The sequence below is a fragment of the Enterococcus sp. ZQ21 genome, from assembly GCF_030053755.1.
In the GTDB taxonomy this organism is placed as follows: domain Bacteria; phylum Bacillota; class Bacilli; order Lactobacillales; family Enterococcaceae; genus Enterococcus_B; species Enterococcus_B lactis.
Window position 1 is genome coordinate 115,343 of record NZ_CP125658.1, and the last position, 115,343, is coordinate 230,685.

Below are 115,343 nucleotides of genomic sequence, written 5' to 3' on the forward strand. Positions count from 1 at the left end.
ATCAAGAAGGTAAAGAAATCCTTGAAGGGATGAAGCAAATGCTGGTTGAATTGGATTGGTTGGATTCTCTTTATTTAGTGGAGGATGCATTGACACAAATGGATCATCCCGAACAAACGTTAGCAGCGAAACTCTATCAAGAAGCACAGCTATCGAGCCAGCAAGAAGTTGCTGTGGCATTGGGGCATCAATATTATAAAGAAAGTCATGAACGTCCCTATCAGTTGGCCGGTTTTCGCGAAATGGAACTTTCTACTCAGATATTTATGTTCGATGCCATCCAAAAAGGTGTCCAAGTCAAAGTATTAGATGAGTCGGATCAATTTTTGCGTCTGCAATTCCAAGACCATGTAGAATATGTGAAAAATGCAAACATGACAAGTAAGGACAGCTATATCGTTCCGCTTATCATGGAAAACAAAACAGTAACGAAAAAAGTTTTAAAAGAAACTGGGTTCCGAGTACCAGGAGGCGCAGAATTTTCATCCATGGAAGAAGCCGTAAAAGCTTATCCAAGATTTGCCGATCAGGCCTTTGTGATCAAACCTAAGTCCACAAATTACGGGTTAGGTATCACGATTTTCAAGGAAGGGGCTGATCTGGAGGATTATCAAGCAGGATTGGCGATTGCTTTTCGTGAAGACAGCTCGGTTTTAGTAGAAGAATTTATGCCGGGAACGGAATATCGTTTCTTTGTAATTGATGGAGAAGTCCAAGCCATCATGTTGCGAGTCCCTGCTAATGTTATTGGTGACGGTATCCGAACAGTGAAAGAACTTGTTGAAGAAAAAAATAGTGACCCTTTGCGTGGAACGAATCATCGTGCACCGTTGGAATTGATCCAATTAGGCGAATTAGAACAATTGATGTTGAAAGAACAAGGGTTAACGATCGAATCAGTTCCCCAAGCCAATCAAATTGTTTATCTAAGGGAGAACTCAAATATCAGTACGGGCGGTGATTCGATCGATATGACGGATGAATTTTCTGAAGCTTACAAAAAAATCGCCGTTTCTGCGGTAGAAGCACTAGGAGCTAAAATCAGTGGTATTGATTTGATCATACCAGATAAAGAAATCGATCCTACAACCGATAAAAAAGCATACGGGATCATCGAAGCAAATTTCAATCCAGCGATGCATATGCATGTTTATCCTTTTGCAGGAAAAGGCAGAAGATTGACGATGAATGTATTGAAATTGTTATATCCTGAAGTATTTTAAACGAAAAAGCTTTTGACAGATTGTCCTATTTGATGTCAATCTGTTCAAAAGCTTTTTTGCATGTAAAAATTTATGTGTTTTTTCGTTTTAAAATAAACGATTCCAGAAGCTTTTTTTCTTTTTTGGTTTTTCTTTTTCAGCTGGCGAAGAGTTTTCTTCTGGGTATTTTTTTTCGATATCGATCACAGGTTCATTTACTGCTTCTTTTGCTGTTAAGAGCAATCCGAATTCCTCAGGATTTGCAGTGACGTGATCGTTGACTACAGTGAAACGGCTATTGTTTTTCGTTGCTAGCTGGATATATTGGTTTTGGACAGAAAGGGGTAGAGCCCCATTCAAGAGTATGGAAGCATCTGGATGTTTTTTGAGTTCTTTTAAAAAGTTCTCTTTGTTTTTTGGTTGGATCATTTCAGCAACAGTCATACTAAGATAGCAGCGTTCCCTGAATGTCCCTAAATATTTATGCTGTTCTTCAGGGTTCACTAAAGGTGTACCATAAAGTCCCTTATCCAAATGGCTTTTTACATCATCTTGTGCCATAAAAAATACCCTCCTTCTTCTCTTTGTCTTTCTTACGATTATAGCATATTCCCAATAATACCTAAAACATATGAAAAAGCGGTTGCTTTTGTTCAACGATTCACTTAAAATAAGAATGAAAATCATTCTCAATTAGAAAGGTGGATTGGATGCGCTACGGACGACTAGTAGCATTATTAGTTATTTTAAGTAGTATTTCATTGTTCATCGGAGTATCGAATGTACAATTGTCAGAACTGCTCCAGTTAGATGGGCAAAGCTTACAAATCTTGCTAGCGACTCGTTTGCCGCGAACGATTTGTTTGATCCTTGTGGGAGCGACCAGTAGTATTTGTGGGTTGATTATGCAACATTTGACCCAAAATAAATTTGTTTCACCGACGACTGCGGGCACGATGGATAGTGCGCGTTTAGGTATTTTAGTGGCCATGATTTTCCTACCTGGTGCATCCTTGATCGTCCGATCCTTGACTGCATTTTGCTTTGCTTTCGCAGGAACATTGCTTTTTTTATCCCTTACGCGATTGTTCTCCCAGAAAAATCAATTGATGCTTCCGTTGATTGGGGTCATGTTAGGGAATATCATTGGTTCAGTTGCTACTTTTTTTGCTTATCAATTCCAGTTGGTACAAAATATGACTTCATGGCTTCAAGGGAATTTTGCGACTGTGATACGAGGAAATTATGAGTTATTGTATGCTGTTGTTCCATTGTTGTTCTTGGTTTGGCTATTTGCTTACCGATTTACGATCATTGGTCTGGGCGAATCGTTTGCAGTAAATTTGGGAATAGATTACCAGAAGATGCAGCTTTTAGGTATTGGCTTGGTTTCATGGGCTAGTGCAGTCATGTTGATCATGGTAGGAAGCATTCCTTTTATCGGAGTGATCATTCCGAATCTTGTCTCTAAAATATATGGAGATCAAGTGCACAAAATCATTGGCGTAACTGCTTTAGCAGGTAGTTTGTTCTTAGTATTTTGCGATCTTGTCGCTCGTGTGTTGATTTTTCCTTATGAAATACCAGTCAGTGTGATCGTTGGAATCATCGGTGGGGCTATCTTCCTTTATCTTCTGATAAGGGGGCGACGATATGCTTAAAAAGCCGTCTATTTTTATTGGTATGCTTGTTCTAGTTCTATTTGTTACGGGAGTGTACTTGACGATCCATACATATGGAAACTGGCATTTTGCGTGGGCATTGAGGAGTAAGAAAATTTTTGCATTTATCCTTGTCTCGCTAGCTGTCAGCAGTGCTACGATCAGCTTTCAGACAATTACGCATAACCAGTTTTTGACTCCTTCCGTATTGGGACTTGAGTCGTTATATGTCCTTGTCCAAACGGTCCTTTTCTTCTTTATCGGAGGAGTGACGATGCTTCAGCAGACAGGTACAGGTTTTTTCTTATTGAACGTTGGGCTGATGGTCGGGTTGAGTCTGTTGTTATTTTTCTTTCTTTTGAAAAAAATGAAAGCAAATCTTTTTTTGTTACTGATGTCAGGGATGATTTTAGGCACGCTTTTTGGTAGTGTCAGTACCTTTTTACAAGTCATCATGGATCCGAATGAATATGATTTGCTTCAAGGGAGATTATTTGCAAGTTTTGGCAATATCCAAAGCCAGTATCTTTTGCCTGCTTCTTTGATCATTATCGGCTGCTGGTTCCTGTTATTTCGATATCGACATGTGCTAGACGTTTTCCATCTTGGGAATGAACAAGCTGTAAACCTTGGGATAGACACAGATCGTTTTGAATTTTTGATTTTATGTTGTGTCAGTCTTTTGACAGGGACATCAACGGCTCTTGTGGGTCCAGTTACTTTTTTAGGGTTTATTGTCGCAAATGTCAGTTACCGTGTATTTTCTACTTATCGTCATGGTCAGCTATTTATCGGAAGCTTTCTGGTAGCTATGCTGTTTCTGACAGGCGGACAGCTCGCAGTAGAGCAGATTTTCGGCTGGAATACAACAGTGAGTGTCGTTGTTGAATTTGTCGGAGGAATTTATTTTGTCACAAAATTGATTCGCGAAAGGAAGAGTATCTTATGATCGATTTACAAAAGGTCAATAAACTGTACCATGGAAAATCAGTGGTCAAAGATGTACAGTTAACGATTCCTGAAAAGAAGTTGACTGCTTTTATCGGTCCAAATGGTGCTGGAAAGTCAACGGTGTTGTCGATGATCAGTCGTTTGATACCAAAAGATACAGGTGAAATCTATTTAGACCATAACGAAGTAAAGGCTTGGAAATCCAATGAATTAGCCAAAAAATTATCGATCCTACGACAATCGAATGAAATAAATGTCCAAATTACTGTGAAAGAATTAGTAGAATTTGGACGATTTCCTTATACGAAAGGAAAATTGACGACAAAAGATCAAAAAATCGTTCAGGAATCACTGGAACACCTCGGGTTAGAAGAAATAGCAGATCAATCGATTGACACTCTTTCAGGAGGTCAACTCCAACGTGCGTATATTGCAATGGTACTAGCGCAAGACACGGATTATATTTTACTGGATGAACCTTTGAACAATCTAGATATGAATTTTGCTGTTCAAATCATGCAGATCTTAAAAAAGTTAGTACAAGAAATTGGGAAAACGATTGTTATCGTTCTTCATGATATCAACTTTGCTGCAAGTTATGCAGACGAGATTGTTGCAATGAAAGATGGACAGTTATTTACGCAAGGAACGACCCAAGAAATGATAAAAAAAGATGTATTGGATGAATTGTACGAAATGGACATACGGATTTGTGAGATTGAAGGCCGCAGATTCTGTCTTTATTTCTAAAACTAACATTAGGAGAGAAGAGATGAAAAAATTAGTAGTAGGTATCTTGATTCTAGCATCATTTGGTTTAGCAGCATGTGGAAATAGTAACAACACCAGTCAGGCAGATACAAAGAAAAGCAGTACGCAAGCTGAAACAGCATTAACGATAAAAGACAGTAATGGCGATCAAATCGAGGTGCCAAAGAATCCTGAAAAAGTCGTCGTATTCGACAATGGTTCTTTAGATACGATGGATGCTCTTGGTGTTGGAGATAAGGTAGTTGGAGCAGCTACGAGCAGCCTTCCTGAGTATCTTTCCTCCTATAAAAAAGTGGAATCAGCAGGTGGGATCAAAGAACCAGACTTAGAAAAAATCAATCAGCTTCAGCCAGATCTGATCATCATTTCTGGCCGGCAAAGAGATTTTCAAAAAGATCTAAGTCAAATCGCTCCGACTATTTTCCTTTCTTTAGATGCGAAAAAGCCATGGGAATCTTTCCAGCAAAATGTCACTACTTTAGGGGAAATCTTTGGGAAGCAAGAAGAAGCCAAAACTCAATTAGAGGAATTATCCAATGCAATCGATCAGACGAAAAAGAAAGCAGAAGCGTCTGATAAAAAAGCACTAGTCACACTTGTGAATGAAGGGCAATTGTCAGCCTACGGATCAGGTTCTAGATTTGGTTTCATCCATGATTTATTTGGCTTTGAACAAACGGATGATCAAATCGAAGCATCCACTCACGGTCAAAGTGTTTCTTATGAATATGTGCTAGAAAAAAATCCGGATATCTTATTTGTGGTAGACCGAACAAAAGCTATTGGTGGAGACGACAGCAAAGATGATATTTCTGCCAATGAACTGGTAGCACAAACGAATGCTGGTAAAAATCAGCAGATCATCTCCCTTGAACCAGATGTCTGGTATTTAAGCGGGGGCGGTTTAGAGTCAATGAAACTGATGATCGAAGATGTGGATCAAGCATTTAAGTAGAATCAAAAATAATCGAAAAAATTGAACCTACCGCTAAAAGTTAGATTTTCCAGCTAACTTTTAGCGGTAGGTTTTTATGTGTTTGGGAAATCTTTTTTCTTTAATACACAGGTTAAAGCGCTAATTTCACAACCTTTATTCACGCATGTGTCTCAGCAAGCGGCTGATAGTTGATGATCTGCATTTTTCGATAAAAATCGGCAGGAAGCTTACTCCAACGTTTTAATAATTGATAGAAATAACTTTCTTCTGCTTTGATCTTATACTCGCTTAATATCAATCCAAAACTATTCGTTTGTTTTGCAGCTAATTTTTTATAGATATCCAATGCTTTTGTTTTATCTTCATTGACAAAAAGTGTTTTTACTTCAATATAAGAACCCTCGATGTTTTGTGTTTCTTCGATAAAATAGATACTTTTTATATATTCTTTCATAGTGATTCCTCCAAAGAAGTCTTTTTATTTGATAAGTTTACTTTACCGAAGAGTTGTTAATAATCCGTGAACAAAAAGTTATTCTTTTTCCAATAGTTATTAAGGGATGTTTATTTTTTAGAATATACTTTGTTATTTAAGGAATGGATAAGGTTGGACAAATAACAGGTTGCTTTTTGGAGCCTGCTTCGCTATAGTAGAGAAAAAATAACGAAAGAAGCGGATTTAGATGGGAGAAGAAATTAAAACAGACCTTGTACTGGCAGAAAATCAATGGATAGAAACAGAACGACTTATTTTACGACCCGTCACTTTAGCAGATACAGAGGATGTATATGAATATGCAAGTGATGAGGTAACGACACGGTTCCTCTTTCCCGCAAACCAATCATTAGCAGAAACAAGAGCAACTATTGCTACATCCTTTATAAAGGATCCTTTAGGAAAATATGGTATAGAACTAAAAAAATCAGGTAAACTGATCGGAACGACAGATATCCGTGTGAATGACCACAATGGGACTGCCGAAATCGGTTATGCGCTCAATTCTGCCTATTGGGGAAATGGCTATATGCCTGAAGCTACCGCTGCTTTGCTGAAACTAGGTTTCGAAAAATTAGATCTTGTAAGGATCTTTGCTACCCATGACGTGAGAAATTCCAATTCGGGGCGGGTAATGGAGAAGTTACATATGAAAAAAGAAGGATTGATCCCAGATGCTGAGCGAAGAAATGGCGAAGTGGTTTCTTTAGTGATAAGAGGAATCACAAAATCCGAATGGTTGGCTCTCCAACAAACAGGAAACAGCTAAAACCAGACAAATTAGTTGCATCTGATGAATAAAGTGATTATTCTATGACGTGAGGTGATACAGATGAAATTAGAAGTGACAAAAGAAGCACAAGAAGTATTGAAAAATAAATTAGAAGCAGATGATCAACTTTTATTAGATATCGAAAACGGCGACGGTCCATTTGCAGAAAGCCAAGTCAGTTGCCAATTAGACACGGCATTTCGATTGATCATTGTTAAAAAAGATACACAAACAGATCTAAGTCTTTATTCTGTAGTGGCTGATACACCAGTTGGACCAATCAAAATTAAAGACAGTGCAATACTTTACATGGATGATCCATCAACACTTGCTTTAGAACCAACTTACAATAGTTTACAATTAAAAGGACCAAGCGGTTTGAGAAAAGGCAACTTGCAAGTTGTTCGAAAAGACTAGAGGGATAAAATGGGAAAATTGGCGATCATCAGCGACTTACATGTGGACATCAATAAATTCGGCGAATCAGAGCTGATGCAGCTTTGGCAAGTTTTGCAAAAGCACAAGATCACTCGGCTTCATCTAGCCGGAGATACGGCCAATAAAGTAGATCGATGCCTAGCTGTTGTCGAATTTTTCGTCAATAAAGGATTATCTACGACCTTTCATTTCGGCAATCACGAGTTGGCAGATGTGACCAATGAACAGATGATGGACCATTTTCCAGACCCACATTTTTTAAATGAACGGTATATTGCTTTAAATGAGCAGACCGTTCTTTTAGGGATGAATGGCTGGTACGACTATCAGTTTTCCGAATTGAAAGATTACGATGCAATCGTACGAATGAAACGTTTGTATTGGTATGATCGGTTCATCCAGCGTGGGAAAACAGATCTCGAGGTCAATGCAGAAATGCTCGCAGCTGCAAAAAATTTGCTAGACCAGTTGGAAGCAAAAAAGCTTGAGGTCATCTTATCCACTCATTTCGTCCCTAAACGAGCATTTATCGTGTATCAATCTGCTCCTTATGAGCGTTGGAACAAATTAAATGCGTTTTTAGGATCAGAATCATTCGGAAAATTACTAGACCATTACTCAAATATCAAGCAAGTAGTTTTTGGTCATACGCATCGGCGGTTCGAAGATCAGTTGATCCATGGAGCAATTTATAGTTGTCGACCATTCGGTTATTATTATGAATGGCAACTGACTCGTGATTTTGTTTTGAAAGAACAGTTGTTAGACAGCTATGATCCTATGAAATTACGTGTACTCTTGCGTGCCCATCATCCAGCTTTCCAGCACTATCAAACACAACATTTGCAAGAGGAATTTGAACAAGCGATGACGATCATTTCGTATTGAGACAGCATTAGCGATGTGTAAAAGAAAATCCCTGTTAAATATAAGGATAAGTAAGAGCAGTAGATCCATTTATCGTGGATATGCTGCTTTTTTGCTGTGGAGAATAGTTAGCGAATGTTTATTTGATCAATTGGTTCATAACATAGGGAGTACTAGATGCAAGCGTTTATTCTTTTTTTATCTGATACTGTCAAAAAATAATATAATATGTCTTTTTTATTTACTTATAATAACTATTGATTGCAGTCTTGACAGTCAAGTCATATTTGATGGATGGGGGTGTGAGACGTACAAATGATTTTAAAGACTATGACAGCTATAGTTCTAATTTTAATTGCATCAAGCGGCAATAGAAAAATAAGAATCAAAACGGACTGATAATCACCTAACAACTAATCGACATATATGAGCAGACACGGGACGATATTCTTCTCTCTCATAAGTTCCGTAAAGCAAACATGTGCTATGGATCGATTGTATATTTATTAAAAAAAGAAAGAGGGATGGCAATGATGAAAAAAGAAACTATATTAGTAGCAACGATGTTATTCAGTATGGCAGTAAGTGCGACTTTTGTCTCTGCAGCTGAAGTATACCCAAAGGAATATAACACAGACGGAACGATCACATTTGAAGCAGGAGATGAGGGAATAACTCCTCCAGTTGATCCGGAAGATCCTGATCCCAACGTCCCTGTCGATCCAGTAGACCCTCCAAGTCCTGGAACAGGAGGAGCATTATCGATTGATTATGGATCAAAATTCAAATTTGGGACTCAAAAAATTTCTACTGCAGATAAAACGTATTATGCATCTGCTGATGAAATGACTGATGGTTCTAAAAAACCGACATATGTCCAAGTGACAGATAAAAGAGGAACACTATCTGGGTGGAAATTAAGTGTAGCCCAACCAGAACAATTTAAAACTGCCAGTGGGGACGAACTAGTTGGAGCACAGCTGAAGTTTACGAAAGGACAGGCTGTTTCTTTGGTTGATCCAACATATACACCTGAAACGGTCAATTCTGAATTAACGCTGACACCAGGAGGAAATAATACGTTAGCAATCAATGCTAAATCAGGAACAGGTGTGGGGACTTGGGTCTATCGATTTGGTGCGAATGAAAATGAAAATAAAGATGCGGTACAGCTTTCGGTACCTGGTACATCGGTCAAGTTAGCACAACAATATTCTACTAAATTAGTTTGGACATTAGAAGATACACCTAATAACTAGTTTACTTGCGAGAACAGTTCATCTGGGAATTCAACGATCAGGAGGAAAAGATATAGTGAAAAAGAGAAGAATCGCGCTCATTTTAAGCAGTCTATTAGCGACTAATATCTTTCCGATTATAGGGTATTCTTTGGAATCGAATCAGTTGGTGAATGATAATAGAAGAGTCGAAGAAAGCAAAGAGGCTTCGACACTCGATCGTTTAACAGAATCCAGCCAGATCCAAGAAAGCAGTGAGAATTCAAGTACTACTGACAGTAAAGAGACCACTGACAAAGAAGAATCTGAAGAGTTAATCAAACAGCCATTAGAGAATGCCCCGACTTATCGAGTGGGGCTGCCTAATGATCCCAATATTATTTCTATTGATAAGATTTTTCAACAACCTATCGGCACCAGCACATCCATATTGGAAAACGGGAAGCTATTGCAACTGAATCCAGCAGAGAGGTCTCAAAGAGGAGCTATTTGGTCAAACAATAAAATCGATTTACGCTCAGATTTTACATTTAAATGTTATTTATATTTAGGAAATCAACGAGATAAAGCAGGAGATGGTATGACTTTTACATTGACTGGTGATTCTAGAATGGCTAATGATCCCAGTCAAGTTATCGGTTCCCCAGGTATGGGAATTGGTTCTTATTCGACTCGATCAGGACAGCCTTATGTCGCAAATGCACTCTCGATTGAGTTCGACACATATAAAAATAGTGGCTCTTCTGATCGAATGGATCGTGAAATAACTGCCGATAATAAGGGACATGGACATGTCGCCTTTGTCACTCCTAAACCAAATAACAACAATTATTCCGGAGAGCATACTGGCGTAACAGTAGCACCTACCTTTCTCTCTGATGGTACATGGCGTACATTAATCATTCAATGGGACGCGTCTCAAAGAAGTCTCACCTATGATCTGGAAGGTGTCGGTCGCTCTTCTCACATTGTACCTGATCTCATCAGTCAATTCGGTTCTACAGAAGTAAATTGGGGATTTACTTCTTCAACAGGTACATTTTTTCAAGAAAACGCTATCGCGATGACACAACTTCCATCTAATGTGTCATCATCAGCTGATGTAAAAGTCAATGATAGTGATTATGGGGCCATCGCTGAAGTTGAAAGAAACGATAAGATAACTATCAGAAATACATTGAAAGTTACTGGGAATTTTCTTGAAGATAAGAAATTGGAGACTAGTATAGACCTACCACAAGAATTAAATATTCCTGAGCGTATCTTGATCAACGGAAATCAAGTTGATGCCAAAGATATCCTGATAACAGGAAACCGAGTCACACTCAATCTAGGAGATTATTTTGTTCTTGGAGATACATTGATTATTGAGTTGGAAACAGACTTGCAAGAAGTCATTCCCGAAAAGATACTGACTATGCACTTTGAATATCTTGAGAATGCAAAGTTAATTGAGCAGTCAAATGATATCAGTCTGACGATTGCGAAGCTGAAGGAAATAGATGTCCATGTTTATTATAAAGAGAATGAGAGTCAAAATGATCTCGCAGAAATGAAAACAATCACTGGAAAAATCGGAGAGAATTATAAAGAAGTTCCTATTGATATTGAGGGATATGTTTTTGACTCTGATTCAGCGAATACAGAAGGTGTCTTTTCCGAAAATACAGCGGATATCTATTTTTATTACAGAAAAGGAAAGCTTTATCTTTCAGCGGCTCCTCAGTATGTAGATTTTGGGCAACATAAAATATCCAATAACCATTAAGTGTATTTGGGCAATTTTCAGGTGGATTGAAAATCATGGATGAACGGGCTTCTGGAGGTTGGATATTACAATTGAAACAAGAAAAAGTTCTTACAAATGGAACGTTTGAACTCCCGGAAGCTCTTTCGTTTGTTACTTCTGAAGAGACAACGGTTATAGGGTCATCTGCTGTTACGATTTTTGAAAGTGACCAAAAAGGCGAAAGTGATTTGTCTGCTATTTTAGATTCTACATCTCAACATGGAATCAGAATAGATATTCCTGTAGAAAATCAAAGGATTGGAACATTTGAGGGGAAACTATCCTGGATTCTTGCAGATGTTCCAGAAAATTAATAAAAAGAGAAGATGAGGACAAAAGCATGGTTCACCAAGGACAACAGGAACCATAAATACTTATTTCCTGCACAGCTTAAAATGGCAGAGACACGCTTTTGTTCCCGTCTTTTCTTACATATGATGAAAGGAGCGATTTTCTTGAAACCAAAACAGCAATTATTTATAACACTCCTAGTTATTATAGGGACACTTTTTAACCAGTTACCAGTGACAGCTAGTGCATTCAATTTTTCGGTGACGCCAATAACTTCAGAGAATCAGATCGATAAAAGAAAAACTTATTTCGATCTCCAACTTGTTCCAGATCAGGAAGTAGAATTAAAAGCAGAATTGAGAAATGATACGGAAAAAGAAGTGAAAATCGACATTTCTGTGAATAGCGCAACGACTAATTCAAACGTAATGGTTGAATATGGAAAAAATGAGATTGAAAAAGACGAAAGTCTAATCTTTGATCTGATTGACTATGTGAGTTACCCAGAGACAGTGACACTGGAACCTAAAAGCGTTCAAACCGTGGTTTTTCATGCCAAGATGCCAAAAGATCGATTCGATGGTGTATTGGCTGGTGGAATCACATTCAAAGAAATTGTGACGGAAAAGGATCAAACAGAAAACAAGGATCAAAGCTTATCGATTGAGAATGAATACGCCTATACTGTTGCCTTGTTAATGCGACAGACACTGAATGAAGTTGCTCCTAACCTAGTACTCCATGAAGTTAAACCTGATCAAATCAATGCAAGAAATGTCATTTTAGCAAACGTCCAAAATGATCAAAAAACCTATATCAATCAAGTAGTTATTGAAACAAAAATTACAAAAAAAGGACATTCTGAAGTTTTATATCAGGAGGAAAAAGAAGGATTGCAGATTGCGCCGAATACAAACTTTTCTTTTCCAACAGCTTTGAATGGTCAGCCACTAACTCCAGGCGAATATCATCTCACAATGACCATTCTAGGAAATGAAAATGAAAACGGAAAATTCTCAAGAAAAAAAGAAAATACCACCATCAACTATACCGACCAATGGATATTTGAAAAAGTGTTTATGATAGACGGGAAAGAAGCCAAGGAATTGAATACGAAAGATGTGACGATTAAAAAGGCCAATAATTGGATCTACATCTTGGAAGCGCTGATTTTCTTGTTGTTCGTTTTAATACTTATCCTTTGGTTTATTTTGAGAAAGAAAGAAGAGAAAGAAAAGTAAAATCAAAATAACAAATAATAGTTTTTCCTTATTGCGTGATATTTAAGTCCTTTTTCTATAGTATAAAATGCTTTTGTATTAGCGTAGATGCCTATAAGTAAATGATATAATCATTATAACTGGTATAACAGCAAGAATGGTCAATAAACGGATCCTCCAGGTTGTGTAGCGTACAGTTGGGACGATGCAGAAGAAGGGATAGTAGCAGTGAAGGAATGGAAACAGCAATATACGTAGAAAGAGCTGATGGCTAATGAATTATGAGTTTTTTTTAAGCAAGGAAGATTATAGAAGTTATTCATTACTTAAATATTTAGAAGCAAGCTCAAATTTATCAGAATCAATCTCGGATATTCAAGAGAAACTATCGTTATCGACATTTCTCTTGAAAAAAACTATCGATAAGCTAAAATATGATTTACAAATGTTCGATTTAGAGAAAAATTTTCGTCTAACTGTTAATGAATTGATGATATGTTTGGAAATCAATGGTAAAAGTTCTAGTAAAGCCCTATTATCTCGCTATATAACAGATTCTTTATCCATGAAAATGGTATTGGCTTTCTTTCAGGAAAAATATATCTCAATAGAAAATTTTGCTGAACAGCATCATGTGAGTTATTCTGTGGCGTATAAAGTATTGCAAGGGCTGAAAAGAAATCTAAAAAAGTATCAAATTTTTTTTGAGAAAAGAAAGTTGACAGGAAATCCTAAAAACATCCGCCTTTTTTTATATAATCTTTTTAACTCAACAGAAATAAGTGTTGAAAAGTTGTATGCGCTACCTATAATTATAAAAACAGAAAAAATGGTAAAAAATTTAAATCGGTATTATCCTCTTTCCGCTTATGAAAAAAAGAAATTATTCCACTTTTTAGCAATCAATCTATTGTCTGAACAAGAAGATTCTTTAGATATTGTCAACAATCAGCCGCTATTTTTCTCAGATATAGGATTTTTCTATCTAAAAGGAGTACTGGAGACAGAATCAGTTGTTTTTATCTGTAAGATCCTCTCGTGGCTTTATTTCCATGATAAGTTAGATCAAAAGTATTTGAGGAAAAAAGAAGATGAAACAATCGAATGGTTGAATGAGCGGTTCATTGAAAGTTTTGAAAAACGGTTCAAACGGTTACCGAAAGAAACGAGAAAATCGATCCAAAATGAGTTAACCAAAATACATTTTAAACTTTTGCATTATACCCTTAATAAATCGGATGAATTTCCACTAGATATTTCTTTTTTTAATCAAAACTATCCTACATTTTATTGCTATCTATTAGAGTATATGAATGATCTAATGTCAAAACACAAAGAGTTGCTTCAAGATAAATTTTTTCTTTTTTTCAGTTATTTATTGTTATTGATCAATCACATACCCGTTCAACTAGTTTCTGAGCCAGTAAAGATCATCATCGATTTTTCCTATGGTGCTGCCTATAATCGATTTATCAAGAAAAATTTAAGTTTGTACATTAATCTGAATACGGAAGTGATAGAGGCTGGAAAACTTGATTTTCCGGATGTTATAATCACGAATAGAAACAATTTATATGAAGAAAGTGTGTCTCAAGTAGTGGTTTGGCTTGATCCGCCAAGAGCAGTAGACTGGGGGAACCTTACAAAGATTTTGTTGACTATCCAAGAAGAGAAATACAAAGACAGCAAAATTGACAAGCAAATAGACGATTTTCCTGAAGAAATCATCGACAGGATCGAATAGTGAACTTCTTTTAGAAAGTCCACCTGCTTTTTCTAAAATAAAAAACTTGGTACGCAATCGCTGTACCAAGTTTTTTTATTTAGCTTTTAATTAAGCCATAAATAATAATTTATATAAGAATACTGCTACGACACCAGCACAGATAGGTGCAACAACGGGTACCCATGCATATCCCCATTGAGAAGAACCTTTATGTTTCAATGGAAGTAGTGCGTGTACAAGACGTGGTGCAAAGTCACGAGCTGGGTTCAGACCAGGACCTGTAGGACCACCAAGTGAAGCAACTAATGTCCATACAAGGAAACCAAGTGCTAAGTGAGCTGTACCAAGGTTATCTTGGAAGAATGGTGCTTTTGTAATACCTAAAGCTCCAAAGAATAAAACGAATGAACCAAAGAATTCATTGACGAAACCATTGAATTTAGAACCAACACTGTTGATTGTTGAGAATGTACCTAACACATGGTTTACATCTTCTGTTTGGTCGTAGTAAGGTTTGTAACAAGCCACTACGATCAATTGTCCGATCGCTGCACCAATCAATTGTGCAATGATATAAGGAACAACTTCAGCCCAAGGGAACAATCCATTAGACGCTAAGGCAATCGTAAATGCTGGGTTGATGTGGTTACCGCTGATTCCGCCAAAGATCATTGCCGGCATCATAACCCCAAATCCATATCCGACAGCAATCAGCATCCAGTCGCTGCCATATCCTTTTGTACCTTTTAAATCTACGTTTGCTACAGCACCGTTACCTAGCACGATTAGTAATGCTGTACCAATCATTTCCGCCGCAAGACGGGTCATTAGTGAGTAATCCATAAATACCTCCAAATGTTATAAAAATGCAAAAAAAAAGAAACATCAACACGAAAAGCATCGGTGCAGTGTTTCGTGTCGGAAGGATTTCTGCAGTCTTAACAAATGTGAATAAAAAAATGATTTCCATTACGTATAAGAAACCAGACCAACAGTAAAACTCCAACTCTTTTTAAAAGTTCTCCACAAATCACCAAGCTTAACTATAAATATACCAAAAAAAAAACGTTTTTTTTCTCAAAAATTGTATCTTAGAAACAGCATGTTTTGAAACTTTCAGAAAAGGTTTGTTAGTAAAATGAAAGCTATACGTAAGGAGTGTTGTTTGATGAAATTTTTTCAAGAGTTTTTCATTATTATTTTCTTTTCTGTATTAGGAGAAGGTATCCGAATTTTTGCTCATTTACCTATTCCTGGGAGTATCTTAGGTATTCTTTTTTTATTTTTAGCATTTGAAATGCATCTTGTTGATCCTGAAAAAATCGGAGCAACTGGTGACTTTTTATTGAATAATCTAGCTATTTTATTTGTTCCAGCTGGTGTAGGTTTATTGGAATATTTTGATGACATTGCTTCGATATGGCCTATTTTACTGGGGGCAGTCGTCGTGTGCTCCATCGTCACGATGGTCACAGCGGGAAAAACGGCAGAAGGAGTAGAAGCTTTGCTAGGCTATGTCCGTAAGAAAAAAGCAAGCAGGGTATCTGTAAACGAAATGGAGGAGAATCAAATTGACTGAGTTTTTTGTGAATCCATTATTTGGCTTAAGTTTGACTTTAGGAGTGTACGTATTATCTGACAAATTTTTGCGGAAATATAAACTCCCTGTTTTGAATCCTCTCGTATTATCGATTGTTGTTATTATCTTATTTCTGCATTTTTCTGGCGTCAGCTATAAAGAGTATAATATCGGCGGCAATTTTTTTACTATGCTGATTACTCCTGCGACAGTGGCACTTGCCATCCCGCTTTATAAAAACTTCCGTTTGTTGAAAGAAAATTTTTATCCTGTAATGGCTGCGATTTTAGCAGGAATAGTCGCAAATTGCTTGGTTAGTGTAGGGATCGGTTATTTTTTCTCTCTTCATAAAGAGATGGTCATCTCATTACTACCGAAATCTGTAACGACGGCTATTTCTGTCGATTTGTCTCATACGATGGGCGGGGTGAATGCCGTGACTCTTGCTATTGTTGTCTCTACAGGTATTTTTGGCTCGCTGATCGCTACTCATATTTTCCGCTTATTCAAGATCGAAAGTCCCGTTGCTCGCGGTGTGGCGTTAGGAAGTACTTCTCATGCTATCGGTACAGCAAAAGCAATCGAGATTGGCGAAGTAGAAGGGATCATTTCAGGGCTTGCGATATGCGTAAATGGGATATTGACCGTTTTGTTGCTACCGTTATTCTTTCAGCCTTTTGCTGGCTTGTTTTGATGCGAAAACCACTATTTTATGCTACAATAACCAAAACGTTCTAGCATAAAAAAGGAGGGAAAGACGTGTATTTGTCTTCCGAGTATCTTAAACAATTTGATAAAGATCTATATTATAAGATTCTCCTCCTAGAAAGTTTTGAGGATCAAGCTTGGCATACTGCTGCACAATTAGCGCAAGTTGTTCAGCTGGATGCCCGCAGTGTGTCGAAATACCTAAACGAGCTGTCTAAAAACTATCAGCAGTTTAGCGGTAAGACGCACCCTTTGTTTACAAAAAATCACCGTTCTGGTTATAACTTTTATGATACGCTCGATTCAATCGAACATGAGCGTTTTTTGATCTATCTCGTGCAAAGTACGCTGAAATTCCAGCTGCTGCACGACATTTTTTTTGAAGAATTCCACACGATTTACCAATTTGCGCAAAAGCATTACATTAGTGAATCCACTGCTCATCGAAAAATCAATGAATGGAAACAGCAACTGCAAACTTATGGCATTCGTCTGCAACGAGGTACATATATCGCGCAAGGCGAAGAAGAAATCATTCGACTTTACTTGCATATGACATTCTGGCAGTTGTTTCGAGGGAAAATCTGGCCGTTTGAAACGATTTCTCAAATGGACGTAAAAAATATGGCAGAACATATCATGGCTTTTTTCAACGTTCGTTTGAATGAAATCAAAAAAAGACGATTGGAATACATGCTAGGTGCCTTTTTTTTAAGAAAATCACAGAAGCATTATGTGGTATTGAATGAGAAAAAAAGAGGGCTGATCGCAGACAATCTGTTGTTCCAGCGATTCTGCCAAGTCATGGAGCCGGTATTTCCTAATTATTTTCAAGTAGAAGACGAATTAGGCGCATTGTTTCTTGTTCTGATGACGCGTGAAGAATATTATAGTGATCCTAAGATACGGAAGAAAATTTTTGATTTTCATCAACAAGCAGAAACACCGCCTTTTGCAGCTCTTTCTGAAGCAAAAGCAGCTCTTTCTCTTTATCAAGAAGAGCAGGAGCTACCAGCGGAAGATCTGACCTTTGAGGCAGAAAACTATTTGTTCAGTAGTCATTTTTTCGCCTATCTTTTTCCTAACGCAAAAGAAACGATTGATGGAAACAGTAGTGACTTCATTAATCATTTAGTCATTGAAAACAAGGAATTAAAACAATGGTTAGTACGCTTTTTTGAAAGCAGACACAAACAGCCTAATCATCTGGCGTTTAAAAATCATGCGTTTTTGATGGGACGGTATCTGACTGTGTTTAAAACATTAGGAGCCTTTACTCCACAGCTTCCAAAGATCACGATCCTCTTGATGACAGATTTCCCATTATTTGAAGAGCAACTGTTAGAGGAGGGGTTACGGACGTTTTTCCGTAATGATTATCAGCTGATTTTTCTACCAACGGATTATCGGGGAAGAGAAGTGGATCTTTTGATTTCAACAAGTAAAGTTCATCGAAAACCGTGGGCGGATCTTGATTATTTTATTGTGACCGAAGAATTAAAATTGATAGATTACATTCAGCTATCTCAAAAATTTGAAATGATTCAAAAACAAAAACAATCAAAACAATAACAAAAAAAGGAGAATAAAGATGACATTTGAAGAAATTTTACCAGAATTGAAAAAAGGTGCAAAGATTATTCGTAAAGGATGGAGTGGATTTGAGCTTTATGTTGTTCTCGTATCCGATGATGAATTTGATGGTTGTCCGGTGACGCCTTACTTATTGATCAAAACAAGTGATGAAGGTTTTTCTAGCTTCGCTCCTACAGTTTGCGATATTTTAGCAGATGATTGGGCGATCGTAGAATGAAAAACCGTTATCCAGATTTAGCTAAACAGGTCGTATTTATTACAGGAGCTGCTTCTGGTATTGGTGCCGCACAAGCCCAAGCTTTTCTGGAACAAGATGCCTTTGTATTTGGATTAGATCAAAAATTTGGAAAAATGGAAGAACTTTCTTTTCGATTTCCTGAAACTTTTGCCTACGCACTAGGGGATGTCCGACAGAGGAAAGAACTCCAACAAGCGGTATCGAAATGCCAAAATCATTTTGGTGAAGTTACGATTTTATTGAATACTGCGGGGGTATTAGATGCATACAAATCCTTGATGGAAACTGACGAATTGCTGTGGGATCTGATTTATGAAACGAATGTGAAAAGCATGTATCATCTAACAAGCATCATCCTTCCTGATATGATCCGCCGAAAAAGCGGAACAATCATTAACATGGCTTCGATTGCGGGTTTGGTTGCTGGCGGAGGTGGGATCGCTTATACAAGTGCGAAACATGCAATCGTCGGTTTTACTAAACAACTCGCTCTGGATTACGCGGAGCAGGGGATCCGAGTAAAAGGAATTGCTCCAGGAGCCATCCAAACGCCGATGAATGCGGCTGATTTTGAAGGAAAAGGTGAGATGGCAGAGTGGGTGGCAAATGAAACACCAGTCAAGCGATGGGCACAGCCGGAAGAAGTAGCGGAGCTGACATTATTTCTTGCCTCTCCTCAAGCAAGCTATATACAAGGAACGATTATTCCAATCGACGGTGGCTGGTTGCTAAAATAACCTTGTGTTTTTTTCAAGCTTCTGTATGATAAGAAATAAAGAGAGAACCAAATGGTTGATGATAAAAGAAAGTCGATGATTGTTCCCGGCATTTGATGTCAGACAGCTTTTTCACAACCTTCTGATATAAACGGTGTTCAAAAGCTTGCAACTGCGGTAATAAGTCCAGCCAAATGAAAAATAGGAGGAGCTATTTTTATTTGACTATTCTTATTACTTGTTGCAGGGCAGCTTTTTCACAACCTTCTGCGGCACTTCAGTTGGAATTTTCTTCCCATCCTTTGGTCGCAGTCATTACCAAGATAAAATTATCTTGCAAAGGAGAAATAGAACATGGAAAAAAATAATACCCGTTCAGCCAAACGCTGGACAACGACAGATGTGACTCGGATGGCGCTAGTCACTGGTTTATATGTGGCAGTGACGCTGGTTTTGTCTGTTTTTAGTTTTGGAGTGATTCAGATTCGTCTCTCGGAGATGTTCAACTATCTGTCCTTGTATAACAAAAGATACATCGCCGCGGTAACAGCGGGAGTAGCTTTGGCTAATATTGCTTCTCCTCTTGGACTGATAGATGTTGTAGTAGGAAGCGTCAGCACGCTGATTGTATTGCTTATCAACTATAAAATCACTAGTCGCATCAAAAACATGAAAATCAAAATGGCTGTGACAGCATGCGTATTCGCTTTTTCCATGTTTACAGTAGCTGGTCAGCTAACGATTTTATATCAACTACCTTTTTTCTTGAATTGGTGGGTGATTGCTTTAGGAGAATTGGCATCAATGATTGTCGGTGGGATAATTATTTATTGGATCGGTAAAAAAGTAGATTTGACAAAATAAAGATCTGTTTAAATTAAAATAAGGCAGCGTGGAAGAGACCGGATGTTGAGTCTTCTTCCATGCTGCTTTTTTGCTCAATTCGTTCGAAGAAATCGATTTAGCCGTTTTTTCATCAAGACACCGATATAGGCTGCTCCAATTGCTTTGATTGCTTCCGGCAGTAAAAAAGGCAGTAGACCACTGGCAAATGCAGTTGTAAAAGTAAGGTCGCCACTTATCTTCAGCCAGATCGTCCCACAGACTAATGCGGTAAGAGAGCCCATTAGATTGGCAAAGATTGCGTATAAGTAATGAGCGTCTGTTTTTTCGATCATCCAGCCAGTTAGCCATGTTTGAAAGAGAAATCCAATCAAATATCCGCCAGTTGGACCAAATAAAACAGCTATGCCTCCAGTCATCTCTGAAAATACAGGAAGACCGATCAAACCCAGTAAAAGATAAACTGTAACCGATATCAATCCCAGTTTTCTTCCGAGAAAAGTGGCTGTCAGTCCAATAGCAAATGTTTGCCCTGTCAAAGGAACCAAACCAAAAGGAATGGTCATCTGAGAAAGGACAGAAATAATCGCGGCAAATTCCGCAGCAAGTATCAATTCTTTCAATGTTCGGTTCATAATGCCCTCTTTTCGTTAACTTATTATTTTTATTTGGTTAACGAAATTGTAAAACAAAGTGATTGTTTTGTAAATAGAAAATAAAAAAAAGACCAGCTATCCAATAGATAGCGGCCTTTTTCAAGAAAGCTTTTGAAATTATAAGCTTTGGTTGTAGTATTCAACGACAAGAGCTTCGTCGATTTCTGGATATAGTTCGTCACGTTCTGGTAAACGAGTCAATGAACCTTCCAGTTTTTCAGCGTCAAAGCTTACGAATGCTGGACGTCCAACAGTTGCTTCTACAGCTTCTTTTACTGTTACGATGTTTTGTGATTTTTCACGAACTGAGATCACTTGACCCACTTCTACGTGGTATGAAGGGATATCAACGCGTTTACCATCAACTAAAATGTGACCATGGTTAACTAATTGACGTGCTTGACGACGAGTCGTTGCAAGTCCTAAACGGTAAACAACATTGTCTAAACGTTGTTCTAGTAAGATCATGAAGTTAACACCATGTTTACCTTCTTTGATTTTGCTAGCTTTTACGAACAAGTTACGGAATTGACGTTCGTTCATTCCGTACATGTGACGAAGTTTTTGTTTTTCAGTTAATTGCATGCCGTATTCTGATTGTTTGCCACGGCTGTTAGGTCCGTGTTGACCTGGTGCGTAAGGGCGACGTGCTAATTCTTTTCCTGTGCCTGACAATGAGATGCCTAAGCGACGAGAAATTTTCCATGATGGTCCTGTATAACGAGACATTAAAATTTCCTCCAATGAATATAAGTTTTTGGAGTAAAATAATCCGTTGAAAAATTCATAATCATATAGTTTGTTCTTCAATCTTCACCTTTGCAGCCGCGGTTACACAATCGAACCCGAGACGGGGCAACAAACTAGGGATGAGTTATTATTTTTCTGCTGCATTATTTTACACAAACTACAGTATATGATAGATCATCCATGAATGTCAAGATAATTAGTACGTAAAAACGCTTTACAAACCTAGGCTCTCTTTATAAAATGAGAAGGTATGTGCAAATGGAAAAAAGTGAAGGAAGTTTAAGGAGAAAATCAATGAATCCGGTATCACCATTATTTGAGAAAATCGATGCTTCAATTGAAAAGAAGGCGAACCTTTTTGAAAACAGCTTTTCACGTTACGCTGTTCGAGCGGTTCTTGCCTGTTTGTTTTTGACTTTAGGAACGGCTGTGGCATTTGCGATCGCGATGAAGGGGGAAGATATCGCGCACGGTCTAGGAAAGATTTTATACGCATTTATGTTCAGCTGGGGTCTAGTCATGATTCTATACATGAACACCGAATTAGGAACATCGAATATGCTTTATATGACCGTGGGTGTTTTTCGGCAGAGACTTGCTTTAAGTAAGGCAGCCAAGATTCTATTTGCCTGTATTTTTTTCAATATGATTGGCGGTATGTTATGTGGATTTCTTATTTCTATGACTACGCCATTTCAAGATTTAACGTTGGACAACTTTATGTTAGAATCAATAGCAGTAAAACTAGCAAAACCTGCAACAACGATTTTGGTGGAAGGAATGTTTGCGAATATCGTTGTCAATACCGCTGTACTGATCAGCATGCGGATGAAAGAGGATGCTGGGAAAGTGATCACGGTCGTATTCATTATTTTCATTTTTGCTTTTTTAGGATATGAACACGTGATAGCGAATTTTCCTGCCTTTACGCTTGCTTACTTTGCTTCTCATGGACAGATGGACGGAATGACAGCCAGCAATGTGTTACATAATTTGTTTTTTGCTTTGGCAGGGAATTATATTGGTGGCGGTTTAGTGATGGGACTGGGTTATGCTTGGCTTAATCAATCAAAATCATCCTATGTGGACTAAAAAGTCGTTCATTAAGGGAGGAAATACCATGGAAGTTTTAGTTTTTCCAAAAAATGAAGAAAAAGCGTTACAAATGGAAAAGTACATGAAAAATCTTTTTCCTTTTGCTGGGGTACCTAAGCCGGAACGCGCTCTTTTGCAACAGCTGTTATTGGATGAAAGCAAACATTTATCTGTTTCTGAAGTTTTAGCTTTTGTTCATTATTATTATGAACAAATCGAAAGAGAATATCAGTATGTGGCGATCGATTTAGTCCAAAAAAACATCAAACGGCTTACCTTTGAAGAGATAGTTGCATTGTTACCACTAGTCCAGAAAAAAGAATGGTGGGACAGCATCGATTCTTGGAGAAAAGTATACAGTACATGGTGTAAAGCCCATCCAGAGCAACGTAAAGAAGTCTTTCAGTTGTTCGAAAAAAAGGAAGATTTCTGGTTGCGTCGAATAGCAATCACGTTGCAATTAGGTTATAAACAGCAAACAGACACAGCACTATTGATCCGAGCAATAGACGAAGACCGTCAAACAAAGGAATTCTTTATCCAAAAAGCAATCGGTTGGGCATTGCGTGATTATAGTAAGACCGATGCCGCTTGGGTAAAAAGTCAGCTGACAACAGATTTGAGCAAGTTAGCTGTTCGCGAGGCAAGCAAGTATTTATAAGAAAGCGAGACGACAAGAGATGAGACGCAAATTATTTGCTTTTGATATTGATGGAACGTTGTTAGATTCAAATAAACAAGCTTTAGATAGCACGAGAGAAGCATTGGAAAAATTACGCAAAGCCGGTCATCTGGTCACGATTGCTACAGGGCGGAGCCGGTTCCATGCGCAAGAAGTCATTCGAGATCTGGATTTTACGAACTACATTTTATGTAATGGAGCGGCCGGTTTTTTAGACCATGAACAAGTATATAAGAACTTACTAGATCGCGAACAGTTGGATGCATTCGTCGAGGAAGCGCATCATGAACAGATCGACACAGCTTTTGTCAGCTTAGACAATATCAAACGTTCTTCTTCCAATGATGTAACGGTGATGGAAGAGGCGATGCATTCTTTCGGTGCTGTCTTGCCTGAACTAGATCAGTTTTTTGCAGAGGAACAAGAAATCTATCAAGCGTTAGCATTTTTCGATCAAACATATGATGGAAAATTCTCCTCATATGATAAGATTCGATTTGTCCGCTGGCATGAGAACAGTGTAGATGTCGTTCCCCAAAACGGTTCTAAAGCGGCGACGATCCTACACTTAGCAGAACAAGTAGGTATCCCGCATGAAGATATTATCAGCTTTGGTGACGGACAAAATGACCGTGAAATGTTGCGTATGTCAGGAATCGGAATAGCTATGGGGAATGCTGTGCCAGAAGTACAAGCAGAAGCCAAGATGGTCACTGATACAAATGATCAAGATGGCATCTGGAAGGCATTGAAAGAGTTAAGTGTGATTTAAAAAAGGTTGTGAAAAAGCTGTTCTGCATCAAGTAATAAGAAGAGATTTATGAAAATTGCTTCTCAAATTTTTGAAAAATTTCGGCTTATTTCTGAAGAAGCAGCAGATGGAACAACGTTTATTCGGGAAATGGGACTGTGACAAGATTTTTGCCACAGTCCCATTTCTTTATTTTATTTTTCAAATCTAAGAAATATCAGGAAAGAGTTCCTTTTGTTTGACCTTTTCTTTCTTATTGAAAACAACTATAATATAGAGTGATGTTAAAAGAGAAGAGGAATTTAGTGTGCGGGTATTGTTTATTGGTGATGTAGTAGGTTCAATGGGACGAGAGATGATTACCGAATATCTCCCTAGGTTGAAGAAGAAGTATCGTCCGCAAGTAACGATCGTAAATGGTGAGAATGCCGCTTCTGGACGTGGAATCACAGAAAAAATCTATAAAAAATTTTTGCAAGACGGTGTAGATGTCGTGACGATGGGAAATCATACGTGGGACAACCGCGGGATTTTTGAGTTTGTAAATGAAGCCAAAAAGATGGTTCGGCCGGCAAATTTTCCGGAAGGGACGCCTGGACAAGGGATGGTCTTTGTCAAAGTGAATCAAATCGAATTGGCAGTAATCAACATGCAAGCTCGTTCTTTCATGGTGGACTTGGATGATCCTTTTCGTAAAATGAAGGAACTAGTAGAAGAAGCTAGAAAACGTACGCCAATCATTTTTGTAGATTTTCATGGAGAAACAACAAGTGAAAAACAAGCGATGGGCTGGTTTTTAGATGGGAAAGTTTCAGCAGTGGTCGGTACACATACACATGTCCAGACAAATGATGCGCGAATTTTGCCAAAAGGCACAGCGTATCTGACAGATGTTGGGATGACAGGACCCTATGATGGTATTTTGGGTATGCGCAGAGAACCTGTGATCGAAAAGTTTCTGACCGCATTACCAAAACGTTTTGAAGTTGTCGAACAAGGCCGATCGATTTTAAGCGGCTGTATCTTAGAATTGGATGATACGACAGGTCATGCAAAAGAAATCCAGCTGATTCAAATCAATGAGGATCGACCGTTCATGGAGTAGAAAGAGAGGCAGTTTTTTGCAGCAGGAGCCGGAAATTCAAAAAGAAGTAAGGAAACTGACAAAACTTTTAAGAGAAAATGAAACGATCATTCGCTACAAAGAACTTGAAGAAAAGATCCATCAAAACCAGTATTTAACTGAGTTGAGAGAGAAAATCAAACAAGCGCAAAAAGAAGCTGTTCATTTTGCCCACTATGACAAACCAGCAGCAGAACAAGAAGCAATCAAGCGAGCGGATCAATTCATGAAAGAATTTGATCAGCATCCGCTTGTTATAGCTTATAGAAAACAGCTTTTGGAAGCAGATGATCTGCTTCATCATTTAACAACGATGATACAAGAAGAAATCAATGGACAAATAGAGGAGGAAAAACATGCCTCAAAAAACTAAAAACACTCCTATGATGGAACAATATCTAAGCATCAAGGCACAATACCAAGATGCTTTTTTGTTCTATCGTTTAGGAGACTTTTATGAATTATTTTATGAAGATGCGATCAAGGCATCACAGCTTTTGGAATTAACGTTGACGAGCAGAAATCGAAATGCAGAAGAACCTATTCCTATGTGCGGTGTCCCTCACCATGCAGCACAAGGATATATCGATGCCTTGATTGAAAAAGGCTATAAAGTAGCGATTTGCGAGCAGGTAGAAGATCCAAAGACGACTAAAGGGATGGTCAAGCGCGAAGTGATCCAGCTAGTCACTCCTGGTACAGTCATGGACAGCAAAGGATTGTCGGCAAAAGACAACAATTTTTTAACAGCTGTAGTTAGTCAAGGAAATGAATTTGGCTTTGCTTATGCCGATCTAAGTACGGGAGAATTGAAGACGGCTCGGTTGCATGATGAAGAAGCTGTTTTAAATGAAGCCTCTGCATTGCAGACAAAAGAACTCGTATTAGGCAGTGAGATCACTGATACCCTTTGTGAACAGCTAAGCGGGCGTTTAGGGCTAGTCTTTTCTCAACAAAATGAAATGGAAGAAAACGCGGAATTTAGCTTTTTGACAAGCGAACTAGTCGATCCGCTGGAAAAAGAAGCAACCGGCAAACTATTGACTTATTTAGCGGTAACACAAAAGCGGAGTTTAGCGCATATCCAAAAAGCAGTAGAATACCAGCCAGATCATTTTTTGAAAATGGATTATTATTCAAAATTCAACCTAGAATTAAGCCAATCTATTCGGACTGGGAAAAAGCACGGCACGCTTCTATGGTTATTAGATGAAACAAAAACAGCAATGGGCGGCCGTTTATTAAAACAATGGCTAGACCGTCCGCTTATCCAGGCAAAACAAATTAAAGCAAGACAAGAAATGGTCGCTTCTTTGCTAGACAGTTATTTTGAACGTATCGATTTGCAGTCAGCATTAACGAAAGTCTATGATCTGGAACGCCTAGCAGGTCGAGTAGCTTTCGGTAATGTCAATGGGCGAGACTTGATCCAGTTGAAAACTTCTTTAGAACAAGTGCCAATGATCAGAGGGTTGATTGAAGGAATCGATCAAGGTCAATGGCAAAGTCTGCTTTCAGAAATGCAACCGATGGACCATCTCGTCCAATTGATTGACCAAGCTATCCAAGATGATCCGCCGTTACAAATAACGGAAGGAAACATCATCAAAGATGGATTCAATGAGCAGCTCGATACGTACCGTTCTGCTATGAGAAACGGAAAGAAGTGGCTAGCAGAACTTGAAGCAAAAGAGCGTCAAGAAACAGGAATCAAGAACTTAAAAATCGGATTTAACCGCGTTTTCGGTTATTATATAGAAATCACAAAAGCAAATCTTGGAAATGCAGAGCTGGAGAAGTATGAACGAAAACAAACCTTAGCAAATGCAGAGCGTTTCATCACACCAGAACTAAAAGAATTGGAGACACAAATCCTCGAAGCAGAAGAAAAATCTGTTGATTTAGAATATCAGTTGTTTTTAGCTGTGAGAGAAGAAGTCAAAAAGGCTATCCAGCCGCTACAAGTACTTGCAAAAGCAATCAGCGCAGCAGATGTGCTACAAAGTTTTGCAACGATCAGCGAACGCTATCAGTATGTTCGGCCAGAACTTGTCAATGACAAGCATCAGCTTCTGATCAAAGACGGGCGACATCCTGTAGTAGAAAAAGTATTAGGACATCAGGAATATATCCCTAACAGCGTAGAAATGGCAGAAGACGAAATGATCTTGCTGATCACAGGACCGAATATGTCTGGTAAAAGTACGTATATGCGCCAGTTGGCATTAACTGTTCTGATGGCGCAAATGGGCTGTTTCGTTCCGGCAAAACAAGCAGTTTTACCTATTTTTGATCGGATTTTTACCCGAATTGGTGCAAGTGACGACTTAATTGCTGGACAAAGTACTTTTATGGTAGAGATGATGGAAGCCAATCAAGCCCTGCGTTATGCTACGCCAAACAGTTTGATTTTGTTTGACGAACTCGGGCGAGGAACAGCAACCTATGACGGAATGGCGTTGGCCCAAGCAATCATCGAATATATCCATCGTCATGTACAAGCAAAAACACTCTTTTCTACCCATTATCATGAACTGACGGTACTTGAAAAAGAACTTCCGCAGCTTAAAAATGTCCATGTTGGAGCTGTTGAAAAAGACGGAGAAGTTGTCTTCTTGCATAAAATGATGGATGGACCTGCGGATAAAAGCTATGGTATACATGTGGCAAAAATCGCAGGATTGCCTGCCAATCTACTAGAGCGAGCAGCAGATATCCTGCATACGCTAGAAAATGGCGATAACGGACACCATACTGTTCCAGCTGAAATAGAAGAGAAGACTAAAACAGCCAAACAGGAGCAAATAAAACCACCTGCAGAAAAAGTAAACCAAGACCCTATACAAGACAGTGTCAAAGAAGAAAACCAGCAACTTTCTTTATTCGGTGAATTATCCGAAAATGAAACAGAAGTCATTGAATCACTGAAGCAAATAAATTTACTAGAAATGACGCCAATGGATGCACTAAACACATTATATGAATTACAAAAACAACTGTAGGAAGAAGGCGGATATCGATGGCCAAAATCCAAGAATTATCTGAACGTTTAGCTAATCAGATCGCTGCGGGAGAAGTAGTGGAACGACCAGCTTCCGTCGTGAAAGAATTAGTGGAAAATGCAATTGACGCCGGTAGTACTCAGATTGATATCTTAGTTGAAGAAGCGGGACTGCGGACGATCCAAGTGATTGATAACGGAGAAGGTATTTTGGCAGACGACGTAGAGAATGCCTTCAAGCGGCATGCGACAAGTAAGATCCATAATCGCGACGATCTTTTTCGCATACGAACGCTGGGTTTTCGAGGGGAAGCTTTGCCAAGTATTGCCTCTGTTTCTGAAATGACTCTGGAAACGGCGAATCAGGAAGAAAACCAAGGTACTTATCTTTCGCTCAAAGGCGGTGAGGTCTTGGAGCATCGGCCAGCACCTCTGCGTCAAGGAACGAAGATTACCGTCAGCAACCTGTTCTTCAATACGCCAGCCCGCTTGAAATACGTGAAAACACTGCACACAGAATTAGCGAACATCGGGGACATCGTCAATCGTCTGGCATTAAGTCACCCATCAATCGCTTTTCGTTTAGTACATGATGGAAACAAAATGTTGGCAACTGCTGGAAATGGCGATCTGAAACAAACGATTGCGGGAATCTACGGATTATCTACCGCTAAAAAAATGCTGAAAATCGAAGGAAAAGATCTGGATTTTGAGTTATTTGGTTATGTTTCATTGCCAGAGGTGACTCGTGCCAGTCGGAATTACTTATCGACGATCATCAATGGACGTTTTATCAAGAATTTTTCCTTAAATAAAGCAATCGTTGCAGGTTATGGATCAAAATTAATGGTCGGCCGTTTTCCTATTGCTATATTGGAAATCAAGATGGACCCGCTTTTAGTCGATGTAAATGTCCATCCGACGAAGCAGGAAGTCCGGTTGTCGAAGGAAAAAGAACTAACAGAGCTAATTAGTAACGCCATTCAAAAAGCATTGTCCCAAGAAAACCTGATTCCAAGTGCCGCGGATAATCTACGGTTCAAGAAAAAAGTACCAGATCAGCCTAAAACGGAACAAATCGAAATCGATTTGTCCTACGCTTTTGAAGAAGAAAAACCTAAAAAGCCAAGTAGTTTAAATTTTGACCGAGAGACAGGAACCTTTTTTGTAGAAGAACCAAAGAGCACAGTTGTTGACAGATCTGTTGATAAGTCTGTGGAAAATGTTGAAAACTTTTCTGGTTTTTCTGAAGAAAACACCAGTTATCCAGAAAAAACAGCGAAAACGGTGGATAAGTTTGGTAAAAATGTTGATAACTTTGTAGAAAAAACAGTGGAAAAATCTGAAAAGAAAGAAATTCCTACTGTGGATAACACGGAAGAAACAAATAAAGAACAGATAGATATATCCTTGGAAGAGGATGAACAGATTTACGAGGAAGAATTGACACTGCATCCTGAATTTGATTTCACTCAAGGAAACGACAAAACATTAGAACAAGCGATCAAGAAACTAGAAACGGAAAAACCAGTTCAACGTTTTCCTCAATTGGAATATTTTGGACAGATGCACGGAACGTATCTTTTTGCCCAAAGTAGCGACGGATTGTACATCATCGATCAGCATGCTGCTCAAGAGCGTATCAAATATGAATATTTTCGGGAAAAAATTGGGGAAGTATCTGATGATATGCAAGAATTGCTTGTTCCATTTGTGTTGGACTATCCAAACAGTGATGCTTTGAAATTAAAAGAGCAAAAGCATTTGCTAGAAGATGCAGGGATTTATTTAGAAGAATTTGGTCAAAACAGCTTTATTGTACGGGCCCATCCTACTTGGTATCCCAATGGTGAAGAAGAATCGATTATTCGCGAGATGATCGACATGCTACTGACGACAGGAAGTGTGAGCGTAAAAAAATTCCGTGAAGCAACAGCAATCATGATGAGCTGTAAACGATCGATCAAAGCCAACCATTATTTGAATGAAGCACAAGCACGTGTGCTGCTGAAAGATTTAGCACAATGCGAAAATCCGTTCAATTGTCCCCATGGCCGCCCAGTATTGATTCACTTTACCAACTCGGATATGGAAAGAATGTTCAAACGGATCCAAGACCCGCATTAAGTCAGAGAAAAGAGGGAAACATGAAGATTATACTAGCATCTCAATCACCAAGAAGAAAAGAGTTATTGGCTCACATCGTTTCAGAATTCGAGATCGAACCTGCTGATATTGATGAAACGCCATTTCCAGACGAACTGCCAGTCGATTATGTACGCAGAATGGCTGAAGAAAAAGCACGAACTGTTTGGGAACAAAAAGAAAAGAAAGACAGCTTAGTGATTGCTAGCGACACGACTGTTGTTCTCAACCAGGAGATCATGGGTAAACCAGAAGATATGGCTGAGGCTGAAGTCATGTTGAAAAAATTAAGCGGGGAAACACATACTGTATACACAGCAGTTGTTTTAAAAACAAAGGAGCGAGAAGAACGAATACTAGCAGAAGCACATGTCACTTTTTACCCACTGACAGATGAAGAAATCAATCGTTACTTGGAGACGGGAGACTATGCGGATAAAGCAGGGGCATACGGCATCCAAAATGCTGCAAGTGTATTCGTCAAAGAAATTTCTGGAGATTACTACAGTATCGTAGGGTTTCCGATTGGTGCTGTCAATCAGGCACTGAAAACATTCAATTAAACAAAAAAGCGGACTATCTGATTTTCGATTGAAAATCCATGATAGCCCGTCTTTTTTATTGAAAAGATTACTTATCTACTCTGATTAAGATTTTACTTCAGCGTTACCGACTGCTTCGCCTGGGCGAACAAGTCCTGATTGGTCAAGGGATAGACCAGCAACTTTTTCGTTATTAGTTAAAGCAACAATAATGTCAGTTTTCTTACCAGCTTGTTCTATTTCTGGCAAATCCATTTCAGCAATCAGAGTTTCTGGTGTGACAAGATCTCCTTCTTTCACGAATACAGTGAAAGGAACGCCTTTTAGTTCAACGGTATCTAATCCCATGTGAACAAGTACTTCCAGCCCCTCATCAGAAAGAATACCAATGGCATGTTTTGTTTCAAAGACGCTCGTCACTTTACCATTTACTGGTGCATAGACTTTGCCGTTTGACGGTTCGACAGCATAACCGTCACCCATCATTTTTTGTGAGAAAACTGGGTCATTTACTTCAGTAATTTCCTTGATGTTCCCAGCAGCCACTGCGAATAATGTTTCTTTTGTTGCAACTGCCGTACCAGTTGCTGAAACAGGTTCGAAAGACTGTGGTGTTGCTGTTGCGCCATTCGCTGTTTGAAGCTGTACATCAGCAGCATTTTCAGGAACAGCAGGATCAATCTTATTCAAGATTCCCTGACGTCTAAAGACGATCGTCAAGCCAAATGGAATGATGATAGCGATGATCATTGCGATGATGAAAGGTACCCATGTTTCTGCTTGGATGGCTAGTATTCCTGGTAAACCACCTACTCCGATCGCGTTTGCTCGAACATCCATCAAGTTGGCAAACATGCCAGCTAATCCAGAACCGACCATTGCTGCGACGAAAGGATAGACGTATTTCAAATTGATTCCGAACATAGCAGGTTCAGTTACACCTAAGTAACAAGAAATCATTGCTGGAATCGAGATTTGTTCTTCTTTTTTGTTCCCACGATGCAAGAAGACGATGGCTAAGACTGCAGAGCCTTGGGCAATATTTGATAAAGCAATCATCGGCCATAAATTCGTTGATCCGAAATCTGCAATCAGCTGCATATCAATCGCATTGGTCATATGGTGGAGACCAGTAATTACTAAAGGTGCATACAGGAACCCGAATACAGCACTAAACAACCAGCTGATAGAAGACGTCAACCCGGTATTTACGATAGTTGAAATCCAGCTTCCGACTGTCCAGCCGATAGGACCTAAAATAACGTGAGCAGCTAAAACAGTTGGTAACAATGAAAACAATGGAACAAAGATCATTGAGATCGACTGAGGGATATATTTGCGGAAGAAAATCTCTAGATACGCTAACATAAACCCTGCCAGCATAGCTGGAATAACTTGTGCTTGATAACCAATCATTTGGACTTGAGCAAAACCAAAATCCCAAAATGGAATATCTGCTGCGGCTGTGGAAGCTACACTATAAGCATTTAATAATTGCGGAGAAACTAATGTAATTCCTAAAACAATTCCTAATATTTGTGTAGTACCCATCTTTTTCGCAATACTCCAAGTGATACCTACTGGAAGAAAATGGAAAATTGCTTCACCTGGCAGCCATAAAAAGGCATTGACGCCATTCCAAAATTGCGAGTGTTCAACGATCGTTCCACCAAGACTTTCAAACTGGATACCTTCAAGTACATTTCTGAACCCAAGGATCAATCCGCCGACGATAATTGCAGGAATCAGTGGTGTAAAGATTTCTGCCAAGACGGCAATGGCGCGTTGTACGGGATGAAGGTTTTGTTTTGCTGCTGCTTTTCCTTGTTCTTTGGAAACCCCTTCAACGCCGGATACTGCAACGAAGTCGTTATAAAAAGTAGAAACATCATTTCCTATGATGACTTGGAACTGCCCAGCATTCGTGAACATCCCTTTCACGCTAGGAATATCTTCGATTGCTTTTTGATCTGCTTTTCCAGGATCATTTAGGACGAAACGCATACGAGTTGCACAATGACTAACTGCAGCAATATTTTCTTTTCCGCCGATATCATGTAGCAGTTTCTCGGCATCTGCTTGATACTTTGCCATATCAATAAACCCCTTTCTTTTAACTTGTCTATGCAAGTTATTTCTTCGTTTACTATACTTTTTTTTAGGAAGAATTGCAAGCGTTTTATACAAAAACATCCAGAAAAATGATATCGTTTTAAAAAGCATAAAATAAGCTTTTCTTAAAAAGAGGAACATTGAAATACAAAAAGAGCTGTAGTATAGTGAAGAAATGATGGAAGAACGAGTGAGGGAAAAAACATGAACAAGTTCAATGAAATTTTTTTAGATTTGGAACAGAAAATTTTAGCGAAAGAATATCCTCCGCATTCGCTTTTGCCTAGTGAGAACCAATTGATCAAAATCTACGGTGTTTCACGAGAAACAATTAGAAAAGCACTGAATCTTTTGACGACGGAAGGATATATTCAAAAAAAACAAGGAAAAGGGTCGATCGTACTAGATCGAAACCGCTTTGATTTTCCTATTTCTGGACTGACAAGCTATAAAGAGCTACAGGAAACCCAACGTATTCCAAGTGAAACGATCGTTCATACGTTAGAAGAAACAGAAGTAACAAAAGCACTGAATGAGATTACTGGCTGGGAGATTGGTGCACCTGTCTGGCATTTGATACGCGAAAGAAAAATCGATGGTGAAGTGGTTATATTAGATACTGATTATCTATTAAAGGAGATCGTTCCTCATTTAACCCCAGTACAAGCACAAGGATCGATCTATGAATATTTTGAAAATGAGCTTTCTTTAACGATTGCTTACGCACAAAAGGAAATCACAGTAGAAGAAGTAACAGATATCATGAAAACAACGATGGATCTTCACGATGATACTTACGCAGTAGTCGTCAGAAGTCTTGTTCATTTGGAAGATACCCGCTGTTTTGAGTATTCTGAGTCGGTACACCGATTAGATAAATTCCGTTTCGTTGAGTTTGCCCGGCGCCGAAAAGTGTAAATGATTCGAAAGAAAGCAAATTGTTGGCATCTGTCTGCTTTGGCGCTATGATAGGATCACAAAGGGGGCATTTTTAATGGATAAACCAACAAGACCAGAAAAAGAAGAACTGAAAGAAAAATTATCACCGATGGCTTATGCAGTCACACAAGAAAATGCAACAGAACGTCCATTTACCGGAAAATACGATGATTTTTACGAAAAAGGGATCTACGTCGATATCGTCAGCGGCGAACCGTTATTTAGCTCTGCGGAAAAATATGACGCAGGTTGTGGCTGGCCATCATTCAGCAAACCAATAGCGAAAAGACAAGTACGCGAAAAAGCCGATTTTTCTCATGGCATGCATCGAATAGAAGTTCGAAGCAAAGAAGCAAACTCTCATCTCGGGCATGTATTTACCGATGGCCCAGTAGATAAAGGCGGTCTGCGTTACTGCATCAATTCTGCCTCACTAGAATTCATTCCCTATGAAAAGATGGATGAACTCGGTTATGGCGAATACAAATCACTGGTAGAATAATGAAAATACAAAAAGAGCGGTACAATACGGGGATTCACTCGATCGTCCGCTCTTTTTTATTCAAGCGATTGCTATTTGAAAGAAACGCTCCCCAGACTCCTTTTTTCACAAGGTGAAATGTGCTACAATAAAGGGAACGTATGTGTGCAAAAGAAAGAGGACTAGAATATGTATGAATATCTGACAGGTGTGGTTACCTTTATCAACCCCTATTACATAGTAGTAGAAACCAATGGTATCGGCTACCAGATCGCACTAGGAAATCCTTACCGCTACAGCAGCAAACTAAATCAAAAAATAAAAATTTATGTCCATCAGGTGATCCGCGAAGATGCGCATCTTTTGTATGGATTTGATTCTTTAGAAGAAAAACAACTGTTTTTGCGATTAGTCAGTGTTTCAGGAATCGGTCCAAAAAGTGCTCTTGCGATCATGGCAAGCGAAGACCACTCCGGTTTGATCCAAGCAGTGGAATCCAGTGATGTCACTTATTTGACAAAATTTCCAGGGGTAGGGAAGAAGACGGCGCAACAAATGATCTTGGATCTAAAAGGAAAATTTGGTGAGCTGAGTATCGATACGCCCTTCAGTCTATTCGATGAAGCAAATACAAAAGACGCTACCGCTCTATCTGAAGCAATGGAGGCTCTCTCAGCTCTTGGTTACAGTGATAGAGAAATCAAACGTGTAGAAAAACAATTAAAAGAAGTCGATAATCAGACAACAGATGAGTATTTACGCCAAGCACTCAAGCTGATGATGAAAAAATAAGGAGGAGACCAAATGACAGATGAATACTTGTTATCACCAGAAACTGGCGAAAATGAACTGAGTTTGGAAAAATCTCTTCGTCCGCAGTTGCTTTCTCAGTATATCGGGCAGAGAAAAGTCAAACAAGAACTTCAGATCTACATCGAAGCTGCCAGAAATCGGGAAGAACCATTAGATCATGTTCTGTTGTATGGGCCTCCTGGATTAGGGAAAACGACGATGGCTATGGTCATTGCTAATGAGATGACTGTGAACATTCGTACGACAAGCGGCCCCGCTATCGAACGTCCGGGTGATTTAGTAGCGATCTTGAATGAACTGGAAGCAGGGGATGTCCTATTTATCGATGAGATCCATCGATTGCCTAGAGTAGTAGAAGAGATGCTTTATTCGGCCATGGAAGATTTTTATGTAGACATCATGGTAGGACAAGGACCAACCGCACATCCGGTCCATTTCCCTCTTCCTCCCTTTACTTTGATTGGGGCGACGACACGAGCAGGTATGCTTTCTGCACCTTTACGCGATCGATTTGGCATCATTTCACATATGGAATATTATGACGAACAGGAACTGCAGGAGATCGTTTTACGTTCTTCGGATATTTTTCAAACAGAGATCATTGAAGAAGGGGCATTGGAAATTGCTCGCCGATCGCGAGGAACGCCTAGAATCGCGAATCGCTTACTCAAACGGGTTCGTGATTTTGCGCAAGTTCAAGGAGACGGGAAAATCGATCGTCCTATAGCAGATCAGGCGCTTACTTTGCTACAAGTCGATCAAGCTGGTTTGGATTATGTTGACCAGAAATTGTTACGGACGATGATCGAATTATATGGCGGCGGACCCGTAGGGTTAAGCACGCTTTCCGTAAATATAGGAGAAGAACGGGAAACAGTCGAAGATATGTATGAACCGTACTTGATCCAAAAAGGATTTTTAAAGCGTACACCTAGAGGGCGAATGGCTACGGCTTATGCTTATGAACATTTCGGCTACGACTATCATATGTGATTTTTGCTTTTAGATTGGAGGAAAATGAATGAGTGATACAACACGTACGAAACAATTGATCAAAAACGTATTGATTGATTTGTGCCAAACACAATCTTTTCGAAAAATCAGCGTCCAAAAAATCGCAAATGAAGCAAAAATCAATCGTCAAACATTTTATTATCATTTTACAGATAAATACGATTTGCTTCGTTGGGTCTATTGTGAGGATGCCTTGCATTATTTAGACCCGCAATGTCTTACTCTTGATAATTGGGAAGAGCAAGCATTGAAAATGCTGAAAGCAATTGCTGAAAAGAAAGAGTTTTACGCAAATACTGTGCTTTCTGACCAAGAAATTTTACAAAAAGAATTCTCTCAACTAATCCAAAAATCTTTTATCAAGATTTTTGAGCAAATGGATGAAGAAAGACAGCTTTCTGCAAAAGATAAACTATTTTATGCTCGTTTTTTTTCTTACGGTTGCAGCGGCGTGTTAGTCAATTGGATCACGAATGAATATGAAGAAACACCGATGGAAATCGCTATGCAGCTTTTCCGTTTAGCCAAGGATACGGAATTATACTCTTATCGTCTTTATGCAAAAGAAGAGTTGGAAGAACAGTAATAGAAATAATCTTTCGTTGAAAAAGCCATGATCGTTAAAAGGAGATGGGAAAATGACAAAAATTTTATTTGTTTGTTTGGGAAATATTTGCCGTTCACCAATGGCAGAAGGCTTGTTGAAGAAACGAATAGCATCAGAAGGAAAGGAAGCAGAATTTTTTGTGGATTCTGCTGCTACAAGTACGTATGAAGTTGGAAAGACACCGCACCCTGGAACGAAAAAAATATTGAACCAAGAAAATGTGGATATGACGAATATGGTTGCTCGTCAAATCACACCCCACGATTTTGAAACTTTTGATTGGATCATTGGCATGGATCAAGAAAATGTAGAAGAACTGAAAAGAAGAGCACCACGCTCAGCACAGGAAAAAATCCATTTGTTTTTAAGTAGCATCCCTGGAAAAGAAAAAGAAAATGTTCCCGATCCATACTATACCAATAACTTTGATGAGACATATCAATTGATCACAGAAGGGTTAGATCATTGGTGGAACATTTGGATGGATGAAAATAAAATAACAAACAGTTTCTAAAATTAGCGCTTTCTTTTTTTAGAGACGTTAGAGCATTTCCTTGTTTTTTTGCAAAATGTTAGGTAAAATAAGATTAATTAAGTAACACTTTCTTAGCTAAAGGAGGAGTGCATTCGATGAACGAAGAGACAGTACCACCAATGAAGAAGCTTACGAAGTTAGTTACTCATACCTCGTATCAACTTTTTGATTCTTTTGTAAATGACACTGAAGAACATGCTAAGAATGTACGATTGCAAGGAAAGTTTATTCTTGAGCTGCAAAAAGCTGCGAATGAACATAGTTTAGTTATCTTACAAGTAAGAGCGAATCGTTTGAGTAGCAAGTATGAAACGATCTCAGGTTGGGTGGCGACAAAAACGGTCGAAAAAGACCGAGTAATGATCCGCCTACAAAACGAAGAGCAGCAGATCCGCATGGTTCCCGTAGAACAAATTGAAAAAATAACAATCCTTTCGCCAGCAGGAGAACAGGAACGGTTATCAAAATAATTTATACCAGATAGAAAAGCACGTATGAGCTTGTACCATCAATCATTACTAATCAAAAATAACCGAATGCTTTAAGAGGATACCGATAAAACGAAACGTTTTACGATGAGTATCACAGCATGACAGCATTCGGTTGATTAGTTGAATCGATTGTATGGGACAAGTTTTTTTGATAAAAAAAGGTCCTGCTAGCCGGGGAGCTAGCAGGATAAGGAGTTAAAAATGAAAAAGTGTTGTTAGGGTTGTTTGTTGGTATGCTTATATAATAGTCATTAGTTGTGAATATTTTGTGACGAAAGTTTTCGAAAGTTGTTAAGTTTTTTTGCGAAATTTATTTTTATATCATGTATTTGTCTAAAATTTTATACTATAAAAAGACACGTTGTGCAATCAGCTACCCTTTGGTATTAGTTCAAAAAACGGTAAAATAGCTCCTTATATTTTGCTGTTTTGCTTTTCTAATACTTAAGCCAAGGCGCTGATTTCACAGCCTTTTTTTACAAATCCAGCGATTCCCATGAGTTAAGAACTATCTTTTCTCCAAAAAGAAATAATAGAAATAAAAGCCTTGATAATTGCGATAAAATAAAAATGGATAGATAAAATTCGAGAGAAACATGTATTGACGTGGCAGATGAAAGGGTCAGATTTGTTGGTGTATCAGGAGTGCCGTTAGAAGAACACAAGGAGAGAAAAGATGGAATTATTAGAAAAAGAAAGTATTGATTTTTATTTGGAACGTGATTGGACCGTGTTACGGTATGCTTTTTTCAAGGAAGAAGAGTATGACGGGCTAACTAGTCATCAGGAGGCAGTTTTAGAATTTCTCAATTACTCAAATAGATTGTGTGTGGCCAGGTCATGGCGGATTAGCGAAAGGCTTCTCGTAGTTTCTAAAAAAATATATGCACAAAAACTTTACGAATTCAGAGAAGAAAAAGTCAACTATACGGATATCCGTTTTTTTGACAAGATGAAAGAGTATCCTATTTATGTGAATAAAGAAATGATGAAGGCGAAAAGAATCACGCCTGAATCATTCTGGGCTGAGGATGGTATCTATCGGGCTTCTTTTCTTGATGCGCCTCAAGGAGCGGCAGGAACGGAAGAAGAATTTAACCAGTTGAATGATCGTCTTTTCCCAGATAAAGATCATCTGCATATTTACCTTTGGAATAATGAATTTACGAATTATTATAATAACGGTCGTTATTGGAATGGCGCTTATGTGTGGTCAGTGTATGACGAAAAAAGAAAGCGATTCACTGTTTTTGATGCTATATTGGTATTGGATTGAATTACTTCATAATAGTGAGATAGCGAGAATCTATATCTTTAAAATCATCATGTAATGAAACGAGAGGTAGTAAAAATCGGAGGAGGACAAAATGAAACTTTTGAAGGAGGTAACAGATCGATTATACAAGAAGTATATTCTAGATTTAGATTATGTTATTTTATCTGTATCAGATTATCAAGGATTAGATAGCCATCAAGAAGCTGCAATCATATTACTGAAATATGTAAATAATGAATGGTATAAAGGCGTTAGAGGGACAAAACCTATACGTAAACCTATGCCGTTTGTAGAGTTCATATTCCAAAAATGGTTACAGCAAAAAATGAAAGGTAAACCATCGGGTATGACTTTTCGTGAATATTTTCGTGAGCGTCGGAGTTTAAAAAGAACTGTAGATAACTATTGGCGAACGGAGAAGCCGATAAAAACGAGATTAGTACATACTGACTGGACATCTTTTGATCATGTGGCTGGTTACCCAATTTATTTGAATAAAGGGCGAATGATTCCATCTCCCATCGATTTTGAAGAAATGCTTCAGCCAGAAAGTCTTTATGAAGAGTTTTTTTTTGAAACATCTTATGGACTTTATGTAACAAAAGAAGAATATTTAGTGCTGAATAATTATTTGTTTCCTAATAAAAAAAACTTAATAGCCTATAGCTGGAATGACAGTTGGTCTAGTTATTTCACACCTGGGAGAGGATGGCGTGGAGCGCATATGTGGACGATTTATGACTCGTTAGAAAAGAGGATGGTTGTCATTGGTGCTTCAACGACGGATTAGTTTATATTTGTAAGAGTTAGCTAATATTACTGAATATAAAATGTATCAAAATAAAAAACCCGCAACGCGGGTTTTTTGTAGTTGCCTTTCTAAATCTGGAAAAGTGGTTAAAATATAGTATCTTCGATTTTTTCGAACGATAGTCTCAGTTTTTTGAATAATCACTCTAGCGGAGACAATATGATTATGACGATTGAATATATACCTCCGTTCATTCGTATTCGCTTACACATTTAATTATTCTTGAAAAAACGAAAGAGTACAAGGCGTAATAGAAAAAATCGATTTAAAAAATGTTTTTTATATTATTGGTGTTTCCTTCGTGTATTCTCATGGAAGACAGTAGTTATGTCAAATAATCGTTTGTTTTGGACGCATAATCGTTTACGTAACTGATAAAGAAAAAGAAGGGAGAAATTTATTCGTTTTAATATTAACATTATTTAATGTTTGCTTTTTTAGTATGTAAAAATAACTTTATTTAGAAAAAAGAGGTTGTGACTGAAGTGGTCAGCTTCAAGAAATAAGAAGAAATTGACGAAAATTGCTTCTCAAATTTTTGTAAAATTTCGGCTTATTTTTCGAAGAAGCTACTTCTGGAACACCGTGAATCAGAGGTTGTGAAAAAGTCGCTTAGTTTCGAGTAGTAAGAAAAATTTTGTGAAAATGGCTTTCCACATTTTTGCATAAATTTGGCTTAATACCGAGAAACTGGCTTTTGAACACCGTTTATTCGGAAAAAAAGGTCTGTGACAAGACTTTTGTCACAGACCTTTTGCTTTTTATTGATCCTGCGATTACTCGTCGCAATTTTTGTGAGAGCTTTTTCGCAAACTCTTTCTTAAAAAGTGTTCAAGAGACAACCTCTTTTATCAATCCAATACTTCTTCTTTCTTAGCGAAACTCCAAATCAGGCCGATAACGAAACCGATAACTGCTGGCACGATCCATCCCATCCCCAATTTGAAAAACGGCAAGTAGCTTTCCGCAACATGTAAAAGATTTTGAACGATAGGGGTTTGCTTGATAGATTCTGGGCAGGCATTCAACCCATCAAAAATCGAAGCAATCAATGTAAAATAGGTAGTCATCCGATAAACAGCTGTACGCTGCTTAAACAAAGGACCAACCAACACTAACAGAATCAATGTCATTGCTAATGGATAGATGAACATCAAAACAGGCAACGAAAATTGAATGATATTCGTCAAGCCTACATTTGCCGCTAAACAGGGAAGGATACTGGCAAGTGCAACAAAAAAGGCGTAATTTCTTTGCGGGAACAAATCCGTGAATGTTTCTGCAAAAGCTGTAATCAAACCAATACCAGTCTTCAAACAAGCTAATATAACGATGAATGCTAATAAGATACTTCCATAAGTGCCTAAATAATGATCAGCAATCTGAGCCAGCGTGATTCCGCCATTTTCACTTAGAGCAAAGCTACCTAAGCTCATAGCACCTAAATAAGCGAGCAAAGTATAAATGATTCCCATCAATATAATGCTGATCGCACCAGATTTGATCGTGTCTTTAGCGATTTCAGCAGGTTTTGTTACACCCATGTTTTGAATCGTCGTAACGATGATGATCCCAAATGCTAAAGCAGCAAGCGCATCTAATGTGTTATATCCTTGAGTAAATCCTGTGAAAAAAGCATGGTCTTGGTAATTTGGCTGAATAGGCGCTTGATTAACAGAGCCTAATGGATTCAAAAAAGCAAGGAGAAGCAATGCCCCTAATAAAACCAAAAATGCAGGATTCAGGAATTTTCCAACATAATCTAATATCTTTGTCGGTTTTCTTGAAAACCACCAAGCCAGCACAAAAAATACAATACTGAAAATTGCTAGATATAGCGTCTGTCTGCTAGGATCGATAAATGGTGCTAAACCAATCTCGAAAGATGTGGTCGCAAGGCGAGGTAAAGCAAAAAACGGTCCGATAACTAAGTAAAGCAAGATAGTAAAAACCATCGCATATGTTTGATTTATCCGTTTTGCTAATTCATATACACCTGAGCTTTTCGATACACCAATGGCAATCACCCCTAAGAAGGGAAGTCCGATACCGGTAACCAAGAAACCTAGATTCGCCCAAAAGGTAGCAGCGCCTGCTTCTTGACCCAAATGAACGGGAAAGATAAGATTTCCAGCACCAAAAAATAGACCGAAAAGCATGGAGCCTATAAAAAGATAGTCTTTAACTGATAATTTTTTTGTCATACATAACTCCTTTACGGTTTTTTTAAAAGTAACAAAATTTCGAAAAATATGCAACAATTTTCAGAAAATTTCCTATATAAAACGATGGTTATTTAATAACGTAAGTGATAAAATAAAAGCGCTGAATCATCTGAGGAGGAATCATCGTGACAAAGTCGAGATTAGAAGCATTTACTGATGGAGTAGTGGCCATCGTTTTGACAGTTCTTGTATTAGACATCAAGATTCCTGATCCATCTGGTTTTCATTCTTTGTGGGTCATCCGAAATACATTATTAGCTTATGCAATCAGTTTTATATTTGTTGCGGTAATTTGGGTGAACCATCATCGTATATTCCAGATGGCAGAACGCATCAATTACCGAGTGGTCTGGTCGAATATCTTTTGGCTCTTCTGGCTGACCTTATGTCCTTCCGTTACTAGTTGGGTCGGGCGTAACCCTGAAGCTTTTTGGCCTGAGATGGCTTATGTCTTAGTATACACGATGTGGAGTTTTTCTTTTGGTATATTGATGAGGCAAATCATGAAAGCAAATAAACCAGATTCCCATGTTGTGAGAGTTTTGTCAAAGGACCATCGAAGTTTTATCTCCATGTTTATTAACTTATGCTTGATTGTCGGTATCTTTTTTGTACCGATGATTGGGTTATTCGGACGTTTTTTCGTATCTGGTATTTGGATTTTTTCTTATAAAAAAGCAGATGCCTATTATCAGCGGTTGTTTCCGGGGAAATAAAAAGACTGTGACAAAAATCTTGTCACAGCCCTTTTTCCGAATAAACGGTGTTCTCCTACCAACTCCTCGGTCACAAGTCACAATATTCAATAAACATGAGAAGCTGTTTTTTGAAATTGCTCCTTGTGTCTCAGAGTGAAACGGCAGGCTCACGACCTCTTTCTTAAACGGTGTTTAAAAGCCAGTTTCTCGGTACTAAGCCAAATCTATGCAAAAATGTGGAAAGCCATTTTCACAAAATTTTTCTTACTACTCGAAACTAAGCGTCTTTTTCACAACCTCTGGTTCACGGTGTTCTAGAAGTAGCTTCTTTGAAATAAGCTGAAATTTCACAAAAATTTAAGAAGCAATTTTCGTCAATTCCTTCTTATTTCTTGAAGCTGACCACTTCTGTCACAACCTCTTTCTTACTTCTTACGTTCATATTTCATATGATAGATTAGTAATAGAAGCAAGAACCACACAGGTGTCAGTAATAAAGCGATTCTCGTATCTTTTCCTAGGAACAAGACGACACACACAAAGGCCATATAAAGAAAGACCAAATAATTACTCAATGGATACAGCGGCATTTTAAATGAATGTGCTTTTTTGCCGATGATACTTTTACGATATTTCATATGCGTGTAGACAAGCATACTCCAAATAAACAAGAAACAAGTAGTGGCAATACTGCTTACAAGTGTGAATACTTCACTAGGCATCACGTAATTCAAGATAACCGAAATGAAAATGACGATCGTAGAAAATGTCAAAGCATTCCCTGGAACATGATGTGTTGTTAACTTTTTGAATTTTTTAGGAGCACTTCCTTCTTGTGCTAAAGAACGAAGCATACGTCCTGTACTGTATATGGCGCTGTTGCAGGCAGAAGCTGCTGCACTTAATACGACTAGATTGATCAAGGATGCAGCAATCGTGATCCCAATTTCCGAAAATACCTCTACAAATGGACTATTATCTGGATTCAAACTATTCCATGGATAGATGGCCATAATGACAAAAAGAGAACCTAAGTAAAATAAGATGATCCTGATAGGAATATTATTGATAGCTTCCGGCAATACTTTTTCAGGATTTTCTGTTTCCCCAGCGACTAATCCAACTAATTCGATCCCAGCAAAAGCAAAGGTCACCATTTGGAAAGCCAAGATGAATCCTTTGGCACCAGTCGGAAAGAATCCGCCATGAGACCATAGATTCGTGATGCTGGCTGTGCCAATATCTGTCGTATAGTGGGTAAGGATCATATAAGCACCTACGAGGATAAAGGCAATGATCGCTACAACCTTGATCAAGGCAAACCAAAACTCTAACTCACCAAACAACGAGACAGCCACCATATTTAAGCAAAGAAGAAGACCTAATGCAATCAGTTCAGGAAGCCACTGAGGAACACCAGGCGCCCAGTAGCGAACATACATCCCGATGGCTGTTAAATCTGCCATTGCAATCGATACCCAGCAGAACCAATACGTCCAACCAGTAATGAAAGCCGCTTTTTTACCAAGATATTCTGCAACAAAATCCAGAAAAGAATGGTTATTAGTGTTTGATAACAGAAGTTCGCCTAACGCACGCATAATGAAAAAACAGATGCATCCAGTGATGAGATAGGCGAGCAATATCGAAGGGCCAGCTAGCTGGATAGACTTTCCGGAACCTAAAAACAGCCCCGTTCCAATCGCTCCGCCAATAGAAATCAGTTGGACATGTCTATTTTTCAGTCCACGCTGCAGTTCTTGCTCTTCATTCATTTTTAAATCATCCTAACTAAAAAAGTTTATATTACTTCCATATTAAGAGAGTTTTCTGAAAAACACAACTAAGATTCCAAAAATTTCAGAAATTTACCTTTTACGAGTAGGCGCAAAAAAAGAACTGCGGTAAACACCGCAGCTCTCTGTCCCAATCAGCGATTGATCCTAAGCATTTAAAATACGTGAAAGGAACTCTTTTGTACGTTCTTCTTTCGGATGGACGAAGATATCTTCTGGTGTACCTTCTTCTGCAATCACACCTTTATCCATAAAAATGACACGGTCAGATACATCTTTTGCAAATTCCATCTCATGCGTCACGATAAGCATCGTCAAGCCAGTATGTGCTAAGTCTTTGATCGTATTAAGCACTTCGCCAACCATTTCAGGGTCTAACGCCGAAGTAGGTTCATCGAATAACAATACATCTGGATTCATCGATAATGCCCGAGCAATTGCGACACGCTGCTTCTGCCCACCAGACAATTGTGCTGGTTTAGCTTCGACATAACGATCCATACCAACTTTTTCCAGATTTTCGATTGCTACTTTTTTGGCAGTTTCTTTATCTCGTTTCAGGACAGTTGTTTGTCCAGACATACAGTTTTCCAAGACGTTCATATTATTGAAGAGATTGAAGGATTGGAAAACCATACCTAGATTCGTTCGATATTTAGGTAAATTATATTTAGGAGCTAATACATTTTCTCCATTATAAATGATCTCGCCGCCTGTTGGTTTTTCTAGTAAATTGATACAGCGCAAGAAAGTAGATTTACCAGAACCAGAAGAACCGATGATCGTCACAACTTCACCTTTGTTGACTGTCACGCTGATATCTTTCAATACTTCATTTTCACCGAAGCTTTTTCTTAGATGGTTGATTTCAATAATTTTTTCACTCATGATTCTTCCTCCTTATTCCTGCAAATTTGAATTGTCGATTTCTTCAAGCTTTGTGTAAGCAGAAGGTCCATCGATTTTCTTTTCTACCGCACGCAGGATTCTGGTGATCGTAAAGGTCATGACTAAGTAGATGATCCCGACGATCGTAAATGTTTGGAAGAATTGGAAATTCGCACCGGAAGCAGAGTTCCCTTGGAAGAACAAATCAGCTACGCCGATTACACTTAAAACGGCTGTATCTTTGATATTGATAACAAATTCATTCCCCGTTGCCGGCAAGATATTCCGTAAAACTTGTGGAATAACAACTTTTCTCATCGTTTGGCCATGGGTCATACCAATGGCTTGCGCAGCTTCGAACTGTCCTTCATCTACTGCAAAAATCCCCCCGCGGACGATCTCTGTCATGTAAGCTCCAGTATTGAGAGAGACGATAAACAAAGCGGCAATCGTTCGATTCAACGAAATACCAAAAGCGAGTGCCAGACCGTAGAAGATGACCATTGCTTGTACCATCATCGGTGTTCCGCGGAATATTTCGACATAGATAGAAAGAAGTGCATTTCCGATTTTTTGGAAGAAGCGAGTCAGTGCATTTCCTGATTCAGGTACCGAACGGAAGACACCAATCAGTAATCCAAGTGTGGTACCGACAACTGTCCCGATCAATGCGATGAACAAGGTAAGTCCAGCACCTCGTAAGAACATATTGCCGTATTGTTTCCAAATCGTAGTGAAGTCAGAAATGATGCCGGGTTTTTCTTCACTATCAGTTGCAGCAGGCTGATCTTTGACTGCTTGGTCCATGATTTTTGTTCGTTCATCGTTAGAGATGCCAGAAAGAATCTGGTTTACTTTTTGGATATCCGGGTCGCCTTTACGCATACCAACAGAAATCTGAACATCTTCCGGGTTTGTCTGGAAGCCATCTGCACCGCTGAATTCGAGCATTTCCAAGTCTTTGTTCACACTAGTTGCCGTTACACCTTCCGGACGTTCGCTGACATAACCATCAATCATTCCAGAAGCTAACGCTGTTCTCATAGCTGAGAAATTATCCATTGCTTGTTGTTTCTGCACATCCGGTATCTGATCGATCACAGTATAATGGAAGGTATTTAACTGAGCAGTGATCTTTGCTCCAGAAAGATCTGCTAAACTTTTTGCCTTTGCGTATTTGCCATCTTTCTGGACTACTACTACTAATTGTGATTCATAATATGGATCGGTAAAATCAATTTCTTTTCGTCGTTCAGCAGTAGGGCTCATTCCGGCGATGATCGCATCGATCTTGCCTGATTGAAGGGCAGGAGCCAGACCATCCCATTTTGTTTGGACGATGACTAATTTTTTCCCTAAACCATCTGCTACTTTTTTAGCGATTTGAACATCATAACCGCCGGCGTAACTATTTTGGCCTTGGATTGGCAAGGCGTTATTCTCATCTGTTTGTTGAGACCAGTTGAAGGGTGCATACCCAGCCTCCATACCTACGCGAAACTCATCGCTCGGTGTTTTTTCATCTGCATTTGCCAGAGATCCCACACTGAATAGTGAGAAGACAAAAGCAAATAGTACGGCAACTGAAACCATATTTTTTTTCATTTTTTTCTCCCTTTCTGATTATATGATACACGAGCGGTCTAGATGAAATGCGGTAAAGCTTTATCTGAAAAAATAAAAAGCGACCGATTTATAGATATAAAAAGGCCGCTAAAATTCCATAAGGTGATAAACCTCTCACAAAACATAGCGCAACTTAGCATCACTGCTAAGACAGTCCGCAAGCTCTTAACTTGCGTCCCAACATACACTTCAAGCAAAAAAGTGTACATTTCGGCGATCCTCCCTATTCCTGCTTCTCCATGTTTGCTTCACTCCACAGGGTTAATGATTCTCGCGACCTCTACCTCATTGATTGAGGCATCTCGTATTCAGTTATTTATACAAAAAAAGTTTACGATACTCGAGAGGCTTTGTCAATCTATAACTGCTGTTTTTTGAAAAAATACTGATAAATATAGAAAACTTTACTTTTACCGAAAAAACAATCACAATGTGAATCATCTATCCATTGCAAACGATAGTATAATTATACACAAAAATGTATGTAACACAATAAAAAAAGAACTGAAACAGAAAATTTCCTGCATCCAGTTCCACCTCGATTATTTAAGCAGCCGCTTTCTTTGGCTCGCGTCCTAGGATCGCTTGCAAAAGAACAACGACACCGTAAATGGCTAATATTAGATAAATCAAACTTGAGTATTGGGTGATTCCCCAGCCCCATGTTCGATAAACGGCTAATGTAATGGCTAAAACAATGGCGGCAATCACGTTGAATAAAGCAAAAGCCCAAAGATTTCCGTTTTCTTTGCGTACAAGGTAAAAAACAGAGAAATAAACACTTAACGCTAACCAGGCGATGCAAGCCAGAATAACGCCCCAGTAAATAAAGAATGGTAACATATCGATTCACCTCACTTTTATACAGCAGTATTGTAACACGTTTTCATTCTTTTGTCAGTGAGGATTGTGATAAATTGTTCAAATGTACCTCACACTTTTTTATTCCTATTTTTCACACTTTTCAACAATAAATTTGTTGGAGTATGGGCTATAATGGAAAGTGAGGTGACAAAACATGAAACAAGGAACAGTAGACGAAGCAGCAAAAGAGATATTGACTCATCAGAAAATCACGTTTTTGACCGGTGCTGGGGTATCCACACCTTCTGGAGTGCCAGATTATCGATCACTGACAGGAATCTACCACGGAATGGAACAGCCGGAATACTTGCTGAGTCATCAAGCAATGGTAAATGAACCAGATAAATTCTATCAATTTGTCAAAAAGATTTATCATCCTGAAGCAAAACCAAATATTATTCATTTAGAAATGGCACGTCTAGCGAAAGAAAAAAATGTCTGGGTCGTTTCGCAAAATATCGATGGGTTGCACGCAAAAGCTAAAAGCCCGCAACTCGTCAATTTTCATGGAAGTTTGTATCAATGTCATTGTCGAAAATGTAAGCAAACAGTAGACTGGAAAGAATATCTTCACAGCGACAAACATCAAGCATGCGGCGGACAAATACGCCCAAACATCATGTTATATGGTGAAGGATTCCAAGATGAAGTCATTGAGCAGGCGGCTTACGCCGTCAGCCAAGCAGAGCTGGTCGTCATTGTTGGAACGAGTTTTCAAGTTCATCCATTTTGTGATCTGGTACAATTTCGCCAACCGTCAGCCAAAATTTTAGTAATCAATCAAACGCCTGTTTATTTAGCGGAACCTTATACGTTTATTCAGGAAGACGGAGCGGTTGTTTTCAAAAAAATACAAGAATTAGGAGTAGACTATGACTGAATTCAAAACAGAAAAAGAAAAAATGATTGCAGGCGAGCTTTATTTTGCCAATGATCCTGAGCTGGTTGCCGACCGTATGTTTGCAAGAAGTCAAAGCCAAATCATCAACCAAGCCGAATCAGCGGAACTGCGATCCCAATTGTTGAAAGAGACATTTGGTCGTACAGGAAAAAAAATCTATATGGAGCCAGTTATCAATTTTGATTACGGATATAATATATTTGTCGGTGAGAATTTTTATGCAAATTTCAACTGTACATTTTTAGATGTCAGCACAATCGAAATCGGTGATAACTGCATGTTCGCTCCCAATGTCCAGCTGTATACGGCAACACATCCATTACATCCAGTGAAACGTAACAGTGGTTTGGAGTACGCAAAACCCATAAAAATCGGTGATAATGTTTGGTTAGGCGGAGGCGTTATCGTCACGCCGGGTGTCACGCTAGGAAACAATGTAGTGGTCGGCGCAGGTTCGGTTGTGACCAAATCTTTCCCCGACAATGTAGTGATTGCAGGAAATCCTGCTCGTATCATCAAGACAGTAGAGGAAGAACCGTTAGAAGAGTCTCTTGAAACATTACGTCAAAAGATCGATACGATCGATCGAGAATTAGTTGCTTTATTAGAAAAAAGAATGGATACAGTAACTAAAATAGGACAAGTAAAAAAAGAAGGAAACCAAGCAGTTTATGATGAAAAAAGAGAGCAGCAAGTATTGGATAAAGTTGCTAAACTGCTGAAAAATAAGGGATACAAGGAAACAATAACAGACACATATGTTGATTTGATGAAACACTCGCGCGAATACCAAAACAAAATGAAGGAGGAATAAGTGTGATCGAAGGAGAGGCACGGCGAAAACAAATCATGCAAACCTTGGCAAATACAGAAAAACCAGTGAGTGCTAGCAAGTTTGCGAAAACTTTTGGAGTCAGCCGTCAGATTATTGTCGGTGATGTTGCTTTACTACGAGCGGCAGGTAAAAGTATTGTGGCAACAGCAAGAGGTTATATCCTTGAAACAGAAGAAACCAATACTGGACATATCAGTAAAATCGCGGTCCAGCATGGAAAAGATCAAACAGAAGAAGAGTTGAGACTCATCGTTGAAAATGGCGGTGAAATCATTGATGTGATCGTAGAACATCCGCTTTACGGTGAATTAACAGGCACGTTGCACATTAAAACGCCACAAGACATCGATTCATTTATGAGACGTTATCAAAAAAGCAATGCTTCTTTATTATCCGAACTCACAGGAGGAATCCATCTGCATACGATCCGCTACCCAGAAAAGCATATGCTGAAAACAATCAAGCAAGAACTAGCTGAAGCAGGTATCTTATACGAAGGATAACAAGCTCCATAAAAAAATAACACCGAAGAACTGGCGGAATTTAAACGCCAGTTTTTTTATTTTCAAGAAAAAGCAGTTCTTTTTGTTTAAGTAAACTGTTCTATACTTTTTAACAAGTCAGAAAAAAGGAGATGTTCAAGATGGACACTGATAAACAGAAAGAACAAAAAATCAGCTTATATATTGACAAAGGATTGGAATTTGATCAGTACAAAGAAAAACATTACACTAATTATTTAACTGCTATAACAGATACTGTGTTTAAGCATGCACCACAGATTTCTGATAAGAACATTCAACAGCAATTCTTTGAAAACTTTACGGCATATCTTTCCCCTGAAACAAAAGAATGGGCTTTATGGGAGGATTTCCAAAAGGTTAGCAGAAAGTTTGAAGAACTTAAATTAGAGAATATCTGTAAAAATCTGAATATAACTTTTGATAGTGAATCAATCGATTCTGAAAAAAAAAATTCGATGATTATTTGTACAACTTGAGAGGACAAATAGCCGTGGAAGTAGCAAAAACAAGCCCAGTGGTTGAGTTGAACCTTTACTATGATCCAGAATTTTTACATGCAATGGATGCAGCTGATGGTGGTGTGGATGCTACTGAATTAATAATGATAGTAGAAGATTGGCAAGAAAGTGTGTACGAGATGGAATGTAACATTGCTAATGGAGTGGAAGGAAGCTACTCTAGTCAAGTACTCCGATATGTATATCACAACAATGAAGGATTAGAGGGGAAGATTTATTTATATAACGAGCAAAAAGAGTTCGTTGAAAAGATGCCTTGGGAAAGAGACGAAGATCTTGCTACGGTGTGGCAAGAGGAATGTCAAACAACGTGTCTTACACTAGCTCCAACTCAAGTAGCTAAGAAGGAACCCACCCAACAACTAAAAGACCTATCCAATGAGCAAAAGCATTCAGTGATCACTCGGCAACAAGAGGCTTCTGATACAAAGGCAGAACGTGAGACTCCGCTGGAAAACATCAATTTTGCTACATCAGAACAGACAAAGCCTTTCTCGAAAGAAAGAGATGAAAGCATAGACAAGAAAGATGATAAAAAGATGTATATGGATAGGAACCCTGAATTATGGAAAATATCTGTCAACGACTTTGGCATGGACCTAAGACCAGTGGGACAGTCGACTCAGTCAAAAGGGTTACATCCAAACAAGTCAGCGCAACTAACTGATTTAGCTTCTCGCCATCACCAAAAGCCGCTGTCAGATTTCATAACAGCAGCTAATGTACAACATAAAGCGGATGATCAATTAAACAATCGGCAACCAAATAGTCCAACAAAACAAAACGTGCGTATGAATACACGAACAGAAAAACCGTTGGTAAAAGTAGATTCTTGGGAAAACAGAGAGGGATTGAAGCAAGAGACCGATAAAAATCAAGGGAAGAAGCGAGTGGGACAGTTAATAAAGTCATGGGAAAATCGGCAAGACAGTAACTCAGGACAGGTTCTAGACAATCGCACCCAAACAACGGGCATAGCAACACTAAATTCAAGAAAACAGAGGTTAAACCAACTCCAAGAAGGCGCAACGAAACATAAAAGCTATCTTTTAGGAGATAAAAAACATATAATCCCCAATAAAAATTTATCTCTATCCAAGACACAGCCGTATGCTGAATTTTGATTTTAGTAATTTTGATTTCAGTCAGTGACAAAACATAAAAAGGGAAGTGACGATTTTCTGTCACTTCCCTTTTATAAAGCTTTCTTATGCCATAGAATCGAAGGATCAATCCAAGTCTCTACTCGATCACCAATACGCCTTCTTTTAATGCAAATGGATTTTGATCGTTGATGTGGTCATAGAACATCACACCGTTGATATGGTCGATTTCATGTTGAACGACGATCGATTCATAATTCTTCAAACGAATCTTGTGTTTTTCACCATTCATATCATAATAAGACACAGTGATTTTGGCATGGCGAACGACATATCCTGGTACTTCTCGGTCAACAGATAAACAGCCTTCACCTTCCCCTAAACAAGCATCTTGAACAGAATGGCTCAAAATTTTAGGATTATACATAACAGTACTTAGAGAAGGTTCATCTACCTCTGGGTCTGCACTTGGTACGTGAACAGCAATGATTCTTTTAGAAATATCTAATTGAGGTGCAGCTAAGCCAACACCGCCTCGTAAGTGCAATTCTTCAGCTTTGATTGGATCTTGGCTGTTTTTTAAGAACTCAAGCATCTCTTTTCCTAAAGAGATATCTTCTTCGCTTAATGGAAGAGAAACTTCTTCTGCTACTTCGCGTAAGGTCGGATTTCCTTCACGAATGATATCATCCATTGTAATCATGGAATATGTACCCCTTTCTTAAAAGACTATATTCAAGTCTATTTTCGCATTATAGTTTACCACAAAAATGGAAAAGTAGTAGTAAGATTGTTTGAAAACTACTTTTTCTTAATGATTAACCACTTGATTTCCAGCCCGGTTTCAGGTAAAGTATAGCTGTGTGCTCTAGGCGCACGGCCTGCCACTTGGTTAAGCGAATCACCAACGTTTTACTCAGTCGCAGGGGAATAATCGAAAGAGGTGAAAGAAATGGCAATTTCAAAAGAACGCAAGAATGAAATCATCAACGAATATGCTCGCCATGAAGGGGATACTGGTTCTCCAGAAGTACAAATCGCTGTATTAACTGAAGAAATCAACCACTTGAATGAACATGCACGCGTGCACAAAAAAGACCATCATTCATACCGCGGCCTAATGAAAAAAGTTGGTCACCGTCGTAACTTGTTAGCTTACTTACGTAAAACTGACGTTCAACGTTACCGCGAATTGATCAAACGTTTAGGCTTGCGTCGTTAATTTTAGTCAAAAAGAGTGGGATTCACATGAATCTCACTTTTTTTACTCGTATATCAATTAAGCAAAATTCCGTGATCAAGCTAGATGGACTCCTACTAACCAAATGAAAGCTGCTCAAAAAACGGCTTTCAGCAGTTTTCATTTGTTTAGTAGCGTCTTGCTTTCACGAGAAGGAAAAGGAGAAGTTATGTCAGAAAAACAAGTATTCAAAACGACATGGGGCGGCCGTCCCTTACAAATCGAAGTCGGTCAGCTAGCAAAACAAGCAAACGGAGCCGTTTTAGTCCGTTATGGAGATACAGTGGTCTTAAGTGCAGCTGTGGCCTCTAAAGAAGCAAAAGATACAGACTTTTTCCCATTAACGATCAATTATGAAGAAAAAATGTATGCAGCAGGGAAAATCCCTGGAGGTTTCATCAAACGAGAAGGTCGTCCAAGTACGGAAGCAACATTGACTGCCCGTTTGATCGACCGTCCGATTCGCCCGATGTTTGCGGAAGGCTTCCGTAATGAAGTCCAAGTAACGAACATCGTGATGAGTGTAGAAACTGACTGTTCACCAGCTATGGCAGCGATGTTAGGTTCTTCTTTAGCATTATCGATCTCAGATATCCCATTTGATGGTCCGATTGCAGGTGTAGAAGTTGGTCGTGTAAATGGTGAGTATGTCTTGAATCCAACGGTAGAGCAAGCAGAACAAACAGATATCGAATTGACTGTTGCTGGTACGAAACAAGCGATCAACATGGTTGAAAGTGGCGCGAAAGAAGTTTCAGAAGAAGACATGCTTGGTGCATTGCTGTTTGGTTTTGACGCTATCAAAGAATTAGTTGCTTTCCAAGAAGAAATCGTTCAAGCAGTAGGAAAAGAAAAAATGGAAGTCACTTTACTGCAAGTTGATGAAGTATTGAAAAAAGAAATCTTTGATGCTTCTTACGCTACAATGAAAGCAGCAGTAATGACCGAAGAAAAACTTGCTCGCGAAGAGAACATTGAGCAAGTGAAACTCGATATTCGTGAAGCTTACGCTGAGAAATTTGCAGGTCACGAAGATGAAGATCACTTATTGAAAGAAGTCAAACAAATCACGGAAGATTTGGAAAAAGATGTCGTACGTGAATTGATTACCATCGATAAAATCCGTCCTGACGGGCGTAAATTGGATGAAATCCGTCCATTGTCATCAGAAGTCAGCTTATTGCCACGTGTACATGGTTCAGGATTGTTCACACGAGGACAAACACAAGCTTTATCTGCTTGTACACTCGCACCTTTAGGAGAGCACCAAATCATTGACGGTTTAGGGGTTGAAGTCAGCAAACGATTCATCCACCACTACAATTTCCCTCAATTTTCTGTTGGTTCTACAGGACGTGCAGGATCTCCAGGTCGTCGGGAAATCGGACATGGCGCATTAGGAGAACGTGCATTGGCACAAGTAATCCCTTCAGAAGAAGAATTTCCTTATACGATCCGCTTGGTAGCAGAAGTATTGGAATCAAATGGTTCTTCTTCCCAAGCAAGTATCTGTGCTGGCACGTTAGCATTGATGGATGCAGGAGTACCAATCAAAGCACCTGTTGCCGGTATTGCGATGGGACTTGTTTCTGATGGTGAGAACTATACGATCTTAACAGATATCCAAGGGTTGGAAGATCATCTTGGCGATATGGACTTTAAGGTTGCCGGTACAAAAGATGGGATCACTGCTTTGCAGATGGATATCAAGATCCAAGGAATCACAGAACAAATCCTAACTGAAGCATTGACTCAAGCAAAACAAGCACGTATGGAAATCTTAGAAGAATTGACTTCAACGATTGCTGCTCCACGTGAAGAATTAAGCCAATATGCACCAAAAATCGAAATGATCCAGATTGAACCTGCTAAAATCAAAGACGTCATCGGTAAAGGCGGAGACACGATCAATGGAATCATCGATGAAACGGGTGTAAAAATCGATATCGATCAAGATGGAAAAGTAAGTATTGCTTCTGCTGATGCAGAAATGATCAAAAAAGCCATCAAGATCATCGAAGATCTGACAAAAGAAGTCAAAGTCGGTGAAGTTTATCTAGGGAAAGTTGTCCGTATCGAAAAATTCGGTGCATTCGTCAACTTGATCAAAGGAAAAGATGGACTTGTCCATATTTCTCAATTGGCAAACGATCGTGTCAATAAAGTCGAAGATGTTGTTAAACTAGGTGATGAGATCCTTGTGAAAGTAACTGAAATCGATAAACAAGGACGCGTAAATCTGTCAAGAAAAGCAATGTTGAATGAAGATGATTCAACGAAAAACGAAGCAAAATAATTTTAATTCTTATGAATATTGTGTCTTGTGATCAAGAAATTGGCAGGAGAACAACAATTATTCGAAAAAAGGGGACTGTGACAGTTTTTTGTCACAGTCCTTTTTTTGCGAATAAACGGTGTTCAAAAGCTTGCATCTGCGGTAATCAGTCCAGCCAAGTTAAAAACATTAGGAGCTGTTTTTACTTGGCTGTTCTTATTACTTGATGCAGAACAGCTTTTTTACAACCTCTCCAATAAACGGTGTTCAATCAGCTGTCCCTCGATATTAGCTCAAAAAACGGCAAAATATGAGGAACTATTTTTCCGTTTGTTTCTCTAATACTCAGGTCAAACCGCTGATTTCACAACCTCTGATTCACGGTGTTCCAGAAGCAGCTTCTACGGAAATAAGCTGAACACTTTTGTCACAACTTCTTTTTTTCTGGAGTTTCTTGGTGCATATTTTTGGAGTCCTTCTAAATAAAGCGTAAAATAAAAGTGAGATAAAGGGACGAAGGAGGGGAAGGCTATGCTGAACTTTTTATGGTCGTTGTTTATCGGCGGTGTGTTAGGTTTGATAGCTGGTGCCATTTTGGGAAAGGAAGTCCCAGGTGGTGTATCTGGAAATATCATTATCGGCTTTTTAGGCAGCTGGCTTGGCGAATTTTTACTAGGACCGCTTGGACCGGAACTTGGCGGTTTTTATTTGATCCCAGCATTATTGGGTGCAATTTTTTGCCTTGCTCTTTATTCATTTGTGGCAAGACGCATCAGGGAACGACCAAAGAAAGAATAATTTTATTCAAATAAGTTGACACTTCAGTGTGTTACTTGGATAATTAGAAGCAATTTAGGAAAGCGGGTGTCATGGATAAGAAGATCGTCTATCATTCAAGCTTACCTAAAGGACATCCATATAACAAGAAATGAGGGAAAAACGTGGCAACAACGCACAATACCAAAAAGATATCAATGGCTGGCCTGCTTGTAGCGATGGGAGTCGTCTACGGAGACATCGGGACAAGTCCGCTTTACGTGATGAAATCGATTGTTGAAGATAATGGCGGATTGACAGGAATCAATCCTGATTTTGTTATCGGATCAGTCTCATTGATTTTTTGGACATTGACTCTACTAACAACGATCAAATATGTCGTGATTGCATTGAATGCAGATAACCATGGGGAAGGTGGAATTTTCTCACTCTACACACTTGTCCGAAAAGGTGGGAAATATTTGATCATTCCTGCAATGATCGGAGGAGCTGCCTTATTAGCAGATGGGGTATTGACCCCTGCTGTGACAGTAACGACTGCGATTGAAGGATTGCGGGGAATTCCGCAGTTTTTTGACCGGTTCGGTAATAACCAGAACGTGATCGTCATTATCACTTTAGTTATTATTTTTGTCTTATTCATGGTCCAACGCTTTGGGACAGATATTGTCGGAAAAGCATTCGGACCAATCATGTTCGCTTGGTTTACTTTTTTAGGAGTAATGGGGTTGCTGAATTTTAGCCAGGATTGGACAGTTATCCGTGCATTGAACCCTTATTACGCAATCCAGCTGCTTTTTAGTGCAGATAACAAACTAGGCTTGTTCATTCTTGGAAATATTTTCTTGGCTACGACAGGTGCAGAGGCGCTTTATTCCGATCTTGGACATGTCGGCAAACGAAATATTCGTTTGAGCTGGCCTTACGTCAAAATTTGTTTGGTTATCAATTATTTTGGGCAGGCTGCATGGTTATTGAATATTTATCAAAACCCTGAAGCACAGCAAATCAAGAACCTGAATCCATTCTTCCAAATGATGCCTCAAAGTTGGATCGTGATTGGCGTTGCTTTTGCAACAGTTGCTGCGGTGATTGCTTCGCAAGCATTGATTACAGGCTCGTTTACGCTGGTTTCGGAAGCCATCAAGTTGAAACTGCTGCCTCGATTAAAGATCATGTATCCTGGAAACAGTATCGGGCAAATGTATATCCCAGCAGTCAATCTGATTCTATGGATCGCCTGTTCTCTAGTGGTTGTCACATTCCGAACTTCCCATCATATGGAAGCTGCTTATGGTCTGTCAATCACGGTGACCATGTTGATGACGACGGCACTGCTTTACTTTTATCTTATCCAAAATGGGCATTCTCGTTGGTTTGCATATTTAGTTACCTTTTTCTTTGGTGCAATAGAAGTTGTTTTCTTTATCTCAAGTGTCGTCAAATTCTTCCGTGGCGGTTTTGTAGCCGTTCTGATTGGTTTGATCATCTTAGTTGTGATGTTCATTTGGGAACAAGGAAACATCATCCGCGAATCGTCAACTGAGGATGTGTCTTTGAGAGATTATATCCCTCAGCTTAAAGAATTACGTGATGATACTTCTTTACCAATCTATCAGACGAATGTAGTCTTCTTAGTGCCTGATATGGCTGAAGACAAAGTGGGACGACAGTTCATCTATTCGATTTTAGATAAGCGACCTAAAAGAGCACGAGTTTATTGGTTTGTTCATGTGGAAGTGACGGATGAGCCATATACGAAAGAATATCAAGTAGATATGATGGGCACCGACTTTATTGTCCAAGTGAATCTGTTCTTAGGTTTCAGGGTCCAACAGGAAATCAATGTATATGTTCGCCAAGTCATCCATGATTTGATGAAACAAGGCCGTTTGCCAAAACAGCCACAAAGATACTCTCTGACACCAGGACGGGAAGTTGGCGATTTCCAATTTGTCCTGATTGATGAAGTAGTCTCCAATGTGACAACTCTAGGAAAATGGCAGCGTCAAATCATGCAGGCAAAACTGGCAATCAAAAAAATCGCTACCTCGCCAGAAACATGGTTTGGGCTAGAGTACAGTGAAGTAAAACATGAAACTGTTCCGCTTATCATTGGAAATACTCGGAAAACATGGTTGAAAGAGCGATTGTGAAAGTAGCGCTTTGATCTGAATTCAGCTTTTGAATACCGTTTTTATCAGAAATCATGAAAAAGCTGTTTAGCAACAAGTAATGCAATGCTTTTGAGTAAGAAGGAGATGTGGCATTTTTCAGCCATATCTCCTTTTTTATTCCTAATATAAATACGCATTATTTTCAATCTTTTTGTAGAAAAAGGGTACAATAGAAAAAGAGAAAGGCGGGAGAATATGGTTATCAATTTCATTATTTTATTTTTGATGATCGCAATTACTTCATTTTTTGTAGCAAGTGAATTTGCTTTAGTGAAAATCAGACGATCAAAATTGGAACAACTAGAAAAGGAAAACGTGAAGAACGCCAAGCTAGCTCTTCATGTTACACACCATTTAGATAATTATTTATCAGCTAGTCAATTAGGAATTACGCTAACCGGTCTGATCATCGGGTGGGTCGGTGAAGGCTCTGTCGCGGCTCTACTGGAACCAGTGATTGGTAAACTACCTTTCAGTTCGGCTATCAGCAGTACAATCTCTGTGGCGCTAGGATTTATTTTAGTGACGTATATCGATGTGGTTATTGGCGAACTGCTTCCTAAGAGCTATAGTATCGTCAATACGGAGAAGGTCGTCTTGTTCGTAGTCAAACCGCTTCATTATTTTTATAAAGTAATGTTTCCTTTTATTTGGGTATTGAATCATTCGGCAGCGGGTCTAGGAAAGCTTTTAGGTGTGCGCCTCGTATCTGAAGGAGAAGAAACCTTGTCTCAAGAAGAGCTGACATTAGTCGCATTGAATTCTTATGAAAAAGGAGAGTTGACCAAAGAAGAATATCATTATTTGGAAAACGTGTTTGAATTTGATGATACCTTGGCAAAAGATATACAAGTAGATCGTACGTCTATGCAAGTATTCGAAGCTTCAGAAACAGTAAAAGAAGCGATAAAAGCTTCGATCGAGCAAGGACATACTCGCTATCCAGTGATTTTAGAATCCAAAGACAATGTTCTAGGTTATGTTACCTTACCAGATTTGATCAAGCAATCTTATAAAGATGACCAACTGACAGTAGAACATTTGATTAAAGAGCCAATCGTCACAACTGAAACGATCCCTATAAAAAAATTATTGACGATCATGCGAAAAAAAGGAAAACATATTGCTATCTTAAAAGATGAATATGGAGGGACAAGCGGCTTAGTGACGATTGAAGATATTTTAGAAGAAATCGTCGGGGAAATCCGGGATGAGACAGATTTGGACGAAGCGTTGATAGCGGAACAGTCAGATGGCTCTTATATCGTCTCCGGCAAACTAACATTAGATGATTTCCAACGTTATTTTCATGTAGAGATTCCAGAGTTTGAAGAAACGAATTTTACTACACTTGCGGGATTTGCTTCTAGCCGATACAAAGAAATAAACGCAGGAACGATCATTGAGATTGCCTCATTTCGCTTCACGGTATTAGAATACCAGCATGCACATATCGATTATTTCAAAGTAGAGACCATGGAAAGAGAAGCAGAATAAATGAAAAAGGGCTGTGACAAAAAATGTCACAGCCTTTTGTTATCTAAAAAACCTGTTTTCGGTAAACGAAGAAGATATTTTCAATAAAAGTTTTCATTTTTAGCCGCACCGATTTCTTTTAATCAAGGTTACCTTGCTTCGGCATGTTCTAACGTGAAATGCTCCTCTTCACCCATGTGTTTCAATTGTTTCATCGAACGCATGTAAGAGTAAAGCAACACAGCAACAGAGCCGATCCAAGCTAGAGGAGAAGCTGCTGCGGCTCCTGGATACCCCCACATTCCTGTAAGAACGATAGCTGCAAAAGAACGCATAAGCAATTCCATCATACCGGCGATCGTAGGAATCTTGCTTTGTCCAAGACCTTGAAGCGTGTAGCGTAAAATGAACAGGACTGCTAAGATCCAGTAAAGAGACCCATTGATATTGAAGTAGGTTTGTGCTAATTCAAATACATGTGTTTCTGATGGGCTAACAAACAGTTGAACAAAGAAATGTCCAAAGAAAATGACGATAGCACCTGCTAAAAGACTAAATCCGACACTCATCAATAAAGTTTGTCGTACACCTTGCAAGATTCGGCCATATTCCTTTGCACCATAGTTTTGTGCAGTGAAAGTCGCCATTGCGATACCAAATGACATCATCGGTTGATTGGCAAATTGATCAATACGACCAGCAGCGGCTTGAGCAGCCACAACATCTGTCCCTAAGCTATTTAGTGCCGCTTGTAATACGATAGCACCGACAGCGATGATTGAAGACTGGAACGCCATTGGCAAAGCTGCATTTAGATGTACACGAAACTCTTCTTTGTCAAAATTGAAATCTTTTTTGCGTAACTGTAATAAAGGCATCTTTTTCTTGATATACACAAGACACAGTACGCTAGAAGAAACTTGTGCGATTACGGTAGCAATAGCTGCACCTTCCACACCCATACCAAAATAGATAATAAAAATCAAATCAAGTACGACATTGATGATGACCGCAATGATCAGAAAGAATAATGGTGTGCGGCTGTCACCAAGTGCGCGAATGACATTAGAAAGCAAATTGAAACTGACGGATGCAAAGATCCCTAACAAAATAATTGAAATAAATGTTTGTGCTTGATCAATTATTTCAGGAGGAGTTTGCATCAACTGAAGCATCGGACGAATAAACAGGAGACTCAGGACAGTTAAAATCACAGTGACGACAAGACTAATAACAACACTAGCAGCAAAACTTTTCTTCAGACCCCGATAATCTTTTGCACCGTAACGTTGTGCAGTAATAATGGCTAAACCAGCTGTTAATCCTTGGGCAAAACCAATGATCAAAAATGTCAGGCTTCCAGTTGCACCAACCGCTGCCAGCGCATTTTTACCTAGTGTCTGACCCACGATGATCATATCGATCATATTATAAAACTGCTGAAAAACGTTTCCGATCAGTAAAGGAACAGTGAACAGCAAAATCAGTTTAGCGGGGCTTCCTTTTGTTAAATCGCGCATCTTTTAAACTCCTTATATCTTTAAAATTTAGTTAGTAGTATATAGCGTTTATCCTGAGAATACCAATTAGAAATCAATGATAATTGATGAAATTCCATAAAAAGAAGCCAAGAATTGAGTCAAAGAATCAACAACTTGGCCTGGTCTGTAAAATAAGGGACATCCACGTTTATCTATCACCTTAATATTGTCTGATCTCACTTGGTAAAAGGATCGTTTCTCTCGTACCGTCATCATAGGCGTATACTTGAGCAGGAAATTGGTTCGAATAGGCAAACGGCAAATCAATATCCATTTCCACATTGCTTCCTGCTTGAGAAAAATGCATCGTCACTTTTCCACGATTTTCGATCAAATCAAAGGTTAATATATTTTCTAATGGAATGACTCCCTTAAGATCTAGGTCAATAATAAACCATATACTGTCAATCAATTCATCTGGCAAACTTGATACTACACCAACTGAAGCGTAACGGTTGCGGCTGCTATCAAAACTTTCAAACATCTGGTTAACCTCCTTCGAATCAACGAATGTTTTTATTTTTATAATCAATCATAGGATAAACTAGAAATACTTACTTTAACGAGGGTTCATTCTAATAAAGAATCAGGAAAAATGCAACAATAATTGAATACTTTTTTTCAAAGTATAAATTTTTATAAAGGTACGATAAAAATATGCGAGGAAAAGCTTGGTAAATCAGCATTTTTCGTTTGCAAAGCTATTTACAAAAGCGGAAGCCCCATATGAAAATAAACGATTAGAAATAAAAAAGGCGTGTTAAAAGCTGCTGACCCGCCGCTTCTAACACCACCTGATTGTTTCAGTATTATTCTTCTTTTGAACCGATTACTTCTGGTTCGCCGCCTTCACCTGTGCTTTCTTCTTCTTCACTTTGAGCGACTACAGCAGCAATTTGTTCTTCACTGTCGGTCACGAACTTGTAATCGTCGTTTTTTGGAAGATCGGCTACTGTAATAGAATCGCCTAATTCCAAGTTTGTCACGTCGACTTCAATTCGTTCAGGCAATTTGTCTGGTGTAGCAGATACGACTACTGTATACAAGTTTTGAGCTAACACTCCACCCGATTTGACACCAACTGATTCGCCAACAAGAACGACTTCTGTTTCGACTTCTGTTTCTTCCGACATGTTGACAGATAGAAATTCTGCATGTTCGAAATGATTAGTAAAAGTGTTCGTTTGGATCTTATGAACCAATGTATTGACTTTTTGTCCGTCAATGTCCATCGTGATAACTGTGTTTGCTCCATGTTCACGCAGCAATTTGCTTAGTGTCAAACCATCGAATGAGATAGGGGTACTTTCTATTTTATACCCATAAACAACAGCTGGAACTTTCCCTTCATGACGAAGTTTATTTCTTAATGAACGGGGACGTACTTCTCTTTTACTTACTTCTAATGATACTGACATAACCAAAATTCCTCCTTAAAATGTGACTGTCTGCTTTGGTAACGGACAGATTTTATTTAAGTGAATTCTAAAGGCTAATCTCTTGCACATCATCGAAGGCAGGGCGCTTAAAAAACGCAAAAGGAGAGATGTGCGCATCTCCCCTTAGAAAGTCAGGATTCAACTTTTCTCCACCAGGTCATTACGCTGTGTATGAGAAATCCAATTCACTTTACTCTTTAACCGTAACGCGAACTGCTAGTTAAGTCAAGGAATAACGTTGATGATTTATTTGCAAGCAAACATATTCAAGGTATAATTCTTATTAGTAATAAGAAAGGAAACGGTATGCGCTTAGATAAATTAATAGAAGAAAAATTAGAAACGACACGTAAGGAAATGAAGCGGCTGTTTGCTTTGAAGCAAGTGATGATCGATGGCACAGTCGAATTTCGACAAAATCGAAATGTAGACAGTTTGCTGCATCGGATTGAAGTAGCAGGTGAACATTTAGAAACAAATGAGTCCTACTATCTTCTCAACAAGCCTAAAAAAGCTGTGACTGCTGTGTCAGATCCAGAAAAGACGACGGTAATCGATCTGATTGCAAGTGCCGATCGTTTTCAGCCGCTCTATCCAGTGGGAAGACTGGATAGAGATACAACAGGACTATTGCTGATTACTTCGAATGGCCAATTGGGATATGAAATGCTCCTTCCTGAAAAAAAGGTCTCAAAGACTTATCAAGCAGTGGTGAACGAAAGGGTGACATCAGCAGACGTAGCAGCATTTGAAAAAGGAATCGTATTCGCTGATGGGTACCAATGCCAGCCGGCTAATCTAAAAATACTCAAAGCAGACAAGCATCAAAGTACCGTTTTATTGACGATCCAAGAGGGGAAATTCCATCAAGTCAAAAAGATGTTTTTAGCCCAAGGAAAGAAAGTGATCGCATTGAAGCGGTTAAGCATGGGACCATTGGAATTAGATGAACACTTGGCAGTAGGCGAGTACCGATCGTTGACGCTAGCAGAGATGAAAAAGTTAAGTATTTATTTTAAATAGGAGATTAAAAGGATGAGATATAACACTTTATTGTTTGATGTTGATGATACATTGCTAGACTTTCAACAAACTGAGGCAAATGCTTTAAGTGCTTTGTTCGCAGAGCAAGGGATCACATTGACACCAGAAATCAAAACGAGCTATAAGGCTTTGAATCATCATTTATGGCAGGAATTTGAAAAGGGCAGACTATCACGAGAAGAAGTAACAGGCAGTCGTTTTGGATTACTCTTCCAGCAATTTGGGAAAACAGTAGATAGTCGCCAAATGGAGAAACGCTATCGTCACTACTTGAACCAAGGACATGATCTTATTCCGGGAAGTCTAGAACTTCTGAAAAAGCTCCATCCTCACGCCGAACTTTATATTGTAACGAACGGTGTGTCGCATACTCAATATCAGCGTTTAACAGATGCAGGAATGCTTGATTATTTTAAAGATATATTTGTCTCAGAAGCTGTCGGAGCGCAAAAGCCGATGAAAGAATTTTTTGATCATGTATTTTCCCACATTCCTGATCTTGATAAAAAGCAGACGGTGATCATTGGTGATTCACTGACTTCTGATATCAAAGGAGGGAACATGGCAGGGATCGATACGATTTGGTTCAATAAAAACAAATTGCCGGAAATCGAAGAGATCCAACCCACTTATCGAATCGATTCTTTAGAAGAACTTTACTCATTATTGGAAATTGAAAAGGATTAATTTTCAGAAAAATATAGCATTTTCGTGTTTTTTCGCTATAATAGATTAGAATGAAAAAACGGATACGAAAGAGGTTTTAGTCAATGACAAAAAGCAAGCCAATTATCATTGGTGTGACGGGTGGGTCAGGAAGCGGAAAGACAAGTGTCAGCCGTGCGATTTTCAACAACTTCCCGGACCATTCCATCATGATGCTTGAACAAGATTCTTATTATAAGGATCAGAGCCATTTGAGTTTTGAAGAACGATTGAACACAAATTACGATCACCCTTTTGCCTTTGATAATGATCTGCTGATTCAGCATGTAGGCGACTTACTGAACTATAAAGCCATTGAAAAACCCGTGTATGACTATGTAGCGCATACAAGAAGTCAGGCAACGATCATTCAGGAACCAAAAGAAGTGATCATTCTAGAAGGAATCCTGATCTTAGAAGATGAACGTCTGCGTGACTTGATGGATATCAAGGTATACGTAGATACAGACGATGATATTCGTATTATTCGTCGTATCAAACGGGATATGGAAGAACGGGGACGCACATTGGACTCCGTGATCGAGCAATATTTGACAGTTGTTAAACCGATGTATCATCAATTTATCGAACCAACGAAGCGCTATGCGGATATCATTGTTCCAGAAGGCGGAGAAAACCACGTTGCTATTGATTTGATTACAACAAAAGTGGCTAGTTTCTTAAACCATAAATAGTGCGCAGCGAAACAGTTGAACGGACTGCGACCGTTTGAAAAGCAAGGATCCTGCTTTTTGAACAGTCACCAGTCAACTGTTTTTTTATTTATAACAAGAGGTTGTGAAATCAGCGTCTTGACTTGAGTATTAGAGAAACAAACGGAAAAATAGTTCCTTATATTTTACCGTTTTTTGAGCTAATACCGAAGGTCAGCTGATTGAGCACCGTGAATCAGAGGTCGTGAAAAAGCTGCCCTGCATCCAGTAATAAGAACAAATCAAACAAAAACAGCTTCTCATGTTTTTCGTTTGGTTGGGTTTATTATCGCAGATGCAAGCTTTTGAACACCGTTTAACAAGAGGTTGTGTCAGAAGTAGTCAGCTTCAATAAATAAGAAGGAATTTTCCGAAGAAGCTACTTTTGCATCACCCCCTAAGGAGGCAGTTTTAGCAAATGAAAAAAGATATGAGGAAGAAAGATGTCTAAAAAAGCATCAGTTTTACAAAAATGTCTTCAGATCATGCCAATCATCGGTCTGTTGTTTTTCTTTGTGTTGATTCTCTATGCTTATCATCATGGGATTTTTCGTTCAAGCACGTCTTTGCAAGCGTTTATCCAGGAATTCGGCAAGTATGCAGTGATAGTATTTGTTCTGCTGCAAGTGATCCAAGTGATCATTCCTATTTTGCCGGGAGGAATCTCTTCGGTAGCTGGCATGCTGATGTTTGGCAATGGATTTGGGCTTTTATATAGTTGTATTGGTCTAGTGATTGGAGAAGCAATCGGATTTTTGCTTGTCCGTTACTATGGCGTAGCCTTTGTCCAGCTTATTTTATCGCCAAAAAAGTATCAAAAATTTGATGAATTGCTGACAAGAAAAACGAAAGATATCAAAAAAGTATTAGTCGTTACCTTGCTGCTTCCCTTTGCGCCAGACGACTTAATCTGTCTAGTAGCTGGTTTGACGAAATTATCTTTTAGAGAGTTTATGCAGATCGTGATTTTCTTGAAGCCGTGGTCGGTAGGTGTGTACAGTATGATCATGCTCTTTTTATTCCATCAAGCGCAAGGTCATTTATAATGTAAAAAAGGACGTGGGTGTATGGAAAAAATAAAAGTAACAGAAAATGAACTGGATGAGCTGATGGCAGTCATTCAAGAAGTATGGCCGGAAGCTTTTGTACCAATTATTGGTCAAAAGCAAGTCGATTATATGCTGAAAACTTATCAGTCAAAAAAGCAGATCCAAAAAGAACTGGCAGAAGGCGTTTCTTATTTTTTATTAAAAAGTGAAGGGAAGACTGTTGGTTACACTGCTTATGAAGAGATAAAAGGTAAAATCTATTTAAGTAAATTATATTTGCTGAATAAAGCCCGTGGCCAAGGATTGACTTCTTCGGTTTTTCGCTGGTATGAAGAACTTGCTGCGCAAACAAAGGAAAAAGAGATTTTTTTACGAGTGAACCAGGGAAATCACCAAGCAATCGAGGTTTATAAGCATGAAGGGTTTGAGATTACAGAAGAACTTGTTTCAGATATCGGTCAAGGATTTCAAATGGTCGATTATAAAATGAAAAAAGCTCTCGCATAATCTTAGGAACTGTGTTAAAGTAACTTCATGCGACGGGTCGAGAAGGACTCTGGTTTACAGAGCTCCTAATTGATTTTGGAGGCACAGGATAATTGATTTCTATCTTTATCACCTGCCGGATGCAGGGGTGTCGGGCAAGACTTTTGTGGAGAAGGGCTTGTCTGCTTGAGTAATCAAGTACCGCAAAAATGCGGAAAGAAGCTTATGCTTCTTTCCGCATTTTTTTTTACAAGAATATATTCTGTAAAATTGGTTTATTTCCCCTTTAATGCTAAAATCGAAGAGCAGATTAGTTATAAGACTGTTTAAGGGAGCCATTGTCATGTTCGAAAAACTCAAACGATTTGGGCGCAATTTTACGCAAACAACGCCCTTTATCTTAAGCAATACGATTATTTTGATTCCTTATCTTTTATTTTTGGGAATAACAGATTCGCATAATTGGCTGACGATTTTGCCGTTTACGCTGTTTTATGCCTTTCGGATGACTGGGCTGTTTTTAGTCAATAGTCTACGATTTGGTCTAGATAGTTACACGTTGCTGATGATCGCTCTGCTGATGGGTGGTACTGGTTCATTACTTGGAATACTAGGCGTATTTTATTTTCCTTTGTTTTATTTTTCAAGTGTTCTTCTAGGGCTGAGTGCAGCATGGCTTGTACCTGCTAATATCACGGTCAATTTCCATGAGAAGACGCAAGGCTTTATCAATATGGATGGGAAAAAATACTTATTTGCAGCTATCTGGCTATTTATCCTGTATCAAGCGATCGGACTGCCTGCACCGACTCAGATTGCAGCAAGCTTTACGATTTATACACTTTTTTACGTCATGGCCTACCATACGGTCAGTCATTATCCGCGTTACGAACTGGATTTCAAAGATATTAAAAGAAACCTAGTGGCTACGCGGGAGCTTGTTTTATTTTTGGTGTTCTTTGGCTTATTGTTTCTTTTGAGAAATGCCCGATTGTTATTCGATGAAAGGCTTTTTGATCTTGCTGTTTATGGTTTCTTGGTGTTGTTCATTGTGTTCGTGTTCGTCTTAGGCCACCAGAAGAAGGAATGGAAGTTGCCAAGTTGGCTGAATCTGTTTACTTTTCTAAACGGAATGCTAGGGAATTTTCTTTTTTTGTTTAGCAGTTTTTATGTTGGCATACTGTACGGATTAGAGAAACTTCCGTTTTATATGTATTTTCCTTATGCTGCCGGTTTGATTGCAGCAAAAATAGTCGGACCATTGATTTTGAAACGTTTATCATGGTCTCCATTGGCTACGCAATTGCTTGGACTGAGTTCTTCTTTGCTGGTCCTCTTGATTCCAAATGGTTTTGCGATAGGTGTCTTTCTGCTTAGTTTCTGGCACGTAGTAACAGGCAGTTGGCTAAATAAGGAATACTATCAAACCGATGTAGCTATTCCAATGGATCGTCGGATTATTGCCAAATACACTACTCAAAATAAAGGAAGTGTGATCCACCAGTTTTTATTGATGACGCTTTTGTCTATTTTAGCAAAAGAAATGGGAGAGCCAATCCATCTACTACTGATCATGCTGAACCATGGAGCAGTGCCGATAGCAAGTGCGCAACTGCTTATTTTAGCCAAATGGATCAATGTCGGTCTTTTAATGAGCGGATTGGTGACTGTATATCATTTATGGAAGAAGGCGAAAAAGAATGAGGCTATTCATTGATGGGGATGGTTCTCCAGTAAAAGACGACGTCATAAAGTTAGGAGAATCCTATGGTCTCGACGTGATTATCGTAACCAGTGTAGATCATTATACGATCAAAGAATACGCTAATCATGTCCAAATCGTCTACGTAGACCGTGGAGCTGATAGTGCAGATTATAAAATCGTCGGTATGGTTAAGAAGAATGACTTTTTGATCACGCAAGATTATGGTTTAGCTTCACTTGTATTGCCGAAGGGTGTTCGAGTATTCCATCACTCTGGAAAAGAATTTGACGAAGCGAATATCGGTACGCTTCTCGAACAACGTTACCATAGTGGGAAGTTAAGAAAAGCTGGCATAAGGACAAAGGGTCCAAAACCTTTTACGGAGAAAGATCATACGGCTTTTCGTCAAGCGTTGAAAAAGGCAATTGACCAAGGTTTACCAAGTACAGAAGATAGTAGGTAACGAAGGTAGTTTACTTGTGCGCGAATACACCAAAAAGGAACAGGGAAACAGGATAAATGGGTTCCTTGTTCCTTTTTTTGTTGTTCTTCGGTACTCGCTCAAAAAACGGTAAAATAGGAGGAGCTATTTTTATTTGGTCGTTCTTATTGCTTGAGACAGAACAGCTTTCTCCCAACTTTTTTCTACTTTTTCCTCTTCTTATACATTTGGATCAATGCATCGATTGCTAAAAAAATAATGACAAATGCGGCAATAGCATACGTAAATATCCCTAATAAGGAAACAACCTCTGCATTTTCTACAGGTGCAGCTTGGACAAGTAGGGAAGATCCTACGATCAATGCAGCTAAAATCATACCGAAAACAAGCCGATTGATCATACTTTCGATCCTGCTCAATAATTTGTCTTGCTTTTTTAATTCCAAATTGACTTTTCCTTGTCCCGAAGTCCACATTTCTAATAGATGATGGAGCTGTTGTGGAATCTTAGGCGCAGCCTTCATTCCCTCTAATAGGTCTAATCCACTTTGTTTCAATGTATCTTCTACATCCAAATGGGTGAGAAAGTAATGTTGGGCAAAAGGCGAAGCAACTTCCATGAGGGAAACTTCAGGGTCAAGGACACGGATCACCCCTTCTAATGTCCCAAATGCTTTCAGCAAAAGCGTGATATCACGGTCGAACTGCAGATTATTTTGATGACAGATCATCACGACTTGTGCGAATACTTCTTGCAAGTTGATTTCATCAATAGGGGAATCATAATATTGTTCAAGAAAACTTGTCAGTTCTTGATGAAACCGACTTTCATCAAATAAGCCTTCCTGCTGACAAAGTCGAAGGACCGCTTTTTCGATTCGATAAGCATCTTTCGTATACAGCGCTAAAACGGCTTGTGTGAGCTTTTGCCTAAGACCTGCAGAAAGATGCCCCATCATGCCAAAATCAATGTAGTTGACCGTATATGGCGCAACAGGGTCTTCTGTAGAAGTAGAGGCTCGAAAAGCAAAGGGACCGAACTCTTTTTCATGAACTGTTTCAGCTGTTCGGCGAGCTCGTGTCTGTTCTTCTTTTGTTAGCACATGGAACAGCAAATTCCCCGGATGAGGATCAGCATGGAAAAAACCATCATCAAACACCTGTTTCATAAAGTTCTCAACTAAAAGCTTTGCAACTTCTTGTTTCAGCTGCTTGTTTTGAATACCGGTGATAAAAGTTTCTGTTCCGTTTTCGGCATTCATCAAATGATTCAAGTTTTTACCAGACATTTCTTCCATCACGATCACTTTTTTCGAACAAAAAGCGTCATAAATTTTGGGGCTGCGGATCTCTTTCCAGCCATTGTTCTTTTGATAGAATTGTTCGCCATTTTGACTTTCTTTTAAGAAGTCCATTTCATTGATCAAGGAACGTTTTACTTCTTGGAGTACCCCTTTTAGATCAACGACGCTAGTTTCAGGAATGTATTTGATCAAAGGGATTGCACGTTCAAATAGTTGAAGATCAAGGCGGATCTCTTCGGCAATGTTAGGGTGTTGGATCTTAACAACTACCGCGTCACCGCTTTTCAGCTTGGCACGGTGCGCCTGTCCCATAGAAGCGGAAGCAAAAGGTGATTTGGAAAAATCATCGAATATATCTGATACTGAAAGAGAAAGTTCCGTTTCAATCGTCCTTTTGACCGTTGAAAATGTGTCGCTAGGTACACTGTCTTGTAATGTTTTGAATGTCTGAGTGAAGGCAGAGGAAAGCAAGTCCTCCCGAACAGAAAGCATCTGTCCTATCTTGATGAAGGTGGGTCCTAATTCTTCAAAGGCTTTTTTTACCTGTTCGGGATTTTTTTGCTGTACAAAGTTTGGCACTACATTGTAGTTGATGAACACTCGAATGATTTCTGCCAAGCGGCTGCGTGGATTTGTTTGCGCCATCATCATCCCTCCTTTCCTTTATCATAACTTTTTATAAAAAACGGGACAAATAATCTAGCTGACAAAAAATAAATGACGTTTGTTCTTTTAGAAACCAACTCGTTTTTTTATAAATAAGTTATTCGTTTATTTTTGTTTTGTGCTAAAATATGAGAGTAAATCACTGAACGATTTAGAATACAGGAGGACAATCTTTTGAAGATTACTTTACTATATGGCGGACGCAGCGCAGAGCATGAAGTGTCCATTCTTTCCGCATTTTCAGTTTTAAATGCCATTTATTATAATTATTACCAAGTTCAACTCGTATTTATTACAAAAGAAGGACAATGGGTCAAAGGTCCATTACTAACAGAAAAACCTGCCAGCAAAGATGTCTTGCATCTTTCATGGGACCCAAGTGGACAGACAGAGGAAGGCTTTACAGGAAAAGTGATCAATCCGGGCGAAATCAAAGAAGAAGGAGCCATCGTTTTTCCAGTTTTACATGGGCCAAACGGAGAAGATGGAACGATCCAAGGCTTCTTAGAGACATTGAATATGCCTTATGTCGGCGCAGGCGTATTGACCAGTGCATGTGCCATGGATAAAATCATGACCAAATATATTTTACAAGCTGCTGGTGTGCCACAAGTTCCTTATGTACCAGTACTTAAGAATCAATGGAAAGAAAATCCTAAAAAAGTATTTGATCAATGTGAAGGTTCTTTGCTTTATCCGATGTTTGTCAAACCGGCGAATATGGGTTCTAGTGTCGGTATTACAAAAGCAGAAAACCGCGAAGAATTGCAAAATGCTTTAGCAACAGCCTATCAGTATGATTCTCGAGCAATCGTTGAACAAGGAATTGAAGCGCGCGAAATCGAAGTTGCTGTATTAGGAAATGAAGATGTTCGGACGACTTTGCCTGGTGAAGTCGTAAAAGACGTAGCATTCTATGATTATGAAGCCAAATATATCAATAATAAAATCGAAATGCAGATTCCAGCCGAAGTGCCGGAAGAAGTTTATCAAAAAGCGCAAGAGTACGCGAAGTTAGCTTACACGATGTTAGGCGGAAGCGGATTGAGCCGGTGTGATTTCTTTTTGACAAATAAAAATGAATTATTCCTGAATGAATTAAATTCTATGCCAGGATTTACGGAGTTCAGTATGTACCCACTCTTATGGGAAAACATGGGCTTGAAATACGGTGATTTGATTGAAGAACTGATTCAATTAGGAATGAATCGATACCATCAGCGTCAATCTTTTTTTGAAAAAAATGAATAAAGAGAAATAAAGAAGAAGCTGGAGTGATTGCGTAACCGCGTTCATTCTAGCTTCTAAATACGAATAGAGAAATTTACTTGGAAGTGAGAGTCATGCGAACCCGCCGTTTAGGCCAAACGCTTTTTTCACAACCTTTTTTAGGAGAGATCTCAATGAATCTAACAATACAAGAAATTGCACAAGCCGTGGGCAGCGAATGCTCTGCACTGACAAAGATTACCAATGTCGAATTTGACAGCCGGAAGATAACCGAAGGAAGTTTATTCGTTCCTCTTGTCGGTACGCGAGATGGACATGAATTTATCCAGCAAGCGATCACAAACGGCGCATCTGCTTCATTTTGGAGCTTGCCTGTTGAACAAGCACCAAAAGATTTTCCAGTTATCCCTGTAGCAGATCCTTTGAAAGCCATGCAGCAATTGGCAACCTATTACTTGGAAAAAGTAGGCGCAGAAGTCGTTGCAATTACAGGAAGCAATGGTAAAACAACCACGAAAGATCTAACCGCGTCTGTCTTGTCTGAAAAATACAAAACATATAAGACGCAAGGAAATTACAACAATAATATTGGTCTTCCTTACACGATTTTGCACATGCCGCAAGATACAGAAAAAATCGTTTTGGAAATGGGCATGGATCACGCCAATGAAATCACAGAACTTTCACTTATGGCTCAACCAAAAGCTGCAGCAATCACAATGATCGGTGAAGCACACATAGAAAATCTTGGGTCGCGAGAAGGAATCGCTAAAGCCAAAATGGAAATCACTGACGGACTTGTACCAGACGGATTACTCGTTGTGCCCGCAGATGAACCGTTGCTGACACCTTTAACGGCAACATTAGTACAAACAGTCACAACATTCGGTATTGGAAATGGCGATGTTCATGCAGAAGTGACAGCAGAAGGAAAAGCGCAAACCGATTTTGTAGTAGAAGGAGAAACATTTACGATCCCGCTGCCTGGAAGTTATAATGTAACGAATGCTTTGATTGCGTATACGATCGGGCGCTTCTTTGGACTGTCCATACCTGAGATACGCCAAGGGCTCGCTCATGTTTCTATCACACAAAACAGAACTGAATGGCTAACGGCAGGAAATGGTGCAGCTATTTTGAGCGATGTCTACAATGCAAATCCAACAGCCATGGGACTAGTATTAGATACTTTTAAAAATCTGCCAACAAAAGGGCGCAGAATCGCTGTGTTAGCAGATATGCTGGAATTAGGGAAAGATTCATTAAACATGCATGCGCAAATGAGTGAACATATCGATCCTGAGAAATTTGCCATGATTTTCTTGTACGGGGAACAAATGCATGCATTAAAAGAAGACTTGAATCAAAAATATCCGCAACTACCTGTGTTCTATTTTGAAAAAGAAAAGAATAAATTGATTGAAGCTGTCAAACAAAATCTTGAATCAACAGACAGTATTATGCTGAAAGGCAGCAACAGCATGGGCTTATTCGAAGTAGTAGAACAGCTTCAGCAAATGAAATAAAAATCTGTAAACTTGCAGAAAATGAAAAGCTATGTTAGAATAACCTATTGCCGAAAGATGAAGAGAAATTGGACTGGTTTTGCCATGGAAGCAACTTGTCGAAACCAGATGTCATAATCATGATAAAGCTGAACGCGACCCGTTTGGCTTTTCTAATGCCTAAACTTCGCAAAGTGATTTTTCGGTGGTGCCACAGGGGCTAAGAATGGGTAAAAACGTGCGTGGCCACTGTCAAAAAGAAACAATACACTTTGACCGAACAAATCGACGGGGTAGCAAAAAAGCTACATCCTCAGTTAACAACCATATAGGAGGATTCATTTGAAATTTAAAGAACTAGAATTATCACCAGAATTGTTGAAATCAGTCGAACGTGCTGGTTTTGAAGAAGCAACACCTATCCAAGCAGAAACGATTCCGCTAGCATTAGCTGGAAAAGACGTTATTGGACAAGCTCAGACAGGTACAGGGAAAACAGCTGCATTTGGATTACCAATGTTAGAAAAAATCGATCCAGATCGTCACGAATTACAAGGTCTGGTTATCGCACCAACACGTGAATTAGCTATCCAAACACAAGAAGAACTATATCGTTTAGGGCGCGACAAAAAAGTGCGTGTGCAAGCCGTCTACGGTGGAGCAGATATTGGCCGTCAGATCCGTGGCTTGAAAGATCGTCCACATATCGTTGTGGGTACACCAGGACGTATGCTTGACCACATCAACCGCCATACATTGAAGCTTGGAACTGTTCAAACATTAGTCTTGGATGAAGCAGATGAAATGTTGAATATGGGCTTCTTGGAAGATATCGAAAAAATCATTTCTCAAGTTCCTGAGCAAAGACAAACATTACTTTTCTCAGCAACAATGCCGCCAGCCATCAAGAATATCGGCGTTAAATTCATGAAAAGTCCACATCATGTGAAGATCAAAGCGAAAGAAATGACAGCTGACTTGATCGATCAATACTATGTCCGCGCAAAAGAATACGAAAAATTTGATATCATGACTCGCTTGTTTGATGTTCAAACACCGGAACTAACAATCGTCTTCGGACGTACAAAACGCCGCGTAGATGAATTGGCACGCGGATTAGAAGCACGTGGTTATCGTGCAGAAGGAATCCATGGCGATTTGTCTCAACAAAAACGGATGAGCGTATTGCGTTCATTCAAGAACGGTCATTTAGATATCCTTGTAGCGACAGACGTTGCCGCACGTGGATTAGATATCTCAGGTGTCACTCATGTGTACAACTATGATATCCCTCAAGATCCAGAAAGCTACGTTCACCGTATCGGACGTACAGGTCGTGCCGGAAAAGGCGGTATGTCTGTGACTTTCGTTACACCAAATGAAATGGACTACTTGCATGTGATCGAAAACTTGACGAAAAAACGGATGACGACTTTACGTCCGCCAACTGAAAAAGAAGCATTCAAAGGTCAATTAGGTGCTGCAGTTGAACAAATCGAAACAAAACTTGCAGAAAACGGTCTAGATAAATACCTGCAAACAGCAGATAAATTATTAGAAGAATATTCTGCACAAGATTTGGTTGCATTACTGCTGAAAACGACAGCAAAAGATCCAGCTGATGCAGTACCAGTGAAGATCACACCAGAACGTCCATTGCCAATGCAGAAAAAAGGATACAACAAAAATGGCAAACGTGGCGGCGGAAACAACCGTAATCGTCGTGACGGCGGGAATTATCGTGGAAACAAATCAAAAGGCGGTTATAGCAAAAATAATAACAGCCAAAAAGATGGCGGTAAACGTCACAATGATAAAAAACGCGGATTTGTGATCCGTTCAAATAACGATTAAACCTAAAATGAAAGTTTCTCTGTTTTAAGAGAAACTTTCATTTTTGTTATTTGTGGACTTATTTGTGGCAAAATGGTTATAATTTGGTAGAATGAGAGTGTTCTAAATTTATTGAAAAGAGAAAAGCATATGATAAAAGGAATTGGGATCGATGCAGTCGAATTGTCTAGGATCACTCGGCTGATCGAAGAAAAACCAAAATTCATTGCACGAATCTTGACCTCTGAAGAAACGAAACTGTTCCAGTCCTTGCCTTTTCATCGCCAAGTAGAATTTTTAGGCGGGCGTTACGCCTGTAAAGAAGCTTTCTCTAAAGCTTGGGGAACGGGGATCGGGAAAGTTACCTTTCAAGATATCGAGATTTTAAAAAATGAAAACGGTCAGCCCGTTGTTACGCGTTCCCCTCATGAAGGCAATGTATGGGTCAGTATTACTCACACAAATGAAACAGCTTTTGCACAAATTATTTTGGAAGACTAGAAAGAAGGAAAAATGATGGTTGTCGCTTGGCACCGCCCAACGAAAGCAGTGATACATAAAAAAGCTATAACTGAAAATGTAGCAAATGAAGTGGCAAGACTTCCGCAAGGGAAAGAATTGTTTGCAGTAGTAAAAGCAAACGGATACGGTCATGGAGCTGTAGAGACAGCTGAAGCAGCAGTTGCTGGTGGAGCTTCGGGCTTTTGTGTTTCAAATTTAGATGAAGGAGTCGAGTTGAGAGAAGCTGGATTTACTCAGCCCATCCTTATCTTGAACATGGTTCCTTACGACGCACTGGCTTTAGCTGTTGCTCATGATTTGTCAGTAACTGCAGGTACCCGGGAATGGTTGCAGGCAGCAGCTGCTATTTTAGAGGAAAGTAAGCTAGAGATGCCTCTTTCGATCCATTTAAAAGCAGATACTGGGATGGGGCGTATCGGTTTTTGTACACCTGAAGAAGTAAAAGAGGCAGCTGCATTCATCAGAGAAAGTCGTGTATTAGAATGGGAAGGATTATTTACCCATTTTTCTACAGCAGATCAATCAGACGATACGTATTGGAATCTGCAAAAGGAACGCTTTATGGAAGTGCTAAAAAAACTTTCTGAACTTCCTCGATATGTACATGTCAGTAACAGTGCAACGGCTTTATGGCATGATGAAACAATCGGCAATATGATTCGTTATGGAGTAGCAATGTACGGACTGAACCCATCTGGACATGCACTACCGGAAGTTTATCCGTTACAGCCAGCGCTTGAACTGGTTTCTGAATTGATCCAAGTCAAAAAACTCCCAGCAGGTGAAGGAATCGGCTACGGGGAAACATATATCACTCCTGAAGCAGAATGGATCGGAACGATACCGATCGGTTATGCAGATGGCTGGCTACGAAAGATGCAAGGTTTTTCTTTATTGGTAGAAGGAAACTATTGTGAAACGATTGGACGTGTATGTATGGATCAACTGATGATCCGATTGCCTCAAGAATTTCCGGTCGGAACAAAAGTGACGCTTATCGGCAAAAATGCAGACAAAGAAATCACTATGCAAGATGTAGCAGATCAATTAGGTACGATCCACTATGAAGTGGCATGCGGATTAGGACAGCGGATACCAAGAGAATATCAAGAATAAGGAGGATCCTATGGTAAAAAGAGGAGATATTTATTTTGCTGATCTTTCTCCAGTCGTGGGATCGGAGCAAGGCGGAACACGTCCAGTTTTGGTTATTCAAAATAATCTAGGTAACCATTTCAGCCCGACGATCATTGTTGCGGCTATAACGGCAAAAATGGCTAAGCCTAAGCTTCCGACTCACATTGGGATCAAAGCTACTGGAACAGGAATAGAAAGAGACTCCGTTATCCTGTTGGAGCAGATCAGAACGATCGATAAATCAAGATTGAAAGAAAAAGTCTGCCATTTGGATCGTCCAATTATGGCAGAAGTTGACCGAGCATTAAAAATTAGTGTGGGCATTGAGGCACTCACTCCTGTTACTAAATAAGTATAGCGAAGTAACCATGCAGCCTTTACATATAAAAAAAGGACCAACTGTGCGTAAAAAAAGATACGTCCGCTTCTAGTACCAGCATTTCTGCTAGAAGAAGCGAACGTATCTTTTTTGATGATCCAAGGAGTGGTCCATGCGCCCTCCTCCTTTACAGCCAGACTTGGACTACCAGCTGGCTTTTTTTACTCCTGGAATCAAACCTTTATGTGCTAACTCACGGAATTTTATACGGGACATCCCGAATTTACGCATGTATCCGCGAGGTCGTCCATCGATTAGATCGCGATTTTTCAACCGTTCTGGACGAGCATCTAAAGGAAGTTTACGCAAGCCTTCATAATCTTTTTGCGCTTTTAATTCCTGACGTAAAGCAGCATAGCGTTCAATCGTTTCTTGCTGTTTTTTTGCTTTGGCAATCTTTGATTTTTTAGCCATCAACAAATTCCTCCAATTTTTTTATTAGCGTAAATCGTAATCTTTACGCTTTTAGATGAATAATTTAACACGATACGCGAAAAAAAACAACTATTTTGTTTTGGATCATGTTCCAAATCGAAAAGACATTTTTTTTGTCTAAATAAAGGCATGAACGTAAACTTAAAGAAAAAGGGAGATGGTAACCATGCGAAGATTTGCAATTAACGGTTACGGAGAAGCGCAAGATGTTTTTGAAGAAATCGATGCTCATCCCAGAAAAGTCGATTCCGGACATATTCGTGTAGAAATAAAAGCATTCAGCGTGAATCCGTATGATGTTGCCTTGCGTTCAGGAGAGATGAAAGAGATACGAACATTGAAATTCCCTTATGTACTAGGTAATGATGGCGCTGGTATCGTGACAGAGATTGGTTCAGATGTCACAACTGTTCATGTAGGTGATCGAGTAGCTGTCCATGCAGTCGGCGGGACTTACGGAGAAGAAGTCGTACTGCCATCAGCAAAAGCAGCAAAAATTCCAGATGAAATGAGTTGGGAAGAAGCAGCCGGAATGGTCACACCCGGGATTACGGCGTACAATCTAATCAATCATTTGACGGAAATCCAGCCGACAGATACAGTGATGGTTCTAGGTGCCTCAGGTGCGGTCGGGTCTAGTCTGATCCAGCTTCTCCACGAAAAGGGTATCCGAATCTTAACCAGTGCCTCTAGTAAAAACGAAGAAAAAGTAAGGAAACTAGGAGCTTCAGCATTTGCTGCTTATGATAAAACAGATCCAGGTATGCAATTTGCTGATCAAGCAGACCTTGTGATTGATGCCACGAAAGGAAGCATCAAAGGAGAAACCGGCATCCATATCCTGAAACCAGGTGGGAGATATGTTGCATTAAATGACCTCCCAGACCTAGATTTGCGGCAAAAAAAGGAAGGCTTTTATGAATCATTTGTTCCAAGAAAGGAATATCAAGATGCAGAAGCCTTTGCTGGCATAATCAAAGCCTATCAAAAAGGTGCCTTTCATATTTTTATTTCAATGAATCTGTCTGCTTCCCTTGCACATGTCATCCAAGCACATCAGCAAGTTGAAGGGCATCCTCCTGCTGGGAAAATCATTTTGTCATTCGAAAAGTAAGAAATATAGGAATAAAAAATGAAAAAAGCTGAAACATTTTTGTAGGGGCAAAGACCAAAAAAGTGTTTTAGCTTTTTTGCGTATACGTATAATAGATAAAAACTTTGGCATAAAATTATCTTTCCCTTTTATTTCATGATAAAGTAAAGGCTGTAATCCTTAATTATTTCTCAATATGTAAGAGATTACAATGAGACAATTGCCGTGATATGTCCAAAAATTCGACTTTTTTGAAAAAAGCCGATTGAAAAAAGTATGAAATACATGGTAAAGTAATTCAGCTGAAAAAAGAAGAAGGGGGAGAACTATGCAGTCAATCAAAAATACACTTCGTTTATATTTGCTTGACTGGAAACGGATTTTCAAAAACCCGATTGCTACACTTTTGATCATTGCGATCATGATCATCCCTTCGCTATATGCGTGGTTTAACATTAAAGCACTATGGGATCCATATGGAAATACTGGAGAGCTGCCAATTGCTGTTTACAGTGCAGACAAGCCAGCAGAGTTTCAAGGTAAAGAAGTGGCCATTGGGAAGCAAGTCATCGAATCGCTTCATAAAAATAAACAATTAGGATGGCAATTCGTTGATTCAAAAGAGCAATTAGAAGACGGAGTCCGTTCCGGAAAGTATTACGCAGGTATTTACCTGCCAAAGGATTTCTCAGAAGATCTGCTGAGTTTTACTAGTGGTGACATCAAGAAACCGAAAATCGAATATACGGTAAATGAAAAAATCAATGCGATTGCACCGAAAATCACCGATAAAGGAGCAAGTTCGATCCAATCGCAAATCACAAATGAATTTATCAAAACAGCCAGTTCGACTTTATTGAAAGTATTCAATGAAATAGGTTACGACATCGATACGAACCTAGTAAGTATCAATAAAGTCAAAGATATGATTTTATCAACAGATGAAAATCTGGACACGATCGACGGCTACACAAAGCAAGTCCTCGAATTACAAAGTCAACTACCTGACATTAAAGAAAAACTGAATAAAGCAAATGAATTCGTGGATTACATCCCTAAAGTAGACGAGATGGGCGAAAAAGTCGTTGCATTGAATGACAAAATGCCTGAATTGAAAGACCAAGCAAAAATCATCCTTGATTTGCAAGAAAAAATCCCAGAGATCCAAAATGCCGGTAAACAACTAGCAGAGATCGACGGTGATTTTGCTTCGATCCAAGAGACAATGAATCAAGGAATTGACGAAGCAAAACAAGGCTTGACGATCATCCAACAAGTACAAGATATCTTGCCAGATGTGAAAAATTTAGAAAACCAGGCAAGTGATTTAGCAAACCAAACAAAATCAGGTGCCTCTCAGCTGAAAGATGCGATACCAAGCATCACAAACAGTGTAGATGTTACATTGAAGTCAATTGGACAAGTGGCAACAACGACAGGTTCGCTAGCTGAGACGATCAATGCAGCTGTCCAAGATAACCAACTAAGTGAAAAAGAAAAAGAAGATATCGGGAATGTATTAAACAGTTTTATCAACAGTATTCCTCAACAACAAAATGCAATCGATAAACTGGTCGAGTTCCTGACTAAATTGCAAACAAGTGCTGGAAATACGAAATTGCAGCCAGTTATTGATCAGCTAAATCAATTGAAACCCTTGCTAGGCGATTTGCAAAGTCGTCTCACTGATTTGAACACAGCTGTTCAAGAAGGGAACACGGATAGAGTTACTGATTTATTAAAACAAGTACAAACTGCTGCTGAAAATGTTAATGATATCGTTACTGGTATCAAGACGGATCAAGTCAGCTCCACCGTCACTTCTCTACTAGACCAAGTCATCGATACGATTGGGACTGCACAAGGCGCACTGAGCAAAGCGGACCAGATCGACTTTGATTCGCTTCTCAGCTCAACGAAAGCAACTGTAACAAATGCAGTGGCAATCTTAGAAAAATATCAAAAAGAAATGCCTGCAATTGGACAAGAAATCCACGATGCCAATACAATGTTGAATGGCAATATGGAGACCATCCTCAATGGCATCAATGAAGGGGCAGACCTATACAACAATGAATTACCGATCCTTCAGCAAAAATTAGGGTTGGCCGCTGATTTTATCCAAAATGATTGGCCCGCACTAAAAAATGAAATCACCGGTACATTGACAACAGTAAATGAAAAAATGCCAGAAGTCGAAACAGCTGTGAACGCTGCTGCGGACTTGATCAACAATGACTGGCCAAATATCAAAGCTGGTATCCAAAAAGCAGCAGATGCGATCCGAAAAGGCGAACAGGAAGTTGATCTAGGCGAAGTCATCAAATTATTGAAACTAGATGCAACAAAAGAAAGTGACTTCTTTACACAACCTGTTGAGCTGCAAACCAATGCGCTCTATCCAATCGCAAATAACGGTTCAGCTAGCACCCCATTTTATACTGCACTATGTCTGTGGGTCGGCGCTGTTCTTCTTTCAAGTGTTGCTACGACAGAATACTATTTAGGAAAGAAAGACCGAAACAATTTTACGAAACGAGAACAATTCGTTGCTCGTATGCTGACATTCTTGACAATGGCAATCGCGCAAAGCTTGATTGTTACATTAGGGAATATTTTCTTACTAGGAGTAGATGTCCAAAATCCAGTTTACAGCGTGTCATTTGCTGTCTTGATCGCCTTAGCGTTCATGATGATCGTTTACGTCTTGGCTGCATTATTCGATAATGTCGGTAAAGGGATCGCTATCATCATTTTAGTACTGTCAATCTCTGGTGGAGGCGGGAACTATCCGATCCAAGTCTCAGGAAAATTCTTCCAAATGATCAATCCGTTCTTGCCATTTACGCATGCGGTAAACTTGTTGCGAGAATCTGCAGGAGGCATTTATTGGCCAAATGCTACGAATGCAATCTGGATCATGGTCGGTTTGTTTGTTGTCTTTGGAGTCGTAGGAACGGCAGTCTATCCGTTCATCGAAGAAAAAATGACGAAATTCAAAGAAGCGGCGCACGAGAGCCATATTTTTCATTAAAGAAAAGAGGGTGTGAGATCAGCGTTTTGAGCTAATACCGAGGGTCAGCTGATGGAACACCGTGTACCAAGAGGTTGTGAAAAAGCTGTTCTGCATAAAGTAATAAGAATGACCAAACAAAAACAGCTTCACATTTCTCTTTCAAAAGTTAAGATATAAAAAAGGATAGAACCTGATTTTCTAAGTCAAGTTCTATCCTTTTATTATAGAATTCAAAGAAAAAGCCCATAAAAAAATGTTAGATTTTTTCTGTATTAAAGCGTTTGAAAAAGGGCTTGATATTTTTCTGTTTTTTTCCAATTATTTTCTTAAAGTTTATTGACTTTTAAGGTCAGTGAGCGTACTATAACATCTTGTTTACTATAAATTTTCGACTATAATACTTGAAGTAAAATTGCGTGTAAAGGAGTTTAAAAATTGGATTACTTAAAAAGGTTGTTAGTAGGTAAGCCTTTAAAATCTGCTGAAAATGATGAGCACAAATTAACCCGTTTTGCTGCTTTGGCATTATTGTCGTCTGATGCGTTATCATCTATTGCATATGGTACGGAACAAATCGTTGTCGTTTTAGTCGCTTTGTCTGCTGCAGCTATCTGGTATTCGCTGCCCATTGCCGCTTTTGTTATTATTTTATTGATTTCCTTAACGCTATCATATCGTCAAATCATCCATGCTTATCCTCATGGCGGTGGAGCTTATGTCGTCAGCAGTGAGAATCTTGGGAAGAATGCGGGCTTGATTTCCGGTGGCTCTTTATTGATCGACTACATGTTGACGGTAGCAGTATCTGTCTCAGCAGGTGCTGAAGCAATCACATCAGCGGTGCCAGCATTATACGGGCATCAAGTTGCTATTTCTGTGACAATCGTTTTACTACTGATGATGCTGAATCTTCGTGGTCTGAGAGAATCTGCATCGTTCCTGTTATTTCCGGTGTACACATTTATCCTTGTGATCTCGTTGCTAATCGTTGTTGGGTTATATAATATCGTGACAGGTGCTGTGCCATTGCAAGCTACTGCGCTTCCAGGAGCGGCTGTTCCGGGGGTTTCTATCGCCTTGATTTTACGAGCATTTTCTTCTGGTTCCTCCTCTTTGACTGGGGTTGAGGCTATCAGTAATGCCGTACCATTCTTCAAAAAGCCAAGAGCCAAAAATGCCGCTGCCACATTGACGATGATGGCCTTGATCTTAGGTTTCTTCTTCGTTGGAATCACATTTATCAATTATTGGTATGGAATCGTTCCAGAAAAAGAAGTCACTGTTTTGTCTCAAATCGGTAAAGCTGTCTTTGGACATGGTATTTTGTATTACATCCTTCAATTTGCTACAGCGCTGATTTTAGCCGTTGCTGCCAATACTGGTTTTTCTGCTTTTCCAGTTCTTGCATACAATCTGGCAAAAGATAAATTCATGCCTCACATGTATCAAGATCGTGGGGATCGACTAGGCTATTCCAATGGGATTATCACTCTAGCGCTAGGTTCGATCGTGTTGCTGTTTATTTTCCATGGCTCAACAGAACGCTTGATTCCGTTATACTCTATCGGCGTGTTCATTCCATTTGCTTTATCTCAAACAGGGATGGTCGTCAAATGGAAAAAAGAAGGAAAAAAATGGTTAAGCAAATCGATTGCCAATATTACAGGTGCGTTCATCTCATATGCAATCATTGCGATTTTGTTCGTCTATCGGTTAGGAGACATTTGGCCTTTCTTCATCATCATGCCAATCGTTATGTTCATTTTTTATAAGATCCATGATCATTATAAAAAAGTGGCAGAACAGCTTCGTTTAGAAAATGATGCAAAACTACATGACTATGACGGAAATACCGTTCTTGTATTAGTTGGGAATGTGACACGGGTGAATATCGGTGCGTTGAATTATGCACGTTCGATCGGTGATTATGTCGTTGCGATGCACGTTTCGCTAGACGAAGATGTCGAAAAAGAAAAAGAAATCGAAGCAGAATTTAAAAAGCATTTCCCAGATGTCCGTTTCTCAATCGTCCACTCTTCTTACCGCTCGATTGAAAATCCAATTATCCGTTATGTAGATATCGTAAGTAAAAATGCAGCGAAACAAAACTATACAACTACTGTGCTGATTCCTCAATTTGTACCAAACAGACGCTGGCAGAATATTCTCCATAACCAAACAAGTTTGCGGTTAAGATTGCGATTGTCTTGGCGTGAAAATATCGTTGTCAGCACCTATAGCTACCATTTGAAGAAATAAGTCCATCAAGAATCTGGGACACAAAGTAGTTTATTGAATATCATTTAAATAAAAAAGGTCGTAGCGCTCAAGCGCTACGACCTTTTTTTGTCTTGATTCATTCTGTCTGCGATTTTTTTGAAGCAGGATCTAGCCGTCTTTCCAAAATACCTAAAAGCCAGTCCGTGATGATCGCCATTAATGCAGTTGGCAATGCACCGGCTAAAATAATCGATGTGCCATCTGTTGCATTGGTTCCTCGGATAATGATATCTCCAAGACCACCAGCACCGACGAATGCACCGATCGCGGTTATCCCGATGGCAACAACTAACGCATTTCTTATGCCTGCCATGATAACAGAAACAGAGAGTGGTAACTCTACCATGAATAGTCGTTGTCTAGCAGTCATCCCCATGCCTTTGCCGACATCAAGGATATTTTTGTCTACTTGGATCATCCCAGTGTACGTATTCTTGATAATGGGTAACAGGGAATATAAAAATACAGTAACAATCACGACATTGACTCCCAGACCTAATCCAATGATCAGAATGGAGATCATGGCTAAGGAAGGGATCGTCTGGATGATATTCGCCAAACGAATCACCCAGTTTGCTAATTTACGTCTCCTAGAAATCATGATCCCGACCGGAATCCCGACAACTGCTGCAAAGAGGACACCATAGATAGAAATCAGGAAGTGACGGATAAATTGTGCAAAGATATAGGAGCCATTTTCCTGGAAATAATAGAAAAATTGTTGAAAGACATTCATTTTATCCAATTGCTTCACTTCCCTTCAAAATAGTGGTTTTCTTGTAAGAAACGTTGTGCTACTACTGATGGTTCCACTAGATTATTATCTGCTTCGTAGTTCAATTCCTGCATTTTTTCCGTACTGATGGTATGACCTAACTTATTTAAGGCTTCTTTTAAATGAGGTGTATCAGCTAATACCTTGTTGTCTACAACTGGAGCAGCATCATATGGTGGGAAGAATTGACGATCATCTTCCAACATGACTAGATCATAACTGGCAATCCGTCCATCCGTAGAGTAGCCAAGAACAATATCCATTTTTCCTGCTTCGACTGCATCGTAAACAAGTCCAATCTGCATAGGTAAGATCGAATTAAAAGAGAAGCCATAAGTTTCCTGGAAGCCGTCGTAACCGTCTCCTTTACGATTGATCCAAGAAGTATCTACACCAGCTACTAATTCATCCGCTACATTTTTCAGATCGCTGACTTTAGATAGATGGTATTTTTGTGCGGTGTCTTTTCGAACAAGAAAGACATACGTATTTTCAAAACCATAGGACGGGAACCACGTTTGATCGTATCTTTTCTCAAATTCATCTTTCACGGTAGCAAATGCTTTTTTCGGATCTTTTTCAGGAGGAAGATTCAATGTAGTGGTTAAATCTGTTCCTGTGTAACGAGCTGCTGAAATCGAAGCATCTCCGTTCATCATCGCTTGGTGGTTGATAGTTGTAGTAGCCAGATTGTTGATGATCGCTGTGTTTTTATCTGTATAATGTTCAACCATACCGGCAACTAGACTTGCTAAGATCTGAGCTTCAGAAGTGATTCCACCTGTGATCGAGATGGTGTCTTCATCTGTATTGCTGGCAAGTCCAGGGAAGGAACAACTCGCAAGTATAAGAAGAGAGAGAAGAACCATGGTCATTTTTAATATACGTTTCATTCTTCATTCTCCTCTCTAAGTGCGATCGGTGTCAGCCGGTGTTCCAAGAGACCTAGAAGCCAATCAGCCAACAGTGCTAAAATCGTTACAGGGATCGTACCTGCCAAAATGAGATCTGGTTGGTAATTATTCAGTCCACTAAAAATCAAATCACCTAGACCACCAGCCCCGATATAAGAGGCAAGGGTAGCCCATGCAATCACGTAAACGGCAGCTAAACGAATGCCGGCCATGATCGTTGGCATAGCAATAGGCAGTTCGACGGAAAAAATGGATTGGAACTCAGTCATTCCCATCCCTTTTGCCACATCCCGATAATTCCAATCGACATTTTTCATCCCGATATACGTATTTCGTAGAATTGGCAATAATGAATAAATAAAGAGAGCGATGATCGCAGGTAATTTACCTACACCAAATAGCGGGATCATCAATGCCAATAAAGCAAGAGAAGGGATTGTCTGCAAGGCACTGGTTAAGCCAATCACAATCGTGGCAGCTTTCGGAAAACGTGTCAGTAAGACACCAAGCGGTACAGCAATGATGATACCAATGATCAAAGCAAGTCCCGAAATATAAAGATGTTCAAAACCTTTTGAGAGAATTTCTGAACCGTGCTGATGAAAAAACTGCTGCATAGGTCAGACCTCCTTAGATTCTTCAGGAGTAGCTGACTCTGCAACATCAGTAGTTGCGGGGTCTTCTCCCCAAATCACATCGTAGACGATATCCACTAATGATGCGCGAGTCAAGATACCTACGACTTTGTTCTGTTCATCAACGACCGGCACGTATTTCAGCCCGCGTTTTAAAATGCGTTGCAAGGTATCACGAAGATAGGCGGATTCTTTTACGTAAAAAACATGTTTATTCAAAATGTCGCCTACACTGGATACTTTTCCTCGTTTTTTATTCAACGTTTCTACATCGATAAATCCTTTTAATACATTCGAATTATCGGTAACTAACAACGTATCTACACGTTTTTCCCTCATCAGTTTGATTGCTTCTTGTAATGATTTTTCCGGTGTAATCGTGATTGCTGTATTTAGCATAACTTCTCCGACTCTTGTCGCATTTGGTTTTGCTTGTAGTAAGCGATCTTCTCCAATCAACTCTTCTACGAAATCGTTTGCAGGATGACGTAAAATATTTTCTGGTGTATCGAATTGGATCACACGACCTTCACTCATGATGGCGATACGACTTGCTAGTTTAATCGCTTCATCCATGTCATGGGTAACGAAGACGATGGTTTTACCGAGTCGTTCTTGTAAATCTTTGACCAGATCCTGAAGTGAATCGCGAGTGATGGGATCAAGGGCACCAAATGGCTCATCCATCAGTATGATATCCTGATTGGCTGCCAAGGCACGAACGACTCCAATACGCTGCTGCTGACCACCAGATAATTCATGTGGGTAGCGATCTAACATCTCACGGGGCAATTCCACAAGATCAATCATTTTTTCAGCTGTTTTATTCCGTTCTTCTTGACTGACTTTCAACAATTTTTGGACAAGAGTGATATTTTCACGAATCGTCATGTGAGGCATCAATCCAATACTTTGGATAACATAGCCTATCTGACGTCGCAATTCCACTGGATCAATTTCTTGGATGGATTTTCCATCAATCAAAATTTTCCCTTGTGTTGGATCAGTCATTCGGTTGATCATCCGCATCGTTGTGGTTTTTCCGCTTCCGCTTGTACCGATAAAACAGATGAATTCGCCTTTTTCAAACGATAGATTGACGTCTTCGACAGCGATTTTTCCGCCTTTATAGATTTTTGAGACATTCTGGAATTCAATCATGGTGCCACCTCTTCTTTTCTTTTTCAATGAAGGTTCTCCTACTACTAGTATGCCTAAAAGAACGCTAGATTACAAATGAGGTGTATTTTTTTGGGCGCTGAGTGTTTTTGATGAAAATAAAAGGGACAGAGTCAAGAAAAATCAGTCGCCGTTTTTTGCCAATTCAGCACGAAAAATGGTAGAATGATTGAGCACATGATAGAAAGTGAGTGACGATATGTTAACAACAGAAGATTTTGATTTTGACTTGCCGGAAGAGTTGATCGCACAGACACCATTAAAAGACCGCGATCATTCTCGTTTACTTGTTTTGGATCGGAAAACTGGAGAAATGAAAGACAAGCATTTCCATGAAATCATTGAAGAATTACACCCTGGTGATGCGCTAGTCATGAATAATACACGAGTTCTGCCTGCTCGTTTATATGGAGAAAAACCAGATACTGGTGCTCATTTAGAAGTCCTTCTTCTAACGAATACAGAAGGAGATACGTGGGAGACATTGATCAAACCTGCGAAACGTGCCAAAGTTGGGACAAGAATCTCTTTTGGTGATGGCAGACTGCAAGCAGTAGTGAAAGAAGAATTGGAACACGGCGGACGGATCATTGACTTTGAGTATGAAGGAATTTTCCTAGAGATTCTTGAATCATTGGGAGAAATGCCATTGCCTCCATATATCAAAGAACGTCTGGAAGACCCAGATCGCTATCAAACTGTCTATGCGAAAGAAAATGGGTCTGCTGCAGCGCCAACAGCGGGATTGCATTTTACGAAAGAACTGCTTGATGAAATCGAAGCAAAGGGTGTTGAATTAGTCTATCTGACACTACACGTAGGGTTAGGTACGTTCCGTCCTGTCAGCGTAGATAAGATCGAAGAACACCATATGCATAGTGAATTCTACCGTTTGACGGAAGAAGCAGCTGAACGATTGAATCAAGTACGTAAAAATGGCGGGAAAATCGTGGCTGTCGGAACAACTTCAATTCGAACATTAGAAACGATTGGGACGAAATTTAATGGAGAAATCAAAGCAGACAGCGGATGGACTGATATTTTCATTACGCCTGGCTATGAATTCAAAGTGGTAGAAGCTTTCTCAACTAATTTCCATTTGCCAAAATCAACTTTAGTCATGTTAGTAAGTGCTTTTGCCGGAAGAGAATTGACATTATCTGCTTATCAGCATGCGATTGACGAGCGCTATCGTTTCTTTAGTTTCGGAGATGCGATGTTCGTGAAATAAGACTGTTTAGAACAATCGTACTCTGAGTATGAAAAAGTCAAGAATATCTCCGTAAAAACAAAGAAAAAAGCTGCCGATTTTTTAACTGGCAGCTTTTTTCGATGCTTCTATTCGCAGATAATTATGCAGTTGCGTTTCTGCTTTGAAGCACGTGTTATTACTAGAAACTTCATTAACGAGTAATAACATTGAAGAAGTTAAGAACTATCTTTATGATACACCAACTTTTCAGCGACAATCGATCAATTTTTGTATGAAAAATGTAGTAAAATGCAAGTTAAAAGTTAAGAAAAATGCGTACAAATAAGAAAAAGCCGAGCTCTCGATAAGCTCGGCTTTCTTGTATCTCGGAAGGATTCAAATAAACAGAAATGATTGTAACTTTCCATCATACATGCAAAGCACGGTGTTGAATTTCTTCATGTTAAACAAAAATTTTGTTTTCGTTACATCTTCAACATTTGAAACATCTCTTGTTCCTATTCAATTTTCAGACATTTACGTTATTCAATTGTTACGTATCGCATTACTTCTTGTTTCGGATACTTCGTGATCCAAACATCCATACGCATTCACTATTTATAGTTTTGTACTCTACACGCATGTCTGGGTGAAACCTGTACTTCTAACAACTTTGTTTGCTTACACTGTTCTATCGAGAAATTCTTCTGTTTATTTGATGGTATCCTCCTTCCTTACATCTATATAATAGCATCTTTTGGTAGCGTTTGCAAATGTAAGTGCTTTGGATTTTATACTTTCTTAACAAATAATCAATAGGCCCTTTGTTTGAAGTAATTAAAAAAAGGATGTTATAGTAAAATTAGTACCTTTTTTTGTACGAAGATTTTAAAGGAGGAATAGGATGGAAGAATACAAGCAGACAATAGAAGAAGTAAGGAAGGTAACGGAAGCAGATCCAGATACTGGGTTGTCTTCACAAGAAGTGGATGAACGACGAAAAAAGCAGGGATTGAATAAATTCAATGAGGCACCAAAAGAATCAATGATCAAAAAATTCTTTCGAAGCTTGTCGGATTTTACAACGATCGTACTTCTTATAGCAGCGGTGATTTCCTTTTATACTGCATTTGCTACAGAGCATGGAGATTTATTTGAAGGACTGCTGATCATCGCTATCGTTGTGATCAACTCGGTATTGTCAATCGTCCAAGAAGGAAACGCAGAAAAAGCACTGGAATCCTTGCAAGATATGAATAAACAAACGGCAACTGTCATACGTGACGGCAAAGTGACCACTGTCGAGTCAGAGCAACTGGTGGTTGGGGATATTCTTGTTTTAGAGTCCGGTGATGCTATTTCTGCCGATGCCCGTTTGATCGAAGCATCCCAATTACGTGTAGAAGAATCGGCGCTGACTGGAGAAAGTGAAGCAGTCGAAAAAGATGCAGCATTCGTCGCAAAAGAAGATGAGTCATTAGGTGACCAACTTAATATGGTATTTAAAGGGTGTACGGTTGCTGCAGGTCGTGGGAAAGCCATCGTCACGGCTATTGGTATGGCTACTGAAATGGGTAAGATCGCGGATCTTTTGAACGAAAACACCATGCAAAAGACACCTTTACAGGTCCGGTTGAATCAGCTAGGCAAACGAATCAGTATGATCGCTTTAGCGGCTGCGGCTTTAGTATTTGTGATTGGTGAATTACAAGGAGAACCACTCCTTGAAATGTTCATGACTTCGATTTCCTTGGCTGTTGCAGCTGTACCGGAAACCTTGACTGTTATTGTTACGTTGACACTTGCATACGGTGTGCAGAAGATGGCGAGGAAACATGCGATTATCCGGCAGCTACCAGCAGTAGAGACGCTAGGAACCGCTAATGTTATCTGCTCAGACAAAACAGGAACGCTGACACAAAATGAAATGCGCGTCCGCCGAGTCTGGAGCAAAGACGATGAAGTAACGAATATCGAAGACTCAATGACGAACAGCGCGATGGAAATATTGAAAATGGCTGCATTATGTACAGATGTGACGGTCGAACAAGAAGACGATGATCTTGTTATCAAAGGTAATCCAACAGAGGTAGCCATCGTTAGGGCTGTTGAAGAGAATTATCATACAAAAGCAGAATTAGAAGAAAAATATCCACGAGTAAACGAGCTTCCTTTTGATTCTGAACGAAAAATGATGACAACGGTTCATCAAATGGGTGAAAAATACATCTCAATCACCAAAGGAGCATTCGATGTTCTGGCTCCGCGCTTTAGTTCAGGCGATGTAGAACAAGCAGGAATCGTTAATGATCGTTTCGGTAAACGGGCACTGAGAGTGATTGCTGTTGGTTATGCTACTTATGACGAAGAACCGCAAGATATTTCTTCTGAAGCGTTGGAAAAAGACTTACGTTTGATTGGTCTGATCGGAATGATCGATCCGCCGCGTCCAGAAAGTAAAGGAGCAATCAAGCGAGCGAAAAAGGCCGGCATCAAAACAGTCATGATCACTGGAGATCATGTGGTAACTGCCAGTGCCATAGCGAAAGAATTAGGTATCTTGAATGATCCGTCAGAAGCACTCTCAGGATCAGAACTGCATCAATTATCAGACGAGGAATTAGATGCGCGTGTCAAATCTCTCTCTGTCTATGCTCGGGTAACGCCAGAAGATAAGATCCGAATCGTCAAATCTTGGCAACGTACGGGTGCAGTCGTAGCGATGACTGGTGATGGCGTGAATGATGCACCAGCGTTGAAAGCAAGTAATGTCGGATGTGCCATGGGGATCACAGGTACAGATGTGGCGAAAAGTGCCGCAGATATGATTCTGACGGATGACAACTTTGCGACGATCGTCGATGCTGTCATTCAAGGACGCTCGGTTTATCAGAATATTCGTAAAGCAATCAACTTTTTGCTAAGTTGCAATATTTCGGAGATCTTTATTGTTTTGATTGCGATGCTGTTAGGCTGGGGAGCGCCATTCACAGCTGTACAACTACTGTTTGTCAATGTAGTTGCCGATGGACTTCCAGGATTTGCATTAGGAAGAGAACCAGCAGAACACGGTATCATGGATCAGCCACCTATTCCGAAAAACGAAGGAATCTTTGCTCGAGGCTTATTGCAAAAAATCGCCATAAACGCAGGGGTCTTTACCATCGTGACACTGTTTGGTTATTATTTAGGTAGTTATGTCGATACCATCAGTCCATGGGTAGACGCAAGTCAGCATGTCGGTCAAACAGTTGCATTCTTGATCTTAGCTTATTCATCAATTTTGCATGTGTTCAATGTACGCAGCAGTCAATCGATCTTCAAAGTCAATTTAGCAACGAATAAAGCGTTGTTTGAAATGGCGTTACTGGCATTAGCTATTACAACAGCTGTTGCTTTGCTGCCGTTTACGCAAGAACTATTCGGCCTAGTACACATCAGTTTGAATCACTGGTTCTTGGTAGGGATTTTGTCTATCGTACCAATCGCGGTCAATGAACTGATCAAGTTCCATCGATTACCGGAAGCAGAAGAAGAGGAATGATCAACTGTTTCTAAGTTGATTTTCTTTTTACTGGAACTATACAAAAAGGAGGTGTGACATGAATGTTGTCACACCTCCTTTTTTGCTAATAGGCTGAATATTTCTTTTACTGCCTCTAGATAAACGGTGTTCTCCTACCAACCCCTCGGTCACAAGTCACACTCTCTTTTAAATATCTTTCGGCAATTGTTCATAAAATGCTGCTTTTGTTGCAGAAATGTATGGGCTGAGCCATAGATAACCGATACCAGCAGTTGCTAATGCTAAGATATGCCAGCCAATAAATGAAAGATCTAACCAGAAAAGTTTTCCTTTGTAACCATCCATCAATTTTCGACTTGCGGTGATCGTATCCAGTACTTTAGGCGTTTGACCTGTTTCTTGGACGATATCATAATAGATAAAATAGCTTTGAGAATAAGAATAGCTTTTAATGATTCCAGGAATAACTAATAACAAACCCCATAATGTTGTAAAGATTGAAATCAACACAGCTAAACCGATCACTCCGCCGATAAACAAACCTTTGAATCCACGAAATGCATCTTTGAATGGTTCAATCTGATCTTTTTGACCACGTAAAACATCAAGATAAGTCCAAGAAATACCACTCATGAACAAAGCGCTGATAATGCTAGAAATAATTCCACCACCGCCTCCTGAACTACCGCTTCCTGATGCCATCGCATCTGAGACGTTCGCTGAGCCATCATATGTGGCAATAGCAAACAAGATAATAGGAATCATAATAAGAAGAATAGCAACAATACCAATCAATGTAGGGATTAGATTTAATAAAACAGCTTGACCCCACCGACCTTTTAAACTCTCTTTTGCTTGGCGTTTTAATTCTGCAGAAGATTGCATGATTTTACCCTCCTTTCTTTCATAAAACCAATATACCATGTATCAAAAAATATTTCTGTCATAATGTTTATTTCTTTTTTGTTATTCATGAAAAAAAATAAAAAAAAGAATATTAAATAAAGTAGAAGGAAGCCGAGGGAACTTGCAAAAAGCACTTGAAACGATTATGATGGTGGGAGTTGTCAAGATATTTTATATAGAAAGTAGGGAAATGAATGACGCAACCTGCCATTCGCTATCGTTTAATCAAGAAAGAAAAACATACTGGCGCGCGTTTAGGGGAATTGATCACGCCGCACGGAACTTTTCCCACACCAATGTTCATGCCAGTAGGAACATTAGCTACAGTAAAAACAATGTCCCCAGAAGAGTTGAAAGAAATGGGTGCTGGCGTTATTTTAAGTAATACATATCATTTATGGCTACGCCCTGGTGAAGACTTAGTAGAAGAAGCTGGCGGACTGCATAAATTTATGAACTGGGATCAACCGATTTTAACAGATTCAGGCGGCTTTCAAGTTTTTTCATTAAGTGATATGCGGAATATCGAAGAAGAAGGCGTGCATTTCAAAAACCACTTGAATGGTTCGCGTATGTTTTTATCACCAGAAAAAGCAATCAACATCCAAAATAAATTGGGCTCTGATATTATGATGAGTTTTGACGAATGTCCACCATTCGATGAAAGTTACGACTACGTGAAAAAATCAGTAGAACGTACGTCTCGATGGGCAGAACGAGGATTGAAAGCTCATGCTAACCCAGACCGTCAAGGATTATTTGGAATCATTCAAGGCGCAGGATTTGAAGATCTTCGTCGTCAAAGCGCGAAAGATCTAGTCGGCATGGATTTCCCTGGTTACTCAATCGGCGGGTTATCTGTCGGGGAACCTAAATCAGAAATGAACCGTGTATTAGAATTCACTACACCGTTGATCCCCGAAAACAAACCACGTTACTTGATGGGTGTCGGTGCTGCTGATTCATTGATCGATGGTGTTATCCGTGGAGTAGACATGTTTGACTGTGTCTTGCCTACTCGAATCGCTCGAAATGGCACATGTATGACTTCTCAAGGCCGTCTAGTAGTGAAAAATGCGAAATATGCCCATGATTTCCGTCCAATTGATGAGAAATGTGATTGTTACACATGTAAAAACTATACACGTGCCTATATCCGCCATTTGATCAAATGTGATGAAACATTTGGCATTCGTTTGACTTCTTACCATAATTTATACTTCTTGTTGAATCTAATGAAACAAGTGCGTCAAGCAATCATGGATGATAATTTGCTTGAATTTAGAGAAGGCTTTTTTGAAGAATACGGGTTCAATAAAGAAAACGCAAAAAGTTTCTAAAGGAAAATCTTTTAAAAATTAAGTAAAAAACTAGTGTTAGCAGCATTTTTCTGCTAAAGTGTTTTTTGTAGATACAGAATTAGTGAGGTGAAAAAAATGGGATCATTACCAATGCTTGTGATGTTTATCGCGCTATTAGCAATGTGGTTTTTTATGTCACGTTCGCAAAAGAAACAACAGCAAGAACGTCAAAACTTGTTAGATAGCATGAAACCAGGTGATTCAGTCGTAACAATTGGCGGATTACACGGAGTTGTTTCAGAAATCGACAATGATAAACGGACAGTCGTTATAGACTGCGAAGGGATCTTCCTTGAGTACGATCGTGCAGCAATCAAAACGGTCAAACCAGGAACTGTCGTAACAAATGATGCAACGACTACTGTTGAAACAACAGAAGAACCAGCTGAGACAGTTGAAGTAAAAACTGAAACAACAGAAACGCTGGAAGAGACAGAAGAGAAAAAAGAAAAATAAGTATCAAAGCTTATTTAAAAACGAGGTAGGGCAGAAAGGTGTCCTACCTCATTTTTTATTCAAAAAAGAAAGAGATAAGAGCATAGGATACATTGCTCAACGTTGAATAATCGGGTGTGCCATATAAATAATAATAAATAACTTTATATATTTTTCCATGTAAACACTTATAAATAAAGGGATTTTATATTTAAAAATAACTGTGAAAAAAATCACAAAAAAGTGTTTACATAGAAAAACAGATATTGTATGATATACATGTGAATAATTTAACAAATAACCATGACCCATTAGGAGGATAATGATGGCTAAAGTAATGGAAAAAGAAAAAACGAAGACAATTGACGTACAAGCAATGATTGATGGTTTGGCAGAAAAAGCAAATGTAGCATTGAAAGAAATGGAAAGCTTTGATCAAGAAAAAGTGGACCATATCGTGCATGAAATGGCAATGGCAGCTTTAGATCAACATATGCCATTAGCAAAAATGGCTGTGGAAGAAACAGGTCGCGGTGTTTACGAAGATAAAGCAATCAAAAATATGTATGCGTCCGAATATATTTGGCATAATATCAAACATGATAAAACAGTTGGTGTAATCAATGAAGATGTCCAAAAGGGATTGATTGAAATTGCTGAACCAGTCGGTGTGGTTTGCGGAGTAACTCCAACAACGAATCCGACTTCCACAACGATTTTCAAATCAATGATCGCGTTGAAAACAAGAAATCCAATCGTTTTTGCTTTCCATCCAAGTGCCCAAAAATCTTCTGCAGAAGCAGCACGAGTGGTACGTGATGCTGCTATCGCTGCCGGAGCTCCTGAAAATTGTATCCAATGGATCGAACATCCATCGATCGAAGCGACTTCTATGCTAATGAACCATCCAGGTATCGCGATCGTCTTAGCGACAGGTGGAGCTGGAATGGTCAAGTCTGCTTACTCTACAGGAAAACCAGCTTTAGGTGTAGGTCCAGGTAACGTACCAGCTTATATTGAAAAAACAGCAAAAATTAAACGTGCAGTGAACGATTTGATCGTTTCGAAAACATTTGATAATGGGATGATCTGTGCTTCTGAACAAGCTGTGATCGTGGACAAAGAAATCTACGCAGCAGTAAAAGCGGAATTCCAAGCACACCAAGTTTATATCGTAAAACCAGATGAATTGCAAAAATTGGAAGATGCAGTGATGAACGAAGGAAAATATGCGGTCAATCCATCAATCGTTGGACATTCTGCGATGGAAATCGCTAAATTGGCAGGAATCAGTGTACCAAAAGGAACGAAAATGCTGATTGCTGAATTGGAAGGCGTAGGACCAGATTATCCGCTATCAAGAGAAAAACTTTCTCCAGTTCTTGCCATGATCAAAACTAACAACACGGACCATGCGTTCGATTTGTGTGAAGGTATGTTGAATCTTGGAGGATTAGGACATACAGCAGTTATCCATTCAGAAAACGAAGAGTTGCATGTCAAATTCGGTCTTCGAATGAAAGCTTGTCGTATTTTAGTGAATACACCATCTGCAGAAGGCGGCATCGGTGATATCTATAACGAAATGATTCCGTCATTGACTTTGGGATGCGGTTCTTATGGTAAGAACTCTGTTTCTCGTAACGTCTCTGCTGTAAACTTAATCAATGTCAAAACTGTAGCGAAACGGAGAAATAACATGCAATGGTTCAAATTACCGCCAAAAATCTTCTTTGAAAAGAATTCTCTATTGTACTTAGAGAAAATGGAAAATGTTGAACGTGTCATGATCGTTTGTGACCCAGGTATGGTCCAATTCGGTTACTGCGATACAGTTCGTGAAGTATTGGCACGACGCAAAAATGATGTGAAGATCGAAGTCTTCTCAGAGGTTGAACCGAACCCATCAACAAATACCGTATACGCAGGAACGAAATTGATGGCAGACTTCAAGCCAGATACAGTGATCGCTCTTGGAGGCGGTTCTGCAATGGACGCGGCTAAGGGAATGTGGATGTTCTATGAACACCCAGACACATCTTTCTTCGGTGCAAAACAAAAATTCTTGGATATCCGTAAACGGACATACAAGATCGATAAACCAGAAAAGACACAATTCGTATGTATCCCGACAACATCAGGGACTGGTTCTGAAGTAACACCATTTGCGGTCATCACTGACAGTGAAACACATGTGAAATATCCGTTGGCAGATTATGCATTGACACCGGATGTCGCAATCGTCGATCCTCAATTCGTTATGTCAGTTCCAGCATCTGTCACAGCAGATACAGGAATGGATGTGTTGACGCATGCAATTGAATCTTATGTTTCAGTCATGGCTTCAGACTATACACGCGGATTGAGTCTGCAAGCGATCAAATTAGTCTTTGACTATTTAGAAAAATCAGTGAAAACACCTGATATGGAATCACGTGAAAAAATGCACAACGCTTCTACAATGGCTGGTATGGCGTTTGCTAACGCATTCCTAGGTATTTGTCACTCAGTCGCACATAAAATCGGCGGGGAATACGGGATCCCTCATGGGCGGACAAATGCGATTCTTTTACCGCATATTATCCGCTACAATGCAAAAGATCCACAAAAACATGCGATGTTCCCTAAATATGACTATTTCCGTGCAGATACAGATTACGCAGATATTGCAAAATTCTTAGGTCTGAAAGGCGAAACAACAGAGGAATTAGTCGAAGCTTTAGCAACTGCTGTTTATGAATTAGGAAAATCTGTCGGCATCAACATGAGTCTAAAAGCTCAAGGAGTCACACAAGAAACACTAGATACTACCGTAGACCGTATGGCTGAATTAGCTTACGAAGACCAATGTACGACAGCTAATCCGAAAGAACCATTGATCTCTGAATTGAAACAAATCATCATTGATGCTTACAATGGATAAGCAAAAGAAAGCATAGAAAAGAGATAAAAAAATAGATGAAAAAGAACTTGGAAAACGTTGTTTCTCCAAGTTCTTTTTTTGTTTTCTAAGTATTTGAAAGTTACTTTTGTTATTTAACGTTTAGGTCAATTTTAGACAGTTTTTGTTCAAAAAGCGATATTTATAGTGAACGGTATTACTGCTATATTAAGGATATAAAAATGAAAGCGTTTAAAAAGGTGGCATAAAGATGATTATTAAAGAAGAGATTTTTGTACCTAAAGAATTAGTGAAAGAAAAAATTGACCTGCTCGTTGAAAACCTGACAACGATCAAAGACGATAACGGTGAATTTTTATTGGACTTTGATGGATTGAAAGTAGATGACAAAAGCTGGACAGTATGGAATTGGCCACAAGGTGTCGGATTATACGGTATTTATAAAAATTACCAGATGACAAAAAATCCTCGCGCTTATCAAGTAGTCAATGAATGGTTTGAAGATCGGATGGAAGAAGGCGCTCCGCCAAAAAACGTCAATACGATGGCCCCGTTGTTGACGATGGCTTACTTGTATGAAGACACGAAAGATTCACGCTATTTGCCTTATTTAGAACAATGGGCAGAATGGGTCATGAATGACATGCCTCGGACAAATGAAGAGGGGTTGCAACATGCCACATATGGACCGGAAAATAAGAATCAGCTGTGGGATGATACATTGATGATGACAGTGCTTCCTTTGGCAAAAATCGGGAAACTGTTGAATCGCCCAGAATATTTAGAAGAAGCACGTTACCAGTTTATGATCCACATCAAATACTTGATGGATAAACGGACAGGGTTGTGGTATCACGGCTGGACGTTTGAAGGAAATCATAACTACGCCGAAGCATTTTGGGCTCGTGGAAACTGCTGGTTGACGATTGCTATTCCAGAAATCATCGAGATCTTAGAACTATCGAAAGAAGATGCATTGCGCAAATTGTTGATTGAAACACTTGAAGCACAAGTGCGCGCATTAAAAACTTATCAATCTGAAAGCGGTTTATGGCATACGTTGTTAGATGATCCTTCTTCTTATGTGGAATCTTCTGCAACTGCAGGATTTGCTTACGGTATTTTGAAAGCGGTCCATAAACGTTATTTGCCGCAAGAATATAAAGAAGTCGCTTATCGTGCTATCCAAGGATTGCTTGAACAAATCGATGAAAAAGGAGAAGTCCAAAACGTTTCAATCGGGACAGGAATGGGGGATAGTTTAGATTTTTATCGGAGTATCGGAATCACAGCAATGCCTTATGGACAGTCGTTAACGGTGCTTTGTTTGACAGAATTGCTCGTCTCTTATTGTTAAAAGAAAGGAAACCCATATGAAAAAAACATCACTGCTGTTTGCAGCAAGTTCGCTTAGCCTAGGTCTGCTAGGTCTAAGCGGCTGCGGAAATAATTCTAGTGTGGCAACTGTCGCAGATGCAGACGTAAATGAGACAGTTACCTTGCGCTTTGCTTATGCAAGCAACAGCCAGCCGGTAATTGATGCAATGAATGAATTTGGGCGTTTAGTAAAAGAAAAAACAGACGGTTCCGTACAGATCCAGTATTTTCCAGATGGACAACTGGGTGGAGAACGGGAACTAATCGAGTTGACACAGTCAGGAGCAGTAGATTTCACAAAAGTAAGTGCCTCAGCATTGGAAAGTTTTTCTAAAGATTATTCGATTTTTTCAGTCCCTTATCTATTCAATGATGAAGAACATTTCTTTAAGGTGATGGATAACGAAGAAATAATGGAACCAATCTACCAATCAACCAAAGATTTAGGGTTTACCGGATTGACCTATTATGATTCTGGTCAACGCAGTTTTTATATGGTAGACGGTCCAATCCATACACCGGAAGATTTGAAGGGAAAGAAAATCCGTGTGATGCAAAGCGAAACAGCTATTAAAATGGTCGAGCTTTTAGGCGGTTCGCCAGTCCCCATGGGAAGTGATGAGGTATACACTTCTCTTCAATCCAATTTGATCAACGGATCAGAAAACAATGAGTTTGTCTTGTATACAGCTGGACATGGCGGGGTAGCTAAATACTATTCTTATGATGAGCATACACGTGTGCCCGATATCATCATCATGAATGATGCTATCAAAGAACAGCTAACTGCTGAACAGGAAAAAGCGATTGAAGAAGCAGCAAAAGAATCGACGGTTTTTGAAATCGAAGCTTTTGCCAGAGCAATTGAAGAAGAAAAAGCTTTAGCACAAGAAGAACATGGAGTTCAATTCAATGATGTAGATAATACACCGTTTCGAGAGGCAGTCGCACCGCTTCATGATACATTCAAAAATGATCCTGCCTACAAAGACCTTTATCAAAAGATCCAAGAGCAAGGAGCGTAGCTGTGATGAAAATGATTTTAAATAAGGTGTTAGAGATCCTAGGAGCTGTTTTGCTTGTTGGGATGGTCGCTGTCGTTTTATGGCAAGTATTTTCCAGAACGGTTTTAGGAAATCCGAATACGGTGACAGAAGAGCTTGTTCGATTCGGACTTGTCTGGTTTGCCATGTTGTCTTCCGCGTATGTTGTGGGACAAAAAGCACATCTAGCCGTAACGGTTTTAAGTGAAAAATTATCTGGTAAAAAAAGTAAAATTTTAGAAGTCGTTGTTCAAAGTTTGTTTCTGGTATTTGCTGCGATGATCATGGTGTATGGCGGATGGAATGCTGTCACGTTGACAATGGGGCAGATCTCGCCTTCTTTAAGCATTCCGATGGGGTACGTCTATTTGTCAGTACCTGTCTCAGGGATACTCATCATTATCTATAGTCTGATCAATCTAATCGATACATTAAGCAACAAGCCAGCAATTCAAGAAAAAATATAAAAATGGAGGAATAAAATGGCAATAGAAGCCGGATTAGTGTTATTTTTTGTATTTGTCGTGTTGCTTGTATTAGGGATGCCGATTGCTATAAGTATTGCGTTCTCATCAATGATGACTTTATTGTTAGTTATACCGTTTGATGTTTCTGCTTTTAGTTCAGCTCAAAAAATGGTGGGAAGCATCAACAGTTTTTCGCTCATCGCTATTCCGTTTTTCGTTCTTTCAGGTATTATCATGAATAATGGAGGGATAGCCAAGAAACTAGTGGATTTTGCGTTGTTGTTCGTCGGACGCGTACCGGGGGCTTTAGCTCATACGAATGTGTTAGGGAATGCTTTATTTGGTTCCATCTCTAGTTCAGCCATTGCCGCTTCTACCGCGATTGGCGGAGTCTTGATCCCTCAGCAAGTGGAAGAAGGATATGACCGGAAGTTTGCAACAGCGGTCAATATCGCGTCAGCTCCGACAGGTATGGTCATTCCTCCAAGTACTGCTTTTATCATGTATTCACTTGTTGCTGGTGGTGCTTCGATTTCGGCTTTATTTATGGGAGGGTATCTCGTAGGGGCTTTGTGGGCACTAGGAATCATGCTAGTAGCATTCATCGTTGCTAAAAAGAATAAATACCCTGTTGTCGAAAAAGGACAGATGGCTCATGCTGGAAAAATAATAAAAGAGGCGATTCCTAGCCTTCTATTGATTGTCATCATTATCGGTGGTATCTTGACGGGGATATTTACAGCAGTAGAAGCTTCAGCGATAGCTGTCATTTACTCCCTGTTGATTGCTATGTTTTACTATAAAACGGTAAAACTAAAAGATATACCTAATATGTTGTTTCAATCAGTAGCAATGTCAGGGACGATCATGTTCTTATTAGCTACTTCTTCCATGATGTCTTTCGCCATGGCGTTTACCGGTATTCCTCAGGCAATTAGTTCGTTGATTATGGGGGTAACGGATAATAAGCTAGTGATTCTGTTATTAGTCAATCTTGTGTTATTACTTGTGGGTATGTTTATGGATGTAGCGCCTGCTATTTTGATTTTTACACCAATATTTTTACCGATCGTCACAAGTGTAGGGGTTGATCCTGTACATTATGGATTGTTTTCAATCATGAATCTGTGTGTAGGCTCAATTACACCTCCTGTAGGTACAGGGTTATATGTCGGTGCAAGTGTAGGAGGCGTAAAAGCAGAAGCCATGCTGAAACCACTTCTTCCGTTTTATGGGATTATCCTAGTCGTCTTGTTTTTGATTACCTATTTCCCGCAAATCGTCATGTGGCTACCCAATATGCTGAGTTAGGAGAATAATTATGTTGAACATTACAATTAGAGGACATGATCTTTCCCAAGTCCAAACGATAGAAGATCTTGCAGAAAAAACAAAAGAACAAGGGATCCATACACTGCAGCTCGCCTTAGGTCTTTCGTTTCCTGAAATGTCTTCTGGCGCAAACGAAATCAATTCTGGGATGGGAAATTATGTCAAACGTGTCTTAGAAAAGCAAGAAGTGTCCGTAGGAATTTTAAGTTGCTATATCAATATGATTCATCCAGATTTAACGATACGAGAAGAGTTGCTGACAAAGTTCGAGCAGTATCTTCGCTATGCTTCTTCCCTTGGTGCGTCAATGGTTGCTTCGGAAACGGGATGTGTTTTGCCGGAAATCCAATATACGGAAGAAAATTTCACAGATGAAGCATTTGCTGAAGCAGTGTCCGTTATCCGTCGCTTGGTAAAAGCTGGAGAAAAATACCAAATGATGGTGGGGATAGAACCAGGTTTGAATCATCCGGTGTATTCTTTAGAAAGAGTAGAGCAGCTGATCCAAGCAGTGGATTCGGACTATCTAGGAATCATTTTAGATCCGACAAATTTGATTACAAGTACTGATTATCAAGGACAAGTCCAATTGGTAGAAGAAGCTTTTGAGCGTTTTGGTAAAAAGATATGTGCGGTTCATTTGAAAGATTTTCGTGTCGAACAGGAAAAAATCGTGCCGGTAAATTTGGGAGACGGTGTGATCGAGTACACAAAAATCAAAGAAATCATCAAGAAGAACCGTCCGTATCTGTATGTGGTTCTTGAAGAAACAAAAGATGATGGGATTCGTTATGGAAGAAGTCTTCTTGAATAATGTAAAGAAGACATTGATTAACTAATATTTAGAATGGAGGGGGCGGGGCTAGAAGATGTCACGTCTCTTCTTTTTTATAAGAGTATATAAAAGCATCTCTTTTTGATTGCAAAAAACGTGATATAATATAATTGTGCACAACTGAACAAAGGAGGTGCAGCACATGCTTCAAAAGAAAATAAGCGGTGAGCAAGTCAATACGATGGTTTCTGATCAGTATGAAATCTATCATGTCAAAGATGTCGTTAGCCAAAATAAAACAATCTACCATCACCATGATTTCTATGAAATCCATGCTACATTAAAGGGCGAAGCGACTTTTTATTTGAACGGACGGCAATTTACGATCAAAGCAGGAAGTGTGCTGCTCATCCATTCCAACGATTTGCATCGTATCGTCCGCCAGTCTTCAGATGTATTCGAGCGTGTCTATATCTTTGTTACCCCTTCTTTTCTGGGAAGTCGTTCCACGCCATGGTCTAATCTATCGGCTTGTTTTCAACCAATGGGAGAGAAAAGGAGTCGTGTATTGCAAGTCGAACAGGAAGTATTGAAGCAAAAATTATCATTTATCGACCACCCTCCTGATAAAAAAATTTACGGTGAAGACATAAAATATGAACAAGCTCTGGTAGAATACTTGATTTTTCTCAATCAAGTAGTACAAAAAGAAGAGAGTGCGCAAGAACAGAATGCTGTAGTTCCAAATGAGCGTGTGGAACAAATGTTACAATATATCTCAAAAAATTTATCTCATCCGCTTTCTTTAGAGGAAATGGAGAAGCAATTTTTTGTCAGCAAATACCATATCACCCGAGAATTCAAAAAGTACACTGGATTTACGTTTCATCAGTATGTAATGAAGAAAAAGCTGATCTATGCCAAGCACTTGTTGCGAGAGTACCGTAGTTCTAGTGCTGTATATAGTAAAAGTGGTTTTTCATCTTATCCGCATTTTCTGAAAGCATTCAAGAGAGAGTTTGGTATAACGCCTAAAGAATTTTTGAAACGCGATACACAAAACCAGCTTATTCATTATGAACATTTTGAAGATGAACAATGAGAATAACCACCCCAAAATAACCGAAGTAGCTGCTGTTGTTTATATAGAAGCAGAAACTGCGGTTATTTTATTATTCTACTATATCTTTTAAAAAAAGTGCGTACATATTATATGAATCAGCTAAATTTACGAAAATCTCTCGGTGATAATCCAGTTTTTGCTTTGAACAAGCGACTAAAGTAAGCAAAATTCTCGATTCCGATTTCTTCGGAAATCATTCGAATAGTAAATTCTGTATACCGAAGAAGGTCTTTAGCGTAAGAGAGTTTTTTGCTGATTAAATAATCGATTGGCGGAGAACCGATGAATTTGGAAAAATCTTTGCTCAGCTGATATTTATTCAGTAAAAATTGCTGTTCTAATTGATCAAGTGTGATCGTTTCTTTGAAGTGTTCGTCCAAGTATTGCTTAAGCTTATAAACGTAAGGGGGAATATCTTCTTCTTCGAAATCCAGCTGATACTTCTGCAAAATCAGTTCATTCAACAGCTCGTGGATAGCTACAGAGGACTGGAAATCGGTACGGGCATTCGCACCTTGCTGCATGTGGATCAATTCTGTGATCAGATGATGGATCTTGTTTTCTGATGGATCACCTGTCGAATGGAAGGTGTTATGGCCGTCTTTTGTGAATTCTTGATAAAATGATTGGACGCTCTGACCATTCAAATGGATCCAATCCATTTCCCATGGTTCTTCGCTAATCGTTTGATAACGCTGATATTCTTGGCAGTCAATAAAAAAGAGGTCTCCAGCTTTTAGCTGGTGCTGATTATCTTTATATGTAAGCAAACCCTCGCCAGACAAAGTAAATTTTATCAAATAAGAAGGTAAATGTGCTCGTTCAGTATAGTAAGGGACCGGCGCTTTAAAGTAACCGATTTCTTGGATATAAAAAAATAAATTCCTACTTCTTTGCGTAGGTGTCAAGATCACTCTTTTTGAGTCTTCCGACCATGAGTGATTGGCTTTTTCCCAGTAATCCATGTAAACACTCCCAACTTGTCAAGATAATGCAATTATATACCAAAATAGTGTGAAGCAAAATATAAGTTTATGTAATATGATAGCATTGTTAATAAATGATAACGCTTTATTAAGGAAGTGTTAATCAACAATAAAGTAAAAGAGGTGGAGAAATGAATCCGACATTTGTTGCCATCGATATCGGTGCGTCAAGCGGACGACTAATGAAAAGTACGAGAAATGATGAAGGTTCTTTAGTCTTGGAAGAAGTACACCGATTCAAGAACGGCTTTCGGAAAAAAGACGGTCATGACCGCTGGAAGATCGATTATCTTATCGAAGAGATTTTGATTGGATTTGAAAAATTAAAGAAAACAGGGATCGATCGCTGTTTTGCAGGGATCGATACATGGGCAGTCGATTACTGTTTGATTGACAAACAAGGGGAACGGCTGAATGATCCGATCGCTTATCGGGACGATCGTACCGATGAAGCAGTAAAACAGTTTTCTGAAAGCTATTCTCTAGATAAGTTGTATGAGCAAACAGGGATTCAGATCCAGCCTTTCAATACCTTATTCCAGTTGTTTGTCGAAGAAAAAGACCATTTGGCAAAAGCACATAAATTGTTATTGATTCCTGATTATTTAGGCTACGTCTTTACTGGCAATATGGTGACGGAAAAAACCAATGCGTCTACTATGCAGCTGCTGAATGCAGGGACAAAAGAGTGGGAAACAGAACTTCTTGAAAAAGTTGGTGTTTCGAAGGGATTATTTCCTCCATTGACAGAGCCGGGAACGATACTGGGAGATTTGCAAAAAGAAAAATTCTCAAAATATGATTTGCCAGATGTGACCTTTATCACAGTAGCAAGTCATGATACGGCGTCAGCTGTATTAGGCACACCAGGGCAAGGAGAACAGTGGGGCTATATCAGCAGTGGGACATGGTCGCTTTTAGGGATGGAAACAAAGATCGCCAATGTTTCTCGCGCCGCTTTTTCTGAGAATTACACGAATGAATGGGGTGCTCATAATACGGTACGTTTCTTGAAAAATATCATGGGGATGTGGTTGATCCAGGAAGTTGCTCGAATGCAGGAGTACGAATACAGTTACGCGGAATTGGCAGAACTTGCTGCAAAAGAAAAGCCACTGCAACAAGTGATGGAAATCAATGACCCTCGATTTTTGAATCCTAAAAATATGATAGAAGAGATTCAGCAATACTGTTTTGAAACAGAGCAGCCAGTCCCTGTTTCACCGGGAGCTCTCGCTCGTTGTGTGTATGATAATCTTGCTCTTTGTTACGCACAAGAGCTGATCAAAGTAGAACACTTGACTGGAACGAAATTGGAAAAACTGCACATCGTAGGGGGCGGATCGAATAATCGCTTACTGAATCAATTGACAGCAGATTATGCCGGAATCATTGTAGAAGCAGGTCCTAGTGAAGCCACAGCAATCGGGAATGTAGCCATGCAAATGCTCAGTACAGGTCAGTTTTCGAATATAGAACAAGCAAGAAATGTAATCAAACAGTCGTTTCCATGTGAAACTTTTTACCCAGATGAAAATAAGCAAAACACGATGGAATGGTACGTGAATAAAATCAAAGGAGTAATCGTATGAACACGATTGAAAGAAATTACGAACAAGCAAAAGAAAGATATGCAACTATCGGTGTAGATACAGATGCTGTACTAGAAAAGATGCAAGACATCAAAATTTCTATGCATTGCTGGCAAGGAGACGATGTCAAAGGTTTCTTGACACCGGATGGCGAATTGACTGGTGGAATCATGGCAACAGGAAATTTCCCAGGAGCTGCACGGACACCCGAAGAGCTTAGACAAGATTTGGAGAGGGCATATTCGTTGATACCGGGCAAACATAAGTTGAATCTTCATGCTATCTATTTGGACACAGAAGAAGCGGTCGATCTCAATGAGATTGAGCCGAAGCATTTTGAGAAATGGGTAGAGTGGGCAAAAAAAGAAGAGATCGGTCTTGATTTCAATCCGACTTTCTTTTCGCATCTAATGATGAAAGACGGCTTTACATTAGCTCACCCAGATAAAGAAGTTCGTGAATACTGGATCGAACACGGGAAAAGAAGCCGCAAAATCGCAGAATACTTTGGAAAAGAAACTGGACAAACATGTATCAATAACTTTTGGGTACCTGATGGGATGAAAGACAATCCAATCGACCGTTTTACCCCACGGAAACGTTTGATGGAATCTCTTGATGAAATTTTTACAGAAGAGCTAGATGAAGGGTATGTACAAGATGCAGTAGAAAGCAAACTATTTGGTTTAGGCGCTGAAGCTTATACAGTCGGTTCCCATGAATTTTATATGGGTTACGGGTTGACTCGTGACAAACTTGTTTGTCTAGATGCTGGACATTTTCATCCAACAGAAGTGATTTCCAATAAATTGTCTTCCTTAGCTTTATTCAGCAAAGGAATCATGTTGCACGTTTCTCGTCCAGTTCGTTGGGATTCAGATCATGTCGTTTTGATGGATGATGAATTGCAGGAAATTGCTAAAGAATTAGTCCGTAACGAATTACTGGAAAAAACGAATATCGGTCTGGATTTCTTTGATGCAACGATCAATCGTATCGCTGCTTGGGTCATTGGTACGAGAAATACACAAAAAGCATTGATGAAAGCTATGCTGGAACCAGTTAAGCGATTGAAAGAAATGGAGCTGGCTTTTGACTTTACTTCAAGAATGGCTTACACGGAAGAATTGAAAGATTTCCCGTATGCCGATGTATGGAATTATTTCTGTTACAAAAATCAAGTTCCAGTTGGTTTGGATTGGCTAGAAGAAGTCCAAGAATATCAAAAAGACGTGTTGGGATTAAGAAAATAGGAGTGTGGCTATATTGAAAAAAATAGATATTTTACAAGCGCCTTATGTGAAAGAAATGATTGAAACGACGTCGAATCTTTATCGCTTGGGATGGGATGAACGAAATGGCGGGAATATTTCTTATTTACTCAAAGAGGAAGAGATCACACCGTTCTTGGATCCTGAAAAAGTGACCCGCCGCATCTCGATGATTTTTGATGCCAGCCGTTTAGCAGGATGCTATTTTATTGTAACTGGTTCAGGAAGATATTTTAAAAATGTAGCGAGCGAACCTGCCGAAAACCTTGGAATCGTTCGAGTTGCCGAGGATGGCAAAACATTAGAGCTTTTGTGGGGGTTAGAAAATGACTGCCTTCCTACAAGCGAGTTGCCAAGTCATTTTATGAGTCATATCGCCCGTTTAGAAGTAGACCCAGATAATCGGATCGTTATGCATTGCCATGCTAGCCATTTATTAGCGATGAGCTTTACGCATGAATTAGACGAACGTTCCTTTAGTCGTACGCTGTGGCAAATGTGCACGGAATGCTTAGTTGTTTTTCCAGAAGGGATTTCCATCATTCCGTGGATGGTTCCAGGAACAAATGAGATTGGGGAAGCAACAGCTGAAAAAATGAAAGAAACTCGATTGGTTTTATGGCCGCAACATGGAATCTACGGGTCAGGAAAAGACATGGATGAAGTCTTTGGTTTGATCGAGACAGCAGAAAAGGCAGCAGAAGTCTATACGTACGTCAAAGCGCAAGGACCAATCTTGCAAACAATCACAGATGAGAATTTGTGGCGCTTAGCAGATGCGTTTGGTGTTACTCCGAAAGCAGGTTATTTGGAGGAAGTTCATACGAAAGCAGGTGTCTGACATGGTGAAAAAAGCCTTTTGCATGAAAGTTTACCCAGAAAAACAAGAAGAATACAAAAAAAGACATGATGAACTTTGGCCAGAGATGCGCACAGCGCTTCGTGAACATGGGGTCATCGACTATTCGATCTATCTTGATCCGAGTACCAGTTTATTATTTGGTTACCTAGTGGTCGAGGATGAAGAGTTATGGGGGAAAATGGCAAATACACCGATTAATCAAAAATGGTGGAAATACATGGAAGATATCATGGAAACAAATCCAGATGCCTCCCCAGTCAGCCGTGAATTGACGCCAGTCTTTGAACTGTAGCAACAAGCAACTGGGCAACTGGTTGCTTGAAGTTCTTTCATTTTTATTGTGAAAAATAATACAAATCAGGAGGAATAGAAAATGAGTAATCGAATGATTTTAAATGAAACATCGTATTTTGGAAAAGGAGCGATTGAGTCAATCGTTCCCGAATTTCAGCAGCGAGGATTCAGCAAAGCAGCTGTCATTACTGATAAAGGATTGATCGAACATGGCATAGCGACAAAAGTAACAGAGCTTTTGGATAATGCAGGAATCGATTATGTTTTATACGACGGGATCGTACCTAACCCAACGATCCAAAACGTAAAAGACGGAGTAGCTTTTGTTAAAGAGGCAGAAGCAGACTGTTTGATCGCAATCGGTGGGGGGCGCCAATCGATACGGCAAAAGCCATTGGGATTATTTTGACGAATCCAGAGTTTTCAGATGTCATCAGCTTAGAAGGTGTGGCTGATACAAAAAATCCATGTTTACCTATCTTAGCTGTACCAACGACTTCTGGGACAGCAGCTGAGGTAACGATCAACTACGTCATCACAGATGAAGCAAATCACCGGAAATTCGTCTGTGTCGATCCACATGATATCCCAATCGTTGCGTTCATCGACAGTGACATGATGATGGGAATGCCAAAAAAATTGGCTGCGTCAACAGGGATGGATGCTATGACACATGCTATCGAAGGGTTGATCACAAAAGGCGCTTGGGAAATGACTGATATGCTGCATTTGAAAGCAATTGAAATCATTGGTCATTCTTTGGAAGCTTCTGTAGAGGGTGATCAAAATGGGCGAGAAAAAATGGCATTAGGACAATATATTGCAGGAATGGGCTTCTCAAATGTAGGTTTAGGACTGGTGCATGGGATGGCTCATCCGTTAAGTGCATGGTACAACATCCCACATGGTGTAGCGTGTGCAGCGCTCTTGCCAACGATCATGAAATATAACAAAGAATATACTGGAGAAAAATACCGTGAAATCGCTCTTGTACTAGGAATCAAAGGAGCAGCTGAAATGTCTTTAGAAGATGTAAGAGATGCAGCTTGCGGTGAGATCGATCGATTGAGCAAAGCGGTTGGAATCCCAGCGACCATTTCTGAGTTAGGTGTAAAAGAAGCGGATATCCCAGCAATTGCAGAAGATGCTTTGCGAGATGTATGTACACCAGGAAATCCAAGAGAAACGACAGTAGAAGAAATTATTGCCTTATATCAAAGCTTGATGTAAAAATGAAGCGGATCTTTAACTTTGAGTTGCCTATAAAGAGAAATAGCAGTTTGTATTCGGTTATCTCTTTTAAATTGATGATATTTCCGCTATAATTTTTCTTATAAAGAAATAGGAGAATATTATATGGAAAATAAAAAACCTTATGGAACTGTATTGATCAAAGCTTCTAAAATACTAGACTATTTAGCGGAAAATCCAGACATCTCTTTGCAGACGATCGCAAAGGGTGTGGGAATGACTTCTTCTACAGTCTTGAAAATACTAGATACTTTACTGATGATTGGCTACGTAAATAAAAATTCAGAGAAAAATTATCGTTTAGGTGCAAAGCTTATTCGCTACGCGAATAAAAACATTGAGCAAATCGATTTGGTAGAACTGACTTTACCATTTTTAGAACAGTTGCAGCAAAAGATCGATGAGACTATCCACTTAGGGGTATTGGACAACAATGAAATCTTGTATGTGAACAAACTAGATCCAAAACATCAAACGATCCGTATGTCTTCAAAAATCGGAATCACCCGACCATTATACAATTCTGCGATGGGTAAAGCCGTATTAGCAGAATTCAGTGAAGAGCAGTACACTGATTATCTTGAAAAACATCCGTTGATCCCTTACACGGAGTACACGATTACCAATGCCTTGCGTTTGAAAAAGGAAATCCAAACGGTAAAAGAAACCCACGTTGCATTTGACGATGAAGAAATCGAACGTGATATTTTTTGTATAGGAGCCTCAATCGTGAAAAATGAACAAATCATTGGTGCATTTAGTGTAAGTATGCCGAAATATCGTTTAACAGATGAGACAAAAGAACAAATAATCAGTGCCCTCAAGCAAACAAAAAGTGAAATCGAGCAAAGAATTCAAAAATAATGAAAAAAGCGTTTGCATTTTTTCTTTTCTGCCGTATAATATGGGTATAAATTTCCAAGTTATAAAATAAAATTTCTAAATAGGAAATAGGTGGAGAAGATGAAAAAAATTGATATTTTATCTCGATTGAAAAACGCCGGAGTGATTGCGGTGGTACGCGGAAAAAGTAAAGAAGAAGCTTTGAATGCTTGCCACGCAATCATCAAAGGTGGTCTAACTGGTATTGAGTTGACTTTTACAGTCCCTCAAGCGGATCAAGTAATCAAAGAACTTTTGTCATTTTACAAAGATCAACCAGAAATAGTGATTGGCGCAGGTACAGTATTAGACGCTGTCACAGCTCGCTTGGCTATCTTAGCTGGCGCAGAGTATATTGTTAGCCCTTCCTTTGATCAAGAAACGGCAGAGATGTGCAATCTGTATCAAATTCCTTACTTACCAGGATGTATGACGATTACCGAGATCAAAACAGCGCTGAAAAGCGGGGTAGATATCGTCAAACTATTTCCTGGAAGCGCTTATGGACCAAGTATCATTTCTGCCTTCAAGGCACCGATGCCTCAAGTCAATATCATGCCAACTGGTGGTGTGAGTCTGGACAATATGAAAGAGTGGTTCGATGCTGGTGTCGTAACAGTCGGAGTAGGTGGGAACCTTTTAGCACCTGCAGCTACAGGAGATTTTGACAAAGTAACGGAAGTCGCGCAACAGTATGCAGCAAAAATGAAAGAAATCAAGAGGTAACTGCTTATGGGAAAAGTAGTGACACTCGGAGAAATCATGTTGCGATTATCCACAGAACAGGGAACCCGCATCGATTCAAGTGAACGATTCGCAGCCCATTATGGCGGAGGGGAAGCAAACGTAGCAATTTCTTTAGCTAATTACGGACATGACGCGGTTTTTGCTACCAAAGTACCTGATAACGCATTGGGAAAAGCAGTCAAAAAGCACTTGCAATGTTATGGAGTAGATACGAAACAGGTATTATCTGGTGGACCAAGATTAGGTACTTATTATATGGAAACTGGTAGTGGCGAACGCGCCGCCTCAGTGATCTATGATCGTGCCGGATCAAGCTTTGCTGAAATGGATCATTTGGAATGGTCGTTAGAGGAGTTATTCCAAGGAATAGATATATTTCATGTTTCAGGAATCACCCCAGCTTTGTCTAAAAAATGGCAAAAAATGACGAAACAAGTGATAGAAGCTGCAAAAAAAGCCGGCTGCCTGATCAGCTTCGATATCAACTATCGCGGGAAATTATGGACACAGCAAGAAGCCAGCGAAGTAATCCATCAGCTTTTACCTTTAGTAGATATCTGTTCAGCTGGAAAAATGGATGCTCTTTATTTGTTAGGTATCGAGAAAGCGCCAGAAGCAGAAGAACAACCTCTAATTTATTATTATCAAAAAATGCAGGAAAAGTTCCCGAATATCCAAGTGTTTTATTCGACCAAACGTACCGTTCATTCAGCAAGTGAAAATGAATTGAAGGGGACATTGTGGATGAACCATGAATATGTGGAATCCCAAGTCCATAGAATCACCCCAATCGTGGATCGAGTAGGTGGCGGAGATGCTTTTGCAAGTGGCGTGCTCCATGGGATTTTATCCAATATGCCCCCGCAAGAAATCATTGATTTTGCTACGGCAGCTTCTGCCTTGAAGCATACGATCCACGGGGACTGCAACCAATTCAGTCAAGAAGAAGTCGCACAATTTTTAGCATGCGGCTCTGGAAAAATCATTCGATAGAAGGAGTAGAAGAAAATGCAAGAAATGGAAACACGTTATACACACAGTCCAGAAGATATCCGTCATTATTCAACGGAACAATTGAGAAAAGAGTTTTTAGTAGAAAAGGTATTTGAACCAGGAAAAATCAGTTTGACTTATACACACAACGATCGAATGATCTTTGGTGGCGTGACACCTACTGAAAAAGAATTAGAAATCACATTAGACAAAGAACTAGGTGTTGATTACTTCTTAGAACGCCGTGAACTAGGTGTGATCAATATCGGTGGACCAGGATTCATCGAGATCGATGGGCAAAAAGAAGAAATGAAAAAACAAGACGGCTATTATATCGGAAAAGAAACACGACATGTCGTATTTTCTTCTCAAGATGCTGAAAACCCAGCTAAATTCTATATTAGTTCTGTTCCAGCTCATCATAAATATCCAAATGTAAAAATCAGTATCGACCAAGTAAAACCAATGGAAACTGGTGAAGGTCTGACATTGAATGAACGTAAAATCTATCAATACATCCATCCAAATGTATGCGAAAGCTGTCAATTACAAATGGGTTATACGATTTTAGAACCAGGAAGTGCTTGGAATACGATGCCTTGTCACACACATGAACGTCGTATGGAAGCGTATGTCTACTTTGATTATGCCAATGAAGATACACGTGTGTTCCACATGATGGGCAAACCAGATGAAACAAAACATTTAGTCGTAGACAATGAACAAGCTATTATTTCACCAAGTTGGTCGATCCATTCAGGTGTAGGTACAAGCAATTACTCATTCATCTGGGCAATGTGCGGAGAAAACATCACCTATACAGACATGGATATGGTGCAAATGGATCAATTAAAATAAGCATAAGGGAGAGAAAATGATGGAATTTAATATGGATATGTTTCGTTTAGATGGAAAAGTAGCATTAGTCACCGGTGCCGTCTATGGTATTGGATTTGAGATTGCACGCTCTTTAGCTACAGCAGGAGCAAAAATCGTATTTAATAACTTGAATCAAGAATCAGTTGATGAAGGTATAGCGCATTATAAAGAAGCGGGCATCGATGCAAAAGGTTATGTCTGCGATGTAACCGATGAAGAAGCGGTTCAAGCAATGGTTCAGCAAATCAAAGAAGATGTAGGTTCAGTTGATATTCTAGTCAATAATGCAGGGATCATCAAACGGACACCGATGATCGAAATGGATGCGGCTGACTTCCGTCAAGTGATCGACGTGGATTTAAATGCTCCATTTATCGTTTCAAAAGCAGTTATTCCAGATATGATCGAAAAAGGCGGCGGTAAAATCATCAATATCTGTTCTATGATGAGTGAATTAGGACGCGAAACAGTCAGTGCTTATGCTGCGGCAAAAGGCGGATTAAAAATGCTGACGAAAAACATCGCTTCTGAATACGGTCAATACAATATCCAATGTAATGGAATTGGACCAGGTTATATTGCTACACCGCAAACTGCTCCATTACGCGAAACACAAGAAAACGGAGAACGTCATCCATTCGACCAATTTATCGTTGGACGTACGCCAGCAGCGCGTTGGGGCGAGCCAATCGATTTGGCTGGGCCATCTGTCTTCTTGGCTTCTAGCGCATCGGATTTCGTTAACGGCCATGTCTTGTATGTAGACGGCGGCATACTTGCCTATATCGGAAAACAACCTTAAACGAGGTTTAGTACACTGTTTAGTGGAGAGGTTATGAAATCAGCAGCTTGAACGAATACCGAAGGACAGCTGATCAAACATCATTTATTTGAAAAAAAGGAGTATGACGTAAATCAGTCATACTCCTTTTTCTGTGCGTCTTCCATACTTCACTAAGTCGATTCCTCTTGCTTCGCACCAATCCTTCACTGGACCGGAAAAGATGAGAGATTGTTGGTGGAGGGTCGCGATATTCGTTGCGCCGACCATGGTATAAAGCAGACGAAGTTCCTCTTGCCATTGTTTCATTAGCATAATGGTTTCTTCTACGCCATGATTCATCAGGTGAGTCAATACAGTTCCTGAAGTGCCCACTGCTTTTGCGCCTAGACAAAGGGCCTTAAATATGTCATAGGCATTGCGGATACCTCCGGAGGCTAGGATTTCCATAGAAGTGTCTGCTTCATTTGCTTCAAGCAATGAGGCGACTGTCGATTGCCCCCAATCAGCTAGATAATTCAGTTCTCGCTTGGAGCGACGGGCATTTTCAATC

General features: G+C 39.4%; 104 protein-coding genes, 3 pseudogenes and 1 riboswitch (2 of these 108 running past the window's edge). Of the genes and pseudogenes, 83 read left to right on the plus strand and 24 right to left on the minus strand.

Annotated elements, in window-relative coordinates:
* On the plus strand, positions 1-1,223 hold the 3' portion of the coding sequence (gene gshAB, locus QK255_RS00575; RefSeq protein WP_002290482.1) for a bifunctional glutamate--cysteine ligase GshA/glutathione synthetase GshB. The gene continues 1,045 nt to the left of window position 1, outside the view; the window shows 1,223 of its 2,268 coding nt (coding positions 1,046-2,268); the start codon falls outside the window, past its left edge; the stop codon is at positions 1,221-1,223.
* Between the two features lie 87 nt (positions 1,224-1,310).
* Here gshAB and QK255_RS00580 read toward each other — a convergent pair whose 3' ends face one another.
* A complete protein-coding gene (locus QK255_RS00580) occupies positions 1,311-1,763 on the minus strand; it encodes a YueI family protein (RefSeq protein WP_002290483.1) in 453 nt (150 codons plus the stop codon).
* 149 nt (positions 1,764-1,912) lie between these two features.
* Between QK255_RS00580 and QK255_RS00585 the strand changes: the two genes are divergently transcribed.
* From QK255_RS00585 to QK255_RS00600, 4 genes are read left to right on the plus strand one after another with little or no spacing between them, the layout of a single operon-like run.
* Positions 1,913-2,863 (plus strand): ABC transporter permease, encoded by a 951-nt coding sequence (locus tag QK255_RS00585; RefSeq protein WP_174126413.1) that lies wholly within the window; start codon positions 1,913-1,915, stop codon positions 2,861-2,863.
* Entirely contained in the window at positions 2,856-3,812 is a 957-nt protein-coding gene (locus QK255_RS00590) for an iron chelate uptake ABC transporter family permease subunit (RefSeq protein WP_002290485.1), read from the plus strand. The genes QK255_RS00585 and QK255_RS00590 overlap by 8 nt, the downstream gene beginning before the upstream one ends.
* A complete protein-coding gene (locus QK255_RS00595; RefSeq protein ID WP_002290486.1) occupies positions 3,809-4,564 on the plus strand; it encodes an iron ABC transporter ATP-binding protein in 756 nt (251 codons plus the stop codon). Before QK255_RS00590 ends, QK255_RS00595 begins: the two co-directional genes overlap by 4 nt.
* 22 nt (positions 4,565-4,586) lie before the next feature.
* Positions 4,587-5,540, plus strand: coding sequence for a siderophore ABC transporter substrate-binding protein (locus QK255_RS00600; protein ID WP_002290487.1), 954 nt, complete (start codon positions 4,587-4,589; stop codon positions 5,538-5,540).
* Between the two features lie 139 nt (positions 5,541-5,679).
* On the opposite strand, the gene QK255_RS00605 is transcribed toward QK255_RS00600, so the two are convergent.
* Positions 5,680-5,976 (minus strand): hypothetical protein, encoded by a 297-nt coding sequence (locus tag QK255_RS00605; RefSeq protein ID WP_002290488.1) that lies wholly within the window; start codon positions 5,974-5,976, stop codon positions 5,680-5,682.
* Positions 5,977-6,205: 229 nt separating this feature from the next.
* Between QK255_RS00605 and QK255_RS00610 the strand changes: the two genes are divergently transcribed.
* From QK255_RS00610 to QK255_RS00645, 7 genes and pseudogenes are all read left to right on the plus strand, one after another.
* On the plus strand, positions 6,206-6,787 hold the full coding sequence (locus QK255_RS00610) for a GNAT family N-acetyltransferase (protein ID WP_002336159.1): 582 nt from the start codon (positions 6,206-6,208) through the stop codon (positions 6,785-6,787).
* A gap of 63 nt (positions 6,788-6,850) precedes the next feature.
* On the plus strand, positions 6,851-7,207 hold the full coding sequence (locus QK255_RS00615) for an iron-sulfur cluster biosynthesis family protein (RefSeq protein WP_002287910.1): 357 nt from the start codon (positions 6,851-6,853) through the stop codon (positions 7,205-7,207).
* A 9-nt stretch (positions 7,208-7,216) separates the two neighbouring features.
* Positions 7,217-8,116: a metallophosphoesterase gene (locus QK255_RS00620; protein WP_002290492.1), complete on the plus strand. Its 900-nt coding sequence runs from the start codon at positions 7,217-7,219 to the stop codon at positions 8,114-8,116.
* A 512-nt stretch (positions 8,117-8,628) separates the two neighbouring features.
* Complete coding sequence (locus tag QK255_RS00625; RefSeq protein ID WP_025477444.1) at positions 8,629-9,354, plus strand: WxL domain-containing protein; 726 nt, start codon at positions 8,629-8,631, stop codon at positions 9,352-9,354.
* Positions 9,355-9,409: 55 nt separating this feature from the next.
* Positions 9,410-11,436: pseudogene (locus tag QK255_RS00630) on the plus strand (lectin-like domain-containing protein).
* Positions 11,437-11,556: 120 nt separating this feature from the next.
* A complete protein-coding gene (locus tag QK255_RS00640; protein ID WP_002315536.1) occupies positions 11,557-12,654 on the plus strand; it encodes a WxLIP family cell surface protein in 1,098 nt (365 codons plus the stop codon).
* A 469-nt stretch (positions 12,655-13,123) separates the two neighbouring features.
* Positions 13,124-14,377: a helix-turn-helix domain-containing protein gene (locus tag QK255_RS00645; protein ID WP_283341623.1), complete on the plus strand. Its 1,254-nt coding sequence runs from the start codon at positions 13,124-13,126 to the stop codon at positions 14,375-14,377.
* A 90-nt stretch (positions 14,378-14,467) separates the two neighbouring features.
* On the opposite strand, the gene QK255_RS00650 is transcribed toward QK255_RS00645, so the two are convergent.
* Positions 14,468-15,202, minus strand: a complete 735-nt coding sequence (locus QK255_RS00650; RefSeq protein ID WP_002290500.1) for an MIP/aquaporin family protein — start codon at positions 15,200-15,202, stop codon at positions 14,468-14,470.
* Between the two features lie 325 nt (positions 15,203-15,527).
* Here QK255_RS00650 and QK255_RS00655 point away from each other — a divergent pair, with 325 nt between their 5' ends.
* From QK255_RS00655 to QK255_RS00680, 6 genes and pseudogenes are all read left to right on the plus strand, one after another.
* Positions 15,528-15,938, plus strand: a complete 411-nt coding sequence (locus QK255_RS00655; protein WP_002341096.1) for a CidA/LrgA family protein — start codon at positions 15,528-15,530, stop codon at positions 15,936-15,938.
* On the plus strand, positions 15,931-16,632 hold the full coding sequence (locus QK255_RS00660) for an LrgB family protein (RefSeq protein ID WP_283341566.1): 702 nt from the start codon (positions 15,931-15,933) through the stop codon (positions 16,630-16,632). Before QK255_RS00655 ends, QK255_RS00660 begins: the two co-directional genes overlap by 8 nt.
* Positions 16,632-18,218: pseudogene (locus QK255_RS00665) on the plus strand (helix-turn-helix domain-containing protein). The gene QK255_RS00660 and the pseudogene QK255_RS00665 overlap by 1 nt, the downstream one beginning before the upstream one ends.
* A gap of 19 nt (positions 18,219-18,237) precedes the next feature.
* Entirely contained in the window at positions 18,238-18,459 is a 222-nt protein-coding gene (locus QK255_RS00670) for a DUF2829 domain-containing protein (RefSeq protein ID WP_002290506.1), read from the plus strand.
* Positions 18,456-19,217: a 3-oxoacyl-ACP reductase gene (locus QK255_RS00675; protein WP_283341567.1), complete on the plus strand. Its 762-nt coding sequence runs from the start codon at positions 18,456-18,458 to the stop codon at positions 19,215-19,217. Before QK255_RS00670 ends, QK255_RS00675 begins: the two co-directional genes overlap by 4 nt.
* Before the next feature lie 333 nt (positions 19,218-19,550).
* Entirely contained in the window at positions 19,551-20,060 is a 510-nt protein-coding gene (locus QK255_RS00680; protein WP_002290510.1) for a QueT transporter family protein, read from the plus strand.
* 74 nt (positions 20,061-20,134) lie between these two features.
* Here QK255_RS00680 and QK255_RS00685 read toward each other — a convergent pair whose 3' ends face one another.
* Together QK255_RS00685 and rpsD are read right to left on the minus strand one after the other, a co-directional pair.
* Positions 20,135-20,674 (minus strand): biotin transporter BioY, encoded by a 540-nt coding sequence (locus QK255_RS00685; RefSeq protein ID WP_002341094.1) that lies wholly within the window; start codon positions 20,672-20,674, stop codon positions 20,135-20,137.
* A gap of 138 nt (positions 20,675-20,812) precedes the next feature.
* The gene (gene rpsD, locus QK255_RS00690; RefSeq protein ID WP_002294265.1) at positions 20,813-21,424 is read right to left on the minus strand and encodes a 30S ribosomal protein S4; all 612 of its coding nucleotides are present in this window, start codon (positions 21,422-21,424) and stop codon (positions 20,813-20,815) included.
* A 261-nt stretch (positions 21,425-21,685) separates the two neighbouring features.
* Between rpsD and QK255_RS00695 the strand changes: the two genes are divergently transcribed.
* The 8 genes from QK255_RS00695 to QK255_RS00730 all read left to right on the plus strand — a co-directional run bounded on the left by QK255_RS00695 (position 21,686) and on the right by QK255_RS00730 (position 30,805).
* Complete coding sequence (locus QK255_RS00695) at positions 21,686-22,537, plus strand: formate/nitrite transporter family protein (RefSeq protein WP_283341568.1); 852 nt, start codon at positions 21,686-21,688, stop codon at positions 22,535-22,537.
* A 28-nt stretch (positions 22,538-22,565) separates the two neighbouring features.
* Positions 22,566-23,201, plus strand: coding sequence for a DNA alkylation repair protein (locus QK255_RS00700; protein ID WP_283341569.1), 636 nt, complete (start codon positions 22,566-22,568; stop codon positions 23,199-23,201).
* Positions 23,202-23,220: 19 nt separating this feature from the next.
* A complete protein-coding gene (locus QK255_RS00705) occupies positions 23,221-23,994 on the plus strand; it encodes a Cof-type HAD-IIB family hydrolase (RefSeq protein ID WP_002315544.1) in 774 nt (257 codons plus the stop codon).
* Between the two features lie 286 nt (positions 23,995-24,280).
* Positions 24,281-25,078, plus strand: a complete 798-nt coding sequence (locus QK255_RS00710; protein WP_002290518.1) for a TIGR00282 family metallophosphoesterase — start codon at positions 24,281-24,283, stop codon at positions 25,076-25,078.
* Entirely contained in the window at positions 25,053-25,469 is a 417-nt protein-coding gene (locus tag QK255_RS00715; RefSeq protein ID WP_016628824.1) for a YlbF family regulator, read from the plus strand. Before QK255_RS00710 ends, QK255_RS00715 begins: the two co-directional genes overlap by 26 nt.
* On the plus strand, positions 25,453-28,098 hold the full coding sequence (gene mutS / locus QK255_RS00720) for a DNA mismatch repair protein MutS (protein ID WP_283341570.1): 2,646 nt from the start codon (positions 25,453-25,455) through the stop codon (positions 28,096-28,098). The genes QK255_RS00715 and mutS overlap by 17 nt, the downstream gene beginning before the upstream one ends.
* A 17-nt stretch (positions 28,099-28,115) precedes the next feature.
* The gene (mutL, locus tag QK255_RS00725; RefSeq protein WP_283341571.1) at positions 28,116-30,224 is read left to right on the plus strand and encodes a DNA mismatch repair endonuclease MutL; all 2,109 of its coding nucleotides are present in this window, start codon (positions 28,116-28,118) and stop codon (positions 30,222-30,224) included.
* A 20-nt stretch (positions 30,225-30,244) separates the two neighbouring features.
* On the plus strand, positions 30,245-30,805 hold the full coding sequence (locus tag QK255_RS00730; protein ID WP_002290524.1) for a Maf family protein: 561 nt from the start codon (positions 30,245-30,247) through the stop codon (positions 30,803-30,805).
* Positions 30,806-30,889: 84 nt separating this feature from the next.
* Here the strand turns inward: QK255_RS00730 and treP are convergent, their stop codons facing one another.
* Positions 30,890-32,878 carry a PTS system trehalose-specific EIIBC component gene (gene treP, locus QK255_RS00735; RefSeq protein WP_002290525.1) on the minus strand — a complete coding sequence of 663 codons (1,989 nt, stop codon included), beginning with the start codon at positions 32,876-32,878 and terminating at the stop codon, positions 30,890-30,892.
* A gap of 222 nt (positions 32,879-33,100) precedes the next feature.
* Between treP and treR the strand changes: the two genes are divergently transcribed.
* From treR to QK255_RS00780, 9 genes are all read left to right on the plus strand, one after another.
* Positions 33,101-33,814: a trehalose operon repressor gene (gene treR, locus QK255_RS00740; protein ID WP_002290526.1), complete on the plus strand. Its 714-nt coding sequence runs from the start codon at positions 33,101-33,103 to the stop codon at positions 33,812-33,814.
* 76 nt (positions 33,815-33,890) lie between these two features.
* Positions 33,891-34,337 carry a peptide-methionine (R)-S-oxide reductase MsrB gene (gene msrB / locus QK255_RS00745; protein ID WP_002290527.1) on the plus strand — a complete coding sequence of 149 codons (447 nt, stop codon included), beginning with the start codon at positions 33,891-33,893 and terminating at the stop codon, positions 34,335-34,337.
* 168 nt (positions 34,338-34,505) lie between these two features.
* On the plus strand, positions 34,506-35,108 hold the full coding sequence (ruvA, locus tag QK255_RS00750; RefSeq protein ID WP_002290528.1) for a Holliday junction branch migration protein RuvA: 603 nt from the start codon (positions 34,506-34,508) through the stop codon (positions 35,106-35,108).
* A 12-nt stretch (positions 35,109-35,120) separates the two neighbouring features.
* A complete protein-coding gene (gene ruvB, locus QK255_RS00755; RefSeq protein ID WP_002290529.1) occupies positions 35,121-36,122 on the plus strand; it encodes a Holliday junction branch migration DNA helicase RuvB in 1,002 nt (333 codons plus the stop codon).
* A gap of 28 nt (positions 36,123-36,150) precedes the next feature.
* Complete coding sequence (locus tag QK255_RS00760) at positions 36,151-36,729, plus strand: TetR/AcrR family transcriptional regulator (protein WP_002290530.1); 579 nt, start codon at positions 36,151-36,153, stop codon at positions 36,727-36,729.
* A 52-nt stretch (positions 36,730-36,781) separates the two neighbouring features.
* The gene (locus QK255_RS00765) at positions 36,782-37,264 is read left to right on the plus strand and encodes a low molecular weight protein-tyrosine-phosphatase (protein ID WP_002290531.1); all 483 of its coding nucleotides are present in this window, start codon (positions 36,782-36,784) and stop codon (positions 37,262-37,264) included.
* Positions 37,265-37,380: 116 nt separating this feature from the next.
* On the plus strand, positions 37,381-37,755 hold the full coding sequence (locus QK255_RS00770) for a hypothetical protein (protein WP_002290532.1): 375 nt from the start codon (positions 37,381-37,383) through the stop codon (positions 37,753-37,755).
* A gap of 697 nt (positions 37,756-38,452) precedes the next feature.
* Complete coding sequence (locus QK255_RS00775) at positions 38,453-39,052, plus strand: hypothetical protein (RefSeq protein ID WP_002290533.1); 600 nt, start codon at positions 38,453-38,455, stop codon at positions 39,050-39,052.
* A gap of 91 nt (positions 39,053-39,143) precedes the next feature.
* Complete coding sequence (locus QK255_RS00780; RefSeq protein WP_002290534.1) at positions 39,144-39,842, plus strand: hypothetical protein; 699 nt, start codon at positions 39,144-39,146, stop codon at positions 39,840-39,842.
* Between the two features lie 872 nt (positions 39,843-40,714).
* Here the strand turns inward: QK255_RS00780 and brnQ are convergent.
* Positions 40,715-42,067: a branched-chain amino acid transport system II carrier protein gene (gene brnQ / locus QK255_RS00785; RefSeq protein WP_002290535.1), complete on the minus strand. Its 1,353-nt coding sequence runs from the start codon at positions 42,065-42,067 to the stop codon at positions 40,715-40,717.
* 146 nt (positions 42,068-42,213) lie between these two features.
* Here brnQ and QK255_RS00790 point away from each other — a divergent pair, with 146 nt between their 5' ends.
* Positions 42,214-42,804: a TMEM175 family protein gene (locus QK255_RS00790; protein WP_002290536.1), complete on the plus strand. Its 591-nt coding sequence runs from the start codon at positions 42,214-42,216 to the stop codon at positions 42,802-42,804.
* A 407-nt stretch (positions 42,805-43,211) separates the two neighbouring features.
* Here the strand turns inward: QK255_RS00790 and QK255_RS00795 are convergent, their stop codons facing one another.
* The 4 genes from QK255_RS00795 to QK255_RS00810 all read right to left on the minus strand — a co-directional run bounded on the left by QK255_RS00795 (position 43,212) and on the right by QK255_RS00810 (position 47,939).
* Positions 43,212-44,561, minus strand: coding sequence for an amino acid permease (locus QK255_RS00795; RefSeq protein ID WP_002293445.1), 1,350 nt, complete (start codon positions 44,559-44,561; stop codon positions 43,212-43,214).
* A 168-nt stretch (positions 44,562-44,729) separates the two neighbouring features.
* Entirely contained in the window at positions 44,730-45,470 is a 741-nt protein-coding gene (locus tag QK255_RS00800) for an amino acid ABC transporter ATP-binding protein (RefSeq protein WP_002293446.1), read from the minus strand.
* Positions 45,471-45,482: 12 nt separating this feature from the next.
* Positions 45,483-47,075 carry an ABC transporter permease subunit gene (locus QK255_RS00805; protein ID WP_002293447.1) on the minus strand — a complete coding sequence of 531 codons (1,593 nt, stop codon included), beginning with the start codon at positions 47,073-47,075 and terminating at the stop codon, positions 45,483-45,485.
* A gap of 137 nt (positions 47,076-47,212) precedes the next feature.
* Positions 47,213-47,387: riboswitch (Lysine riboswitch) on the minus strand.
* A 255-nt stretch (positions 47,388-47,642) separates the two neighbouring features.
* Positions 47,643-47,939: a hypothetical protein gene (locus QK255_RS00810; RefSeq protein ID WP_002293448.1), complete on the minus strand. Its 297-nt coding sequence runs from the start codon at positions 47,937-47,939 to the stop codon at positions 47,643-47,645.
* A gap of 175 nt (positions 47,940-48,114) precedes the next feature.
* On the opposite strand from QK255_RS00810, the gene QK255_RS00815 reads away from it, so the two are divergent.
* The 5 genes from QK255_RS00815 to QK255_RS00835 all read left to right on the plus strand — a co-directional run bounded on the left by QK255_RS00815 (position 48,115) and on the right by QK255_RS00835 (position 51,862).
* Entirely contained in the window at positions 48,115-48,840 is a 726-nt protein-coding gene (locus QK255_RS00815; RefSeq protein ID WP_002293449.1) for an NAD-dependent protein deacylase, read from the plus strand.
* The gene (locus tag QK255_RS00820; RefSeq protein WP_002293450.1) at positions 48,833-49,675 is read left to right on the plus strand and encodes a chorismate mutase; all 843 of its coding nucleotides are present in this window, start codon (positions 48,833-48,835) and stop codon (positions 49,673-49,675) included. The genes QK255_RS00815 and QK255_RS00820 overlap by 8 nt, the downstream gene beginning before the upstream one ends.
* 2 nt (positions 49,676-49,677) lie before the next feature.
* Entirely contained in the window at positions 49,678-50,199 is a 522-nt protein-coding gene (locus QK255_RS00825) for a transcription repressor NadR (protein ID WP_002293451.1), read from the plus strand.
* Between the two features lie 140 nt (positions 50,200-50,339).
* A complete protein-coding gene (locus QK255_RS00830) occupies positions 50,340-50,696 on the plus strand; it encodes a hypothetical protein (protein WP_002293452.1) in 357 nt (118 codons plus the stop codon).
* A gap of 14 nt (positions 50,697-50,710) precedes the next feature.
* The gene (locus QK255_RS00835) at positions 50,711-51,862 is read left to right on the plus strand and encodes a hypothetical protein (protein ID WP_002293453.1); all 1,152 of its coding nucleotides are present in this window, start codon (positions 50,711-50,713) and stop codon (positions 51,860-51,862) included.
* A gap of 118 nt (positions 51,863-51,980) precedes the next feature.
* Here the strand turns inward: QK255_RS00835 and def are convergent, their stop codons facing one another.
* Positions 51,981-52,544 (minus strand): peptide deformylase, encoded by a 564-nt coding sequence (def, locus tag QK255_RS00840; protein WP_002293455.1) that lies wholly within the window; start codon positions 52,542-52,544, stop codon positions 51,981-51,983.
* 249 nt (positions 52,545-52,793) lie between these two features.
* Between def and rpsO the strand changes: the two genes are divergently transcribed.
* The 5 genes from rpsO to QK255_RS00865 all read left to right on the plus strand — a co-directional run bounded on the left by rpsO (position 52,794) and on the right by QK255_RS00865 (position 59,807).
* On the plus strand, positions 52,794-53,063 hold the full coding sequence (rpsO, locus tag QK255_RS00845) for a 30S ribosomal protein S15 (protein ID WP_002289282.1): 270 nt from the start codon (positions 52,794-52,796) through the stop codon (positions 53,061-53,063).
* Between the two features lie 187 nt (positions 53,064-53,250).
* A complete protein-coding gene (pnp, locus tag QK255_RS00850; protein WP_002342308.1) occupies positions 53,251-55,377 on the plus strand; it encodes a polyribonucleotide nucleotidyltransferase in 2,127 nt (708 codons plus the stop codon).
* A gap of 510 nt (positions 55,378-55,887) precedes the next feature.
* Positions 55,888-56,154 carry a GlsB/YeaQ/YmgE family stress response membrane protein gene (locus QK255_RS00855; protein ID WP_002293441.1) on the plus strand — a complete coding sequence of 89 codons (267 nt, stop codon included), beginning with the start codon at positions 55,888-55,890 and terminating at the stop codon, positions 56,152-56,154.
* 143 nt (positions 56,155-56,297) lie between these two features.
* Positions 56,298-58,289, plus strand: a complete 1,992-nt coding sequence (locus QK255_RS00860) for a KUP/HAK/KT family potassium transporter (RefSeq protein WP_002293439.1) — start codon at positions 56,298-56,300, stop codon at positions 58,287-58,289.
* A gap of 216 nt (positions 58,290-58,505) precedes the next feature.
* Positions 58,506-59,807 carry a hemolysin family protein gene (locus QK255_RS00865; protein WP_002293437.1) on the plus strand — a complete coding sequence of 434 codons (1,302 nt, stop codon included), beginning with the start codon at positions 58,506-58,508 and terminating at the stop codon, positions 59,805-59,807.
* A 128-nt stretch (positions 59,808-59,935) separates the two neighbouring features.
* Here QK255_RS00865 and QK255_RS00870 read toward each other — a convergent pair whose 3' ends face one another.
* The 3 genes from QK255_RS00870 to QK255_RS00880 form a co-directional block, all read right to left on the minus strand.
* Positions 59,936-61,306 carry an MATE family efflux transporter gene (locus QK255_RS00870; protein WP_002293436.1) on the minus strand — a complete coding sequence of 457 codons (1,371 nt, stop codon included), beginning with the start codon at positions 61,304-61,306 and terminating at the stop codon, positions 59,936-59,938.
* A 181-nt stretch (positions 61,307-61,487) separates the two neighbouring features.
* Complete coding sequence (locus QK255_RS00875) at positions 61,488-61,811, minus strand: DUF960 domain-containing protein (protein ID WP_002289744.1); 324 nt, start codon at positions 61,809-61,811, stop codon at positions 61,488-61,490.
* A 325-nt stretch (positions 61,812-62,136) separates the two neighbouring features.
* Positions 62,137-62,745: a 50S ribosomal protein L25/general stress protein Ctc gene (locus QK255_RS00880; RefSeq protein ID WP_002293435.1), complete on the minus strand. Its 609-nt coding sequence runs from the start codon at positions 62,743-62,745 to the stop codon at positions 62,137-62,139.
* Positions 62,746-63,072: 327 nt separating this feature from the next.
* On the opposite strand from QK255_RS00880, the gene QK255_RS00885 reads away from it, so the two are divergent.
* From QK255_RS00885 to QK255_RS00915, 7 genes are all read left to right on the plus strand, one after another.
* Complete coding sequence (locus QK255_RS00885) at positions 63,073-63,789, plus strand: 16S rRNA pseudouridine(516) synthase (RefSeq protein ID WP_002293433.1); 717 nt, start codon at positions 63,073-63,075, stop codon at positions 63,787-63,789.
* Positions 63,790-63,801: 12 nt separating this feature from the next.
* On the plus strand, positions 63,802-64,497 hold the full coding sequence (locus tag QK255_RS00890; protein WP_002293432.1) for a YjjG family noncanonical pyrimidine nucleotidase: 696 nt from the start codon (positions 63,802-63,804) through the stop codon (positions 64,495-64,497).
* Between the two features lie 83 nt (positions 64,498-64,580).
* Complete coding sequence (udk, locus tag QK255_RS00895) at positions 64,581-65,210, plus strand: uridine kinase (protein WP_002289751.1); 630 nt, start codon at positions 64,581-64,583, stop codon at positions 65,208-65,210.
* Between the two features lie 461 nt (positions 65,211-65,671).
* The gene (locus QK255_RS00900; protein ID WP_002293431.1) at positions 65,672-66,274 is read left to right on the plus strand and encodes a TVP38/TMEM64 family protein; all 603 of its coding nucleotides are present in this window, start codon (positions 65,672-65,674) and stop codon (positions 66,272-66,274) included.
* A gap of 21 nt (positions 66,275-66,295) precedes the next feature.
* The gene (locus tag QK255_RS00905) at positions 66,296-66,784 is read left to right on the plus strand and encodes a GNAT family N-acetyltransferase (protein ID WP_002293430.1); all 489 of its coding nucleotides are present in this window, start codon (positions 66,296-66,298) and stop codon (positions 66,782-66,784) included.
* Between the two features lie 322 nt (positions 66,785-67,106).
* The gene (locus QK255_RS00910) at positions 67,107-68,480 is read left to right on the plus strand and encodes a hypothetical protein (RefSeq protein ID WP_002293429.1); all 1,374 of its coding nucleotides are present in this window, start codon (positions 67,107-67,109) and stop codon (positions 68,478-68,480) included.
* Positions 68,464-68,931 (plus strand): YaiI/YqxD family protein, encoded by a 468-nt coding sequence (locus tag QK255_RS00915; protein WP_002293427.1) that lies wholly within the window; start codon positions 68,464-68,466, stop codon positions 68,929-68,931. Before QK255_RS00910 ends, QK255_RS00915 begins: the two co-directional genes overlap by 17 nt.
* Positions 68,932-69,113: 182 nt before the next feature.
* Here the strand turns inward: QK255_RS00915 and QK255_RS00920 are convergent, their stop codons facing one another.
* Positions 69,114-70,859 (minus strand): ABC1 kinase family protein, encoded by a 1,746-nt coding sequence (locus tag QK255_RS00920; protein ID WP_002336146.1) that lies wholly within the window; start codon positions 70,857-70,859, stop codon positions 69,114-69,116.
* Between the two features lie 195 nt (positions 70,860-71,054).
* Between QK255_RS00920 and QK255_RS00925 the strand changes: the two genes are divergently transcribed.
* The 6 genes from QK255_RS00925 (at position 71,055) to QK255_RS00950 (ending at position 77,459) form a co-directional block, all read left to right on the plus strand.
* On the plus strand, positions 71,055-72,131 hold the full coding sequence (locus QK255_RS00925) for a D-alanine--D-alanine ligase (RefSeq protein ID WP_002293424.1): 1,077 nt from the start codon (positions 71,055-71,057) through the stop codon (positions 72,129-72,131).
* 152 nt (positions 72,132-72,283) lie between these two features.
* Positions 72,284-73,636: a UDP-N-acetylmuramoyl-tripeptide--D-alanyl-D-alanine ligase gene (locus tag QK255_RS00930; RefSeq protein ID WP_002293421.1), complete on the plus strand. Its 1,353-nt coding sequence runs from the start codon at positions 72,284-72,286 to the stop codon at positions 73,634-73,636.
* 321 nt (positions 73,637-73,957) lie between these two features.
* Positions 73,958-75,469 carry a degradosome RNA helicase CshA gene (gene cshA, locus QK255_RS00935; protein WP_002293419.1) on the plus strand — a complete coding sequence of 504 codons (1,512 nt, stop codon included), beginning with the start codon at positions 73,958-73,960 and terminating at the stop codon, positions 75,467-75,469.
* A gap of 129 nt (positions 75,470-75,598) precedes the next feature.
* The gene (acpS, locus tag QK255_RS00940; RefSeq protein ID WP_002293418.1) at positions 75,599-75,949 is read left to right on the plus strand and encodes a holo-ACP synthase; all 351 of its coding nucleotides are present in this window, start codon (positions 75,599-75,601) and stop codon (positions 75,947-75,949) included.
* 15 nt (positions 75,950-75,964) lie between these two features.
* Positions 75,965-77,086 carry an alanine racemase gene (alr, locus tag QK255_RS00945; protein WP_002329725.1) on the plus strand — a complete coding sequence of 374 codons (1,122 nt, stop codon included), beginning with the start codon at positions 75,965-75,967 and terminating at the stop codon, positions 77,084-77,086.
* A 10-nt stretch (positions 77,087-77,096) separates the two neighbouring features.
* Positions 77,097-77,459 carry a type II toxin-antitoxin system PemK/MazF family toxin gene (locus QK255_RS00950; protein ID WP_002289874.1) on the plus strand — a complete coding sequence of 121 codons (363 nt, stop codon included), beginning with the start codon at positions 77,097-77,099 and terminating at the stop codon, positions 77,457-77,459.
* 171 nt (positions 77,460-77,630) lie between these two features.
* Here the strand turns inward: QK255_RS00950 and rpsN are convergent, their stop codons facing one another.
* Positions 77,631-77,900 carry a 30S ribosomal protein S14 gene (gene rpsN, locus QK255_RS00955; protein ID WP_002293413.1) on the minus strand — a complete coding sequence of 90 codons (270 nt, stop codon included), beginning with the start codon at positions 77,898-77,900 and terminating at the stop codon, positions 77,631-77,633.
* A gap of 187 nt (positions 77,901-78,087) precedes the next feature.
* Here rpsN and QK255_RS00960 point away from each other — a divergent pair, with 187 nt between their 5' ends.
* From QK255_RS00960 to kimA, 3 genes are all read left to right on the plus strand, one after another.
* Complete coding sequence (locus tag QK255_RS00960) at positions 78,088-79,035, plus strand: NADP-dependent oxidoreductase (RefSeq protein ID WP_002293412.1); 948 nt, start codon at positions 78,088-78,090, stop codon at positions 79,033-79,035.
* A gap of 307 nt (positions 79,036-79,342) precedes the next feature.
* Positions 79,343-82,048, plus strand: coding sequence for a YhgE/Pip domain-containing protein (locus tag QK255_RS00965; RefSeq protein WP_002293411.1), 2,706 nt, complete (start codon positions 79,343-79,345; stop codon positions 82,046-82,048).
* A gap of 417 nt (positions 82,049-82,465) precedes the next feature.
* The gene (kimA, locus tag QK255_RS00970) at positions 82,466-84,289 is read left to right on the plus strand and encodes a potassium transporter KimA (protein WP_002293409.1); all 1,824 of its coding nucleotides are present in this window, start codon (positions 82,466-82,468) and stop codon (positions 84,287-84,289) included.
* A 97-nt stretch (positions 84,290-84,386) separates the two neighbouring features.
* On the opposite strand, the gene QK255_RS00975 is transcribed toward kimA, so the two are convergent.
* From QK255_RS00975 to QK255_RS00990, 4 genes are read right to left on the minus strand one after another with little or no spacing between them, the layout of a single operon-like run.
* Positions 84,387-85,064 (minus strand): ABC transporter permease, encoded by a 678-nt coding sequence (locus QK255_RS00975; RefSeq protein ID WP_002329722.1) that lies wholly within the window; start codon positions 85,062-85,064, stop codon positions 84,387-84,389.
* Positions 85,061-85,978 (minus strand): osmoprotectant ABC transporter substrate-binding protein, encoded by a 918-nt coding sequence (locus QK255_RS00980; RefSeq protein ID WP_002293406.1) that lies wholly within the window; start codon positions 85,976-85,978, stop codon positions 85,061-85,063. Before QK255_RS00980 ends, QK255_RS00975 begins: the two co-directional genes overlap by 4 nt.
* A complete protein-coding gene (locus tag QK255_RS00985; RefSeq protein WP_002293405.1) occupies positions 85,975-86,616 on the minus strand; it encodes an ABC transporter permease in 642 nt (213 codons plus the stop codon). The genes QK255_RS00980 and QK255_RS00985 overlap by 4 nt, the downstream gene beginning before the upstream one ends.
* Before the next feature lie 3 nt (positions 86,617-86,619).
* Complete coding sequence (locus tag QK255_RS00990) at positions 86,620-87,795, minus strand: betaine/proline/choline family ABC transporter ATP-binding protein (protein ID WP_002329721.1); 1,176 nt, start codon at positions 87,793-87,795, stop codon at positions 86,620-86,622.
* A 217-nt stretch (positions 87,796-88,012) separates the two neighbouring features.
* Here QK255_RS00990 and queA point away from each other — a divergent pair, with 217 nt between their 5' ends.
* Entirely contained in the window at positions 88,013-89,044 is a 1,032-nt protein-coding gene (gene queA / locus QK255_RS00995; RefSeq protein ID WP_002293403.1) for a tRNA preQ1(34) S-adenosylmethionine ribosyltransferase-isomerase QueA, read from the plus strand.
* A gap of 865 nt (positions 89,045-89,909) precedes the next feature.
* Positions 89,910-92,549 (plus strand): cation-translocating P-type ATPase, encoded by a 2,640-nt coding sequence (locus QK255_RS01000; protein ID WP_002293401.1) that lies wholly within the window; start codon positions 89,910-89,912, stop codon positions 92,547-92,549.
* A 168-nt stretch (positions 92,550-92,717) separates the two neighbouring features.
* Here QK255_RS01000 and QK255_RS01005 read toward each other — a convergent pair whose 3' ends face one another.
* Entirely contained in the window at positions 92,718-93,416 is a 699-nt protein-coding gene (locus QK255_RS01005; protein WP_002293400.1) for a DUF975 family protein, read from the minus strand.
* 215 nt (positions 93,417-93,631) lie between these two features.
* Between QK255_RS01005 and tgt the strand changes: the two genes are divergently transcribed.
* The 9 genes from tgt (at position 93,632) to QK255_RS01050 (ending at position 104,231) form a co-directional block, all read left to right on the plus strand.
* Positions 93,632-94,777 (plus strand): tRNA guanosine(34) transglycosylase Tgt, encoded by a 1,146-nt coding sequence (tgt, locus tag QK255_RS01010; protein ID WP_002293399.1) that lies wholly within the window; start codon positions 93,632-93,634, stop codon positions 94,775-94,777.
* 96 nt (positions 94,778-94,873) lie between these two features.
* Complete coding sequence (yajC, locus tag QK255_RS01015) at positions 94,874-95,254, plus strand: preprotein translocase subunit YajC (protein ID WP_002293398.1); 381 nt, start codon at positions 94,874-94,876, stop codon at positions 95,252-95,254.
* Between the two features lie 304 nt (positions 95,255-95,558).
* A complete protein-coding gene (adhE, locus tag QK255_RS01020) occupies positions 95,559-98,156 on the plus strand; it encodes a bifunctional acetaldehyde-CoA/alcohol dehydrogenase (RefSeq protein ID WP_002336143.1) in 2,598 nt (865 codons plus the stop codon).
* Between the two features lie 229 nt (positions 98,157-98,385).
* Positions 98,386-99,492, plus strand: coding sequence for a beta-galactosidase BglB (gene bglB, locus QK255_RS01025; protein ID WP_002293396.1), 1,107 nt, complete (start codon positions 98,386-98,388; stop codon positions 99,490-99,492).
* Positions 99,493-99,508: 16 nt separating this feature from the next.
* Positions 99,509-100,537 carry a TRAP transporter substrate-binding protein gene (locus tag QK255_RS01030; protein ID WP_002293394.1) on the plus strand — a complete coding sequence of 343 codons (1,029 nt, stop codon included), beginning with the start codon at positions 99,509-99,511 and terminating at the stop codon, positions 100,535-100,537.
* A 5-nt stretch (positions 100,538-100,542) separates the two neighbouring features.
* Positions 100,543-101,022 carry a TRAP transporter small permease gene (locus QK255_RS01035; protein WP_002293392.1) on the plus strand — a complete coding sequence of 160 codons (480 nt, stop codon included), beginning with the start codon at positions 100,543-100,545 and terminating at the stop codon, positions 101,020-101,022.
* A gap of 15 nt (positions 101,023-101,037) precedes the next feature.
* Positions 101,038-102,333, plus strand: coding sequence for a TRAP transporter large permease (locus QK255_RS01040; protein WP_002293391.1), 1,296 nt, complete (start codon positions 101,038-101,040; stop codon positions 102,331-102,333).
* 10 nt (positions 102,334-102,343) lie between these two features.
* On the plus strand, positions 102,344-103,168 hold the full coding sequence (locus QK255_RS01045; protein WP_002293390.1) for a sugar phosphate isomerase/epimerase family protein: 825 nt from the start codon (positions 102,344-102,346) through the stop codon (positions 103,166-103,168).
* Positions 103,169-103,331: 163 nt separating this feature from the next.
* Positions 103,332-104,231 (plus strand): AraC family transcriptional regulator, encoded by a 900-nt coding sequence (locus QK255_RS01050; RefSeq protein WP_002293388.1) that lies wholly within the window; start codon positions 103,332-103,334, stop codon positions 104,229-104,231.
* Positions 104,232-104,347: 116 nt separating this feature from the next.
* Here QK255_RS01050 and QK255_RS01055 read toward each other — a convergent pair whose 3' ends face one another.
* Positions 104,348-105,217 (minus strand): helix-turn-helix domain-containing protein, encoded by an 870-nt coding sequence (locus QK255_RS01055; protein WP_002293387.1) that lies wholly within the window; start codon positions 105,215-105,217, stop codon positions 104,348-104,350.
* 152 nt (positions 105,218-105,369) lie between these two features.
* Between QK255_RS01055 and rhaB the strand changes: the two genes are divergently transcribed.
* The 10 genes and pseudogenes from rhaB (at position 105,370) to QK255_RS01105 (ending at position 114,811) form a co-directional block, all read left to right on the plus strand.
* Entirely contained in the window at positions 105,370-106,830 is a 1,461-nt protein-coding gene (gene rhaB / locus QK255_RS01060; protein WP_002336141.1) for a rhamnulokinase, read from the plus strand.
* Complete coding sequence (gene rhaA, locus QK255_RS01065) at positions 106,827-108,083, plus strand: L-rhamnose isomerase (protein ID WP_002293382.1); 1,257 nt, start codon at positions 106,827-106,829, stop codon at positions 108,081-108,083. The genes rhaB and rhaA overlap by 4 nt, the downstream gene beginning before the upstream one ends.
* Before the next feature lie 13 nt (positions 108,084-108,096).
* Entirely contained in the window at positions 108,097-108,942 is an 846-nt protein-coding gene (rhaD, locus tag QK255_RS01070; RefSeq protein ID WP_002293380.1) for a rhamnulose-1-phosphate aldolase, read from the plus strand.
* Between the two features lies 1 nt (position 108,943).
* A complete protein-coding gene (rhaM, locus tag QK255_RS01075) occupies positions 108,944-109,255 on the plus strand; it encodes an L-rhamnose mutarotase (RefSeq protein ID WP_002293379.1) in 312 nt (103 codons plus the stop codon).
* Between the two features lie 81 nt (positions 109,256-109,336).
* Positions 109,337-110,487 (plus strand): annotated as a pseudogene (fucO, locus tag QK255_RS01080) (lactaldehyde reductase).
* 126 nt (positions 110,488-110,613) lie between these two features.
* Positions 110,614-111,372 carry an IclR family transcriptional regulator gene (locus QK255_RS01085; RefSeq protein ID WP_002293373.1) on the plus strand — a complete coding sequence of 253 codons (759 nt, stop codon included), beginning with the start codon at positions 110,614-110,616 and terminating at the stop codon, positions 111,370-111,372.
* Positions 111,373-111,471: 99 nt separating this feature from the next.
* A complete protein-coding gene (locus QK255_RS01090; protein ID WP_002288242.1) occupies positions 111,472-112,116 on the plus strand; it encodes a bifunctional 4-hydroxy-2-oxoglutarate aldolase/2-dehydro-3-deoxy-phosphogluconate aldolase in 645 nt (214 codons plus the stop codon).
* A 6-nt stretch (positions 112,117-112,122) separates the two neighbouring features.
* Positions 112,123-113,130: a sugar kinase gene (locus QK255_RS01095; protein ID WP_002293371.1), complete on the plus strand. Its 1,008-nt coding sequence runs from the start codon at positions 112,123-112,125 to the stop codon at positions 113,128-113,130.
* Positions 113,131-113,145: 15 nt separating this feature from the next.
* Entirely contained in the window at positions 113,146-113,988 is an 843-nt protein-coding gene (gene kduI / locus QK255_RS01100) for a 5-dehydro-4-deoxy-D-glucuronate isomerase (protein ID WP_002288239.1), read from the plus strand.
* Between the two features lie 19 nt (positions 113,989-114,007).
* Positions 114,008-114,811, plus strand: a complete 804-nt coding sequence (locus tag QK255_RS01105) for a gluconate 5-dehydrogenase (protein WP_002320630.1) — start codon at positions 114,008-114,010, stop codon at positions 114,809-114,811.
* Between the two features lie 117 nt (positions 114,812-114,928).
* On the opposite strand, the gene fni is transcribed toward QK255_RS01105, so the two are convergent.
* Positions 114,929-115,343, minus strand: the 3' end of a protein-coding gene (gene fni / locus QK255_RS01110) for a type 2 isopentenyl-diphosphate Delta-isomerase (RefSeq protein WP_002293369.1). 641 nt of this gene lie beyond the right edge of the window; the window shows 415 of its 1,056 coding nt (coding positions 642-1,056); the start codon falls outside the window, past its right edge; the stop codon is at positions 114,929-114,931.

Bases quoted from the DNA above. Each gene is read 5' to 3' on its own strand.
- QK255_RS00920 (WP_002336146.1), bottom strand. From the start codon at position 70,859: ATGGCGCAAACAAATCCACGCAGCCGCTTGGCAGAAATCATTCGAGTG.
- QK255_RS00715 (WP_016628824.1), top strand. From the start codon at position 25,053: ATGAGGATCGACCGTTCATGGAGTAGAAAGAGAGGCAGTTTTTTGCAG.
- alr (WP_002329725.1), top strand. From the start codon at position 75,965: ATGGTTGTCGCTTGGCACCGCCCAACGAAAGCAGTGATACATAAAAAA.
- QK255_RS00885 (WP_002293433.1), top strand. From the start codon at position 63,073: ATGCGCTTAGATAAATTAATAGAAGAAAAATTAGAAACGACACGTAAG.
- QK255_RS00605 (WP_002290488.1), bottom strand. From the start codon at position 5,976: ATGAAAGAATATATAAAAAGTATCTATTTTATCGAAGAAACACAAAAC.
- QK255_RS00855 (WP_002293441.1), top strand. From the start codon at position 55,888: ATGCTGAACTTTTTATGGTCGTTGTTTATCGGCGGTGTGTTAGGTTTG.
- QK255_RS00810 (WP_002293448.1), bottom strand. From the start codon at position 47,939: ATGTTACCATTCTTTATTTACTGGGGCGTTATTCTGGCTTGCATCGCC.
- yajC (WP_002293398.1), top strand. From the start codon at position 94,874: ATGGGATCATTACCAATGCTTGTGATGTTTATCGCGCTATTAGCAATG.
- QK255_RS01050 (WP_002293388.1), top strand. From the start codon at position 103,332: ATGCTTCAAAAGAAAATAAGCGGTGAGCAAGTCAATACGATGGTTTCT.
- QK255_RS01000 (WP_002293401.1), top strand. From the start codon at position 89,910: ATGGAAGAATACAAGCAGACAATAGAAGAAGTAAGGAAGGTAACGGAA.
- rhaB (WP_002336141.1), top strand. From the start codon at position 105,370: ATGAATCCGACATTTGTTGCCATCGATATCGGTGCGTCAAGCGGACGA.
- QK255_RS00675 (WP_283341567.1), top strand. From the start codon at position 18,456: ATGAAAAACCGTTATCCAGATTTAGCTAAACAGGTCGTATTTATTACA.
- QK255_RS01055 (WP_002293387.1), bottom strand. From the start codon at position 105,217: ATGGATTACTGGGAAAAAGCCAATCACTCATGGTCGGAAGACTCAAAA.
- QK255_RS00765 (WP_002290531.1), top strand. From the start codon at position 36,782: ATGACAAAAATTTTATTTGTTTGTTTGGGAAATATTTGCCGTTCACCA.
- QK255_RS00960 (WP_002293412.1), top strand. From the start codon at position 78,088: ATGCGAAGATTTGCAATTAACGGTTACGGAGAAGCGCAAGATGTTTTT.
- QK255_RS01030 (WP_002293394.1), top strand. From the start codon at position 99,509: ATGAAAAAAACATCACTGCTGTTTGCAGCAAGTTCGCTTAGCCTAGGT.
- QK255_RS00990 (WP_002329721.1), bottom strand. From the start codon at position 87,795: ATGATTGAATTCCAGAATGTCTCAAAAATCTATAAAGGCGGAAAAATC.
- QK255_RS00980 (WP_002293406.1), bottom strand. From the start codon at position 85,978: ATGAAACGTATATTAAAAATGACCATGGTTCTTCTCTCTCTTCTTATA.
- QK255_RS00890 (WP_002293432.1), top strand. From the start codon at position 63,802: ATGAGATATAACACTTTATTGTTTGATGTTGATGATACATTGCTAGAC.
- QK255_RS00820 (WP_002293450.1), top strand. From the start codon at position 48,833: ATGACTGAATTCAAAACAGAAAAAGAAAAAATGATTGCAGGCGAGCTT.
- QK255_RS00985 (WP_002293405.1), bottom strand. From the start codon at position 86,616: ATGCAGCAGTTTTTTCATCAGCACGGTTCAGAAATTCTCTCAAAAGGT.
- QK255_RS00950 (WP_002289874.1), top strand. From the start codon at position 77,097: ATGGTAAAAAGAGGAGATATTTATTTTGCTGATCTTTCTCCAGTCGTG.
- QK255_RS01085 (WP_002293373.1), top strand. From the start codon at position 110,614: ATGGAAAATAAAAAACCTTATGGAACTGTATTGATCAAAGCTTCTAAA.
- QK255_RS01095 (WP_002293371.1), top strand. From the start codon at position 112,123: ATGGGAAAAGTAGTGACACTCGGAGAAATCATGTTGCGATTATCCACA.
- acpS (WP_002293418.1), top strand. From the start codon at position 75,599: ATGATAAAAGGAATTGGGATCGATGCAGTCGAATTGTCTAGGATCACT.
- rhaA (WP_002293382.1), top strand. From the start codon at position 106,827: ATGAACACGATTGAAAGAAATTACGAACAAGCAAAAGAAAGATATGCA.
- adhE (WP_002336143.1), top strand. From the start codon at position 95,559: ATGGCTAAAGTAATGGAAAAAGAAAAAACGAAGACAATTGACGTACAA.
- QK255_RS00780 (WP_002290534.1), top strand. From the start codon at position 39,144: ATGAAACTTTTGAAGGAGGTAACAGATCGATTATACAAGAAGTATATT.
- rhaM (WP_002293379.1), top strand. From the start codon at position 108,944: ATGGTGAAAAAAGCCTTTTGCATGAAAGTTTACCCAGAAAAACAAGAA.
- QK255_RS00610 (WP_002336159.1), top strand. From the start codon at position 6,206: ATGGGAGAAGAAATTAAAACAGACCTTGTACTGGCAGAAAATCAATGG.
- QK255_RS00600 (WP_002290487.1), top strand. From the start codon at position 4,587: ATGAAAAAATTAGTAGTAGGTATCTTGATTCTAGCATCATTTGGTTTA.
- QK255_RS00775 (WP_002290533.1), top strand. From the start codon at position 38,453: ATGGAATTATTAGAAAAAGAAAGTATTGATTTTTATTTGGAACGTGAT.
- QK255_RS00615 (WP_002287910.1), top strand. From the start codon at position 6,851: ATGAAATTAGAAGTGACAAAAGAAGCACAAGAAGTATTGAAAAATAAA.
- treR (WP_002290526.1), top strand. From the start codon at position 33,101: ATGAACAAGTTCAATGAAATTTTTTTAGATTTGGAACAGAAAATTTTA.
- kduI (WP_002288239.1), top strand. From the start codon at position 113,146: ATGCAAGAAATGGAAACACGTTATACACACAGTCCAGAAGATATCCGT.
- QK255_RS00800 (WP_002293446.1), bottom strand. From the start codon at position 45,470: ATGAGTGAAAAAATTATTGAAATCAACCATCTAAGAAAAAGCTTCGGT.
- QK255_RS00620 (WP_002290492.1), top strand. From the start codon at position 7,217: ATGGGAAAATTGGCGATCATCAGCGACTTACATGTGGACATCAATAAA.
- QK255_RS00830 (WP_002293452.1), top strand. From the start codon at position 50,340: ATGGACACTGATAAACAGAAAGAACAAAAAATCAGCTTATATATTGAC.
- QK255_RS00705 (WP_002315544.1), top strand. From the start codon at position 23,221: ATGAGACGCAAATTATTTGCTTTTGATATTGATGGAACGTTGTTAGAT.
- QK255_RS01090 (WP_002288242.1), top strand. From the start codon at position 111,472: ATGAAAAAAATTGATATTTTATCTCGATTGAAAAACGCCGGAGTGATT.
- rpsO (WP_002289282.1), top strand. From the start codon at position 52,794: ATGGCAATTTCAAAAGAACGCAAGAATGAAATCATCAACGAATATGCT.
- QK255_RS01035 (WP_002293392.1), top strand. From the start codon at position 100,543: ATGAAAATGATTTTAAATAAGGTGTTAGAGATCCTAGGAGCTGTTTTG.
- queA (WP_002293403.1), top strand. From the start codon at position 88,013: ATGTTAACAACAGAAGATTTTGATTTTGACTTGCCGGAAGAGTTGATC.
- QK255_RS00685 (WP_002341094.1), bottom strand. From the start codon at position 20,674: ATGAACCGAACATTGAAAGAATTGATACTTGCTGCGGAATTTGCCGCG.
- QK255_RS00815 (WP_002293449.1), top strand. From the start codon at position 48,115: ATGAAACAAGGAACAGTAGACGAAGCAGCAAAAGAGATATTGACTCAT.
- QK255_RS00655 (WP_002341096.1), top strand. From the start codon at position 15,528: ATGAAATTTTTTCAAGAGTTTTTCATTATTATTTTCTTTTCTGTATTA.
- QK255_RS00770 (WP_002290532.1), top strand. From the start codon at position 37,381: ATGAACGAAGAGACAGTACCACCAATGAAGAAGCTTACGAAGTTAGTT.
- QK255_RS00760 (WP_002290530.1), top strand. From the start codon at position 36,151: ATGAGTGATACAACACGTACGAAACAATTGATCAAAAACGTATTGATT.
- QK255_RS00645 (WP_283341623.1), top strand. From the start codon at position 13,124: ATGATATGTTTGGAAATCAATGGTAAAAGTTCTAGTAAAGCCCTATTA.
- QK255_RS00930 (WP_002293421.1), top strand. From the start codon at position 72,284: ATGAATCTAACAATACAAGAAATTGCACAAGCCGTGGGCAGCGAATGC.
- rpsN (WP_002293413.1), bottom strand. From the start codon at position 77,900: ATGGCTAAAAAATCAAAGATTGCCAAAGCAAAAAAACAGCAAGAAACG.
- QK255_RS00580 (WP_002290483.1), bottom strand. From the start codon at position 1,763: ATGGCACAAGATGATGTAAAAAGCCATTTGGATAAGGGACTTTATGGT.
- QK255_RS00680 (WP_002290510.1), top strand. From the start codon at position 19,551: ATGGAAAAAAATAATACCCGTTCAGCCAAACGCTGGACAACGACAGAT.
- QK255_RS00585 (WP_174126413.1), top strand. From the start codon at position 1,913: ATGCGCTACGGACGACTAGTAGCATTATTAGTTATTTTAAGTAGTATT.
- QK255_RS00650 (WP_002290500.1), bottom strand. From the start codon at position 15,202: ATGGATTACTCACTAATGACCCGTCTTGCGGCGGAAATGATTGGTACA.
- bglB (WP_002293396.1), top strand. From the start codon at position 98,386: ATGATTATTAAAGAAGAGATTTTTGTACCTAAAGAATTAGTGAAAGAA.
- pnp (WP_002342308.1), top strand. From the start codon at position 53,251: ATGTCAGAAAAACAAGTATTCAAAACGACATGGGGCGGCCGTCCCTTA.
- mutS (WP_283341570.1), top strand. From the start codon at position 25,453: ATGCCTCAAAAAACTAAAAACACTCCTATGATGGAACAATATCTAAGC.
- QK255_RS00905 (WP_002293430.1), top strand. From the start codon at position 66,296: ATGGAAAAAATAAAAGTAACAGAAAATGAACTGGATGAGCTGATGGCA.
- QK255_RS00695 (WP_283341568.1), top strand. From the start codon at position 21,686: ATGAGAAGGTATGTGCAAATGGAAAAAAGTGAAGGAAGTTTAAGGAGA.
- QK255_RS01040 (WP_002293391.1), top strand. From the start codon at position 101,038: ATGGCAATAGAAGCCGGATTAGTGTTATTTTTTGTATTTGTCGTGTTG.
- QK255_RS01105 (WP_002320630.1), top strand. From the start codon at position 114,008: ATGGAATTTAATATGGATATGTTTCGTTTAGATGGAAAAGTAGCATTA.
- QK255_RS00805 (WP_002293447.1), bottom strand. From the start codon at position 47,075: ATGAAAAAAAATATGGTTTCAGTTGCCGTACTATTTGCTTTTGTCTTC.
- QK255_RS00730 (WP_002290524.1), top strand. From the start codon at position 30,245: ATGAAGATTATACTAGCATCTCAATCACCAAGAAGAAAAGAGTTATTG.
- QK255_RS00700 (WP_283341569.1), top strand. From the start codon at position 22,566: ATGGAAGTTTTAGTTTTTCCAAAAAATGAAGAAAAAGCGTTACAAATG.
- def (WP_002293455.1), bottom strand. From the start codon at position 52,544: ATGATTACAATGGATGATATCATTCGTGAAGGAAATCCGACCTTACGC.
- QK255_RS00880 (WP_002293435.1), bottom strand. From the start codon at position 62,745: ATGTCAGTATCATTAGAAGTAAGTAAAAGAGAAGTACGTCCCCGTTCA.
- QK255_RS00625 (WP_025477444.1), top strand. From the start codon at position 8,629: ATGAAAAAAGAAACTATATTAGTAGCAACGATGTTATTCAGTATGGCA.
- rpsD (WP_002294265.1), bottom strand. From the start codon at position 21,424: ATGTCTCGTTATACAGGACCATCATGGAAAATTTCTCGTCGCTTAGGC.
- QK255_RS00640 (WP_002315536.1), top strand. From the start codon at position 11,557: ATGATGAAAGGAGCGATTTTCTTGAAACCAAAACAGCAATTATTTATA.
- udk (WP_002289751.1), top strand. From the start codon at position 64,581: ATGACAAAAAGCAAGCCAATTATCATTGGTGTGACGGGTGGGTCAGGA.
- QK255_RS00870 (WP_002293436.1), bottom strand. From the start codon at position 61,306: ATGCGCGATTTAACAAAAGGAAGCCCCGCTAAACTGATTTTGCTGTTC.
- ruvB (WP_002290529.1), top strand. From the start codon at position 35,121: ATGACAGATGAATACTTGTTATCACCAGAAACTGGCGAAAATGAACTG.
- QK255_RS01045 (WP_002293390.1), top strand. From the start codon at position 102,344: ATGTTGAACATTACAATTAGAGGACATGATCTTTCCCAAGTCCAAACG.
- QK255_RS00875 (WP_002289744.1), bottom strand. From the start codon at position 61,811: ATGTTTGAAAGTTTTGATAGCAGCCGCAACCGTTACGCTTCAGTTGGT.
- QK255_RS00900 (WP_002293431.1), top strand. From the start codon at position 65,672: ATGTCTAAAAAAGCATCAGTTTTACAAAAATGTCTTCAGATCATGCCA.
- QK255_RS00590 (WP_002290485.1), top strand. From the start codon at position 2,856: ATGCTTAAAAAGCCGTCTATTTTTATTGGTATGCTTGTTCTAGTTCTA.
- mutL (WP_283341571.1), top strand. From the start codon at position 28,116: ATGGCCAAAATCCAAGAATTATCTGAACGTTTAGCTAATCAGATCGCT.
- QK255_RS00865 (WP_002293437.1), top strand. From the start codon at position 58,506: ATGGTTATCAATTTCATTATTTTATTTTTGATGATCGCAATTACTTCA.
- QK255_RS00965 (WP_002293411.1), top strand. From the start codon at position 79,343: ATGCAGTCAATCAAAAATACACTTCGTTTATATTTGCTTGACTGGAAA.
- QK255_RS00795 (WP_002293445.1), bottom strand. From the start codon at position 44,561: ATGAATGAAGAGCAAGAACTGCAGCGTGGACTGAAAAATAGACATGTC.
- QK255_RS00910 (WP_002293429.1), top strand. From the start codon at position 67,107: ATGTTCGAAAAACTCAAACGATTTGGGCGCAATTTTACGCAAACAACG.
- QK255_RS01005 (WP_002293400.1), bottom strand. From the start codon at position 93,416: ATGCAATCTTCTGCAGAATTAAAACGCCAAGCAAAAGAGAGTTTAAAA.
- treP (WP_002290525.1), bottom strand. From the start codon at position 32,878: ATGGCAAAGTATCAAGCAGATGCCGAGAAACTGCTACATGATATCGGC.
- QK255_RS00595 (WP_002290486.1), top strand. From the start codon at position 3,809: ATGATCGATTTACAAAAGGTCAATAAACTGTACCATGGAAAATCAGTG.
- ruvA (WP_002290528.1), top strand. From the start codon at position 34,506: ATGTATGAATATCTGACAGGTGTGGTTACCTTTATCAACCCCTATTAC.
- QK255_RS00670 (WP_002290506.1), top strand. From the start codon at position 18,238: ATGACATTTGAAGAAATTTTACCAGAATTGAAAAAAGGTGCAAAGATT.
- QK255_RS00915 (WP_002293427.1), top strand. From the start codon at position 68,464: ATGAGGCTATTCATTGATGGGGATGGTTCTCCAGTAAAAGACGACGTC.
- tgt (WP_002293399.1), top strand. From the start codon at position 93,632: ATGACGCAACCTGCCATTCGCTATCGTTTAATCAAGAAAGAAAAACAT.
- brnQ (WP_002290535.1), bottom strand. From the start codon at position 42,067: ATGACAAAAAAATTATCAGTTAAAGACTATCTTTTTATAGGCTCCATG.
- msrB (WP_002290527.1), top strand. From the start codon at position 33,891: ATGGATAAACCAACAAGACCAGAAAAAGAAGAACTGAAAGAAAAATTA.